This window comes from Sphingobium terrigena (assembly GCF_003591655.1).
Taxonomy (GTDB): domain Bacteria; phylum Pseudomonadota; class Alphaproteobacteria; order Sphingomonadales; family Sphingomonadaceae; genus Sphingobium; species Sphingobium terrigena.
The window spans coordinates 57672-173014 of record NZ_QVRA01000007.1 but is presented as its reverse complement, the minus strand read 5'-3'; the positions used below and the strand labels follow the sequence as shown (position 1 = coordinate 173014).

Genomic DNA, 115343 nt, shown 5'->3' with positions numbered 1-115343 from the left:
GCATGGCCGGGTCGCCCATGATCCTGAACATACGACGCTGGCCGACTGGCAGGGTGTCCACCGGATCAATCTGGACGGCACATTTCTGGGGTGCCGCTATGCGATCGGCGCGATGAAGGCGCATGGCACTGGATCGATCATCAACATGTCGTCGCGATCGGGGCTGGTGGGCATTCCGCTGGCCGCCGCCTATGCCTCGTCCAAGGCGGCGATCCGTAACCATAGCAAGTCGGTAGCGCTCTATTGCGCGCAGCAGGGATGGCGAATCCGCTGCAACTCGATTCATCCCGCCGCGATCCTGACGCCGATGTGGGAAACCATGATCGGCGATGGCCCGGACCGGGACGCGAGGATGGCGGCTATGGTGGCTGATGCGCCGCTCAAGCGGTTCGGAACGCCCGATGAGGTCGCGACGATTGCGGTGATGCTGGCGTCGGACGAGGCGACCTATATGACCGGCTCGGAAGTGCATATCGATGGTGGCCTGCTGGCGGGTTCGGCCGCCGCGCCCGGCTGATCGGGATGCCATGTTGACGTCTTGATGGATTGTCCTGCGCCATCGTTGCGCGCTTGCATCGCTGGACAGGATCGGGGCACAAGGGCCGCGATGTCCCTTTCCCAACCCACTGTGACAGCCCGTCCCGATCCAACGCCGCCTTCGACCGCGTCGACATTCCGCATCGACATCTGGCGCAGCCTTGGTGATCGGCGGATCGCGTGCCGGGTCGATGCCGGGCCGGGGGTTACCGCCCTGTCCGGCCCGTCGGGGGTGGGCAAGACGACGATACTCAACATGGTCGCCGGACTGTTGCGGCCCGATGGCGGGCATATTCATGTGCGGAACGTGACGCTGTTCGACGGCGCGCTGGGCATCAATGTCGCACCCGAACATCGGCATCTGGGCTATATCTTTCAGGATGCCCGGCTTTTCCCGCACCTGCGGGTCCGTGGCAACCTCCTCTACGGTATCCGTCACTTGCCCGATGCAGCCGACGCGCTGGAGGAGATGGCCCGCTTCCTTGGCATTGCATCGCTGCTCGATCGCTGGCCATCGACCCTGTCGATGGGGGAGGCGCAGCGGGTGGCGATTGGCCGTGCCTTGCTGACGCGCCCGTCCTGCCTGTTGATGGACGAGCCGCTGGCATCGATCGACCGCGCTCGGCGCGCCGACATATTGCAGTTGGTCGAACGGTTGCGGGACGAAGTGGGCGTGCCGATCCTGTATGTCACCCATGATCTGTCGGAGGCGGAGCGCCTTGCCGCGCACATCGTCCAGATGGATTTTGAATGATGGCTGCCAGTCAGATCCTGCGCAGGATCATGTCGTGATGCTGGACCTGCCGCCCGATTACTGGCCGATCATCGCCTTGTCGCTCAAGGTCAGCGCGGTTGCGGTCGGGGCGATGCTGCCCATTGCGTTCGCGCTGGCCTGGATATTGGCGCGATGGCAGTTCCCCGGCAGGATGTTGCTGGACGCGCTGGTCTATCTGCCGCTGGTGGTGCCGCCGGTCGTCACCGGCTGGCTGCTGTTGCTGCTGTTCGGCGCGAACGGTCCGGTCGGGCGCTGGCTTGCGGACTGGTTCGGCATAACCTTGCTGTTCCGCTGGACCGGCGCCGCCCTTGCCGCCGGGATCATGGCCCTGCCGCTGATGGTACGGGCGATCCGCCTCTCGATCGAGTCGGTGGACCGACGACTGGAAGGCGCGGCGCGGACGCTGGGCGCGGGGCCGCTGCGGGTGTTCCTGACCATCTCCCTTCCGCTGTCCCTGCCCGGCGTGCTGGCGGGCGTGATATTGGGGTTTGCCCGGTCGATCGGCGAATTTGGCGCGACCATCACCTTCGTATCCGACATTCCCGGCGAAACCCGCACGCTGCCGATCGCCATCTACGCGGCGCTGCAAGCCCCCGGCGCGGAAGCCGTGGTCACCCGCCTTGCCATCGCATCAATCCTGTTGTCGCTGACCGCCCTGCTATTGTCCGAAATACTGGCCCGGCGCATGGGGGCGGGGGTCAGAAGCTATCGGGTGTAAACGCGGATCGACGCCGTATCACTGGCAAACTCACACATCAGGGGAAGCAGTTTGACTGTTTCGGAATGGCGCGCTCGGACGAGGAGACTGCAAAACACATCTTCCAAAATTTGGAAGGGGAATCTGGTGTAGCCTGATTGAGCCTATCTCGGTGTCCACCAAACCGGCAGCAGGCCACGGAAAGCGCCTTTGCGTTTAGTTCAGCGATTGCCAAGCGAGCGACTAGCGTGCGCAACTGGACGTCATCAAGCCGCTGTATTTCTTCGCCGGATATCTCGAACATATCGCTTCCTCACACAAGCGATGGGCTTTGAAAAGAACCCACACCCTCCCTCCCCAACGATATTCCAATTCAAGAACAAATGGGGCACGCCACTCGATAGGTTTTGCGGCAGGGGGGCGTTAGGCACGATGGGCAAACGTAGGAAAAGTGGCGTCACGGGGCCAAAGCCGGACGATTATTTCGCGTCCGGACCATTAGAAATGGCGCGGTTTGGCAACACGATGGTGATGCGCTCTCGTCTGACCGAATCACAACATCAAGCAATGCAAGCACGCATGGTCGAGCAGTTTCCCCAAGTTGTCGCGGAAATTGACGCGACCGTTGCGCGCATTGTCGATCAAATTGCCCGTCTGCCCGCTGATCGGTTGCTGCATCGTGGCTGGTGGGAGTTCGCCGCGCTTGCGATCACCGCAGGAAGCGCGGATGTGGAGGAAGCGGGCGCACTTCGTATGATCGACTATGTTCAGAGCATGGTCGCAGCAGTTCCGCCTGCTGTAAGCCAAGCGAAAGAACTCACCGACGAGGACTGGGCAACGCTCCAATTGGACATTCGCCGCTTGTTTGAGCAAATCACCATAAACTATCAATCTTGCCTGACAGCAACCCGCAAGACAGCCGATCCCAATCTGGACATGGCGCTCGAAGAGTTTCGCTTCCGCGCCGAAGGTATGTGGATGCATGTGCGCGGCGAACGCTATCAACCCCACGAGCGAATTGCGTTGGCTGACCTGTTGGCACCGCACTCGGACGTCTTTGAACGCCTCTTTGGAATCGATGCTCCGACCCTTGTCGCCGAATTTGACAAGATCCTCGTCAAGCTGACGAGCGGCGCGGGGGAAGCGATGCTGGCTATGAAGCAATTCCAAATCGACAGCGTGGAGCGCATGGAGAAGCTTGCCGAACTGCCGGGAATCGACACCATCGAGGCACTTCGAGAGAAATTGTGGGACGATCCCGATCTTGCTGCGCAGCGAGACTCCGTGATGGGTGAAGTGGTTGGAGTTGATCTGTTCGACATTGCAAAGATCACCAGTCTGCCAGCCGCTCTGGTAAATGAACTGACTTGGAACCCCGGCGAAGAGGGCAGCTTCTTGGCGCCCGGTAAATTTGCTGGTTGGCCCCTGCGTATCTGGCCGACGATGCTGCGCCCTTTTATCCGATTGGATGATCGGGCGCTCTGTTTCGACATGTGGAGCCTGTTCGACAACATCTATCGGGCATTACAGCGGATCGTTTGCCGATTGGAGCCATCCTATCGGGAGACATGGAATTCTCGTCAGAAGGCTGTGACGGAAGAGCTGCCATTCGCCTATTTCGCCAAGCTGTTACCGGGAATGCGAAGGTTCGATGCGGTCAACTATCTCTGGAAATCGGGCGCGGGAAAGCCGCAATGGCATGAATGCGACGGCCTCATAATCTATGATGACCATCTCTTTGTCATTGAGGTTAAGGCAGGCGCATTCACCTACACATCACCCGCCACCGACCTGGAAGCCCACCTATCATCGTTGAAGGGATTGCTCGAAGCGCCTGCAAAGCAGGGAACGCGATTTCTTGATTATCTTGAAAGCGCAGAAGAGGTTGCGATTGCAAACAATGACCGCATCGAGGTCGCGCGCATTCGCCGCGCGGATTTTCGGCATGTCACAGTCGTCGCCATCACTTTGGATGCGTTCACCGAACTGGCAGCACGGGCGCAACACCTCAAGGCTGTGGGGATCAACGTCGGTGCGCGGCCAGTTTGGTCACTGTCGATTGACGATTTGCGAGTTTACGCGGACCTGTTCGACAACCCACTGACCTTCCTTCACTTTGTCGAGCAACGAATGTTGGCAGCGCAAAATGAGCGGGTCGACCTCAATGACGAGGTGGACCATTTCGGTCTCTATCTGGCGCAGAACAATTACGCGCAGTTTGCGTCGGAATTTGCGCCCAAGGACAAGTTGAATTTTAACGGGTTTCGGACCCCGGTCGACGAGTTTTATGCCAGCATCGCGTATGGCGAGACACCGATTCTGCCCCGTCAGGAGATGCCAGACCGAATTGCGGAGATTGTCGAGGTGCTGGCTCGGTCAGACAAATTGGGGCGCTCTCAAGCTGCAAGTTTTCTTCTCGACGCGGGCGGCGAACTCCGTGCTTCCGTAGCGGATGGGATCGAAAATCAGCTAGAGGGCAACATACGCCTTGGCCGACAGCGCCCGCTCATGTTCTCCGGTGAGCAGCCGTTTTCAGTTTGCACGTCCTCTCAGGCGGTGCCGCGAGATGCAAACAAGGCGCTTGAATATGTCAGGTCATTGGTCGCTGCGAATGGCGAAGAATGCCGATTTCTAATCGAACTGGAATACGATGCGGATTCCGTACTGCGAGACGTCCACTGGCAGCACGTCAGCCTTTCGGGTATCGCGCCAGCCAGCGTCGTGCTCGCACACATAGAAGGTCAGAAATTGAGGCGAGTTAGGCTGGCCAACGCAAGAGCAGCGGGGAAGATTGGCGTCAATTCGCCTTGTCCTTGCGGCAGCGGCAAAAAATACAAAAAGTGCTGCCGATCATGATCGATGTCAGTTTGGTCAGGCTGATGCCCGATTGGTGCCCCGCGCGTAGGCGCTGGCTCAATCTCACATCTAAGTCATTGAAAAATGGTGGACGCACTTGGGCTCGAACCAAGGACCCGCTGATTAAGAGTCAGCTGCTCTACCAACTGAGCTATGCGTCCACACCGGCAATCGGGCGGTCTGGATGACCAGTGCCCGTTGGCGTGGGCGGGCAATTAGCAGCGTCATCGGGATTCGCAAACCCTAAATTGCGTTGCGGCGCAGAAATATTGCCCAGTTCCGTGTCGCCCCCGGTTTCAGCCCCAGTTGCCGGGGTTGCTGGCGCGGCTGTTGGAACGGTCGATCGCCATGATGATGCCCACGCACAGCATCACCGTCAGCATCGATGATCCGCCATAGGACATGAAGGGCAGGGGGATGCCCACAACCGGCGCCAGCCCCATCACCATCATCAGGTTGATCGCGACATAGAAGAAGATCGTCGTGGTCAGCCCCGCCGCAACCAGCCGGGCGAAGCGGTCGCTCGTGCGCATCGCCACGCGCAGGCCCCAGCGGAACAGCAGCATGAATGCGCCGATCAGCAGCAGGCCGCCCGCCATGCCCCATTCCTCCGCCATGGTGGCGAACACGAAGTCGGTATGGCCTTCGGGCAGATAGTCGAGATGGCTTTGCGAGCCCTGTAGAAAGCCCTTGCCCCAGATGCCGCCCGAACCGATCGCGATCTTCGACTGGCTGATATGGTAGCCCGCGCCCAATGGATCGCTTTCCGGGGCCATGAAGATGAGGACGCGCTTTTGCTGATAGTCGTGCAGGAAGCTGAAAGCGACCGGCACGATCGCCGCCAGCGTCAGCCCCGATCCGATGAACAGGCGCAGCGGCAGCCCGGCCAGGAACATGACGGTCACGCCGCCCGCCAGGATCATCGTGGCGGTGCCAAGGTCGGGCTGCACCAGCACCAGCGCCCATGGCAAGCCGATCAGCACCAGCGCGGGCCAGATCGCGTTCCAGCTGCGGATTTCGCCCACCGGCAATCGGGCATAGAAGCGCGCAACCGCCAGCACGATGATCGGCTTCATAAATTCGGACGGCTGAAGCTGCATGAAGCCCAGGTTGATCCAGCGCTGGCTGCCTCCCGCGACCCCGCCGATCAGTTCGACCAGAAACAGCGCGATCAGCACGCCGGCATAAGCGGGAAAGGCAAAGCGCGCGAAAATCTCCAGCGGAATACGGCTGAGCACCAGCGCCATCCCGGAAAACACGCAGAAGCGCACCGCCTGATTGGTGGCCCACGGAAAGATGCTGCCGCCCGCCGCGCTGTAAAGAACCAGCGTGCCGAACATAGCGATGGCCAGCAGCAGCGCCAGGACGCGCCAGGGAAATTGGGTGAGGGGCTGGGGAATGATGCTCATGGCGCGTCGGCCACATTGCTGCCGGGAGGGGGCGGGACATCGCCTGCCTCATCCGGTGCCGGGGGCGCAGGCGATGGCGTTGCGCTGTTGCCAGCCTCTGCCGCATTGCTGGCATTGTCGGCGGCGGGTGGCGGCACTTCGCCTTTCTCGATCGCGCGGGCCAGGCGGAACGCGCCCATCTGCCGCGCCTGCCGCTCGGTCGGCGTGCCGCCCCAGCCTTTCTCCAGCGTCTCCAGCTTCTCCATCGCCTTTTTGGGATCGAACAGATAGGACAGCGTATCGCTGGCGATCATCGGCGCATCCTCGTTGCGGATCATGTGCCCGCCATGTTCGATGATACAGCCGACCGCATAGCGCGGATTGTCGAACGGCGCGAACCCCTGGAACAGCGCATGGTCGCGCAGCTTGAACGCCAGCGAAGCGTCGCGCCGTACCCCGCCTGCGCGCTCGGCCATGGTGATGCGCCGGACCTGCGCGGTGCCGGTCTTGCCCGCGATCAGCACATCGGGAATGGCCATGCGCGCAGCCCCGCCAGTACCGCCGCCATTGACCACCGCGCTCATCGCGTCACGGATGATCGCCAGATGCTCTTCCGACGCACCGACGGAGGACGGCGAAGGCCGCTTCGCGCCATGCAGGAAATTGGGCATCAACTGCTTGCCGGTCGCCAGCCGCGCTGCCATCACCGCCATCTGCAACGGGTTGATCAGCATATAGCCCTGACCGATGGTGGCGTTCACCGTGTCGTAAACCTGCCATTTCTGGTCATATTTCTTCAGCTTCCACGCCGGATCAGGCACAGTGCCATAACTCTGGCTGGGGAAGGGCAGGTCGAACCGCTGGCCCATGCCGCACCGCCGCGCCATTGCCGCGATCCGGTCCATGCCGATGCGCTGGGCCATCTGGTAGAAATAAATGTCGCAGCTCTGGGCGATCGCCGTGCGCATATTGACCGCGCCATGGCCGCGTCGCTTGTGACAATGGAACAGCGTATTGCCGACCCGCAGCGCGCCGGCGCACCCGACCGTCTCCTGCGGCCCGATTCCTGCCTCCAGCAGCGCCAGCGCCACCATCGGCTTCACCGTCGATCCGGGCGGATACAGCCCCTGCAACGTCTTGTTGCGCAGCGGCACATGGTCGTCCTGCGACAGCATCGCCCATTCCAACTGGCTGATGCCGTCGGAAAAGCTGTTGGGGTCGAAACTGGGCATCGACGCCATCGCCAGCACGTCGCCATTGGTGCAATCGATGACGACCACGGAGCCGCTCTGGGTCGCCAGCCGCCGCCCGGCATATTCCTGCAATCCCGCGTCGATCGTCAGCTTGATCGAATGGCCCGGCGTATCGGGCCGGGTGGTCAGTTCGCGCACGATCTTGCCGCGCGCGGTCACTTCCACCCGCTTGGCACCCGGCTGGCCGGTCAGATGCTCGTCAAACGCGCGCTCCAGCCCGTCCTTGCCAACCTTGAAGCCCGGCGTGATCAGCAGCGGGTTCTTGCGTTCCTTATATTCCTCCGCCGTTGCCGCGCCGACATAGCCCAGCAGATGGCCGACGGTGGACCCGGCGGGATAATGGCGCGAAAATCCCTGGCTGGGCGCGACGCCGGGCAGGTCGGGCAAGCGCACGCTGACGGCGGCATATTGGTCATAGGTCAGCTTATCGGCCACCTGCACCGGGCGGAACCCGGCGGACTTGTCCAGTTCCTCGCGGATACGATCGACCTCGTCCGATTCCAGGCTCAGCAATTGCGCCAGATGCTTCACCGTCGCGTCGGCATCCACCACCCGTTGCGGGATCAGGTCGACGCGAAAGTCGGTGCGATTATTGGCCAGCGGCCGCCCGTTGCGATCGATGATCCAGCCCCGGCGTGGCGGGATCAGCGTCAGGTTGACTCGGTTGCTCTCTGACAACAGCGTATATTTCTCATTCTCCGCAATGCTGATCCACGCCATCCGCGCGGCCAGCAGCGCGCCAATACCCCCCTGTATCGCCCCCAGCACCATGGTGCGGCGGGTGAAGGTGAAGGACTGGGCGGCTTCGGTGATGATCTGGCGTTTGGGGCTGGGAAATTTCATGCCATCACGCGCCAGCGGTCAATCCGCGCGCATTGCCGGACGACGAAAGGAAACAGCAATATCGTCCAGAACATCTGTGGCGCGACCAACAGGAACCTCACATCGCCTCCGCCGGTAATGCGGGCAAAGAACAACCCACCGGCCATGCAGACTATAATGGCGAAACCGGCGATCAGCCAGTCCTGCCGGTAACTGCGCCATATCATGCGATGCTCGATTGCGTCGACGCCCATCAGCATGACCGTCCACAGGAACATGGCGGACCCGATCGGCTGGCCGCTCATCATATCGTCGAACAGGCCCAGCGGCAGGCCGATCCACGCCCGCCACAATTCCGGGCGCAGCAACCGCCATGACAGCAGGATCAGCAGGCCGAAGGGCGGCATGACCGGCGATTGCGCGATCAGCGGCAGCGCGGTGACGGCTGAACCCAGCATGACGGTGATGACCGGGATGCCCGCCAGCCGGAAGCGGGACGGGTTCCGCCCCAGTCGCGGCACATGGTAGAGATGCCGGTCGATCATGGCGTCGCGGCGTTGCCCGGCTCTGCGCCCTGCGTCGTGGCGGGCGCGGCTGGATCGGGCCGGGTCACGACCTGCTCATAGGCACGCTCGACAACGACCGCATCGACGCGCGAGGGATTGGCGAGCGGGAAGCCCCAGGCGATCTCACCCTGCACCCGCACGATCACCGCGACCGGTATATTAGGCTGATAAATGCCGCCAATGCCGGACGTCACCAGCAGGTCGCCCGGCTTGAACGGATTGCGCCCCGCCGACAGCGCCCGGATTTCCAGCGATCCGTCGCCAGCACCGGTCGAAATGGCGGGGATATTGTCATTCGCCCGCCGCACCGGCACGATGCTGCCGGTGTCGGTCAGCAACAACACGTCGGACGTGTTGGGCGTGGTGCTGTGAACACGGCCGATCAGCCCTTCGGTCGCGCGCACAGGCATCCCCGGCAGCACGCCCTGCCAGCGTCCTGCATTCAGCCGGGCAAAGCGCCGCGCGCTGCTGGAGGAGGAACTGATCAGCCGCGCCGTCAGCAACTGGCTGGCATCCTCATCCACCAGCTTCAATAACTTCTTGAGCCGCGCATTTTCCTGCGCCACCGCCTTGGCCTCGATGATGCGGTTGCGGTCCGCCTCGACCTGACGGCGCAGCGTGACATTTTGCGACCCCGCGCGCCAATAGGCGGCCAGAACCTCATCGACGGAGCTGACTCCGCTCACCATATTTTTGAGGCCCGCCGACACAGGGCGCGTCACTTCGGCCGTGACCGCGCGTATCCCTGCAAAACCCGTAGGATCGAAGATCGCGACGATAACCAGCAACAGCCCGATCGCTGCGCCGGTGACCGCCACCACATAGCTGGCGAACAGGCTATATTGCGCCTTCCGGTTGTGTCCGGGGCGTCGGCTGGGTGGCCGCGCCATCACCGCGTCCCTTTCGCTCTGGCCTACCGATCAGGCGGTTTGCAATACACCCCGGAAGATCGGATCTTCCATCGCGCGGCCGGTGCCGATCGCAACGCAGGTCAGCGGATCTTCGGCAATGGTGACGGGCAGGCCGGTCTCGTCGCGCAGTTCGTCATCCAGCCCCTTCAGCAGCGCGCCGCCACCGGTCAGGACGATACCCTGATCGACAATGTCGGCGGCCAGTTCAGGCGCGGTATTTTCCAGCGCAATCCGCACGCCTTCCACGATCGTGCTAATCGGCTCGGCCAGCGCATCGGCAATCTGGCCCTGGTTGATGCTGATTTCCTTGGGCACGCCGTTCACCAGATCGCGACCCTTGATATGGATCGTCTCGCCCACGCCATCGGCGGGCGACTGGGCGATGCCATATTGCTTCTTGATCCGCTCCGCCGTGGCTTCGCCGATCAGCAGGTTATGATGACGACGCACGAAGGACACGATCGCCTCGTCCATCTTGTCGCCGCCCACGCGGACGCTGGTGGTATAAGCGAGGCCGCGCAGCGACAGCACGGCCACTTCGGTGGTGCCACCGCCAATGTCGACCACCATCGAACCGATCGGCTCGGTCACGGGCATGTCAGCACCGATCGCGGCGGCCATCGGCTCCTCGATCAGGAACACCTGCCGTGCACCGGCATTGCTCGCCGCATCGCGAATGGCGCGGCGCTCGACGCTGGTGGAGCCGGACGGCACGCAGATCACGATTTCGGGCGCGCGCCAGGGGCTGTGCTTGCCGCCATGCACCTTGGTGATGAAATGCTTGATCATCTGTTCGGCGACATCGATGTCGGCGATCACGCCATCACGCAGCGGCCGTATGGCCTCGATCGAATCCGGGGTCTTGCCCATCATCAGCTTGGCGTCGACGCCGACCGCCTTCACCCGCTTGACGCCATTGAGCGTTTCGACGGCCACCACCGACGGCTCGTTCAAGACGATGCCGCGACCGCGCACATAGACCACCGTATTGGCGGTACCGAGGTCAATGGCCATATCCTGCGAAGTGAATTTGAAGAGACGCGAGAAGATCGACATGCCTTATCCTGTATCGCCCGCCGTCCCCGCGACGCGACTGGGGACCGGTCGGAAAGCTGTTCCGTTCGTCGCTGCGCCGCATGGCTTCTGCCCTGTTCAGTCATCCTGTGCAGTGCAAAATATTTGGCGTCGCGGGTCGCGGAAAGCGACCGATTGGGCTAGTCCCTAATCAATGTCAATACGCCGCCTGCCCGAACATCTGGTCAATCGTATCGCTGCCGGTGAAGTGGTCGAAAGACCCGCCAGCGCGCTGAAGGAAATCGTCGAAAACGCTTTGGACGCGGGTGCGACTCGCATCGCCATCGGCCTGTCCAACGGCGGCCTCGACCGGATCGAGGTGAGCGACGATGGCGTCGGCATGGATTCGGCGGACATGGCGCTGGCGCTGGAGCGGCACGCCACGTCCAAGATGCCCGACGACGATGCCATTGAAAATGTGGCCACTCTGGGGTTCCGGGGCGAAGCGCTCCCCTCCATCGCCAGCGTCGCGCGCCTGTCGATCGACAGCCGGCGGCAGGGTGGGGAAGGGTGGAACCGCACGGTCGATAACGGCCAACTGGTCGCCGAAGGACCAGCCGCGCTGCCCCCCGGCACCCGCGTCACCATCGAGCAACTCTTCGCCAAAGTCCCCGCCCGCCGCAAATTCCTGCGCTCGGCCAAGGCGGAATATGCCGCCTGTCTCGACATCGTCCGCCGTCTCGCAATGGCACATCCGACCGTCGCTTTTGCGATGGAACATGATGGTCGCCGGACACTGGGCGTGCAGGCGGGCGACGCGCGGGAGGAGAGGGTAGCCGCGCTCACTGACCGGGCGCTGGCCGAAAACCATGTCATCGTCAGCCTGGAGCGCGAAGGCGTCCGCCTGTCCGGCGTCGCCTCCATCCCCACCTACAATCGGGGCGTTGGCGATCATCAATATCTGTTCGTCAATGGCCGCCCGGTGCGCGACCGGCTGCTGATCGGCGCGCTGCGCGGCGCCTATGCCGACATGCTGGCGCGGGACCGGCATCCCGTCGTTGCCCTCTTCCTCGACGTGCCGCCGCTCGACGTGGACGTCAACGTCCACCCTGCCAAGACCGAGGTGCGCTTTCGCGATCCCGCCATGATCCGGGGCATGATCATCTCCGGCCTGCGCCGCGCGCTCGACGAACAGGGCTTTCGTTCGGTCCAGAACGCTGATCCTGCGGCGCTTTCCGCCTGGCGCGCCGAACCTGTCTCGCCCACGCCGATCGGCGCGATGCCGATCTTCGACGCCGCATCGATCAGCTACAATCCGTTGGCCTCATCCTCCTTCAGCGATCGCCGGTCGAATTTCATGACCCCGCCGCCCCAGGCCCGCGCCGAACCCGCCATGGCCCCCGCACCCGAAGGCCAGAGCTTCCCACTCGGCGTTGCGCGCGGTCAGGTTGCCCGCACCTATATCGTCGCGGAGGCAGAGGACGGCCTCGTCATCGTCGACCAGCACGCCGCCCATGAACGGCTGACGCTGGAGCGGATGCGCCGCGCGATGGAGGGCCAGGGGGTCCAGTCGCAGGCGCTGCTGCTGCCCGAAGTCGTCGAACTGGAAGAACCCGCCTGCGACCGGCTGGAAGCCCGCGCTACGGAACTGCGCGACTTCGGGCTGGACCTCGAACGCTTCGGCCCCTCCGCCATGCTGGTCCGCGCCGTCCCCGCCATGCTCGGCCAGTCGGACGTGCAAGGCCTCGTCAAGGATCTCGCCGACGACCTCGCCGCCTATGACAGCGCCCTGTCCTTGAAAGAACGGCTGGACCTGGTCGCCGCCACCATGGCCTGCCACGGATCGGTAAGGGCGGGCCGGGTGCTGAGCGTCGCGGAAATGAACGCCTTGCTCCGCGAAATGGAAATGACGCCGCGCTCTGGCCAGTGCAATCATGGCCGACCGACCTGGGTGAAGCTGGGGCATGGCGACATAGAAAAATTGTTCGGAAGGAAGTGACCCGATGACCATCCTCGCGGCCCTCTTGATCGCCGCCACCCCGGTCTCCATCGCTGACTGTGCCAGCCCCGCACCGCTCGCCGAACCCTGGACCAGTTGGAGCCAGAGCGGACAGGCCAGGGCTGGCGCACAAGCCCATGGCGCACCCGCGCTCATCCTGGGCAGGCCGGTCGTCGCGACCCTCATTCCCGCGGCCCATATCCAGTTCGCCACGCCACCGGGCAAAGGCGCGAAGGAGGGGTATGGCGGCCTCTTCACCCTGTCGCTCAAACAGCCGGCGCGGGTGGGGATTGCGCTCGACGGCCCGGCCTGGGTCGATGTCGTGACCGGCGCGGAGGCCGTCGCCTCGGTTCAACATGGCCATGGTCCTGCCTGCTCCGGCATCCGCAAGATCGTCTGGTTCGATCTCCCCACCGGGCGCCATCTGGTGCAGATTGCCGGATCGAAGGCGGCCACTGTGCGCGTGATGGCGGCGGATGCGAAGGCAAACCAGCCGGTCGGATAGCGTTACAAAATCCTCCCCTGTGGGGGAGGTGGCAGCGCGTAGCGATGACGAAGGGGTATCTCAGTCTCGATAGGGTGGCACCCCTCCGTCAGGCCTGCCGCCCGACACCTCCCCTGCAAGGGGAGGATGAGCGGTAGCCGCTTAGCTTTCGTTCACTCCGCCAGCCGCAGCGCGACCTCGTTCATGAACCGCGCGTCGTCATTCTTCGCCAGCCATTCCGCTTCGGCGCCGATCGCGCCCAGCATGTCGGCCAGCGCGTCGCTCTCGCTCTTGTGATAATTGCCCAGCACATAGTCATGCACCCGGTCCTTATGCCCCGGATGACCGATGCCGATCCGCACCCGGCGGAAATCAGCGCCGATATGCGCGTCGGTCGACCGCAGGCCATTATGCCCCGCATTGCCGCCGCCGCGCTTCACCTTCACCTTCATTGGCGCCAGGTCCAGCTCGTCGTGAAAGACGGTGACGTCCTGCGGCTCCAGCTTGTAAAAGCGCATCGCCTCACCCACCGATCGCCCGCTTTCGTTCATGAAGGTCGCCGGTTTCAGCAACAGGATCTTCTCCGGCCCGATCCGCCCTTCCTGGGTCCAGCCCTGGAACTGCTTACGCGGCGGGGAGAAGCGATACAGGTCCGCGATCAGGTCCGCGACCATGAAGCCGACATTGTGCCGGTGCATCGCATATTGCGCGCCCGGATTGCCCAGCCCGACCCAGATTTGCATCGTCCCTTGCTCCTTCACGACAAAACCCCGTTCGCCCTGAGCGAAGTCGAAGGGGCCGCCTGAACGAAGTGAAGGCACTTCGCTTCGCTCAGTGGCAGGCTTCGACTTCGCTCAGCCCGAACGGGGCTTAGATCAGTCTGACAGGAAAAGGCTTATTCGCCTTCCGCTTCCGCCTCGGTGCCGGCGCTCTTCAGAGCCGACGGCGCAACGATGGTCGCCAGGGTGAAGTCGCGATCGTCGATCGCGGTCTTGGCACCCTTGGGCAGCGTCACCGCGCTGATGTGGATCGAATCGCCGACTTCAAAGCCGGTCAGGTCGACCACGACATCTTCGGGGATTTCAGCGGCATCGACGATCAGCTCGACATCATGACGAACGACGTTCAGCACGCCGCCCTTCTTCAGGCCGGGCGACGCATCTTCATTCTCGAAACGCACGGGAACGTTGACATGCACGGTGGCATGTTCCGAAACGCGCAGGAAGTCGGCGTGCAGCGGACGGTCCGAAACGGGGTGGAAAGCCACATCCTTGGGCAGGGTGCGGACGGCCTTGCCGTTCACTTCCACCATGATGACCGAATTGAAGAAGTGGCCGGTGCCGAGCAGCTTGTTGAGGAGCTTTTCCTCGACATGGATCGACAGGGGTTCTTCGTTCATTCCATAGATGACGGCGGGTACGCGGCCCTCACGGCGGAGGGCGCGGGAGGCTCCCTTGCCTGCCCGATCGCGTGCCTCGGCCGACAGCGTAAGCTGCTCGCTCATTGCGTGTCTCCAAAAGCTGGTTTGAGTTACTTTTCCCGCCACGCCTCCAGGGATGACCATAGCGGGAGCGCGGCCTTTAGCAGAAAAGTGCCAGAAAGCAAGCGGGCGGTCCAAGCACCATATCCGTTCGGGCTGAGCGAAGTCGAAGCCTTCACCTGAGCGCAAGCGAAGGACGCTTCGCTGCGCTCAGCGGGCCCCTTCGACTTCGCTCAGGGCGAACGGGTTAGGGGTATCGTCACTGCACCCGCGTCACCGCAAACCCGCGCGCTTTCAGCAACTCGATCAAATTCTCCCGCCCCGTCAGATGCCCGGCGCCTACCGCGATGAAAGGCGCGCCCTTCATCGGTTCGATCGCCTTCACCCAGTCGCGGTTGCGCGCCACCAGCACCGCTTCCTCGACCATCGGGTCGGGCTGCTCGCCATTCTCATCTTCCTTGGCGATCGCGTCCATGTCGCCCGTGGTCCAGGCTTTCAGGATGCGATCATACAGCCCCTTCATATCCTTGGCCTCATGCACCGTCTGCACCAGCAGGCGCGATTGCGCCGCTTGCGGCAGCGTGTCGAACGCGCCAAATTGCCGCTCGATCGTCTCCAGCCCGCCAATCGGCTTGCCTGCCTTCTTGAATGTCGCGATCAGCACCGGCTCGACCCCGTCATCCTGACTGACGCCCAGCCCCTGCTGCGTCGCCGCCGACAACAGCATCGCCGCGGCCCAGCTTTCATATCCCGACAAGAGTTGCGTGCTGGTCCCGCCATCGCTGATCGCCTTGTTCAGCGCCGCCTGTTCCTCCTCCGGCACGCGCCGGTCGAGCGGCGGCAGGCCGGGACTGCGCCCCATGGACTCAAACAGGGCCAGCGTTTTCTCCTCATCCTGCAAGTCCGCCGCCTCCAGCACCAGCCGGTCGGCCTTGGCCATCGCCTCGCTGATTGTCGGCGTTTCCCACGCCACCCCCTTGGGCAGCACATGAATGGTGCCAAACAGCCACCCCTTCATCTCGCCGCGCTGCACCTGCCACAGCGCCGGGCCACCCTTGGCGACGGGGGCGGGGGCCGGGTCGCTACCACAGGCGGCAACCAGCGTCAGCGCGCAGATCGCCAGAAATTGGGTGAACAGCCGCATCACTTACTCCTTCACCCGCCGGGTCGCGATGCCCAGCGCCTTCAACTGATCCTGCACGCTGCCCTTGCCCGCCAGATGCCCTGCGCCTACCGCGACGAACACCGTGCCGGGCTTAGTCATCCGCCCCTTGATCCACTGCGCCCAGTTGGCGTTGCGCCCGATCAACAGTATCTGCGCCAGCTGCGGCGTCGCCTCCAGCGACTCGTTCATCGACTTTGCCAGCCTCTTGGGATCGCCCGCCTGCCAGTAACGCAGCAGCCCCGCAAACTCGCCTTCCATCTCCGGCAGGCCATCGACTGTCGCGTTCAGAAACTCGACCTGTTGCGCCATCGGCAGCGTAGCGAAGAAATCGATCTGCTGCTCGACCGTCTCTAGCGCATCGACCCGCTTGCCCGCCTTCACCGCCGCCGCGCGCAGCACCTTTTCCGCGCCCAGATCGGCCCGATAGCCCAGCTTCTGGAGCGGCGCGACCGACAGAGCCATGCCCGCCATCCACGGGGCAAAGCGCTCGAACGCCTGCCACGGCATGGCATTGACTTCCATCGCCGCGCGATATTTGTCCCGCGCCGGGTCGTCCAGCCGGGCGGACAAGGCCACCCCGTCGCCAGCCAGCGCCTTGCTCATCATGACAGCGCCCATGGCATTGGGATCGTCCGGCTCGACAATCTCCAGCACCAGCTCGTCCGACCCGTCAAACGCCGCCTTCACCCCGCCGCGAAACCAGTCGATCCCCGGTTTCATCACATGGACGGTGCCGAACAGATAGATGGTGGTGTCGGCATCGCTCACCCGCCACAGGGCAGGGGTGGCGACAGCCGGAACAGCCGGGGCAGGGCGCGCCTGCGCCACGCCACTCATCATCAACAGCGCAGCGGCGCATAAACGAAGCATCTTCATGCCCCACACATGCGGGCAGGGCGGCCCAAGGGCAAGCCGCTTAACCCTGTTTTACGCGCCTTTCCCTTGACCGTTTCACCCCCATACGCCAATGCGCGACGCCAAGCTAAACCGTCATATCGCAAGGATCCCCCGTGGCCGAAGGCAAAGCGCTTTCCTTCCAGGACCTCATCCTGACCCTCCATGCCTATTGGGGGAAACAGGGCTGCGTCATCCTGCAACCCTATGATATGGAAGTCGGCGCAGGCACCTTCCACCCCGCGACCACGCTGCGCGCCCTCGGCCCAAAGCCGTGGAACGCCGCCTATGTCCAGCCCAGCCGCCGCCCGACCGATGGCCGCTATGGCGAAAACCCCAACCGGCTTCAGCATTATTACCAATATCAGGTGATCATGAAGCCGTCGCCCGCCAACCTTCAGGACCTCTATCTGGGGTCTCTGGTAGAGATCGGCATCGACCCGCTGGTGCACGACATCCGCTTTGTCGAGGATGACTGGGAAAGCCCGACGCTGGGCGCCTGGGGCCTGGGTTGGGAAGTCTGGTGCGACGGCATGGAAGTCAGCCAGTTCACCTATTTCCAGCAAATGGGCGGCTATGACTGCAAGCCGGTCGCGGGCGAACTCACCTACGGTCTCGAACGGCTCGCCATGTATATTCAGGGCGTCGATAGCGTCTATGACCTGAAATTCAACGATGCGGGCGTCACCTATGGCGACGTGTTCCTTGAAAATGAGCGGCAGATGTCGAAATGGAATTTCGAGGTCGCCGACACCGAAAAACTGTTCCGCTGGTTCAAGGATTGCCAGTCCGAATGGCGTCAGTGCATCGACAATGGCGTCCCGCTCGCCGCGTTCGAACAGGCGATCAAGGCGTCCCACACCTTCAACCTGCTCCAGGCCCGCGGCGTCATCTCCGTACAGGAACGCGCCAGCTACATGGGGCAAGTGCGCGATATGGCCAAGGGCAGCTGCGAAGCATGGATGCAGAGCAACGGGTGGACCGCATAATGACCTACGCTTCCCCGCAAACCACCGTCATCCCCGCGAAGGCGGGGACCCAATTCTCCCCACATGCCTTGGGTCAAGCTGGCACGATGGGTTCCCGCTTTCGCGGGAATGACGCACTGGCGGAGAGTGGCAATGACTGACTTCCTCCTCGAACTGCGCTGCGAGGAAATTCCCGCGCGTATGCAATTGAAGGCCAGCGACGATCTCGCCCGCCTGTTTACCGAGGAACTGGCCAAATCCGGCCTCACCCCCGGCGCGATCGAAAGTTTCGTGACGCCGCGCCGCCTGGCGCTCATCGCCCGCGACCTGCCGTTGCAAACCGCCGCCGTCAGCGAAGAACATAAAGGCCCGCGCACCAGCGCGCCGCCCCAGGCGCTTGAAGGCTTCCTGCGCAAGACCGGCCTGACCCAGGACAGCCTTGAGGATCGCGACGGCATCTGGTTCGCGGTCGTCAACAAGCCCGGCCGCGCGACCGCGGATGTGCTGGCGCAAGCCATCCCCGCCATCATCCGCGCCTTTCCCTGGCCCAAATCGATGCGCTGGGGCAGCGCCTCCCAGACCACCGAAAGCCTGCGCTGGGTCCGCCCGCTACAGGGCATCGTCGCGATTTTGGGCGAGGATTTGATCCCGTGCGAAGTCGACGGCATCCAGTCGGGCTATGCCACGCTCGGCCACCGCTTCCACCACAGCGGTGAGATCACGATCGGCGGCGCCAGCGATTATGCCGAAAAGCTGCGCGCCTGCCATGTCATCGTCAGCCATCAGGAACGCCAGTCGATCATCGCCGAAAAATCCGCGCAGGCCGCTGCCGCCCATGGCTACACGGTGGTCGAGGACAAGGGACTGATCGCGGAAAATGCGGGCCTCACTGAATGGCCGGTCCCGCTGCTCGGCGATTTCGACCCCGCTTTCCTGGAGGTGCCGCCCGAAGTCATCCAGCTGACGCTGCGCATCAACCAGAAATATTTTGTCCTGCGGGACGGCGACGGCAAACTCGCCCCCGCCTTCATCTGCACCGCCAATATCGAGGCGAAGGACGGCGGCACCGCCATCATCGCCGGCAACCGCAAGGTGCTGGCCGCCCGCCTGAGCGACGCCCGCTTCTTCTGGGAACAGGACCGCAAGACCCGGCTGGAAGATCACGCCAGGAAACTGGAACGCATCACCTTCCACGAGAAATTGGGAACGGTGGCCGACAAGGTCGAGCGCGTGGCGAAGCTGGCCCGTTGGCTGGTGGAAGAGGGGATCGTCACGGCGAAAGCTCCCCTCCCGCTTGCGGGAGGGGTCGGGGGAGGGCATGTAGCAGCCACCTCGGACATGCCCTCCCCTAACCCCTCCCGCAAGCGGGAGGGGGACGATGTCGCGCAACTCGCCACCCTCGCCGAACAAGCCGCCCGCCTGTGCAAGGCCGACCTCGTCACCGAAATGGTCGGCGAATTTCCCGAACTGCAAGGCATTATGGGCGGCTACTACGCCCGCGCCGAAGGCCTGCCAGACGCCGTAGCCGACGCCATCCGCGACCATTACAAGCCGGTCGGCCAGGGCGACGACGTCCCCACCGCGCCGGTCACGGTAGCGGTGAGCTTGGCGGACAAGCTGGATAGCTTGGTTTCTTTCTTTTCGATCGACGAAAAGCCCACTGGTTCTAAAGACCCATTTGCCCTTCGTCGGTCAGCGCTGGGCGTTATTCAACTCATCCTTCTCAATGAACTTCGGCTCAACCTGTCAAAAATTATCGCGACTTCTGCACTAGGTCATGCTGCTAGCCGTGTGGGATGGCCATCGCGGCTGACATATAAAGCACTTGCTGCAATTAAAGATATTGATGTGGACGAGGGTGTTCATTCAGCACTCAAAGACATTGCTGAGAAGCAATGGCAAATTAGCTTTGTGCAGGCTGCCAGACTTTCTAAATCTATTAGGCAGAATTTTCTCGAATTTTTCTTCGCCGACCGCCTCAAAGTCCAGCAACGCGAAGCCGGTGTTCGTCACGACCTGATCGACGCGGTGTTTGCCTTGGGCGGGGAGAATGATCTCGTTCGCCTGCTCGCCCGCGTCCATGCGCTCCAGTCCTTCGTCGCGACCGACGACGGTGCGAACCTGCTGGCCGGCTACAAGCGCGCCGCGAACATCCTCAAGAAGGAAGCGCCACAAACTCCCTCTCCCCAGCGGGGAGAGGGCCGGGGAGAGGGGGAGCGAGGCGAAGCCGAGCGTCCCGCTATCGACGTGGCACACCCCCACCCAACCCTCCCCCTGGAGGGGGAGGGCAATTCAGGCCTGTCCTACACGCCCGAAATAGCCGAAGCTGCGCTCATCGCCGCGCTCGACGTGGCGGAACCGCGCACGGCACAGGCGGTGGCGGCGGAGGATTTCGAGGGGGCGATGGCTGCCCTTGCAACGCTCCGCGCGCCCATCGACGCCTTCTTTGAAAGCGTGACGGTCAACGACCCCGATTCCGCGAAGCGCTCCGCCCGCCTCGCGCTGCTGGCGCGGGTGCGTGATGCGGTTCACAGCGTGGCGGACTTTTCCAAAATTACTGGCTAACGTAATATAATGTCGAATTTACCGGGAAAAATGCGAAGTTAAGGCGTAATAATCCTATTCGATTGCGCTCTATCTGGCTATTGCTGCCAGATTGTTGCAACGCAATATAATCGGCAATCAGTGCAGGGAGTGCCGGGAATGACTGATACAGAAGAGGCCATCATGACCACGACCGCGACCCGTTATGTCTATCGTTTTGGCGGCGGCGTGGATGATGGCGGGCAGGGTGACCGCAACCTTCTGGGCGGCAAGGGCGCAAACCTCGACGGCATGGCCGCGATCGGCCTGCCTGTCCCACCCGGCTTCACCATCACAACCGCCATGTGCACCCGCTATTATGAAGATGGCGGCGTCTATCCCGACAGCGTGAAGGCGGAAGTCGCCACCGGCCTTGCGCATATTGAGGGGATCACCGGCAAGAAGTTCGGCGACGCGGCCGATCCGCTGCTCGTCTCGGTCCGCTCCGGCGCGCGCGCGTCGATGCCCGGCATGATGGACACCGTCCTCAACCTCGGCCTCAACGACGAAACCGTCATCGGCCTTGCCAACACATCGGGCGACGAGCGTTTCGCCTGGGACAGCTATCGCCGTTTCATCCAGATGTATTCGGACGTGGTGCTGGAACTGGACCATGGCGCGTTTGAAGAAGCGCTGGAAGTCGCCAAGGAAGATCAGGGCTACAGCCTTGATACCGAAATGACCGCCGACGACTGGAAGGCGCTGGTCGCCGAATATAAGGCGCTGGTGGAAAAACTGTGGGACAAGCCGTTCCCGCAGGACGTGCATGACCAGCTCTGGGGCGCGATCAGCGCCGTGTTCGGTTCGTGGCAGTCGGAGCGCGCGAAAGTCTATCGCCGCCTTAACAACATCCCCGGCGAATGGGGCACCGCCGTCAATGTGCAGGCGATGGTGTTCGGCAATATGGGCGCAACCTCGGCCACCGGCGTCGCCTTCACCCGCGACCCGTCGACCGGCGAAAATGTCTATTATGGCGAATTTCTGATCAACGCCCAGGGCGAGGATGTCGTCGCGGGCATCCGCACCCCGCAATATCTGACGCTGGCCGCGCGGGAGCGGGCAGGGGCCAAGCCGCTGTCGATGGAAGAGGCGATGCCGGAAACCTATGCCGAACTGGCCAAGGTGTTCCAGATCCTCGAAACCCATTATCGCGACATGCAGGACATTGAATTCACCGTCCAGCAGGGCAAGCTCTGGATGCTCCAGACCCGCTCCGGCAAGCGCACCGCCAAGGCTGCGCTCAAAATGGCCGTGGACATGGCGCATGAAGGGCTGATCACCGAAGAGGAAGCCGTCGCCCGCGTCGATCCCGCCGCGCTCGACCAGCTGCTCCACCCCACGCTCGATCCCAAGGCGCCGCGCGACGTGCTGACCAAGGGGCTGCCCGCCAGCCCCGGTGCCGCATCGGGCCTGATCGTATTCGACGCCGATACGGCCGAGCGTCGCAACGAAATGGGCGACGCCGTCATCCTCGTCCGCGTGGAAACCTCGCCAGAGGATATTCACGGGATGCACGCGGCCAAGGGCATCCTGACCGCGCGTGGCGGCATGACCAGCCACGCCGCCGTCGTGGCGCGCGGCATGGGCCGCCCCTGCGTGTCCGGCGCAGGAGGCATCTCGATCGATACCAAGGCGAAAATCCTGCGCGTCGATGGCCGGGAGCTGAAAGAAGGCGACATCCTCACCCTCGACGGGTCGACCGGTGAAGTCATGGCGGGCGAAGTCCCGACCGTACAGCCCGAACTGGCCGGCGATTTCGGCACGTTGATGGTCTGGGCCGACAAGGTCCGCCGCCTCAAAGTCCGCGCTAACGCCGAAACCCCGCAGGACTGCAAGGTCGCGCGCGAATTCGGTGCCGAAGGCGTTGGTCTGTGCCGCACCGAACATATGTTCTTCGACGCCGCCCGAATCACCGCCGTGCGCGAAATGATCCTGGCCGACAGCGAAAAGGGCCGCCGCGTCGCGCTCGAACGGCTGCTGCCCGAACAGCGGGACGATTTCGCGCAGATCTTCATGGTGATGGCGGGCCTGCCCGTGACCATCCGCTTGCTCGATCCGCCGCTGCACGAATTCCTGCCCCATGCCGAAGCGGAATTTGAGGAAGTGGCGAAGGCGGCGGGCGTGTCGGTCGATGTGCTCAAGCGCCGCGCCAACGAACTGCATGAATTCAACCCGATGCTGGGCCATCGCGGCTGCCGTCTGGGCGTCACCTATCCCGAAATCTACGAAATGCAGGCCCGCGCGATCTTCGAGGCGGCTTTGATCGTCAAGCAGCGCGGCGGCGAAGCGCCGATCCCCGAAGTCATGATTCCGCTGGTCGCGACCCGTAAAGAACTGGAACTGATGAAGGCGATCGTCGATCGCGTCGCCGCCGAAGTATTCGCCGAACAGGGCGACAGCGTCGAATATCTCGTCGGCACGATGATCGAACTGCCCCGCGCTGCGCTCAAGGCCGGGGAAATCGCGGAAGTCGGGGAATTTTTCTCCTTCGGCACCAACGACCTGACCCAGACCACGATCGGCATCAGCCGCGACGACGCCAGCCGCTTCCTTGGCACCTATGTTGACAAGGGCATTTTCGCCCGCGATCCCTTCGTCAGCATCGATGTCGAAGGCGTTGGCGAACTGATCCAGCTTGCCGCCGAACGTGGTCGCAAGACCCGCCCCGGCATCAAGCTTGGCATTTGCGGCGAACATGGCGGCGATCCGGCCTCGATCGCCTTCTGCGAAGCCACGGGCCTCGACTATGTATCGGCCTCGCCCTACCGCGTGCCGATCGCCCGCCTGGCCGCGGCGCAGGCCGCTCTGGCGAACAAGAAGTAAGGCAAAAGGGCGGGGCGCAAACCCCGCCCTTTTCTTAAGCGCTCAAACCGGCGTCGAAGCCCGCCCGAACAGCCCTTTACGCTGCCCGCTACCTTCCAGCGCGCGCGCCTGCTCGCGCCAATTCTCCCGCGCGATCGTGCCTGGCGTTAGGCCCAGCCGCGCCTCCAGCGCCGCCTCCTGCTCACCATTCAGCGCCGCGATCTGGCCATAGCGCTGATAGCCCGCCTCATTGAGCGACACTTCCTGCGCCTGGCTCAAACCCTTGATCCGGCTCAGATCATCACGCTCAGCCACAACGCCAGCGACAGGCGCTGCGCCAACCGGCACCGTCCGCTTCTCCAACTCGACGATCCGCGCATTGGCGGCCTCCAGCTGTGCGTCGCGATCCTTGACCATGGCCCGGTGCGCGGCCTGCTCGTCTCGCCATGCCCGGCGATATTTGCCGCGCCCGCTCATCATCAGGCCCAAGATCAGGCCGATGGCCAGCGCGACCAGCAGCAAGGCGATGTCATTCAGGGTAAAGCTCATGGGGACATCCTTTCATTGCCGTCTCGAACGGCGGGCGCGGCCAAAAGTTGCCGCGCGGCCCCAGAAAGGCGGGATGGTCGGGCAAAAGTGAAAAAAGGGGCTTGCCCAATCCGGCGCGCCCTACTATCCGCGCCACTCCAGTGCACCCGTAGCTCAGCTGGATAGAGCATCAGACTACGAATCTGAGGGTCGGGCGTTCGAATCGCTCCGGGTGCACCAACATTTTGAAGGACGTCCAGTCCGGCTTCACGCCAGGCTTGTATCCTTCCAGCGCACCCGTAGCTCAGCTGGATAGAGCATCAGACTACGAATCTGAGGGTCGGGCGTTCGAATCGCTCCGGGTGCACCATTTCCTTGATCTAAGACAGCGCCAGCGCGACCATCGCGTCGATATCGGCATGTTGCTCCAGCAACGCCGCAACCTCGTCCAGCGCATCTTCCACCGTCTGTCCATAATCGGCCAGTGCCGACTGCCCGCCCAGCCGCCGCAACAATGCGTCGCGCAACGGCGCACTGGCCAGCAGTCCATGGACATAGCTGCCCAGCACCAGCCCGTCACGGCTGATCGCCCCATCGACCCGGTCGCCGTCCAGCACCGCAAAGGGCCGCGCGCAATCCGGCCCGCTGGTCGCGCCCATATGCATCTCATAACCGCTGAAATCCGCGCCCAGGCCATGCCCTTGCACCAGATCCAGCGCCTTGCCTGCCGACAATAGCGTGTCCACCTCCAGCAGCCCCAGCCCCGCCACCGCGCCCGGCGGTCCCTCGATTCCTTCGGGATCGCTGATCGTCCGCCCCAACATCTGGTATCCGCCGCAAATTCCCAGCACTGCCCCACCGCGCCGGTGATGCGCGCGAATGTCGATGTCCCACCCCTGCGCCACCATCGCGCGCATGTCCGCAATCGTCGCCTTGGACCCCGGCAGGATCACCAGCGCGGCCTCGGCCGGGATCACCTGGCCCGGCCCGATCATCCGCAACTCGACCGACGGCTCCAGCTTCAGCGGATCAAGATCGTCGAAATTGGAGATGCGCGGCAACACCGGGCAGGCGATGACTAGCGGGGCATCGGCTGACGGCGCGCGCCGCTCCAGTATGACAGCATCCTCGCTCGGCAGGCGCGCCACGGCATCCAGCCACGGCACCACCCCCATGCCGCGCCATCCCGACAGCGTGGCAATCTGCGCATAGCCATCCTCGAACAGGGCTGGATCACCGCGAAACTTGTTGATCAGGAAGCCCTTGATCATCGCCGCGTCCTCCGGGTCGATCACCGTGCGCGTGCCGACCACCGCCGCGATCACGCCGCCCCGGTCGATATCACCGACCAGTATCACCGGCACGTTGGCCGCCCGCGCAAAGCCCATATTGGCAATGTCGCCCGCGCGCAGGTTGATCTCGGCGGGCGATCCCGCCCCCTCGACCACCACAATGTCGCACTGCGCCTTCAAGCGTTCATAGCTTTCCAGCACAGCACCCAGCAACGCCCCACGCGCGCTGCGGAAATTGCCCGACCCTAGCGTTCCGCGCACCTGACCATGGACGATCAGCTGCGATGTCCGGTCGGCCTGCGGCTTCAGCAGCACCGGGTTCATGTCCGTATGCAGCGGCACCCCGCAGGCGATCGCCTGCAACGCCTGCGCCCGGCCAATCTCGCCGCCGTCGCTCGTCACCGCTGCATTGTTGGACATATTCTGCGGCTTGAACGGCCGCACCCTATATCCGCGCCGCACCAGCGCCCGGCACAATCCGGCGACCAGCACCGATTTGCCCACGTCCGATCCGGTTCCCTGTAGCATGATAGCGCCCATGGCTCCCGCTCCTGACGGCACAGCGCCGCCAGCGCAAGCCGTCAGGCGACGATCGCCGCCATCCCGCATCGCATCTGATGCACCCGCACGTCGGCATAGCCCAGTTGCACCCCCAGCGTCGCCGTCACGTTCGCCAAAATCCCGTCCAGCAACGGAGCGGTCGTCGCCAGCAGCGTGCCGATGGCAGGGGCCAGCGGACTGAGGTTTACATTGATGCCCAATATGGACACCTGCACCTGCGTCTGGCTGGCCAGACTCGCGGCCAGCCCCTGCGTCAGATCGTTGGTGCTGACCCGCTTGGCTGTTTGCGCGCTGATCTCCGTGGGCGAAAAATGCACATTTTGCGGCTGCGCGCCGCCCAGTGCGACATTCGCATAGCCCGTCACTTTCGTGGCCAACACCTGCGCCAGCACGGCCGGGCGCGGATTGGCGGGCGCGTTGAAATTGGTCAGCGCCTGCACATCAACATCCGCCAGCGCCGCTGTGCCGATCGACGGCGTCACTGCCAGCGTTACGCCATGACCCGCCGATCCTGCTGTACAGTCGATCGCCGACAGCCGCGCCTCCGCCGCCGCCAGTTCGACATAAAGCGGGATACGCACCGATGCGATACCCGACAGCACCGTCGCGACACTGCTTTCCAGATAGAGGCGGGTCTGCGCGGTGCGCAGCACGACGGATTTGTCCGCCGTTACGCTCAGCAAGGGGGAGCGCGCCTGTCCCTCGCCCATTATGAGCTTGAGGCGCGTGGATGTCAGCCCCGGCACGGTCAAGTGCATGTCCATCGGCACCGATGTCCCCGACGGCGGGCTTAGGATCATGCGCAGCATCGAAAAGGCGTCGAGCAGCACATTGGGTTGCCCCGTTGCGCTGGCCGCGCCGCGCATCGGGCCAAGATCGATGATGTCGCTCAGCCGCACTGATCGTCCCGCGATCTGCCCGGCAATAGCCAGCAGCACCGCCGCGCTCTGACTGCCGCCTGCACTGTCGGCCATCGCGCCAATCACATCGGACAGCGGGATTTCACGGTCGAACAGCGCGCCATAGGCCTCGCCATCGCGCCCCGTTCGCACCCGCAGTGCGTCGGCAACGCCCAGCAGGTCCAGGTTCAGGCTGGCGAGCCCCTGGCTATCCATCACCGACAGGTTGAGCTGCGTGCCTGCCAGATTGGACAGCAGCATATTGGGCAGCCCGCCACTGACCGCGGCAAGCCCGGTGCCGAGCGAGAAGGCCGCCGCATCCTGGCGCGCTGCAATGGCTCGCGCGCGCAGGTCGATGCCATCGCGCCCGACCAGCAGCCGGGCGAAAAAGAGAGGCGTGCGCCGTTCCAGTTCGACCCGCATCGCCCCGCCTTCGCCTGCAACGAAGCGATCGGCCACCGGCACGGCGCTATCGGCCCTGTAACTGCCGCCCTCATAGCCAATCAGCGCGATGCCACTGACCCCGCTTTGCCCCACCAGTTCTTCCGCTGCGCTGCGCCCACCACCGACAGCCGCCAGCGCCGCCGCATCGGCAATGCCCTGCAATTGCCGCTTGGCCAAATAAACCGATCCCAGATCGACAGCGACCGTCGCCGCGCCGGCCAGCATGAACAGCGATCCCGCCAGGATCAGGCTGATGCCGCCACGCGCATCGCGCGTCACACTGTGCCCGGTCATTGGGAAGCGATCCGTATAACGGCGCTGCGCTGGAGCGTCGTGGCGGCAAGGGGAACAGGCGTAGCCGCAAAGATCGGCGCGTTGCTCAGATTATAGCTCAGCGTCACCCGATAATAGCCGCCGCTCTCTTCCGTGCCGATGCTGATCGTCTGCGCGGCTGGCGCGGGGAAGGCGGCGCGGCTGGCGGCTATGCTCTGGTCCACCAGCGCGCGCCGTTCGGTTGCGTCCAGGCCCGCCACTGCCGCCCGCGCCGCATCATTGGCCGCCTGTTGCAGGCTATGGGCCGTCATGAACCAGCTGCCATAGATTAAGATGCCAAACAGCAGGCTGATCAGCAGCGGCAGGACAAAGGCAGCCTCAACTAAGGCGCTGCCCGCGTCATGGCGGGGCAGGGAGGCGATCGGCCGGAACCGGGGGGAGGGGCTTTGGCGCATAGGGACAGCATAGCGTCGCACGCTCAACAGCCGGTTTGATCGGCTTGCGGCGGATAGTACGCAATTCCCGCATATCTCGGCCCCGCCGATCCGCCGCATCAATCGATCCTGATCCACTCCCTCCGAATCGGACCATGAATTTGCGTAAAAGCCGCACCGACCGCCGCTTACGCGCCCTGTGTGACCGCCGCACGCTGGCCCGTCATCACGATCACCGCGCCCTCGGTGCCGTAGGTGCCATGGAGTTGCGCGATCGCCGCCTCGACCGGCATCACCGCCCCGCCATTGGTCAGCAGCCGCGTGGCCACCCGCCTGTCGCCCTCACCGCGCAGCACCCGCTCCAATTGCTCGCGAAAATGCGGCCGCGCCGATACTTCCACGACGTCGGGCAGGCACACACTCGACAGCCTCTCTTCGGGCAGCCCGATCATCGTGCAGAATGAGTCGTCGGCAATCTCGATGAACCCGCGCGTCGATACCCGCACATATCCCACCCCGCCATGCACGCTCATGGCTTTCAGGATCGCCGATTTGACGTCCGCCAGGCGGTGACGGCGCATGTCCGCAGTAATGTCGCGCAGCAGCAGGGCGATGCCGTCGCCGAACGGGAATGTTTCGAAATGCAGCCATGCGTCGCTGCGAAAGGGGGAGGGGATGTCCGCCGCACTGGCCTCACCCGATGCCAGGCTATGGCGGATATGCGCTTCTGTCAGTGTGCCGGCAAATTCCGGTAGCGCCTCCCATAGCGACCGGCCGTCCAGATGCCGGTCCCATCTTTTGGTCATCGCCAGCGCCACGCCGTTGACATAATCGATGCTCAGATCACTGCGGCACAGGATCAGCCCCTGATGGATGCGGCTGGCGAGGTCGCGCATCCGGTCCGGTGCCGGTGCGGGACCATCGCTCACGCCCAGGCTGCGGAAACTCTCCACCCCCATGAAGATATGCGTCTCGCGACCATGATGGGTGATCATCACCGGCTCCCGCGCGCCGACCTCCCGCCAATGGGCGAAATTGCGTACCAATTCAGCAGCGGCAACGCTTTGCCCGCGTCGGTCATCCAGCATGGCTCCATATCTCCCTGTTCATGTTTGGGAGGCAAGATACAGTGCCGGATCAAAAGGTGAATCGACAGACAACTCCGTTTCGGAGGGAAGCGCGATTTAGCTGCCGTAGGCGCGCTGATAGTCGAGCGCGTCGAGCATCTTGCCGCCCGCCATGAACACCGCGCCGGTGCAGGCCAGCGCAAGCAACTGCCCGCCAAAGCCGGGATATTGCTGCATATAGACCAGACCCCGCTCCGACGCGCCCAGCGCGAGCGCGTAGATGATCAGGAACGCCTCAAACTTGGTCTTTATGGTGAAAAGGCGTTTGATGCGTTCCATTATGATCCCACCTGGCGTTGCGGCCCGCCGCTATGGGAGTAGATCGCCCGAAAGCTGCAAATGGTCAACAAGGGTTAACCATGATTGTTCGATCCGCGCGATCAGCCGCGTGCCCGACAGGTCGTCCGGCGCGATCTGTTCGGGCCAATAATCCGTGACGATCCGTGCGATCGCGTCCAGTTTCCCTTCATCCATTATGAAGCGCGGGTCGATCGTCGCCGGGTCCGCCACCACCCGCAATCGCAGGCAGGCCGGGCCGCCACCATTGGCCATGGACTGGCGCACATCCACCGGCACCAGCCGCCGGATTGGCCAGTTGCCTGCCACCATCTGCTCCAGCCATTGCCACACCGCCGGGGTCTCCTGCGCCTCGGTCGGCAGGATCAACGCCATGCCGCCATCGGGCAGCGTCACCAGTTGCGCGTTGAACAGATAGGATTTGATCGCATCGGCCAGGCTGACGGCGCTCGCTGGCACCTCGACAATCTCGACACCGGGCATCGCCGCGCGCAAATCGGCATATAAGCCTGCCTTGTCGGCAAAGGCCATTTCATGCGCGAACAATACCCGCTCATTGGCGACCGCCACGACGTCATTGTGAAACGCCCCCGCCGCAATCGCCTCCTCGGACTGCTCGACAAACAAGGTCCGCGCCGGGTCCAGCCCATGCAGCCGCGCCACTGCCTTGCTCGCCTCAAGATGCTGGCGCGCGGGGAAGGGGCCACCGGACCGACCATAGACGAATATCTCAACCCCCGCTGCGCCATGATGGTCGCACAACCGCATATGATTGGCCGCGCCCTCGTCGCCAAAGGGCGCAGGCACCGGCGCATGGACGGCAAAGGCGCGCGGATCGGAAAAGGCGACCCGCAACTGCGCCAGCGTCTGCGGCCATTCATGGCTGCGATGCGGCATGGTGACCAGATTGGCGACGGTCAGGTGAGTCCGCCCGTCGGCGGTATCGCTGGCGGGCGATACCGTTGCCGCATTGGCCGCCCACATGGAGGACGCCGACATCGCCGCCGCCCGAATATGCGGCTCAGCCGCGCCAATATCCGTCCCCAACTGCGCCAGCCAGCTCATGTCGGGTCGCCATTGCGGCAGGAACATCCCCTGCGCCAGCCCCAGCCGGATATTGCCGCGCATCTTCTCGATACCCTGCAAAGCCGCCGCGCGCGGATAGGCGACCGCGCCTGCATTACGGGATGAAGCCAGGTTGCCCAGGCTGAGGCCTGCATAATTATGGCTCGGCCCGATCAGCCCGTCGAAGTTGATCTCGGTAACGCTCATGCCCGTTCCGCCATGGTGAAGCTCTGCCCCGGTTCCAGATGCAGCCGCGCCGCGCTCACCGCGTCGAGCGACACTTCGCCACCCTCATCCTCGACGACGAAGCCATAGGTGCAGCGATAGTCGGCCAGCGCGCCGGTCGACACGAGCATCTTGACGCCGCCCTTTTCATGGCAGGATGACAGATTGACGTCACGCGCTGCCGCGATCGTTTTGAGCTGGTCGATCTGCCCCACCATCGTCGGCCCGCCATCGAAAATATCGACATAGCCGGCATTGATGAACCCCTCCGTCTCCAGCATTCGCATCGCCGCGCGGCCATTGGGGTGGGGCAGGCCGATGACGGCGCGGGCGCTGTCGGTCAGCATCGCGGTATAGATGGGCGTCTTGGGCATCAGGTCGGCGATGAACTGGTTGCCGTTCACCGCGTTAAACTCGTCCGCCTCCTGAAAATTCATGCCGAAAAAGCGCCCGGCCAGCCCATCCCAGAAGGGCGACCCACCCGCCTCGTCGATCACGCCCCGCAATTCCGCGATGATCCGGTCGCCAAAGCGCGCCCTATGCCCGCGAATATAGAGATAGCGGCTGCGCGCCAGCAGCAGCCCCAGCCCTTCGGCCCGCTCGCGCGGATGCAGAAACAGCCCGCCCACCTCGGTCGATCCCTCCAGATCGGTGGTCAGCGACAGCATCTGCGCCCGGAACGTCCGCGCCAGCTCCCGGCTATGTTGGGTCAGCACGCCCAGCCGATAGGAGTAAAAGGGCCAGCTCTGCCCCACGGTCGAGAAAATCTGGCAGGTGCCGCGCACCTGTCCGGTCTCGGTATTTTCCAGCACCAACACGATCAGCTCGTCCTTGATGCCCTCGCCAGTGCGGGTCAGCGCCGCCTGCGTCCGCTCCAGCTTGGCGGCCAGCGCCTTGCGATCGGGGGGCAGGTTGGTGAAGCCGCCACCGGTCAGCTTGGCCATCTCATACAATGTCTGCAAATCGTCCGCGCGTGCGGTGCGCATGATGAAGCTCAAGCGATCATCCCCTCTCTTTTATATTGTCCCTGCGCGATCCGCAGCAGCGCCAGCGCGGACAGCTGCGCCCGTTCAGCCAGGCTGTCGGTCAACAGAAACTCCGCGTCGCTATGGATGCTGCCCCCGCGCGCGCCCATCGTATCGACCACCGGCACGCCGCACGCCGCGATATTATTACCGTCGCACACACCGCCGGTATCGCGCCAGCCGATCGGCAGCCCCAGTTCCGCGCCGCATCGCCGCACCAGATCGAACAGCGCCAGCGCCTTGGCGTCCATCGGTTTGGGCGGACGGCCAAAGCCGCCATGGTAATGCAGGCTGACGTCATGGTCGCGCGCCACATCCGCTATCATCCGGTCCAGCAGCGCCCGTGCAGCGACCTCGTCGGCTGGCGTCGTCGGCCGGAAATTCACCCGCAACACCGCATGGTCTGGCACGACATTGTTCGGTCCGCCGCCGTCAATCTTCGCCGGATTGCAGGAAAAACCCTTGCCGCTCGCCGCCTTCAGCCGCAGCGCCAGATCCGCCGCCGCCAGCAGCGCGTTGCGCCCGTCATCCGGGTTCCGTCCGGCATGGGCGCTGCGCCCGGTGACGATGATCGAGAAATTGCCGCTCCCCGCCCGCGCGCCCGCCAGCGTGCCATCGGGCAGCGCGGGTTCATAGGTGAAGGCGGCCAGCTTGCCCGTTGCTACCTGCCTTAGCAGTGCGGCCGAGGAGGGGCTGCCCACTTCCTCGTCGCTGTTGATGACGACATCATAGCCCAGCTTTGCCGCCTCGCCCGATCCCTCGAACGCGCACAGCGCCGCCAGCATCACCGCCAGCCCGCCTTTCATGTCCGCAACCCCCGGCCCGTTCAGCACGCCCGGCTCCAGCCAGCGCAGCGTCTGGAACGGATGGTCAACGCCGAAAACCGTATCCATGTGCCCGGTCAGCAGCAGCCGCACCGGCGCGTCCGGCCGAACCGACAGATGCAGGTGCCGACCGGATTCGATGCTGTTGATCCGCCCATCGGCCGCGACCGTCTCGACCGGCGCGGCCTCCACCAGCTGCAATTCGCCCGGCAGCACGGCAAAAGCATCCGCCAGCAACCGCGCCATCACGCCCAGCCCGTCCAGATTGCGCGACCCGCTGTTGATGGCGGCCCAGGCCTGCACCTGCGCCAGCATTGGTGCCCCCGCCGCATGGTCCAGCAAAGTTTGATCGAGCGATGATAAAAGCGTCATCCCGCCGGGTCTATCAGACCCCGCGCCGCGCCTCCACCCCTCTGACAGCGTAGTCATTCTCCAATCCGTTCGTTGCGAGCGAAGTCGAGAAACGCCGCGCACAGGTTTCTCGACTTCGCTCGAAACGAACGGAGGTTGGGCATCATTCCAACTCTATTGGCCGCTAAAAATCATAACTCAACGTCACCCGGCTGAGTGTGTTGAAATTGCGCGACGACAGCAGAGTCTCCGACTCATATTGCACGTTGTAGGACAGGGCGGCCGACCATCGCGTCGCCACCTTCGTCTCCATCGACGTCAGCGCATTGAGCGAATAGACGTCGCTCTCGGCATAGCCCGCCGCCGTCTGCTTGAAGGTCAAGGTCGGACTGGCGCGCCAGGTCAGCGCCATGGATCCACGCGCGCCCAGCTTGGTTTCCCGCACCCCGATCAGATATTTGGCGTGCCGCACCGATGGGCCGATATCGACCAGCAGGTCGACCGGCTTGCTGACGATCAGCTTGTAACCCACGCCGACCGACGCGGTGTAGCGCTCGTCATAGCCGATCGACGTATCCCGCTCGAACTGCGCCAGCCCATAGGCAAAGCCGCGCGGGTCGAACTGAAACTTCGGTTCATAGCCAGCAAAATAGCGTTCGCGCGACGTCACGCCATTGGCCCGGCGATAATCGGCAGCGGCGCTCAGCTTGTGCGACCATTGGATGCCGTTGCGGGTGGCGGTGGCCGACGCGCTGATCCCGATTTCGCTGGTGGAGCCGGTCGATCGAAACCCGCCTGCCTCGACCCGCCCGGTCCATAATTCGGTAAAGCGCGCTTCGCGAATCACCGTGTCATGGGTGGCCTTGGTCCGCTCTTTCCAGCTGTTGACCAGCCGCTGGATTTCGTCCGCCGAACCCGGATTGGTCTGGCGCGCGATCTTCGCCACGGTCGCGATATCCATCTCATTGCCATTGGCGATCGCCGCCTCCAGCATCTCCCGCACCGAAGGCGGCAACAGGGCCGGATCGGCGGCATAGGCGGGAGCGGCAAAGAGCAGGGCGAGGGGGATCAGACAAGCGCGCATGGCCTGTGTAATAGCCATTAGACCGACAATTTTAAGCCCCTAAGCGACAGACCGCTCAGATAAGTGCCCTGAACTCCTGCAAAATGTCGCGATACAGCTTGCGCTTGAACGGCACGATCAACTCCGGCAGCGTCTCCGGGTCGGTCCAGCGCCATTCGCGAAATTCGGGATGCTTGGTCTGGATGTTGATATGCTCATCCTGCCCCAGAAAGCGGGCGAGGAACCAGAACTGGCGCTGTCCGCGATATTTGCCGCCCCACAGCTTGCCGACCAGTTCGGGCGGCAGATCGTAGAAATGCTCGTCTTTGGCGGTCGCGATAATCTTCACATGATCGCTGACGATGCCGGTTTCCTCATGCAGTTCGCGCAGCGCGGCGTCCTTCGCCTCTTCGCCCTCGTCGATCCCGCCCTGCGGCATCTGCCAGGCCTCCACGACATTATCCAGCCGCTGGCCGACGAAAACCTTGCCATCCATATTGACCAGCATGATGCCGACGCAAGGCCGGTATCCACGTTCCTGTTCTTCGGGCGTCGAAGCCATTTTGTCCCCTGATTACGCTATTTTGACCGCGACATACCCCCCCCGGAGCCGCCGACATTATTCCTGCTTATTCTGCCAAGGATAGGGCGCGTGGTAGCATCCGTCCATTGATCGAATCACCCTTGGATGGATTTGATCGCCACAATTATAGCGAACTGCCTTGGCAAGATGCTTTATCGACCGCTTGGAACCCGTTCCGTCTGGCGGCATTGCTAGGCCATGACCACGCCTGTCCTGCTCTGGCTCCGCCAGGATCTTCGCCTGACCGATCAGGCCGCGCTGTTGGCAGCCATCGAAGCAGGGCCAGTAATCCCCATCTATATCCTGGACGATGACACGCCGCGCCAATGGGCGATGGGCGGTGCGTCGCGCTGGTGGTTGCACCACAGCCTGTCGCGGCTGGACGAAAGCCTGCGGGCGAAAGGATCACGCCTTATCCTGCGGCGCGGCAAGTCGGCGGAGATACTGGCGCAGATCGCCGCCCAGGTCGGTGCCGGCAGCGTCCATGCCCTCCACCATTATGAACCCTGGTGGCGCAACGCGGAAAAGGCCGTGGCCCAGACGCTCGACCTGCGCCTCCTTGACGGCGGCCTGCTTCTGCCGCCCGGCGCGGTGCGGACCGGGGGAGGGGGTATGTATCGCATCTACACGCCCTTTTCCCGCGCGGTGATGACCCATATGCCGCCGCCTGCGCCGCGCCCTGCGCCCGACCATATTCCCGCACCAGCGTCATGGCCCGACAGTGATTCGCTGGACGATTGGGGATTGCTGCCGACCAGACCCGACTGGGCGACCGGCTTTGGGCAGGACTGGACGCCGGGGGAGGCGGGGGCACAGGCCAATCTTGCCGATTTCCGCGACGAAGCACCCGACTATGCCACCGCCCGCAACCTGCCCTCGATCGAGGGAACATCGCGGCTCTCGCCTCACCTCCACTTCGGCGAAATCTCCCCGGCCACCGTGTGGCATCATGTGACAGGTTCAGATGAAGGCACAAAAATCTTCCTTAAAGAGCTGATATGGCGCGATTATGCCCATAACCAGATCGTCGGATTTCCGACCTATGGCTCTGCCAACGCCCGCGGCGAATTTGATGCGCTGCCATGGCGCGACTTGAGGGAGGCCAAGGCTGACTTCACCGCCTGGCAACAGGGCCGCACCGGCTACCCGATTGTTGACGCGGGAATGCGTCAGCTCTGGACCAGCGGCTGGATGCACAACCGCGTCCGCATGATCGCCGCCAGTTTCCTCATCAAACATTTGCTGATCGACTGGCGCCATGGTGCCAAATGGTTCTGGGACACGCTGGTGGACGCCAGCTACGCCAATAACAGCGTCAACTGGCAATGGGTCGCGGGCAGCGGGGTGGACGCCAACATGTTCGTTCGCATCATGGCCCCACTGGTCCAGTCGGAAAAATTCGACGCTGCCGCCTATATTCGGGAATGGGTGCCGGAACTCGCTGACCTGTCCGACGCCCATATCCATGATCCTGACGCCCATGGCGTCCGCCCGCGCGCCTATCCGGCCAAGATAATCGGCCATCGCGAAGGCCGAGAGCGCGCGCTGACCGCCTATCGTCACGCCAAGGGGTGATTGCAGCGCGGCGCAGCTTGATGCAAGATTGACGTCATGAATGCAGTCGATCCCCGGCGCGGCAAGCGCCCCCTGTCCGTGCGGCGTCCGCCGCGATCGGGGGCCGTCAGCGCGTTCGCCCGCATCATCGGCCCACAATTCCACCGGTTGCTCGACCGCATCGACCGGGGATTGGAGCAGGGTGCGCTCGACGTCACCCTGCCGGACGGCACCCGGCGACTGCTGGGCGGTCGCGTGCCGGGACCGGAGTGCGAGGTGCATCTGCTCCATTGGCGCGCGCTGCTGCGGCTGGCGACCGGTGGCTCGTCCGGCTGGTATCGCGCCTGGGCGGCGGGCGAATGGACCAGTCCCGACCCTGTGCCGCTCTTCGCCCTGTTCATGGCGAACGCGGTCGCGCTGGGCAAAGCCGCTCGCCCACGCGGCCCCGCCCGCTGGGCTGGACGCCTGGCCCATTGGGCGCGCCGCAACAGCCGCCGGGGATCACGCCACAACATCGCCTTCCACTATGATCTGGGCAATGATTTCTACCGCCTCTGGCTCGACCAGAATATGCATTATTCCAGTGCCTTGTTCCTTGATCCTTATAGCCGGATCGAAAGTCTGGAACAGGCGCAACGGCGCAAGGTTGACGCGATCCTCGACCGGCTGGACCTGACCGACGGCGCGTCGCTGCTGGAAATCGGCTGCGGCTGGGGCGGTCTGGCCGAACAGGCGATGGAACGCCACGCGATCGCCTACACCGGCCTCACTTTGTCCACCGAGCAGGCCGATTATGCCCGCGACCGGCTGGGATCGGGTGCGGATATCTGCCTGACGGACTATCGCGACGCGCAGGGGCAATATGACGCCATCGCCAGCGTCGAAATGGTCGAAGCGGTCGGCCAGCGCTACTGGCCCGACTATTGCGCCGCCATCCACCGCCTGCTCAAACCGGGCGGTCACGCCGCGATCCAGTATATCCTGATCGATGACGCAATCTTCGACGGCTATGCGCGCGGCGCAGACTTCATCCAGACCTATATCTTCCCCGGCGGGATGCTGCTGTCGGAAAGCCGATTTCGCGCATTGGCGGAGCAGCAGGGACTGGTCTGGCAGGACGTCCACCGCTTCGGCATCGACTATGCCGAAACCCTGCGCCGCTGGCGCGAACGTTTCGACCGTGCCATTGACGAAGGTTGGTTACCTGCCAGTTTCGACCAGCATTTCGTGGCCTTATGGCGCTTTTATCTCATCTATTGCGAAGGTGGTTTTCGCGGAGGCGGGATCGACGTGGCGCAGGTCACGCTGGTCAAACCCAGTTAAAGCGCTGCGTGTTTCCGCGAAGGCGGGAACCCAGTCCCGCCGTTCAACTGGGTTCCCGCCTGCGCGGGAACACATAGTCGCTATCCCTCAGCCCTCGACCCGCATCCGATGCCCGGTTGGCGTATCCGCCACGACCAGATCGACGATCGCGTCAGCCACAACGTCCGGTCCCTTGAGCGTCGCGGGATCTTCGCCCGGAAAGGCGCGCGCGCGCATCGCCGTGCGGGTCGCGCCCGGATCGACGATATGGGTGCGGATGGCGGAGATATTCTTCATCTCCTCGCCATAGGCTCCGACCAGCGTCTCCAGTGCCGCCTTGGACGCGCCATAGGCACCCCAATAAGCACGCGGGGTCACGACCGATGACGTAAGCGCCACCACCCGCGCATCCTTGCTCTTGCGCAGCATCCCGTCGAACGCCGCGATCAAAGCTTGCGGCGCGGCGATGTTCAGCGTCAGCAACCGCGCAAATTCCTTGGCGTCGATCGCGGGCACCGCCGCCAGCGCGCCCAGCGTCGCCGCGTTCAGCACCAATATATCGAGCGCATCCCAGCGCCCGGCAATAGCCTGCGCCAGCCTCCCGATGCTTTCCCCGTCGATCAGGTCCAGCGGCGCGATCGTCGCATGGCCGCCCGCCTTGTGGATCGCGTCCTCCACCTCTTCCAGCCCGCCGGTGGTCCGCCCGGTCAGCACGACATGCGCCCCCGCCGCCGCCAGCGCCTGCGCCGTCGCCGCGCCAATGCCACGGCTGGCCCCGGTGACAAGCGCGAGTTTGCCGGAAAGAGGAAGGGGAGAAGTGGCCATTATATATCCGTTCGTGCTGAGTAGGGGCTGAGCCTGCCGAAGCCCCGTATCGAAGCATCCTTCGATACGCCACTTCGACTTCACTCAGTGGCTACTCAGGACGAACGGTGAGGCAGGAATGAAGGGTTCAGGCGACCCGTTCCGCCAGCAATTCCAGCTGGTCGGTGACCACCACATCATCCTGGTCGGTCAGCGTGGTGGGATAGTCGCCGGTGAAGCAGGCATCGCAATATTGCGGCCGCCCGTCGGCGCGCTTGACTTCGCCCAGCGCCTTGTACAGGCCGTCGATCGAGATGAAGGACAGGCTGTCGGCATGGATGAAATCCTGCATCCCGCCCACGTCCAGCTTGTGCGCCAGCAATTTGGTGCGTTCGGGCGTGTCGACGCCATAGAAGCAGCTATGCTTGGTCGGCGGCGACGCGATCCGCATATGCACCTCGGCTGCGCCCGCCTCGCGCATCATCTGCACGATCTTGAGGCTCGTCGTCCCGCGCACGATCGAATCGTCGATCAGCACGATCTTCTTGCCCTGGATCAGCGCGCGATTGGCATTATGCTTCAGCTTCACGCCCAGATGGCGGACCTTGTCGCCCGGCTGGATGAAGGTGCGGCCGATATAGTGGGACCGGATGATGCCCAGCTCGAACGGAATGCCCGATTGCTGGGCATAGCCGATCGCGGCAGGCACGCCGCTGTCAGGCACCGGAATGACATAATCCGCCTCGACCGGATTTTCGATCGCCAGCTGCGCGCCGATCGCCTTGCGGACCGAATAGACGCTGGACCCGTCGACGATCGAATCGGGACGGCTGAAATAGACATGCTCAAAAATGCAGGGGCGCGGATGCACGTCGCCAAAAGGACGATGCGACCGGATTTCGCCTGCATTGGTCACGATCACCAGTTCGCCCGGATCGATCGAACGGATATAGTCCGCCCCCACCACATCGAACGCGACCGTTTCCGACGCGAACATGATGGTATCGCCCAGCTTCCCCATCACCAGCGGTCGGATGCCCAGCGGATCGCGGCAGGCGATCATGCCTTCGGGCGTCATGACGATCAGCGAATAGGCACCCTCAACCTGCTTCAACGCATCGATGAACTTGTCGAGCAGGGTACGATAGCTGGACGTTGCAACCAGATGGATGATCACTTCGGTGTCAGACGTCGACTGGAAGATCGACCCGCGCCGAATCAGCTCCCGCCGCACCTTCATCGCGTTGGAGATATTGCCATTATGGGCAACGGCGAATCCGCCGGAATTGAGTTCCGCATAGAGCGGCTGGACGTTGCGCAGCGAAGTCTCGCCCGTGGTCGAATAACGCACATGGCCGCAGGCGGAACCGCCCGGCAGGCCGCGAATCACCTCGTCCCTGTCGAAATTGCCCGCGACATGGCCCATCGCCCGGTGGGTATGGAAATCATGCCCGTCCCAGCTGGTGATGCCGGCAGCTTCCTGCCCCCGATGCTGGAGGGCATGAAGGCCTAGCGCAACGATGGCAGAGGCTGTGTCAGCGCCGGAAACGCCAAAAATGCCGCATTCTTCGCGCAACTTGTCGTCGTCGAAAGGGTTGGTCGTGATCATGGGTGTGAGCGGGTCCATAGCCGATCTGTCCGACCGCAGGGGCCGGGCTTTGGCGCGCATATAGTCACTCTCGTCCCGTTTGTCGCCCTCCTGTAACAAAAAAGCGTGCCAGGCCGTTCCTTTACCGATCCCGGTGGGGCGAAACGGCCTGACAGGGCTTTACCGTCAGAGCGAAATCAGCCAGCCAGCCGCCGCGCCGCCAGCCAATATGGCGGGCGTGACCCACGCGCCCTTGACCCGCCAGGCGACGACAAGGGCGAGGGCGAACAACGCCGCTGCGATCAGTAGATTATCCACGCGCGCGGCTGTCGCCATCGCCAGCTGTGCAAAGGTCGCCGCAATGATTCCCACCACCGCCGCCGCCACGCCGGTCAGCAGCCGATGCAAGGTCGGATTGGCGACGACCGCCTCCAGCCGCTCGAAAAAGAGTATCGAGAAGGCGAAAGCAGGCAGGAACATGCCCGCCGTCACGGCCAGCGCACCCAGCGGTCCGCCCGCCACATAGCCCACAAAGGTCGCAAAGATCACCAACGGCGCAGGCAGCACCCCTGCCAATGCAATCCCGTCCAGAAACGCCGAATCGCTGATCCACCCGCGCCCGACCGTGTCGGCCCGCACATAGGGGATCGCCGTGTAAGCCCCACCAAAGGTCAGCAGTCCGCCCTTCAGCCCGGCAATGAACAGCATCGCCAGCGTTGCGGGCGCGTGCGTGACGATCGGTCCCGCCGCACCCGTCGTTCCCACGAAATACTGCACGATCATCGCGCCCAATATCGGCGCCAGCAGAACCAGAACAGCCACGAAGGGCCGCTCCGCCGCCGCATAGGCCAGTCCTCCGGCCAGCAGGATGATCCAGAATGGCACCGCCATCAGCGTCGCGATCAGCGCCACCACGGCTATGCCGGCCAGCAGACTGTCCTCGATAATATGCTGGCCGATCCGCACCACCGCCCGCGCAATTACCGCCAGCACGACGATCTGCACGCCAAGCAGCACACCGGTCAGCCCAACATGCCCCGCGATCCAGCCGACATAGAGCCAGCCCGCAATCATCATCAGCGCCAGCCCCGGCAGCATGAATCCCAGCCCTGCGAGCAATCCGCCGATGCGTCCGCGCGCCATCATCCCCAAATGGACGCACAGTTCGTGCGCTTCGGGTCCAGGCAACACCTGCAACACTGCCAGCAACCGGTTGAAGCGCGCAGGCGCGATCCAGCGTTCCTCCTCGACCAGCGCCTGGCGCACCATCGCAATCTGCGCCACCGGCCCGCCAAAGGCGAGCGCGCCGAAACGCAGGAATTTCAGGAACAATCCGATCAGGCTGATCGGCGGCGGTCGGGTGGTATCCATCGGGTCGGTCATCAAAGCGCTCCTGACGCCGCAGGCACGGCGAAGGGAACGGACTTGGACGGGACCCCGTCTGACCGGGCGTCCGTGTTGGCCCGATAAACCAGGCTATCGACGAAGGCAGCAGGCGATGTCAATATCGTCCCGGCACCGGCCACATCCAATCTTACTTCCCCATCCATCGGCCCGTCCATCGGCAAAATGCCCTACTGGCCATGCCGCGCCCGCGCGGCTAAAGACGCAGCCCTGATGCATCGTTTCGCCAATCCCGCCCGCTTCCTTAAGATCGCCCGGCCGCTCACCGGCTGGCTGTTCTGGTCCGGTCTCGTCCTGCTGCTGGCGGGCTGCACCTGCGGTCTTTTCGTGACGCCCGCCGACTATCTTCAGGGGCAGACGGTGCGCATCCTCTATATCCATGTCCCCGCCGCCTGGCTGGGGATGGCGGGCTGGACCGGCATCGCTGTCTCGGCGCTGATGCAGCTTGTCTGGCGGCACCCGCTCGCCGCCGTCGCGGGCCGCGCCATCGCAGCGCCGGGCGCATTGTTCACCGCCATCTGCCTCGCCACCGGATCGATCTGGGGCCGTCCGACTTGGGGGACATGGTGGGAATGGGACGGGCGCATGACCTCCATGCTCGTGCTGCTCTTTCTCTATTTGGGCTATATCGCCCTGGCCAACGCCAGCGCGCGTCAGGGTGCAGGGCAGGGCGGCGTCAGCAACGTCACCGCCATTTTCGGCCTGGTCGGCGCGATCAACATCCCGATCATCAACCGATCGGTCGTCTGGTGGAACAGTCTGCATCAGGGACCGTCCATCACCTTGCGCGGCTCCAGCATCGACATGGCCCTGCTCTGGCCGCTGGGCCTGACGCTGCTCGGCTTTTCCCTCTGGTTCGGTGCGATCGTGCTGATGCGGATGCGGGCGATATTGGCACAAAATAAGGTCGAGGCGCGGATGCAGCGTCTCGCAAGAGGATAGCCCCATGCACCAATGGACCTTCGTCATCGCCGCCTATGCGGTGACCTTGCTGGGAACAGCGGCGGTCAGCCTGATCAGCTGGCGCGCCATGCACCGCGCTGAGGCTCAGGCCGAAACATTGGCGAACCGTCCATGAAAGCCAAGCATCAAAGGTTGATCCTGGCGCTCGTCGCGCTGGCTGCGCTGATCGGCGCGGGCCTGCTCGCCGCCTCCGCGCTCAAGGACGAAGCCGCCTATTTCTACGCGCCCGGCGACGTCAAGGCCAAGGGCGTGGAACCGGGCAAGGCGATCCGCCTCGGCGGCATGGTGGTCAAGGGCAGCCTGAAACGCGCGGCCGATGGCGTCACCATGTTCTTCGACGTCACCGACGGCAAAGCCACCGTCCCCGCCACCTTCAGCGGCATCGCGCCCGACCTGTTCAAGGAAGGCAGCGGCGTCGTCGCCGAAGGATCGTTCGACGCCAAAGGCACCTTCATCGCCACCAACCTGCTCGCCAAGCATGACGAACGCTACATGCCCCGCGAACTGGAAGGCATGAGCTACAATGAAACCACCCGGCAATTGCAGGTGGATCAGTGAGGCAAAGCACCCCGCTTCGTCATGCTGAACTTGTTTCAGCATCCATTCGCTCTCCCTTGGTGAGCGTGCGCAACCTTGCGGCAATGGATCCTGACTTTCGTCAGGATGACGAACTTTGCGGATCATCCCCTTACCGTCATCCCCGCGAAGGCGGGGATGCATCTCCCAACCGTTACGTATGGGCGATGAGGAAGGGTAGTCATGCCAGTGAAGTGAACCGGGAAAGCACCACATGATCGCTGAAACCGGCCTCGCCGCGCTCTGGCTTGCCGCGTCCCTCGCGCTGCTCCAGCTTGTCCTCGCCTTCGTCGGCCTCAAGGGCAACAAGCCCGACCTGCTCGCCGCCGTCCGCCCCGCCGCCGTGGCGCAGGGCGTCCTGACCGCGATCGCTTTTGCCCTGCTCATCACCCTCTTCATGCGCTCCGACATGTCGGTGCTGCTGGTCGCGACCAACAGCCATTCGGCCAAGCCCTGGCTCTACAAATTCGCCGGGACGTGGGGCAATCATGAAGGCTCGATGCTGCTCTGGGTCACAGTCATGGGCGTAGCAGGCGCCGCCGTCGCCCTGTTCGAGCGCGCCCTGCGCCGCGACACCCATATGGCAACATTGGGCGGGCAGGCCGCGATCAGCCTGGGCTTCTACGCCTTCCTGCTCTTCTCCTCCAACCCCTTCGCCCGCATCGACCCCGCACCAGCGGACGGGCAGGGGCTTAATCCCCTGCTGCAAGACCCCGGCCTGGCCTTCCATCCGCCCACCCTCTATTTGGGCTATGTCGGCTTGTCCGTCGCCTTCTCCTTCGCCATCGGCGCGCTGCTGACGCGGCAGGTGGACGCATCCTTTGCCCGCGCGATGCGGCCATGGGTACTGGGGGCTTGGGTTTTGCTGACGCTCGGCATCACCGCAGGCAGCTACTGGGCCTATTATGAGCTGGGCTGGGGCGGCTGGTGGTTCTGGGATCCGGTCGAAAATGCCTCGCTGATGCCCTGGCTGGCCGCGACCGCCTTGCTCCACAGCGTGACCGTGCTGGCCACCCGCGACGCGCTGCGCGCCTGGACGGTCATGCTGGCCGTGGTCGCTTTCTCCATGTCGATGGTCGGCACCTTCCTCGTCCGCTCCGGCATCCTGACGAGCGTCCACGCCTTCGCTGTCGATCCGACACGGGGCAGCTTCATCCTCGGTCTGCTCGCCCTCTATATCGGCGGCGCGCTGGCCCTGTTCGGCTGGCGCATCGGTGCCGTCCGCGAAGGCGCGCCCTTCGAACTGGTCAGCCGTGAGACGATGCTGGTGATCAACAACCTGCTGCTCACTGTCATTTTGGGCCTCGTCCTGATCGGTACTCTCTATCCGCTGATGACCGAAGCCTTCGGTCACAAAGTCTCGGTCGGTGCGCCCTATTTCGATCGGATCGCCGGACCGATCGCGCTGGCACTGATGATCGCCATGGCCGCAGGCCCGCTGGTCCGCTGGCGCAAGGACCAGACAAGGGCGGTTACCAAACGTTTGTTAATCCCGCTCGGAATCGCTTTACTATTGTCCAGCTTAGTGTCGGCTTTGGCCTGGGGCCGCATCGGCATCCTCCCATTCCTCGGCCTCGTCATCGCCGGATCGGTGGGTGTCGCCAGCCTCGCGCCCCTGTGGAAACGCAACCTGCGCCGCACCCCGCTCTTCACCTATGGTATGGTTATCGCCCATCTGGGCTGCGCCGTCAGTCTGGGCGGCATGGCCAGCGACTCCGCCTTCACCGTCGAAAAATTGGTGGCCGCCAGACCCGGCGACACGATCCAGACCGCAGGCTGGCAGCTTCGCTTCCTCCAGATTCAGCCCATTGCGGGCGACAACTGGACCGCGCTGCAAGCCGACATGGAAGTCCGCCGCAACGGCGCGCCCGTCACCATCCACCCCCAGTCCCGCTTCTTCGCCTCGCCCCCCACCTCGACCAGCGAAGCCGCTTTGCTGACCCGCTGGGATGGCCAGCTCTACGTCGTGCTGGGTGAGGAAGTGGAGGGTGGCCGCTGGCAGCTGCGCATCTGGTGGAAGCCCTTTGTCACGCTCATCTGGCTCGGCGGTATCATGATCGCGCTGGGCGGCGCGCTGGCCCTGCTGGGTCGCGAACGGCGCGGCTGGCTGATGAAATGGCGGGCGAGGGCGGCGGCATGAGGACGTTGCTTATCTGGCTCCCGCTTGCCCTGTTCCTGGGTTTCATCGCTCTGTTCGCGAGCGGCTTGTTCCAGCCTGACGACCGCATCATTCACTCGCGCCTTGTCGGCCAGCCGCTCCCGGCCTTCACCCTGCCCGCCGCCGCCAGCGACCGCCCACCGCTTGCCAGCAGCCAGCTTGCCACTGGCCAGCCGCGCCTGCTCAATATCTTCGCCAGCTGGTGCGTCCCCTGCGCCGCCGAAGCGCCCCAGCTCGACGCGCTCAAGGCCGCCGGCGCGCAGATCGACGCCATCGCCATCCGCGACGCCCGGCCCGATGTCGATGCCTTCCTGAAACGCAACGGCAATCCCTATGCCCGCATCGGCCTCGACGCCCGCAGCGAAGTGCAGATCGCGCTCGGCTCTTCGGGTGTCCCCGAAACCTTCGTCATCGATGGCGAAGGCCGCATCGCCTATCAGCATATCGGCGAAATCCGCGCCGATGATGTCCCGATGATCCTCGATCGGCTGAGGGCCGCGCAATGAAGCTGATCCTTCTCCTCTTCGCGCTGATCGCAACCCCGCTGGCCGCCCAGACCGCGCTCCCGCCCGCGCCCTATGCCGACCAGCAGCTCGCCGACCCGGCACTGGAGCGCAAGGCCAAGGCACTGATGGAAACCATCCGTTGCCTGACCTGCCAGAGCCAGTCGATCGCCGACAGCAATGCCAGCATGGCCGGCGACATGCGCTCGCAAATCCGCGAACGGATCATGGCAGGCGAACAGCCCGAAGCGATCCGCGCCTGGCTGATCGCCCGCTATGGCGACTGGGTCAGCTACGAACCGACTGCCGCGCCGATCCTCTGGCCTCTCTGGGCCGCGCCGCTCGTGCTGCTGGGGCTGGGCGTCCTGCTGCTGCGTGGCCGAATCAAGCGAAAGGCGCGATCATCATGACCGGCTGGTTCCTTGCCTTTGGCCTGGCTGCCCTGGCCTTCCTCGCCATGCTGCTCATCGGCCGCATCCCGCGATCGGCGCGCGAAATCAGTGCCGCCGCGCTGTTGCTCGGCCTTGCGGGCTATGCCTGGCAGGGCAATCCGGGCCTGGCTGGCGCGCCGCGTTCCATCAAGCAGGTCGAAGAACCTTTCGACGAGAAGCTGGCCGAACAACGGCGCGGCCTTGCCGAACGCTACGGCCCCGCCGGGCAATGGCTGGTCATGTCCGATGGGCTGGGGCGGCAGGGCAAGACCAAGGAGTCGGCCAATATCCTGCTGGCCGGCCTTCGCCAGACGCCCAATGACGCCAATCTCTGGCTGGGCCTTGGCAATGCGCTGGTCTCCCATGCCGATGGTGTGGTGTCGCCCGGAGCGGACTTTGCCTATCGCCGCGCACTTACGCTCGATCCCGATGGACCCGCGCCCCGCTATTTTTACGGCCTCGCCCTTGCCCGCAACGGTCAGTTACAGGCCGCGCGTGACCTTTGGGCACCCCTTGCCGTCGTTACGCCGCCGGGCAGTGCGATCAGGATGGAACTGGAAGCCAATATCGCGCGTATCGATTCGCTGCTGGCGGCAGGCGGTCCTACCCGTCCATGATCAGCCATAAGGCCGCATTGCGTGGCCATGGGAGCCGTGATAGGGCGCGGCGGCTTGCGGGGGTGGCGGAATGTTCCGTGATCGCCTTTCAACGGGTGTCGAACAGAGCATGATAATTCGGCTTTTCCTTCGTGGCTGATCTCCTTCCCAACACCGCACCATCGTCCCCCACGGACGATCATGATGGGGGCCATGGCCATTCGCGGCAAAAGGCGACGATTAAACTGGTCGTCGGCGCGATCGGCATCGTGTTTGGCGACATCGGCACCAGCCCGCTCTACGCCTTCCGCGAAACCTTCGCCGGGCATCACCCGCTCACGCTGGACCCCGACCATATATTGGGCGTCATCAGCCTGATGTTCTGGTCGATGATGCTGGTCGTGACGCTGAAATATGTCAGCATCATCATGCGCGCCGATAATAAGGGCGAAGGCGGCAGCCTCGCCCTGCTCGCGCTGATCAACGGCCAGACCAAGACGCAGCGCTGGTCGCGCGGCATCGTCCTGCTGGGCGTGTTCGCCACCGCGCTTTTCTACGGCGACTCGATGATTACCCCGGCGGTGTCGGTGCTGTCGGCGGTGGAGGGGCTTGCGGTCTATAACCCCGCCCTTGCGCCCGCGATCCTGCCTGTGGTCATCGTCATTCTGCTCGGCCTGTTCTGGATACAGGGGCTGGGCACGAACAAGGTCGCGACCCTGTTCGGCCCGATCATGCTGCTCTATTTCGTTACGATCGCGGGCCTTGGCATCCTCTCCATCGTCAAGACGCCGGGCATCCTCTTCGCCTTCAACCCCTATTGGGCGGTGATGTTCTTCGTTACCGATCCCTTGCCCGCCTTTCTGGCGCTGGGTTCGGTCGTGCTGGCGGTCACCGGGGCGGAGGCGCTCTATGCCGATATGGGGCATTTCGGTCGCAACCCGATCCGCGTCTCCTGGCTGGCCTTCGTCCTGCCCGCGCTGATGCTCAACTATATGGGGCAGGGCGCTTTGCTGTTCCGCGAGGGCGCCGCTGCGCTGCACAGCCCCTTCTACAATCTCGCGCCGCAATGGGGGCAATTGCCGCTGATCGTGCTGGCCACCATGGCCGCGATCATCGCATCGCAGGCGGTCATCTCCGGCGCCTTCTCGGTCACGCAACAGGCAATCCAGCTGGGCTTCATGCCCCGCCTGCGCATCGCCCATACCAGCGCCGCAACGGCGGGCCAGATCTACATTCCCCTGATCAATTGGGGGCTGATGGTCATGGTCATTCTGCTGGTGCTGACCTTCAGGACATCGTCCAACCTGACCGCCGCCTATGGCATCGCGGTCACAGGCGCCATGTTCATCGACAATGTGCTGCTGACGGTGGTTCTCTACCGTCTGTGGAAATGGAAATGGTATTATGCCGCACCGGTGCTGGGGATCTTCTATCTGGTCGACGGCGCCTATCTCGCCGCGAACCTCACCAAGGTGCCAGATGGCGGCTGGTTCCCGCTGCTGATCGGCTTCGTCATCTTCACCCTGCTGACCACCTGGTCGCGTGGTCGCCGTCTGGTGCAGGATCGTCTGCGCGAAGCGGCCATGCCGATCCCGGTATTCGTCGCCTCCGCCGCCAACAGCGCGGTGCGTGTTCCCGGCACGGCGGTGTTCATGACGTCAACGCCCGACGGCGTTCCCCATGCGCTGCTCCACAACCTGAAACATAACAAGGTGCTGCACGAACGGGTGATCCTGCTGACCGTCAAGATCAGGGACGTCCCGGTGGTCGAGGATGACGGGCGCTGCAAGCTGGAGGATCTGGGCCGCGGCTTTTTCCGCATGGTGCTGCAATTCGGCTTCATGCAGGAGCCGGACGTCCCTGCTGCGCTCAAAAATGTCGCTGGCTGCGGTCAGGCGTTCAAGATGATGGACACCAGCTTCTTCCTGGCGCGCCAGACGCTGCTGCCATCGGCCAAGCCGGGTATGCCGCTATGGCGGGAAAAAATCTTCGCCTGGATGTTGCGCAACGCGGAAAGCGCGATGGAATTTTTCCGCTTGCCCACCAACCGCGTGGTCGAACTGGGCAGCCAGGTCGAGATATAAAAAGGGCGCAGCCTTTGGCAGGCTGCGCCCCGATTTGTCTATCAGGCCGCGTCGCGATCCTTGGCGGTGATCTCCACAAGCTGACCGCCGTTGATGGCGATCTTCTTGGGCTTCATCGCTTCCGGCACTTCGCGCAGCAGGTCGATCACCAGCAGCCCATCGGCAAGGTCCGCCTTTTCCACCCGCACGAAATCGGCCAGCTCAAACCGCCGCTCGAAGCTGCGGTTGGCGATGCCGACATGCAGATATTTGGACCGGTCGGCTGGCGACCCTTCATCCTTGCGACCGATCACCTGGAGCAGATTCTGCTGGGCCGTGATGTCGATCTCGTCAGGACGGAAGCCCGCTACAGCCAGCGTCACGCGATAGCGATCTTCCGAGAGCCGTTCGATGTTGAAGGGCGGATAATTGTCGCCCTGGCTCAAGCGCGCGTTGTTTTCAATGAGGTCGAACAGGCGATCGAACCCAACGGTCGAGCGGCGATAGGGGGTCAGGTCAAAGTTACGCATCGTCATAATCTCCCAAAGAGCAAAATGAACCTGCCGAACCCGAAACCGGCGTCCGGCAATACTGCGTCCAGCCCCATATGGCGGCCGGACGAGATTGATATGGTTCGGGCTTTTCGGGTTTCAAGAGGATTTCATGCGTGTCCAACTCGGCATGGAGGGACAAGGGGGTGGACAGTTTGTCCTATCGTCAGGGCGCGATAGAAAATGCAGACAAAAAAGCGCCCGGACCGTGCTTTCACGATCCGGGCGCTTAATGGACGATTGCTCGTCTCCCCCTTGGCCTGCCTCAACCGCTTCTCAGCCCCCTAAGCTCGAAGCGGGATGCAGTATCCCTGAACCACGGCCTTTTACCTGTGCTTCGAGTGTCTTGCTATGACCGCTGCGGGGCGGAGTCACGGGCAAAATCGGGTGCGTGTGATTTTGCGCCGATGCCTGTGGCCACGATGCAACAATCTGGCAATGCTTGCCGTTCAGGGACGCTATGCCTAGACGATCAGCCTGTCCCTTCACAAAGGCCGCCCGCGCCACATGATTCTATCCCGCTACGAACGCATGATCGCCAAACGCTACCTGTTGCCGGGCAAGGGGGAGGGTTTCATCTTCCTCGTCGCCGGGATCAGCCTGGCCGCCGTCATGCTGGGTGTCGCCGCGCTCATCATCGTCATGAGCGTCATGAACGGCTTTCGCGCCGAACTGTTCGACAAGATTGTCGGCCTCAACGGCCATGCCGTGGTTCAGGGCTATGGCGGTCGCCTGCCCGACTGGAAGTCGGTTCTGGCCGAGGCCAAAGCGACGCCGGGCGTTACCAGCGCGACGCCGATGATCGAACAACCCTTGCTCGCCACCTTCAACGGCCGGGCCGAAGCCGTGCTGGTGCGCGGCATGACCGTGCCCGACATCCGCACCAACAAGACGCTCAAGGGCAAGGTGATCGCGGGCAGTCTGGACAATCTGACCGCCAATAGCGGCAAGATCGGCATCGGATCGCGCCTTGCGGAAAATATGGGTATCCAGTTGGGTGACAGCCTGACCGTCATCAATCCCGCAGGCCGCTCCACCCCCTTTGGCACGGTGCCGCGTCAGGTCGCCTATCAGGTCGCCGCCATTTTCGAGGTCGGCATTTATGATTATGACAAGGCGTTCGTCGTCATGCCGATGGAGGACGCCCAGACGCTGCTCCTGCTCGGCGATGTCGTCGGCATGATTGAGGTCGAGACGGTTGATGCGGACAAGGTCGGTCAGATATTGGAGCCGCTTGCAGGCAAGGTCGCAGGCCGCGCCGTCATCACCGACTGGCGACAGATGAACGCTTCCCTGTTCGAGGCGCTGGCCGTCGAGCGGGTCGCGATGTTCGTGGTGCTGTCGATCATCGTGCTGGTCGCGGTGTTCAATATCCTCTCCTCGCTCATCATGCTGGTGCGCGCCAAGACGCGCGACATCGCGATCCTGCGGACGATGGGGGCCAGCCGCGCGGGCCTCGTGCGGATTTTCATGACCGTGGGCGTCACCATCGGCACGCTGGGCATGGTCGCGGGGCTGATCCTTGGCTTCACCTTCCTCTTCTTCCGCCAGAATGTCGTCAACGCGATCCAGTTTGTGACGGGGCAGAATCTGTGGGACCCCTCGATCCGTTTCCTGACTGAATTGCCTTCGCAGGCCGATCCGGTGGAGATCGCCACCATCTGCATCATGGCGCTGCTGTTCAGCTTCCTGGCCACCCTCTATCCCGCCTTCAAGGCCGCCAATACCGATCCTGTGCAGGTCCTTCGCTATGAATGATATTCTAAAGGTCACGGGCCTGACCCGCAGCTTCACCCAGGGCGGCGAGACGATCCACGTCCTGCGCGGTGTCGACCTGACCGTGGGCCAGGGCGAGATTGTCGCGCTGCTGGGACCATCGGGTTCCGGCAAGTCCACGCTGCTCCAGGCGGTCGGCCTGCTTGAAGGCGGCTTTGACGGGTCGATCCGCATTGATGGCGAGGAAGCGGCCAAGCTCGATAATGACGGTCGCACCCGGTTGCGCCGCGATGCCATGGGCTTCGTCTATCAGTTCCACCATCTGCTGCCCGATTTCAACGCGACCGAAAATGTCATCCTGCCGCAGGTGATCCGCGACACCGACATGGCGGTCGCGCGCACCCGCGCGGAATCGCTGCTGACCTCGCTGGGCCTTGGCCATCGGCTCGACCACCGCCCCAGCCAGTTGTCGGGCGGCGAGCAGCAGCGCGTCGCCGTCGCCCGCGCGCTCGCCAACCGGCCCGCTTTGGTGCTGGCAGACGAACCGACCGGCAATCTGGACGAACGCACCGCCGACGTCGTGCTGGCAGAATTTTTGCGGCTGGTGCGAGAGGAAGGATCGGCGGCATTGGTCGCGACCCATAATGAACGGCTCGCGGCCAAGATGGACCGGGTGGTCCGGCTGCATGAGGGCGTTTTGGAATAGCCCTCCAATCTTACCCACAGACTTTTCTCCAGCAGGGCTGGTCACGAACCACGCCTTCTGGATAGTATGTCCTATGCCCCACGCCGCTTTCGTTCCGCTCCGCATTTTCTCCTCCTACACCATGTTGGAAGGGGCGATCGATCCCAAGAAGATCGCCAAGCAAGCCAAGGCGCTGGGCTTCCCCGCCGCCGCGATCACCGACCGCAATGGCCTCTACGGCTCGATGGCTTTCTCCGACGCCTGCAAGAGCGAAGGCGTCCAGCCGCTGATCGGCGCGATGCTGGGCATATTGCGCCCCGGCCGCCCGGCCAATGCCGCCCCGGTCCATGACTGGCTCGCGCTCTATGCGCAGGATGAGACGGGCTATGACAATCTGTGCGCTTTGGTGTCGATGGCGCATCTCGACCGGCCATTGGAAGAAGTGCCTCATGTCGGGCTGGATGTGCTGGAAGGGCGCACTGACGGGCTGATCGCGCTGACGGCAGGCGGGGAGGGCGCACTGGCGCGGCTGTTCGCGGAGGACCAGCCCGACGCGGCGCAGGCCTATGCGGCGCGGCTGGAAGCGCTGTTCCCCGACCGGCTCTATATCGAAATCTGCCGTCGGCTCGATCCGGTCGAGGGGAAGGCGGAGCCGGAATTACTGGAACTGGCCTATGCCCGCAACCTGCCGCTGGTCGCAACCAACCCGACCTGCTTTACCGAGCCGCATTTCCACGCCGCGCATGACGTCATGCTCTGCATCGCCGACAGCGCTTATGTCGATATGCCCGACCGGCGCACCAGCTCGCCCGACGCCTGGATGAAACCGGCGGCGGAAATGCGGCGCCTGTTCGACGATTTGCCCGAAGCATTGGCCAACACGCTGGTCGTCGCCCAGCGCTGCGCCGTTGCAGCCCCCAAGCGCAAGCCGATCCTGCCGAGCCTGGCCGGCGATATTGAGGGCGAAGCGCGAATGCTGCGCGATCTCGCCAGTGCGGGTCTCGACGCGCGACTGGCGAAGCTCGGCATCATCGATGACGCAGCGCGCCAGCCCTATCTCGACCGGCTCAAATTTGAGACCGACATCATCATCCAGATGGGCTTTCCCGGCTACTTTCTGATCGTTGCCGACTTCATCAAATGGGCCAAGGATCATGATATTCCAGTGGGTCCGGGCCGTGGTTCCGGTGCAGGGTCGGTCGTCGCCTGGGCGCTGCTCATCACCGATCTTGATCCGCTACAACTCGGCTTGCTGTTCGAGCGCTTCCTGAACCCGGAACGTGTGTCGATGCCCGACTTCGACATCGACTTTTGCGAAACGCGGCGCGGTGAGGTGATCCGCTACGTCCAGCAAAAATATGGCACCGACCATGTCGCGCAGATCATCACCTTCGGAAAGCTGAAAGCCCGCGCGGTTCTCAAGGACACCGGCCGTGTTCTCCAGATGAGCTATGGCCAGGTCGATCGCCTCGCCAAGCTGGTCCCCAACCACCCGACCGACCCCTGGACGCTGGAGCGGTCGCTCAACGGCGTGGCGGAGTTTCGCGCGGAATATGACAATGACGCGCAGGTCAAACGGCTGATCGACTATGCGATGAAGCTGGAGGGCTTTCCGCGCCACAGCTCCACCCATGCCGCAGGCGTGGTGATCGGCGACCGCCCGTTGCAGCAGCTGGTGCCGCTCTATCGCGATCCGCGATCCGACATGCCGGTGACGCAATTCGACATGAAATATGTCGAGGGCGCAGGCCTTGTGAAGTTCGACTTTCTGGGCCTGAAAACGCTGTCGGTGTTGCAGAAGGCCGTGCAACTGCTGGCGGCGCGCGGCGTCACGATCGAGCTGGATACGCTCAGTTGGGACGATAGCGCCGTCTATGATCTACTCCAGCGCGGCGACACCGTCGGCGTGTTCCAGCTGGAATCGGAAGGGATGCGCAAGACGCTGGCCGCCGTTCGGCCGACCAATTTCGGCGACATCATCGCGCTCGTCTCGCTCTACCGGCCCGGCCCGATGGACAATATCCCGATGTTCGGGCGGCGGAAAAATGGGCAGGAGGAGATTGAATATCCCCATATCTTGCTGAAACCGATCCTTGAAGAGACATACGGCATCTTCGTCTATCAGGAACAGGTGATGCAGGCCGCGCAGATATTGGCCGGCTACAGCCTGGGCGACGCCGACCTGTTGCGCCGGGCGATGGGCAAGAAGGTGAAGGCGGAGATGGACGCGCAGCGTTCGCGCTTTGTCGAGGGGTGCGCGGCGAGCGACATCAAGCCCGCCAAGGCGAATGAGCTGTTCGACTTGATTGACAAGTTCGCAGGCTATGGGTTCAACAAATCGCACGCGGCGGCCTATGCCTTGCTCGCCTATCAGACGGCGTGGTTGAAGGCCCATTATCCGGCGGAATTCTACGCCGGGTCGATGGCCTTCGATATCCACCTGACCGACAAGCTGACCATATTCGTGGACGATATGCGGCGCATGGGGCTGACCTGCCTGCCGCCGGACATCAACCGCAGTCAGGCGGACTTTTCGGTCGAACCGATCGCGCATGAGGGCGACGATCCACGTTTGGGCTATGCCGTTCGCTATGCGCTCGGCGGCCTGAAAGGCGTAGGCGAGAAGGCGATGGACCAGCTGGTCGCCGAACGTGACGCTGGTGGACCGTTCAAGAGCCTGGACGATATTGCCGACCGGATCGAACCGCGCCTGCTCAACCGGCGGCAGCTGGAGAGCCTGGCGGCGTCTGGCGCATTCGATGCGATCCATGCCGACCGGGCGGGCGTCCATGCGGCGGCCGAGACGATATTGAGCGTTGCGTCGAGCGCGGCGCAGGCGCGCGAAAGCGGGCAGGGCGGGCTGTTTGGCGATGTTGAGACGCCCCATGCCGATGTCCGCATCCCGCCGCATCAGGCCTGGTCGGTGGCCGATCGGATGGCGCAGGAGAAGGAGGCATTCGGCTTCTATTTCTCCGCTCACCCCGTCGACCGCTATCGCCATCTGGCCGATGCGCGGGGCGCCAAAAGCTATGGCGCGATCTGCGCGGAGCCATTGACCGGGGAGGCGCGCGCCACTGGCGTCATGGCGGCGATGGTCGAGGATGTCCGTTGGCGTGAGACCAAGCGCGGGGCGCGTTATGCCAATGCGACATTCTCCGACAGCAGCGGCCAGTTTCAGGCCAGTTGCTTTGAGGAGGATGCCTGCAAGGCGATCGAGGAACTGGCGCGCGATGGCGATTGTGCGCTGCTTTATGTCGAGCTGGACCGACTGCCGGGCGAGGAAACGCCGCGCGTGACCGTGCGCAAGATCGAGCCATTCAAGCTGATTGCCAGCGCGTCGCGCATGGAACTGGTGGTGGACGCGACCGATCCGGCAGCGGTCGAGGCACTGGCCGCGTTGATGGCGCAGAGCCGGGGCGGGCGGAGCGAATTGTTTTTGCGCACGCCCGCTGCGAACGGTCAGGCGGTGCGGCTGTTCCTGGGCGATGATTTCCTGCTGGGCGCGGATCAGGTCGATGCCATGTCGGTAATTCCCAACCTGACGATCCACCGGTTCGAGCGGATGGAGGCGACGCAGGACGGATACAAGATTCGCAACCGCCGGGCCGGGATGCGACTGGTCGGCTGACGATCATAACAGCCGCATCTGCGCGCCTTCGGGCGGGCGGAACAGGTCGGTGCGCAGGGTCAGCCGTTCGGCCCCCAGTCCGGCGCGCTTGCGGGCCTTGATGAAACGGCTGCGGATGAGGTCCGCCCACACGCCTTGTCCGCGCATCCGGCTGCCAAAATTGGGGTCATTGTCGCGCCCGCCGCGCAACTCGCGGATGATCGCCATCACCCGCGCCGAGCGATCGGGATAATGGGCGTCGAGCCAGGCGCGGAACAACGGCGCGACTTCATGGGGCAGGCGGACGGGGATATAGGTCACTTCGCGCGCACCGGCGGCGGCGACGCGGGCGACGATGCTCTCAATCTCATGATCGGTGATGGCCGGGATGATCGGCGAGAGGCTGGCATAGACCGGCACGCCAGCGTCAGCGAGTCGCCGGATCGCCTCCACCCGGCGCAGCGGATGGGGTGCGCGTGGTTCCAGCGTGCGGGCGACCGCCGGGTCCAGCGTCGTCACCGAAATCGCGACCGACACCAGCCTGTCGCGCGCCATGGCAGCGAGTAGATCCATGTCGCGCAGGATGCGGTCGGACTTGGTGGTGATGAACACGGGGTGGCGGCATTCCGCCAGCAGCTCCAATATCGCCCTCGTAATCCCCCAATCCTTCTCGATCGGCTGGTAAGGATCGGTATTGGTGCCCAGGGCTATGGGCATGACGGCGTAATTTTTCTTCGACAATTCGGCGCGCAGCAGGTTGGCCGCGTCCGGTTTGGCAAACAGCTTCGTTTCAAAATCCAGACCCGGCGACAGGTCATGATAGGCGTGGGACGGGCGGGCGTAGCAATAGATGCAGCCATGCTCACAACCGCGATAGGCATTGATCGACTGGTCGAAACCGATGTCGGGCGAAGCATTGCGGGCGATGATCGTGCGGGGATGTTCGATCGTCACCTGCGTCCGGCGGCGGGGAAGCGGGCCGTCAATATCGGCCACAGCGTCGAGCCAGTCGCCGTCGATTTCGCGCTGGGGCAGGGAAAAACGCACACTTTGCGTGTTGAATGTTGCGCCTCTTCCTTTCTCTATTCCCATATAGAGATAAGAACATAAAAGGAACAAAAGGTCAATCGGAAGTTCGTAAAACCAGCCCATATCGCATATGGCAAGTTCGCGTCAGCGCTCCGTCAGGCGGGGCATCAGTTCGACGAAATTGCAGGGACGGAAACGGCTGTCGAGCTGGCTCGACAATATGCCGTCCCAGGCATCTTTCACTGCGCCGGTCGATCCGGGGAGCGCGAAGATATAGGTGCCGCGCGCGACGCAGGCGGTGGCGCGGGACTGGATGGTCGAGGTGCCGATCGTCTGGTAGCTGAGCCAGCGGAACAGTTCGCCAAAGCCCGGAATTTCCTTGTCCTGGACCTGTGCCAGCGCTTCGGGGGTAATGTCGCGGCCAGTGACGCCGGTGCCGCCGGTGGTGAGGATCACGTCGATGTCCGGGTCGTCGATCCAGGCGTGGAGCCGGGCGATGATGGCGGACTTGTCGTCGCGCTCAATGTAGCGGGCGGCGAGGATATGGCCCGCGCTTTCCAGCCGTTCGACCAGCGTGTCGCCGGAACGGTCGTCCGCCGCGCTGCGCGTGTCGGATACGGTCAGAACGGCGATTCGGACGGGGATGAAGGTCCGGCTTTCGTCGATCGGCATCAGTCGGACCCGCCGCCCATGCTGGCGCGGCCATCGGCATGGCTCAAACGAACGAGTTTCACGCCCTTGGCATTGGGGAAGGTCGGCCACATGCCCTGTGCCATGCCGGTCAGGCAATCGGCGGTCCCCTTCGCCTGAATCTGGTACATCCAGTAATTGCGCATGACGATGTTCACATAGGCGCGGGTTTCATAATAGGGCAGCGATTCCATGAACAGCAATGGATCGCCCTTGTCCTTGACCTGAGCGTTCCACCGTTCGACCGGCAGCGGCCCGGCATTGTACGCCGCCATCACCTTGGGCAGAAGGCCGCCGGTGGCGCTCATGTCGCGCAGCGCTTCGAGATAGCGCTGGCCAAATTCCATGTTGGTGGATGGCACGAAGAGCTGTGCGGCTGACGCCATTCCCATGTCGCTGCCGGTGCCGGGGCGCACCTGCATCAGTCCGCGCGCGCCCGCGCTGCTGACTACATCGGAACGGAAGCCCGATTCCTGCAAGGTGTGGGCGTAGATGAGCGAGGGATCGACCCGCCAGCCGCCATCGGGGCGCCAGTCGGGCGCGGGGAAGCGGGCGAAGCTGGCCGGTTGCTTGCCCGCCGGGCCGTTATGGGCAAGCCATAGCTGGGTCGCGGGCAGGTTAAGCGCGCTCGCCAGGCGAAGCAGCGCGTCATATTGGCCGGTGCCGCCGATCTTCGCCTGATAGCGGAGCATTTCGTCGGCGCGGGCAGTGTCGCCGATCGCGGCGAGGGCGATGGCGGCGCGGGCATTGGGGCTGTCCTTGAGCGCCAGCCATTCAGCCTGGCCGAACCGGGTCGCGACCGGCGGCGCGCCGAGCGGCATCCCCAGCGATTCGCGCGCCAGCAGCCCATAGAATGTTTCTTCCGAACGGGCGGCGAGTTTCAGATAATTGGCGACCTTGGGCGCTTCACCGCAGACCATATAGGCGCGCGAGGCCCAATAGGCGCCAGCGGCGCGCATGTCCGCATTGGTGGCGAAGGCCGCGACATTGGCGAAGGCGGGCGCGGCGGCGCGGCAGTCATTCTGGCGCCATGCGGCAAGGCCTGCGGTCCAGTGCGCCTGCACCGTCCAGTCGCCCCCGGTGCGGGTTTCGAGCGCGCGGGCGGCCATGCGGCGGGCATTGGCGTCGTCATTTTCGATATAATAGGCCCATGCGACGCGCTGGCGCACTTCGGTCAGCCCTTCGGGCGTCAGGCCGGTTTCGCCGGTGGCCAGCAGCGCTTCGGCCCCGACCGGATCGTCGGCCTTGACGAACGCTTGGATCTGGCCCGCCAGCGCGATCGCCAGCGTGTCCGTCTTGGTCGATCCGACATATTCGCGCCGGGGTGCGGACCCCAGCCACACCATTTTCTGCACCTGTGGCAGGGTGGGCAGCATGGTTGCGCCGCGTTTTTCGGCTAGGCGGGAAAGCTGATCGGCCTTGGGCAGCCACGCGGCCTTGTTGATGAGGTCGAGCAGGTCGAACAGTTCGACCTTGGGCGATCCCTTGGCGAGATAGAGTTCGGACAGGGCGAGAGGCCGCACGGCGTCCTGCGCATCCAGCGCGTTGATCAGCGTTTTGGCCTCGGCCCATTGCTGGCCTTGGAGCGCGGTGAAGATGGCGCGATAGCTGGCCTTGGCCCCGTCGCCAATCTGGAGCGGGGAAGCGGGCGCGGCGGCAAGCGCGGGAGAAATCGGGGCGGTCTCGGCACGGGCGGGCAGCGTTGCAGCCAGTCCCATCGCCATCAGGGCCAGGCTGGACATGTGGGTCGCGGCACGAATCACGGGCGGACTTCCTCGATCAGGCTTTGCAGGGCGCGCCAGCATTCCGCTTTCGCCGCAGGCTGGGTCAGCAGCAGGCGGGGATGAAATGTGGCGACGGCAGGCACAATGCCGCCTTCATGGTTAAAGTCGCGTAAACCATCGGGGGTCGTGGCGGCATCCGTCGGAAGCAGCGCACGGATCGTCCGATCGCCCAGCAATAGCAAACGGCGGGGCCGGGCGAGGGCGACATGGGCGCGCATCCGGTCGGCCACGGTGGAAAGATCAGACGCCTCCACCATGCCGCCGGGCGGACGGGCGGTGAACAGCGAGGCGAGATGAATGGTGGAGCGGTCCAGCCCGATCGCGCGCAACATCGCGTCGAACAGGGCGCCAGCGCGATCGGCCAGCAATTGCCCCGCCGCCATGTCCGCCGGATCGGGCAGGTCGGTCACGACCATCAGCGACGCGCCCTCGCCACCGGTCGGCAATATGGGTGCGCCGGGCCAGCGCCGTTCGGGCTGTTCGGGATCGGTCGCAAGCCAGCCAAGGAACGAATCGAGGCTTTGGGGCTTTTCCTGAAGGACGGTAGGCGCGGCTGGCTCGCGAATCGCCCCCTTCGCATCCGCGACAGTCATCGGACGCAACCAGTTGACCGGCGATTCGGCCACGGCACCATCCACGCCCGCGAGCGTCCACCACGCCATATAGGCGTCGGCAGCCGCCGCATGATCCTGCAATTCACCCCGCATAAGATCATCTAGGGCCAGAGGTTGACGAGGGGGTCAAGATTCTTCATCGCCTTGGCTGGTAAAGTGTTGGAGTAATAAGGCGACCGGATGGACGGGGTGCAGCCCGCCGGTAGCCCAATGGAGGGTTTATGAGCGAACGGGAATCGATGCCCTATGACGTCGTCATCGTCGGCGGGGGACCGGCGGGATTGTCAGCGGCAATCCGGCTGAAACAGCTGGCCAATGACGCGGGGCAGGAACTGGCCGTGTGCGTGCTGGAAAAGGGGTCGGAAATCGGCGCCCATATCCTGTCAGGTGCGGTAATCGACCCCAAGGCGCTGGACGAGTTGCTGCCGGAATGGCGCAACATGGGCTGTTCGCTGGCCGAGACGCCCGTGACCGACAATCAGCACTGGTTCCTGACCAAGAGCGGCAAGATGGCGATGCCGCACATCATGACGCCGGGCTGGATGCATAATAAGGGCACCTATACCGGATCGCTGGGCAATCTCTGCCGCTGGCTGGCGGAGCAGGCCGAGGGGCTGGGCGTCGAAATCTTCCCCGGATTCGCCGCCGCCGAGATACTCTACAACGAAGATGGAAGCGTGAAGGGCGTTGCCACCGGCGACATGGGCGTCGACCGGGAAGGCGTGAAGAAGGGCGATTATCAGCCCGGCCTGGAGCTGCACGCGAAATATACGTTTTTTGCCGAGGGCGCGCGCGGCCACCTGACCAAGATATTGAAGCGCCAGTTTGCACTGGACGCGGCCTGCGAACCGCAGGTCTATGGGTTGGGCATGAAGGAATTGTGGGACATTGATCCTGCCATGCACAAGCCGGGACTGGTGATCCACTCGCAGGGCTGGCCGCTGACCGATGCCTATGGCGGCGGCTTCCTCTATCATCAGGCCAATGGCCAGGTGGCGTTGGGCTTTGTCGTCGGGCTGGGCTATCGCAACCCGCATCTCTATCCGTTCGAGGAGTTTCAGCGCTGGAAGCAGCACCCGGAGATCCGCAAATATCTCGAAGGCGGGCGGCGCGTCTCCTATGGCGCGCGGGCGATCAACGAGGGTGGCTGGCAGTCCATCCCCAAGCTGGTATTCCCCGGCGGCGCGTTGATCGGCTGTTCGGCGGGCTTTGTGAACGTGCCGCGGATCAAGGGCACGCATACGGCGATGAAGTCCGGTATGCTGGCGGCCGAAGCGGCCTTTGCCGCGGTGCAGGGCCAGCGTGGCAGCGATGTGCTGACCGACTATGAGGAAGTGCTGCGCTCCAGCTGGATCGCGGACGAGCTGAAGCTGGTCAAAAATGCCGAGCCGCTGCTGAGCAAATTTGGCGGCACGATCGGCACCGCGCTGGCGGGCATCGACATGTGGATGCGGACGCTCAAGATCGGCCTGCCCTTCACGATGAAGCACAAGCCGGACAATGAGAAGATCTGGCCCAAGGATGCCTGCGAAAAGATCGTCTATCCCAAGCCCGATGGCGTAGTGAGTTTCGATCGCTTGTCGTCGGTGTTCCTGAGCAACACCAATCATGAAGAGGACCAGCCGGTCCATTTGCAGCTGAAGGATCCCGCGATCCCGATCAGTTACAATCTGCCCCTTTATGACGAGCCGGCGCAGCGTTATTGTCCTGCGGGCGTCTATGAAGTGGTCGGTCAGGAAGAGGGCAATCCCCGCTTCCAGATCAACGCGCAGAATTGCGTTCATTGCAAGACGTGCGACATCAAGGACCCGACCCAGAATATCAACTGGGTCGTGCCAGAAGGCGGCGGAGGACCAAACTATCCCAATATGTAAGCGCCTGATCCCGTTCGTCCTGCTGACAGTCCCGGTGGCGGTGCCCGCCGGAGCGTCGGTCGATCCGCAGGGTGCGCTGCACGCCTATGCGCGGGCGCGGCTGGCGGACGGGGACGGGGCGATGGGGCTGGCGGTGGACAGCTATCGCGCGGCGCTGACGCTTGATCCGGCCAGTGTCGAGGTGGCGCGGCGATCCTATGTCCAGGCGCTGGAAAGCGGCGACCGGGCGCTGGCGCTGCGATCGGCTTCATTGCTGGAGGCGCAGGGGGCTTTGCCGCGCGACGGCACACTGCTGCTGATCGGCGAGGCGCTGGGGCGTAAGGACTGGGCGGGCGCGCGGACGCTGACGGCGCGGATGGTGGAGGAAGGGAATTTCTCCTTCCTCGCGCCCATCATCACCAGCTGGATCAGCCTGGGCGAGGGGCGTTATGCCGCGCCGGTGGTGGCGGGGCAGGACCGTTTTGCCGCGCTGGCGCAGCGTTATGTCGATGAGCATGTGGCGTTGCAGGCGCTGGGGCGCGGCGATCTGACGGCGGCGGTGCCGGCGATTCGCCGGGCGATTGCGCTTCGGGGCGGGGAGAGCGCGGCGTTGCGGCTGACGCTGGCGGCGCAACTGGCGGGGCGCGGCGCAAAGGCCGAGGCGCTGATGCTGTTGCCGCCGGGCGAAGCGGCCTTTGCGCGGGCACGGGCCGATCTGGCGCGGGGCAAGGTGAAGGTAGCGGCGGTGACGCCGGTGCAGGGCTATGCCCGGCTGCTGTCGCGCCTGGCGGTGGATGTGGCGTCCGACCCCAGCGGAACGGCGATGGGGATCCGGCTGTCGCGGATCGCGACCTTTGCCGATCCGGGCGGGGCGGAGGCGCAACTCGTGGCAGCGCGGCTGCTGAGCGCTGGCGGGCTGGCGCAGGGTGGCGTGGCGGAAGCGCGCAAGGTTCCGGTCGATGGCTGGTATGGCGCGCTGGGACAGTCTGAGCTGGTCGATGCGCTGGCGGCGGCGGGCGAAACGCAGGCGGCGCTGGCGTTGGCACGATCGCTGGCGGTGGAACCGGGCGCGGGGAGCGAACGGCAGGTGCGGCTGGGGCGGTTGCTGGCGGACCTGGATGATTTTGACGGCGCGGCGGCGGCGTTCCGCGCGGCGCAGGCAGGCTATGGCGAGGGCGAACTGCCCTGGGCGCTGCTGCTGTTCGAGGGTAGCGCACTGGAACAGGGCAAGCGATGGGACGAGGCGCGGGTCGTGCTGGAGCGGGCGGCGGCGCTGGCCCCCAATGAGCCGATGGTGCTCAATTATCTGGGCTATGCGCAGATCGAGCGGCGCCAGAATGTGACGGCCGCGCTGGAACTGATCCGCAAGGCGAGTGCGCTGAAACCCCAGGATGCCTCGATCGCCGATTCGCTGGGCTGGGCGCATTATGTGACCGGTGATGTGGCGGGCGCGGTGCCGGTGCTGGAGCGGGCGGCGGCCGGTGCGCCGGGTGACGCGACGATCAACGAACATCTGGGCGATGCGCTGTGGAGCGCAGGTCGGCGGTACGAGGCGCGCTATGCCTGGGCGGCGGCGTCGCTGTTCGCGCAGGGCGATGGCGCGGCGCGGATCGCAGCGAAGGTCGAGCAGGGATTGAAGCCAGAATATGCCGCACCCTGATCTGGACGCGGGCGTTATGATCGAAACCGCCTATGCCAAGGTGAATGTCGCGCTGCATGTGCGGGCGCGGCGGGACGATGGCTATCATGCGCTGGAAAGCCTGTTCGCCTTTGCCGAGCATGGCGACCGGCTGAGCGCGGTAGCGACCGATGACGGGGCGATTGACCTCATCATCGACGGGCCGTTCGGCGGGCCGCTGGAGGCGGGACCGGGCAATCTGGTGGTGAAGGCGGCGCGGGCGTTGCAGAGCTATCTGGGCGACCAGCGCGGCGCGGCGATCCGCCTGACCAAGATTTTGCCGGTGGCGTCGGGCATTGGCGGCGGATCGGCCGATGCGGCCGCGACGCTGCGGTTGCTGGCGCGCTTGTGGGACGTGCGGATCGAGGCGGGGGAGCTGGCTGGGCTGGCGCTCGATCTGGGGTCTGACGTCCCGGCTTGCGTGGCCAGCGTGACGCAGATGGTGACGGGGCGCGGCGAAGGGCTGCGGCGGCACCGGGTCGAGGGGCTGGAGGGGATGGCGATGCTGCTGGTCAATCCGGGGATCGGCCTGTCCACGGCGCGGGTGTTTAGCGGTTGGGATCGGGTGGATCGCGGGCCGCTGGACGCGGCGAGTCTGGAGGCGCTGGTCACGCAGGGACGCAATGATCTGCAAGCGCCCGCAGTCGCAGCGGCACCGATGATCGCGCAGGTGCTGGATGCGCTTGCGGGGCATGAGGGGTTGCGGCTGGCGCGCATGTCGGGGTCGGGCGCGACCTGCTTTGCGCTGTTCGACAGCGATGCAGCGATGGCCGACGCGGCGATGGCGGTGCAGGCGGCGCATCGCGACTGGTGGATGATGGAAACGCGGATCAGGGCGGCATGAGCGAGGCTTTCACCCAGATTGACGGCGGCGGGCTGGACGTGCTGATCATCGCCGATCATGCGTCGGCGCGGGTGCCGGACGATATTGACCTGGGCATCGACCCGGCGTTGCTGGCCAATCATATCGCCATCGACATCGGCGTGGCGGAGGTGAGCGCGCTGCTGGCGGCGCAACTGGGCTGCACCGCGATATTGGGCGGCGTATCGCGGCTGGTGATCGACCTTAATCGTGAGGCGGACGCGCCGGGGCTGTTGCCGGTGATGAGCGACGGTCATGCCATATCCGGCAATCGCGACGCCGATCTGGCGCAGCGGATGGTGCGGTTTCACCATCCCTATCACCATCAGGTCGAGCGGCTGCTTGGCGCGATGACCGCGCCATTCATCCTGTCGGTGCATAGTTTTACGCCCCATCTGGCCAGCGATCCGGGGCAGAAACGGCCCTGGGAGATGGGCGTGCTGTATAATGAGGATGATCGCGCCGCGCGGATCGCGATCCCCTTGCTGGAGGCGTCGGGGCTGATCGTCGGGGACCAGCTGCCCTATTCGGGCAAGCAATTGAATGCGACGATGAACCGCCATGCCGAAGCCAATGGCATCCCCTATCTGGGGATCGAGATGCGGCAGGATCTCGTGGGGGACGCAGCGGGGCAGCGGCGCTTTGCCGATATTTTGGGGCCGGTGGTGCTGGCATGCCGGAGGGCTTTGACGTGAGATTCTTGGTGGCGGGATGCCTGTTGCTGGCGGCTTGTGGCGGGGAAACGGGCAAGCTCGGCAATGACGTGCAGCCGGCGCAAGCTGCGGCAGGCGCATCGGCACCGGTCGATGATGGCAAGGCGGACTGCGCCATCGGGGCGGATGCCGCCTGGGCGCGGGATTGCGTGATCGAGCGGGCGGGTGATTTGCTGACGATCCGCCATCCTGACGGAGGTTTCCGCCGTTTCCGCGTACTGGCGGATGGGCGCGGGCTAGAGGCGGCGGACGGGGCGGAGATGGCGCGGTTGCAGATCGTTGAGGCCGGGCTGGTCGAAATCCGCATTGGTGGCGATCGCTATCGCCTGCCCGTGAAGGTCGCCGGATCGACCCCATGAGTGCCGGAACGCCGATCCTGACCGCCGCGCAGATGCGCGCAGCGGAACAGGCTCTGTTCGATGCGGGCGTCGATGATTATGGATTGATGGAGAAAGCGGGCGCGGCGGCGGCGGAGATCATCTGGCGCGCGGGCGGGCTACGCGACGTGCTTGTCCTGTGCGGGCCGGGCAATAATGGCGGCGATGGTTATGTGATTGCCAGGCTGTTGCGGGCGCGGGGCGTGTCTGTGCGGGTGGCGGCGCTGGGGGCGAGCGGCACGGCGTCCAGTCGCCGGGCGCTGGCGGCGTGGGACGGGCCGGTTGAAGCATTGGCAACGGCTCCGCCTGCGACGCAACTCGTTGATGCGCTGTTCGGCACGGGCCTGTCGCGGGGGCTTGATCCGGCGGTGGCGGCGCGGCTGTGCGACCTGACCGGGGCGGCAAGCCGCAGCTATGCCATCGACCTGCCGAGCGGGGTGGAGACGGACAGCGGCGCGCTGCTGTCAGCCGTGCCGCATTTTGGCGTCTGCATCGCGCTTGGGGCGCTCAAGCCTGCGCATCTGCTCTATCCGGCGGCGGGGCATGTCGCCCGGCTGGTTTGCGCGGACATTGGCATTCCCGCATCCGACAGGGTTCACCGGCTGACGCCGCCAAGGCTTACCGCTCCGGGGGCGGAGGATCATAAATATACGCGCGGACTGGTTGCCGTGGTCGGGGGCGCGATGGCCGGGGCGAGCCAGCTGGCGGCGCAGGCGGCGGCGCGATCGGGCGCGGGCATGGTGCGGCGGCTGGCGGCGGATGACCTGCGTCATGGGGCTGACGCTATCGTGACGCAGGAGGCCGGGACGGTCGAGGCGCTCCGCGATGGGCTGAACGATGCGCGGCTGGCGGCGGTGCTGGTCGGGCCGGGTCTGGGGCGTGATGCAGTGGCGCGGGCGCGGCTCGATGCGGTGCTGGGTTGTGGGCATCGGCTGGTGCTGGACGCTGATGCGCTGACCTTGATCGGGGTCGATCAGATACCAGACGGCGCGATCCTGACCCCGCATGAGGGCGAGTTTGTGCGGCTGTTCGGCGACCTGCCGGGCAGCAAGATCGACCGGGCGCGGGCGGCGGCGGAGCGCAGCGGCGCGGTGGTGATCTACAAGGGGGCGGACAGCGTGATCGCAGCGCCCGACGGGCGGGTGGCGGTGGCGTCGGGCGGGTCGCACTGGCTGTCGACCGCCGGGACCGGCGATGTGCTGGCGGGGCTGGTTGCCGGCCGGCTGGCTGTGACGGGCGATCCATTTCGCGCGGCGGGGGAGGCGGTATGGTTGCATGGCGATACCGCGCGGCGGGCGGGCGCGGCTTTTATCGCCGATGATTTGCCTGCCGCGCTGCCAGCGGCTATCGCCGCGCGATTGTGACCGACACTGACCCAGACATCATCATCCGCATCGCTGCCAAGGGCGATGGCATCACCGCCAATGGCCGCCATGCCGCGCTGACCGCGCCGGGCGACCGGCTGCTGGCCGATGGCACGACCATCGCCGGGCCGCATCGCGTCGCGCCGCCCTGCGTCCATTTCCCGTCCTGTGGCGGGTGCGAATTGCAGCATGTCGATGAGGCGAGCCTGGCCGATTTCGTCACCGGGCGCGTGGTCGGCGCGCTGGCGGGGCAAGGGGTTGTGGCGCAGACGGTGCTGCCGCCGCATATCTCGCCACCGATGACGCGGCGGCGGGCGTCGCTGCGCGCGGCGCGGGCGGGCAAGACCATCGCCATCGGCTTTGCCGAGGCGGGCAGCCATACGCTGATCGACCTTCAGATGTGCGCGGTGCTGGACCCGCGCCTGTTCGCGCTGCTGGCGCCGTTGCGCGGGCTGCTGCGCCTGATCCTGCCGGACAAGCGGGCAGCGCATGTGCGCATGTCGCTCATCGACCAGGGCGTTGACCTGCTGCTGGAGGGCGTGAAGGTCGAGGGGCTATCGGCGGACGAGGGGCTGGGCGATTTCGCGCGTGTGCATGGGCTGGCGCGGCTGACGATCGACGAGGGCAACAGGCCACAGACGCGCTGGGAGCCTGAGGCTGCGACCGTGACGTTCGGTGGCGTGCCGGTGGCCTTCCCGCCATTCTCCTTCCTGCAGGCCACGCCCGATGGCGAGGCGGCGCTGGTCGCGATGGTACGCGATGCCATGCCGGAGTCTGGCGCGGTGGCGGATCTGTTCTGCGGGCTTGGCACGTTCGCGCTGGCGCTGGGGGCGGGGCGACCGGTTTATGCGGCGGAGGGGGCGCGCGACGTGGTGCTGGCGCTCAAGCTCGCGGGGCAGCGGGCGCAACGGCGGATGGTCGCGGATCATCGCGACCTGTTTCGTCGTCCGCTGACGCCTGAGGAACTGAACCGCTTTGCCGCTGTGGTGATCGACCCGCCACGCGCGGGGGCGCGGGAACAGGTGATGCAGCTGGCGCAGTCGAGCGTGCCGGTGATCGCCTATGTGTCATGCAACCCGGCGAGTTTTGCGCGGGACGCCGCGCATTTGCTGGCGGGCGGATACCGGCTGGATCAGGTGCGCCCGGTCGGCCAGTTTCGCTGGTCCACCCATGTCGAGATGGTGGGGATATTCCGCCGATAAAAACTGTCCCTCGCTGCGGGGGGATGCAGCGAGGGACAGGCACCCTCTCCAAAGGGGAGCTTGAGCCTTTTAGCCCAGCTTGATGACAGTCGCGCGACGGCGGGCGGGGGCCGGTTCGGCGTAGAGGCTGGCCATCGGCTCGTCCGCTACCTCGACCACGGTTTCCGCCGTGAAGCCGTTGAAGCCGGTGCGCATGGCGCAGCCATAGGCACCCAGCATCCCGATTTCGATATAGTCGCCGGTGGCGACATCGTCGGGCAGCATGAACGGGCCGACCATATGGTCCATATCGTCGCAGGTCGGACCATAGAAGGAGAAGCCGGTCATCGCCGCGTCGCTTTCCTCGTCGCGCAGCAGCACGACCGGAAAACGCCAGCCGATATGCGCGGCATCGAACAAAGCGCCATAGGCACCGTCGTTGATGTAGAGTTCGGTGCCGCGACGGCGCTCTACCCGGACGATGATGGAGCTGTACTCGGCCGACAGCGCCCGGCCGGGTTCGCACCAGAGTTCCGACGAATAGCTGACCGGCAGGCTTTCAAAGCCACGGTGGATCGCGTCGAAATAATTTTCGAGCGCAACCGGCTCCATGCCCGGATAGACCGACGGGAAGCCGCCGCCGACATCGATGATGTCGACCGTGACCGCCGCATCGACGATCGCCGCGCGGACCCGCTCGATCGCGTCGCTATAGGCCTGTGGCGACATCGCCTGGCTGCCGACGTGGAAGCAGATGCCAAGGGCATCGGCGGCCTGGCGGGTGGCCATCAGCAGTTCGCGAGTCTCGCCCAGTTCCGCGCCGAATTTCGACGCGAGGGACAGTTCGCTATGTTCCGACGACACGCGCAGGCGGACGCACAGTTCCAGATCGGTGGCGTCATTGGTGGCGCGCATGATCTTTTCCAGCTCGTCGATCGTGTCGAGCGAGAAGGTGCGCACGCCATGGACGGCATAGGCTTCGGCAATGGCTTCTTCAGCCTTGACCGGATGCATGAAGCAAAGCTTCGCGTCCGGCAGCGTTTGCGCGACAAGCCGCACTTCCGCGATGGAAGCAACGTCATAGTGCGAGATACCGCTGTCCCATAGCGTCCGAAGGAGATCGGGCGACGGGTTAGCCTTCACGGCATACAGAGAGCGGCCCGGAAACTTCTCCACGAAGAATCGGGCGGCGCGCTCGGCAGCGTGCGGGCGAATAAGCGTTACCGGTGCTGCCGGTGTGAGGGCGGTTGCTACCCCCAGCGCGCTAGGATGCTTGTGCAATTCAAGGGACCTCCAGTGTCGTTCATGGGCATAAGAAGCTGCCTTGCGGTGGAAGTCCCATGGGGCAGCGGAAGGGCGCTATATGCGCAGCCCACCCCCCTGTAAAGCATATGTGCAAATTTTGTTGCGCGGGCGGGTATGAACCGTGCTTCAGGAGAGGCGAGCCTTGAAATCCTGATAGGAAAAGGCGCGGATTTCCGTGAGTTTGTCGGTGGTTGAGTCCCAGAGCCAGATGGCGGGCAAAGGGACGCCGTTGAACGTGTTGGTCTTGACCATCGAGTAATGCGCCTGATCAAGGAAGGCGATACGTGCGCCGGGCTCTGCGCCACCGGGGACTCGATAGTCGCCGATGATGTCGCCTGCCAGACAGGATGGCCCGCCAAGGCGCGTCAGGGGGCCGTCGGAGCGCTCATGGAGCATGGCGGGGCGATAGGGTGCTTCGATCACGTCGGGCATGTGGCAGGTGGCGCTAATGTCGGTGATGGCGACTTCCATGCCATTGTCGATGACGTCGAGAATTTCGCCGACAAGGATGCCCGCATCGAGCGCCATCGCTTCGCCCGGTTCCAGATAGAGGGTGAGGCCGGTCTGCGCCTTGACGCCCTGGAGGAAGGCGATGAGGTCGTCGCGCTGATAATCGGCGCGGGTGATGTGATGGCCGCCGCCGAAGTTGAGCCATTTGAGGGTCGCGATGTGCGGCAGGATATGGGGTTCGACCGCCGCCCAGGTGCGCTCCAGGGGGCTAAGATCCTGTTCGCACAGATTATGGAAATGGATGCCGTCCACGCCAGTCAGATGATCGGGCGTCAGCTGGCTGACCGGGAAGCCGAGGCGGCTGTGCGGTTGCGACGGGTCATATTTGGCGACTTCGCCTTCGGGGTTTTGCGGGTTGATGCGCAGGCCGATGTCGAAGCTGTACCCGGCCGCGCGGGCGGCGTCGATCTGCGGCCTGAAGCGGGCGATCTGGCCGGGGCTGTTGAAGATGACATGGTCGGAAATGGTGAGGATTTCGGCCAAGTCGTCCGGCTTGTACGCCGCGCAATAGGTCGCGACTTCGCCCTGATACTCCTCGCGGCCAAGGCGCGCTTCGTAGAGGCCCGACGCGCAGACGCCGTCCAGATATTCGCCCACCACGCTGCCCAGCGACCACATGGAAAAGGCCTTGAGCGCGCCCAACACCTTGATGCCCGCGCGGTCGCGGACATCGGCGAGGATGGCAAGGTTACGCCGGATCGCGGCCTCATCCACCACGAAGGCGGGGGATGGGACGCGATACAGGTCGAAATGCGCGAAGGCGGCGGGATCGCCGGCTTTGGTTTCCATGAAACATCCTCTGCCACATCGTCACCCCAGCGAAAGCTGGGGTCTCACTTCCTTGTGGCGCAACAGAAAAGGGCGATCCCAGCGTTCGCTGGGATGACGGGGTGTCAGAACGCCAGCGGGGCGTCCAGTTCCTTTACCTGCCAGGGCAGGCCATGCTTGTTGAGCATGTCCATGAAGGGATCGGGATCAAACTGTTCGATGTTGAACACGCCTTTCCCTTTCCACGCGCCGGTCAGCATCATGGCGGCACCGATCATGGCGGGGACGCCGGTGGTGTAGCTGACCGCCTGATTGCCGGTTTCGGCATAGGCATCCTCATGATCGCAGATGTTGAGGACATAGACGGTTTTCTGGACGCCATCCTTGGTGCCGGTCGCAATGTCGCCGATATTGGTCTTGCCCTTGGTGGTGGAACCCAGACTCGACGGTTCGGGCAGCACGGCTTTTAGGAACTGGAGCGGGATGATCTCCTTGCCCTCATAGATGACCGGGTCGATGCGGGTCATGCCGACATTCTGGAGGACTTCCAGATGCTTGAGATAAGCGTCGCCGAACGTCATCCAGAAACGGATGCGTTTGATTTCGGGATAGAATTTGGCGAGGCTCTCCAGCTCCTCATGATACATGAGGTACATATTCTTCGGCCCGACCTGATCGAAATCGAAGCTCTGCTTGTGGCTCAAAGCCGGGCCTTCGACCCATTCTCCGCCTTCCCAGTGACGCGACGGGGCGGTCACTTCGCGGATGTTGATTTCCGGGTTGAAGTTGGTGGCGAAATGCTGGCCATGGTCGCCGCCATTGCAATCGAGAATGTCGAGCGTGTCGATGGTGTCGAGCAGATGCTTCTTGATATAGCTGGCGAACACGCTGGTGACGCCGGGGTCGAAACCTGACCCCAGCAGCGCCATGATGCCCGCTTCCTTGAACCGTTCCTGATAGGCCCATTGCCAGCCATATTCGAATTTGGGCGTGTCGCGCGGCTCGTAATTAGCGGTGTCGAGATAATCGGTTTTGGTCGCCAGACAGGCGTCCATGATGTTGAGATCCTGATAGGGCAGCGCCAGGTTGACGACCAGCTTGGGCTGAACCTTCTCGATCAGGGCGATGGTGGCGGCGACATCGTCGGCATCCACCTGCGCCACGTCGATGGTCACGCCGGTGCGGGCCAGCACTGATTCGGCGACCTTTTCGCAACTGACGATGCGGCGGCTGGCCAGCGTGATGTGCGAGAATATATCGCTGTTCATCGCCATCTTGTGAACCGCAACCGACCCGACGCCGCCCGCGCCGATGACCAGAACCTTGCTCAATCTCGTCTCCATATCCATGCCGCACGACCCGCGCGAAAGCGCCCATATAGGGGCTTGGGATGACAGCGCAAAGACGCAGTGCAATTGCGCGGCCTACGCCGATGTCCTTTAGGTCATGCCTGCATCCATCAGCCCGCCTCAGGCGTATCAGCGCCGCACCCCGACACTATTTGGGATGCGGAGATAGAAGAAGGATGCCCCCCCATGAAATTTCCCCCCATGACGATCGCCCTCGCCAGCATCATAGTGACGGCCAGCGGCGGCGGGATTGCCCAGGCGCAGATGGCCAAGAGCCCGATGGTCGGCGGCGCGGCCATGTATCCCACCAAGGATATTGTCGATAATGCGGTCAATTCCAAGGACCACACCACGCTGGTCGCCGCGGTCAAGGCGGCTGGTCTGGTCGATACGCTCAAGAGCGCGGGGCCGTTCACCGTGTTCGCGCCGACCAATGCCGCCTTCGCCAAGCTGCCCGCAGGCACGGTCGATACGCTGCTGAAGCCGGAGAATAAGGCGACGCTGACCGGCGTGCTGACCTATCATGTCGTGCCGGGCAAGATGAACGCGGCCGATATTGCCGCCAAGGCCGCGACCAATGGCGGCAAGGCCGTGCTGACCACCGCGCAGGGCGAAACCCTGACCGTGTGGCAGAAGGGCAATGACTGGTATGTCACCGACGCGAAGGGCGGATCGGCCAAGATCACCATCGCCGACGTCAATCAGTCCAACGGCGTCATCCACGTCATCGACACGGTATTGATGCCCTGATCCCTGTCAAAATGATGTGATGGCCGACGGGCCGATGGCTGCCCCCTTGCCATCGGCCCGTTTATTTGTGGCTCAGAAACTCGCGCCGTCCACTTTGGTGATGGTCAGCGTGTCGATGTCGATCGACGTGACGCAGCGCAGGTTGATCGCGCGCATCGGTGCCGTAGCGGATTGGCCGAGCGCAAAGGGCTGGGTTCCGCAGGTGCGGCAGAATTGATGCGTGATAGCGTGCTTGTAGAAATGATAGTCGGTCAGATGGTCTGCGCCGCTGTCCAGCGCGAACTGGTCGGCGGGGACGAAGGTCAGGACCAGCCCCTTGGCATGGCAATGGGAACAGTTGCAGGTCATCGCTTCGGTCGGCGCATCGGTGGCGACGGTGAAGGTGACAGCGCCGCAGTGGCAGTGTCCGGTGTAGGGCATCGGGTGGGTTCCTCTCTGCGATAGAGGATAGTCAGCGGACCAGTTTCCGCAATCCCTCCACCGTGTCCGCCTCTGCCGCTGGTTTGTCGCGCCGGATGCGGGCAATCCGGGGGAAGCGCATGGCGAGGCCGGATTTGTGGCGTTTGCTATCGTGGATGCTATCGAACGCGACTTCCAGCACCAGCGTCTTTTCCACCTCCCGCACCGGGCCGAAGCGGGCGACCGTGTTTTGGCGGACGAAGCGGTCCAGCCATTTCAATTCCTCGTCGGTGAAGCCGCTATAGGCTTTGCCCACCGGGTGCAACTCGCCGTCTGCCGTCCAGCAGCCGAACGTATAGTCGGAATAGAAGGAGGAGCGTTTGCCGTGGCCGCGCTGGGCGTACATCATGACGCAGTCGGCGGTCAGCGGATCGCGTTTCCATTTATACCAGAGTGCGGCCTTGCGCCCGGCGACATAGGGGCTGTCACGGCGTTTGAGCATCACGCCCTCGATCGCGGCGTCGCGGGCGCCGGCGCGGATGTCGGCGAGGGCGTCGAAATCGGGGGCGTCGATGATGGCGGACAGGTCGAAGCGGGAGGCGTCGAGGTGCGGCATAGTGGCTTCAAGCCGGGCGCGGCGTTGCGCCCATGGCAGGGCGCGCAAATCTTCGTCGCCCTCCAGCAGCAGGTCGTAGAGGCGGACGAAGGCGGGATAGTCGGCCTGCATCCTGGCGCTGACCAGCTTGCGACCGAGCCGCTGTTGCAGGGCGTTGAAGCTGGCGGCCTCTCCACCCTGAAACTCGCCGCGCACCAGTAACTCGCCATCCAGCACGGCATGGCCGGTGAAGGCGGCGGCGATTTCGGGGAAGCTGGCGGAGATATCGTCGCCAGCGCGGCTGTAGAGGCGGGTTTCGCTGCCCGTGCCAACGATCTGGATGCGGATGCCGTCCCATTTCCACTCGGCGGCATAGTCCGCCAAGTCCACGCTGTCGGCTTCGAGCGGGTGGGCGAGCATGAACGGGCGGAAGAAGGGCGTGCCTGCCGGATCAGGGCGGGCGGCGCGGCCTTCGGCCCAGTCGAACAGGGCGGTGTAGGGTGGCGAGAGGGCGTGCCAGACTTGCTCGACATCGTCGACGTTGAGGCCGAAAGCTTGCGCGAAGCCGGTCTTGGCAAGGCGGGCGGAGATGCCGACGCGCAGGCCGCCTGTGGCGAGTTTGAGCAGGGCAAAGCGGCCTGAGGCGTCAAGATGGTCCATCATCTGCGCCAGCGCATCGGGCGCGGCGGCGCGGCTGGTGGCGTGGAGACGATCGACAACGGTCGCGAGCGTCAGCGTGCCATCGTCCAGATCGGGCGGTTCGCCCGGCGGCGTCGGCCAGAGCAGGGCGACGGTTTCTGCAAGGTCGCCAACATAATCGCGGCTCATCTCGTAAAGGACCGGATCGACGCGGGCGCGGATCATCTCCCCGATGGCGGAGGATTTGACGGCCTTGAGGTCGAGGTTGCCGGTGAGCGCGGCGAGCGCCCAGCCGCGATCCGGGTCCGGCGCGGCGCGGAGATAGGCGGCGATCAGCGCGAGTTTGCCGTTGCGCGAACGGGTATAGACGAGCGCGTCGAGCAGTTGGGAGAAGGGTCTCATCGAAAGACACCCCGATCCGTTCGGGCTGAGCGAAGTCGAAGCCTTCTACTGAGCGGAGCGAAGGGGCTTCGACTTCGCTCAGCCATACCCTTCGACAGGCTCAGGGCGAACGGATTATGGAGCATAATCACCCTTCCTCCTCATCGTCCCGCCCGACCAGCGCTAGCGCCCGCGCCCTGATCTGGTGGGTCATGCACCAATGGAGCAAAGCTTCCTCGCGCCCGTGGGTGATCCAGGTTTCGGTGGGGGCAACCTCGCGGATGGTGTCGGTCAGTTCGTCCCAGTCGGCATGATCGGAAAGGATCAGCGGGAGTTCGACATTCTTCTGCCGGGCGCGCTGGCGCACGCGCATCCAGCCGGATGCCATGGCGGTGATCGGATCGGGCAGGCGGCGGCTCCAGCGGTCGTTGAGGGCGGAGGGCGGGGCGACGATGATCGCGCCGCGCATGTCCTTTGCCGCAACGCCTGTGGCAGGGCGCAGGTCGCCCATCTCGACACCGAGTTCGACATAGAGATTGCACATGCGTTCCATCGCGCCGTGGAGGTAGATCGGGTCGTGGTGGCCGCGGGCGCGCAGTTCGCAGATGACCCGCTGCGCCTTGCCCAGCGCATAGGCGCCGACCAGCACGGAGCGGTCCGGGTTGGCGTGAAGCGCGGCGAGCAGCCGGTCGATCTCGCTGCCCGTATCAGGGTGGCGGAATACGGGCAGGCCGAAGGTCGCTTCGGTGACGAAAATGTCGCAGGGGACCGGCTCGAACGGCAGGCAGGTGGGGTCTGGACGGCGCTTGTAATCGCCGGTGACGACGACGCGCTCGCCCGCATGGGTCAGGACGATCTGCGCCGATCCCAGCACATGGCCCGCTGGCACGTAGCGGATGGTGACGCCGCCCAGCCGAATTTCCTCGCCATAGCCGACCGGGGTGCCGGACGCGGTGCCGTAGCGCAACGCCATGATCGCCAGCGTCTCGCGCGTTGCCCAGACATGGCCATGGCCGCCGCGCGCATGATCGGCATGGCCATGCGTGACCAATGCGCGCTCGCGCGGGACGGACGGGTCGATCCACGCATCGGCGGGGCGGACATAGATGCCGGTGGGGTGGGGTTCGATCCAATGGGCCATATAGGTCCAGAAGATGTGAGAGCGCCGCCGGTTCCGCAAGCTGGTCCCCAACATTCTAGTCACACCGACGTAACGCTATCGTCACGGTGACGACGCGCAGTTGCCCTATGGGCCACGCCACGACCCGATAGCGAGGAGGCTTGAACAGCATGGCGGCACCGGCCCATAAAAACATCACGCGCGCGGTGCATCGCCACCGTCATCTGTCCAAGCAGGGGCTACTGGAGCGCGCCTTTACCTTTGCGTTCCGGGGTCTGGTCTATGCCCAGATTTGGGAGGACCCGGCGGTGGATATGGAGGCGCTGGCGATTACGCCCGACTGCCATGTCGTGACGATCGCTTCGGGGGGCTGCAATGTCCTGTCCTATCTGACCGCCGATCCGGCGAAGATTACGGCGGTTGACCTCAACACTGCGCATATCGCGCTTAATCGATTGAAGCTGATGGCGGCGCGGACATTGCCTGATCATGCGGCCTTCCACCGTTTCTTCGCACAGGCAGACAGCCGGGAGAATGTCGCGGCCTATCGGGATGTGGTGGCCCCGCATCTGGACGAGGCGACGCGGCGTTACTGGGAAGGGCGCGACCTCATTGGGCGGCGGCGGATCGGCGGCTTTGCGCGCGGCATCTACAAGCATGGCCTGCTGGGGCGCTTCATCGGGGCGGCGCATTGGCTGGCGCGGCTGCATGGCGTCAATCCCCGGCGGATGCTGGACGCCACGACGCTGGCCGAGCAGCGGGTGATTTTCGAGGCGGAGCTGGCGCCGATTTTCGACAAGGGCTTTGTGCGCTGGCTGACCAGCCAGCCCGCCTCGCTCTTTGGCCTTGGCATTCCGCCCGCCCAGTTCGAGGCGCTGGCGGGCGATGATCGGATGGACGCGGTGCTGAAAGCGCGTCTGAAGAAACTGGCCTGTGATTTTGATTTGAAGGATAACTATTTCGCGGTGCAGGCGTTCGGGCGGGGCTATGCAGGGGGTGAGGGGCCGTTGCCGCCCTATTTGCAGGCCGCCAATCATGACGCGGTGCGGGCGCGGGCGGACCGGGTCGATGTGCGGCATGTCAATTTCACCGATTTCCTGCGTGATCAGCCCGCCGCGTCGGCGGATCGCTATGTCCTGCTGGATGCGCAGGACTGGATGGATGACGATCAGTTGAACGCGCTGTGGGCGCAGATCACGCGGACCGCGAAACCGGGCGCGCGGGTGCTGTTCCGCACGGCGGGGGAGCCAAGCATCCTGCCCGGACGGGTCGTGAACGCGGTGATGGACCAATGGGCGTATCAGGCCGAGGCGTCACTGGATTACACCGCGCGCGACCGGTCGGCCATTTATGGCGGCGTGCATCTCTATGTGCTGAAGGACGCGTGATGAGCGACCATGGGCGGTTGATGGACGGCACCTATCGGTGGCAGCGGCATATTTATGATATCACGCGCAAATATTATCTGCTGGGGCGTGATGGCCTGATCGCCGATCTGGCCCCGCCATCGGGCGGCAGCGTGCTGGAAATTGGCTGCGGCACCGGGCGCAATCTGATCGCGGTGGGCAAGGTCTGGCCCCATGCGCGGCTCTATGGCGTCGATATTTCGCAGGCGATGCTGGACACCGCGCAGATTGCGGTGGAGCGGGTGGGCATGGCCTGCCGCGTCAGGCTGGCGCGGGGCGATGCGGTGGATTTTGATCCGCAAGCGCTGTTCGGGCGGGCGACGTTCGACCGGGTGTTCATCAGCTATGCGCTGTCGATGATCCCCGACTGGGAAGCCGCATTGCGCCAGGCTGCGCTCTGTGTCGCGCCGGGCGGGCGGCTGGAGGTGGTGGATTTCGGCCAGCAGGAGCGGCTGCCCGGCGCGTGGCGCGCGGTCCTGTTCGGATGGCTGGCGCGTTTCCATGTGACGCCGCGCGCGGTGCTGGGCGACGCGATCGAGGCGGTTGCGCGCGATGTCGGCGGTGAGCCGAGCGTGCGGGCGCTGTATCGCGGCTATGCAGTGCGGGGCGGGGTGTTGCGGCTTTGACCTTACCTCTCCCGACGGGAGAGGTAACGAGACTTGGCAGCTCGCTGCCTAGTCGCAGTGGTGAGGGGATGTGACCTACCGATAGGGCGGATGCCCTCATCCAACTTCGCCTAGCCTCACTCCGTTCGGCAATGCTTCGTATCCTTCTCCCTTGCGGGAGAAGGATTTGGAAGGTCACGCCGCTTTGCGTTCCGCCAGTTCCAGGTCCAGGCGGGACCAGATTTCCACCAGCGCCTTCACCAGATCGCGCATCATCGCTTCGGTGTGGGCGGGGCCGGGGGTGAAGCGGAGGCGTTCGGTGCCGCGCGGGACGGTGGGATAGTTGATCGGCTGGACATAGGCGCCATATTCGGCGAGCAATATGTCGCTGATCCGCTTCGCCTTGACCGGATCGCCCACCATCAGCGGGACGATATGGGTGACGGATGGCATCACCGGCAGGCCAGATTCGGACATGAGTTGCTTGAGCAGGGCGGCGGAGGCTTGCTGGCCCTCGCGCTCCTCGCTGGAGCTTTTCAAATGGCGCACGCTGGCCAGCACGCCCGCGACCAGCACGGGGGAGAGCGATGTGGTGAAGATGAAGCCGGGCGCATAGCTGCGGATCACATCGACGATCATCTGGTCGGCGGCGATATAGCCGCCCATGACGCCGAACGCCTTGCCGAGCGTCCCTTCAATGATGGTCAGCCGGTCCGCGACAGCATCCCGTTCCGAAATGCCGCCGCCGCGCGCGCCATACATGCCCACGGCATGGACTTCGTCCAGATAGGTAAGCGCGTTAAACTCGTCGGCCAGGTCGCAGATGGCCGCGATCGGCGCGACATCGCCGTCCATCGAATAGACGCTTTCGAATGCGATCAGCTTGGGGGCTTCGGGGTCTTCGGCCTCCAGCAATTCGCGAAGATGATCGACATCATTGTGGCGGAACACGCGCTTTTCGCAGCCGGAATTGCGGATGCCCGCAATCATGCTGGCATGGTTCAGCTCATCGGAAAAAACGATGCAGCCGGGCAGCAGCTTGGCCAGTGTGGACAGCGTCGCCTCGTTCGAGACATAGCCCGACGTGAACAGCAAAGCCGCGTCCTTGCCATGCAGGTCGGCCAGTTCGCCTTCCAGATCGACGTGATAATGGGTGTTGCCGCCGATATTGCGGGTGCCGCCGGAGCCTGCGCCGACATCGTGCAGCGCCTCTTCCATGGCCGCTACGACCTTGGGATGCTGGCCCATCGCCAGATAGTCGTTGGAACACCAGACGGTGATGGGCTTCGGCCCATTATGCCCGTGAAAACAGCGCGCATTGGGGTAGGCACCCCGGTTGCGGAGGATATCGATAAAAACCCGATACCGGCCTTCTTCATGGAGACGGTCGATCGCCTGCGCAAAGATATGCTTGTAGTTCACGCTCGCCCTATCCCTTGACAACCCGCATCCTCTGGGGCGCCGTTTACCGGCAGATGACGCGCTTTACCAGCGCTAACCGTTCGCAGACATAGGGAGAAATACCGATTAGTGATATCGGACCTTTTGTCCAAGGTGCGCAATCAAAGCTGTTCGATCCGGTCGAGACCGTATCGGGCGAGCGCCGGAGCCAGCGCGCGGACATGATCATCGACCCGCGTGAACACGGCGATGCCCGGCGCTGGCGCGTCCGGCCAGGGCTGGCCCTGCGTCAGAAAGGCGATGCGCCGGGCGATGCCCTCACCGCCATGGACGAAGGTGAGCGGCCGCGATGCTGCGGCGGCCAGTTCCGCCTCCACCAGCGGAAAATGGGTGCAGGCCAGCGCCACTATGTCCATCCGGTCGCCGCCCGGCTGATCGGTCAGGCCCGCCAGCGCCGCGCGCGCAATAGCGGGATCGAGCGGTTCGCTGCGCAGCTTGGCTTCGGCCAGTTGCACGAGCGCAGCGCAGCCATGGCGCAGCATGATGCAGTCCGCGCCATGTTCTGCCGCCAGCCGATCGACATAGGGCTGTCGCACGGTGGCGTCGGTCCCCAGCACGCCGAACACGCGGGTCCTGGACGCGAGCGCGGCGGGTTTTATCGCCGGGACGGTGCCGACGACCGGAATGTCGAGTGCGGCGCGCACATGGCTGAGCGCAATGGTCGAGGCGGTGTTGCAGGCAATGACGGCCAGGCGCGGGCGGTATCGCTCCACCAGCCGCCCCAGCAGTGCCGGCACCCGCGCGGCAATCTCCGCCTCGCTCTTGGTGCCATAGGGGAAGCCCGCGCTGTCGGCGGCATAGATAACGGGCGCAGTGGGTATCAGCGCGCGGGCGGGGGCCAGGATGGAGAGACCCCCGACGCCGGAATCGAAAAAGAGGATGGGAGCTTGTGGCGCGACCGTCATTATGGAGCGACATGTCGCGGGATCGGGCGAGGGTGTCAACGCCCGTTCGGTTCAGTCCTTCCCGCCGGGCAGGTCGGCCAGTAGCTTGCGCAGCGCCGCCACACACGCTTCATACTTACCTTCCTCACCAGTGGAGCGCATCAGTTCCAGGTCGCTCCGCAACTGTTCGATCCGGCTGACCGCCATGGCCAGTTTCACCCCGTCAATCTTTTCCTTCAGTTCCACGACCGTCTTGAGCGAATCCGTACTCGTCCAGTCGGGCTGCCGCTGGGCCAGCGTATCGACCGCGTCGAGCAATTTGCCGATCTGCCGCCCATAGCTTTCCTGCGCGACGATCGCCTGTTCGGTCTGCGGCGCGCTCGAATTTTGTTCGTTGACGATGATATTGCCGAAGGACCAGCCGCTATTGATCGATTGCCACAGCTTCTGCGGCGCCAGCGCCATGGCCGTCCAGTTGTGGACAAAGCTGTTAAGGGGATCGAACGAGGCGCTGTCGGTCATGGCAACTCCAGCGGGAAGATGCGGCAAGGATGACGGCGATGCAGGCACAAATCAAGCGAAGTGACTATGACGCTCTGCTTGCCCATTGCCCGCGCCGCCTGTCACGCTATGGTCGCGCGTCCACATTATCGGCGAGACCATGACACCTCCCTGGCTGCTTCCCCTGTTCGTTCTGCTGCTTGGCTATGCGCTGGGTTCCATCCCCTTTGGCCTGTTGCTGACCCGCTTTACCGGCGCTGGCGATTTGCGGCAGATCGGGTCGGGCAATATCGGCGCGACCAATGTGTTGCGCACGGGGCGCAAGGGGCTGGCGGCGGCGACGTTGCTGCTGGACCTGCTCAAGGGCGCGGCGGCGGTGCTGATCGGCGCGGCTTTGATCGACGGTGGCGGGCCGATGGCGGGGGCTGCGGCCTTTATCGGCCATTGCTATCCGGTCTGGCTGCGCTTTGCCGGGGGCAAGGGCGTGGCGACGATGATGGGGGTGGTCACCGCGCTCCACTGGCCCGCTGGCTGCATTTTTGCAGCGGTGTGGCTGGGCGCTTTGTTCGGGACCAAATGGTCGTCGGTTGGCGGCATGGCGGCAGCGGTGAGCGCGCCTGTCGCCTTGTGGTTCATGGGGCGGATCGAGTTGGTCCCGGTGGCGCTGGCGATGGCGCTGATCCTGTCGTGGCGGCATCGCGCGAATATAGCGCGGCTGATACAGGGAACGGAACCGAAGATCGGGTCCAGCAAAGAGTGAGCGAGCAGGAGCGGTTCGACCGGCTGCGGCTCATTCGATCGCCCCGGATCGGGCCGGTCAGCTATCGGCAGTTGCTGGCGCGTTTCGGCACGGCGGGGGCAGCGTTGCGTGCCATCCCCGATCTGGCGGCGCGCGGGGGCGGCAAGGCGAGCGTAGTCGATGCGGGCGCGGTTGAGCGCGAGATTGCTGCGTCGCGGGCCTTGGGCGCGCGCTATCTGTTGATGGGGGACGCGGATTATCCCGCTTTGCTCGACCAGTTTGAGGGCGCGCCGCCTGCGCTGATCGTGCGGGGGGATGCGGCGCTGGCGGCTGGCCAGTGCATCGCCATGGTCGGCGCGCGCAATGCGTCGGCGGCGGCGGTGCGGTTCGCGCGGACGCTGGCGCAGGATCTGGGACAGCGCGGGGCGGTGGTGGTGTCGGGGCTGGCGCGGGGGATCGACACGGCGGCGCATCAGGGATCGGTGGGCAGCGGGACGATCGGCGTCATCGCCTGCGGGCTGGACGTTGTGTTTCCGCCCGAAAATCGTGACTTACAGGCGCAGATTGCAGACAGCGGCCTGCTGGTGACCGAGCATCCACCCGGCGTGCAACCGCTGGCGCGCCATTTCCCCGCGCGTAACCGCATCATCGCCGGACTGGCGGTAGGCACGGTCGTGGTGGAGGCTGCGCCCAAATCGGGATCGCTCATCACCGCGCGGCTGGCTGGCGAGGCTGGGCGGGAGGTAATGGCCGTGCCGGGATCGCCACTCGACCCGCGCGCGCAGGGCTGCAACCAGTTGATCCGCGAAGGCGCGACGCTGATCCAGAATGCCGACGATGTGCTGGAGGCGGTGGGCAGCATCGACATCCGCATGGTGCGGCAGGGCAGTTTCGATTTCGCATGTGAACCCGTCTCGAGCGATGTCGCGGCGGGCGAACGAAGCGCCGTCGTTGCGCTGCTGGGCCATGCACCGGTGCCAGCGGATGAACTGATCCGCCTGAGCGGGCTTAGCCCGGCGGTGGTGCAGACGGTGCTGCTGGAACTGGAACTGGCCGAGCGGCTGGACCGGCTGGCGGGGGGTAGGGTGAGTTTGCGGTGATCATCAATCCCGTCATGCCAGCGAACCCTGAGCCACCTTTGTCGTAACAACGGGGGCGGGTCGAGGGGTTTCCTTTGCAAAGTCGAGGATGCCCATGAGGGCGCCGTGTAGCGTGGCATGGATTTCGCCCCACTTGTCGCCAGGATGCAGGACAATCCGGTGAATGAGCGACCGAATGGCGTCGGAGGCGTCGAGCCGGGTTTCCGGGTCTTCGAGCGCTTGGGTGAATCGCTCTACCTCCCGTTCGTAGATTCCAGCGATGCCGGGATGAACGTCTGGAACAGCCTGCGGGGCCGACGCCATGCGGGTAGCGATTTCGGCCTTCTGCCGCTCCAGTTCCGCCATGCGGGCCTTCATCGTGGGCTGGTACAGCCCGTCCTCGATCGCTGTCATGATCCCGGCAATGGCGCGCTCGATCTTGTCCAGCGCGCGGCGGTCGGCTTCGATCTGCACCCGCTGTTCACGGTTCTCTCGGTTGATATGTTCGGCGTAAGCGGCGACCGCCGCCTGCACCTTCTCCGGCGACACCAGCCGTTCGCGCAGACCCGCAAGCGCCCGCTCTTCCAGCTTTTTGCGAAGGATAGTGCGGTTGTTGGCGCAGATATGGCGGCGATGGTGATTGATACAGCCAAACCGCCCGTTGACCGCCAAGCCGACCGTGCCGCCGCAAACGCCGCATTCGACAAGGCCCGATAGCAGAGTGACGGGACGACGGGCACGGTGCATCCGGCTCGCCTGCGCCGCACGAAGGCCATCGAGCAGCGGCTTATATTGCTCGACCAGCACATCTCGCCGCCGCTTCACCGCCTGCCACATATCGTCACTGACTATTCGCAGGCCAGGCACTTCGACCCGGACCCATTCGGATTCGGGATTGGGACGCCGCACGGTCTGTCCCGTGCGCGGGTCCTTGACGGCCTGCTTGCGATTCCAGACCCGCACGCCGACATACATCTCGTTGTTGAGGATGCCGATGCCCAGCTTGGGCTTGCCGCGTATGGTCGTGTCGCTCCAAGGGCGGCCGGATGGACCGGGAATGCCGTCCCGGTTCAGGTCACGCGCGATGCCGCGCGGACTCTTGCCCGCCGCGAACTCGCGGAAGATGCGCTCCACAATGGGCGCCTCTGCCGGCGCGATCCGGCATTCGCCCCTCACCAGCTCGCCTTCGCTCGAGAGCCGCCGCACCGTGCGGTAGCCATAACCCACCGGCCCCGCCGAAAACCCCTTTTCGACGCGCCCGCGCTGCCCGCGATGGGTCTTCTTCGCCAAGTCCTTGAGGAACAGCGCGTTCATCGTGCCCTTGAGGCCGACATGCAATTCGCTGATCTCGCCTTCGGCCAGCGTCACCAGCGGCACGCGCGCAAACTGAAGATGCTTGTAGAGCGTCGCCACATCCGCCTGATCGCGCGACACACGGTCGAGCGCTTCGGCAATAACGATGTCGAACTTACCCGCCTGCGCGTCCTGGAGCAGCGACTGGATGCCCGGACGCAGGATCATGCTCGCACCCGATATCGCGGCATCCTGATAGCTGTGGACGACATGCCAGCCCTCACGCTCGGCGCGCTCACGGCAGATGCGCAGTTGATCCTCGATCGACGCGGCGCTCTGCTGGTCCGAGGAGTAACGGGCATAAAGAGCAATACGGGTCATGAGAAAAGCTCCTGTGATCCCTTCCGCCGTCAGGCGGCCTTGGTCAGCATGAAATCGACATGGACGCCGTCATAGGGAAAGACGATGCCTCGCCCTTCCTTATGGATTACACCAGCGCCGATGAGTGCCTGCACGTCGCCATGCACCGCCTTCATGTCCCGGCCCACGCGCCGCGCGGCCTCACGGATCGACATGACGCCTTGTCCGGTCATCGCCTGGATCAAATCCCAGCGCTTGCGGGTGAGCGTCTGCCACAACAGATCGGGACTGGCGAAGCTATGATGCGCGCCCTGGGTCTCGCCCCCGAAAGCGGCAAGCGCACGGCGTGTCACATCGTCGCGGCTGGCGACGGAGAGCGTTACGATGTTCATTTTTGCCTCCATTGGTCCACGTCCTTCCAGAAGTCCGCCAGCAATGCGGCGGGCGTCGTGAAGGCATAGGCCGTTTCGCTCTCGCCGATATGCCGATGATCGCTCTTGCCGGCCTCATTGTCGTAGCGCAGCACGCAGACGCCATCGACAATATAGGCGAGGGCATATTTGAGATCGTGCATCGATCCCTTCACCGGCTGCGGCACCCGCCAGATACGAAGCTCCACAAAGGACTTCGAATCAAGCTGGTGACGTTCGTTGAGCAACGGTTCCGCCTTCATGATGGATTATATGCCATCGAATGGCATTGATGTCAATAGCTCCATCAATCCGTTCCTTCCGGCTCATTGTCATTGGCGGCCCTGCACGCGCGGATATGTTGGCGCGCAATATGGCGACCGATAGACTCCGCGATGCGGATCAGCGCCGCATCTATGTCCACGCTGGGCGGCTCAGTGCCCGTCCCGTTATCGTTGGCGGCGGCCAATCGATTGGGCGGCGCGGCGTTGTCACCCTTCTCCATGGCCGGACTTCCCAAGCGATGGAGGATTGTCGTTGTCCGGCCGGTAAGCGGCGGGATCGGCGACCCAGCGATTGACGGCGGACTCATGCCAGCCAGCGCCATGGACGCTGATTGGCACTTGCCGGGGGAATGTCCCTTCCGCGATCTTGCGGTAAATGGTGGACCGGGAAAGGCCGGTGCGGTCGAGAACGGTTTTGAGGCGAATGATACGATCGGTGTTGGGCATAAGAGAGCTTTCAAGTCATGCGTTGCCAAAGCCCCCTAAAGCCAGAATTGGCGGAGTTTCCGCGCAAGACAAGACATCCATTGCAGCCTGTCAGGCCGCCCGGATACATGTCGTAGGGCTGTAGAGGGACGGTGAGGGACATCGGCGGACGTAGAGGGAATTGGCGGGGATTTGCCTGCCTCATCATCCATGCGCATTTTCTCAGGCACTGTTGCCTGATTGCCACGATTTTTACGCTCGCCGGTCCCCGCAGATCGTCTGAGCTATGATGTATTTAGCATATCCATCGTCCTTTTCGATGGCCTGCCCGTCGCGAATCAATCTGCCTCAAACGATCCCACCCCGCAAGGGCGCGGGTACTGAAGTGCCGACTGCGCCAATATCGCGCTAATTCTTCCAATTGTGTTTTAAAACTGCCGAGGCGCGCCTGCTATGTTGGCATGATGGGGGCGCTTCCTGCCTTACAGCCGCGCAGGCCGAATTGACGCGCCGAAAACGTCCGACTGCGCTATTGCTACGCGTCGCTGTAGAATGATGTGTCCCCACCACCATCGCCGCGATAAAAGAGATGTGGCGGGAACCGGTAAAAGCTATCGACGCTGCAAGCAGGCGTCGAGGTTGCGCGGGTTAAGGGGCCTTCCATTCACCGCCACAAAAGAACGGGTGATCTTCACCGCAGTTGCCACATAATCATGTGGTCAAAAATGGCCCGCCTCATCCGCACATAGATGATCGAGAAGAATTGCGGCTTGGCGGGTTCCTAGACAGGTGCGACCTCCAATCCTGCTGTGAAAACGAGGCATGAGGGTCATCACTCCATCCAGCTTAGCCCATTTTCCCGACATACGCCGCCCGCAGACAGCGCATTGAGCCTGTCGCGCTCGCTTCGGTGGCCGCTTCACATCCAACAGTTCCAATCTCCTTTTGGGCGACACGGTGCTGCAAAGTGCCATTACTGTCCCAAACCGTCGCCCGCTCAGCCGTATCCGTGCGATGCAACGCAGATGAAATGCCAATCTATTCCGTTGTGGCTCCCAGCGGGGTAAGCCTACGTCGGGGATAGTGGCATGTTCGCGCCCGCCTGACTTTAACACACAGGGCTTTCTGCCAACATGGAATTGATTGGAAGCCCCCCTTACAACAGCTCGCTGCAAGGTCGCCATGGCAGGGCTTGTTCTCATGAACCGATGGCGGGCGTCCCCGCGCATTCCGCACGGGCCGCGCTCTATTCCGCTTCGCTCCACCGAGCCACCGCTGCGCGCCGTCTCGTCGCCTTCGGCGTCACGATCGCATGACGCGGGGATTGCCAGGTCAATCCCCATGGGGACATCGCGGCGACCGCGATGGCGTTAAGCGGCTCCGGCAAGCGGTGTGGGCGTCGCTACCCTCTAGGCCCGTCGCGGCGGACCGCAACCCGGCGGTGCCGGGTCTTCCTCTTCGTTTCAGCCTTGCAGGTGCAGCCCGCCTCTGCCGACGCGCCTTCCGGTCGCTCTCGCCGCCCACCCCGCTCTTCGGGGCCGGTGTTTTGGCAAGGAGTAAGGACAATGGAACTCAAGCATATCGATATCGCCTGCCTCTCGGTCTCGCCTGCCAATATGCGGGGCATCAGGAAGGCACCGGACCTCACCAATATCCTCCCGTCCGTTCGCGCGCGGGGCATCCTTGTGCCGCTGATCGTGCGGCAGAATGGATCGCCAGACACCTATGAAATCGTGGCAGGCAAGCGGCGCTATCATGCAGCGCTGGCCGTGGCGGAGGAAAGCGGGAGCATCGACCCGTTGCCCTGCGCCGTCATGGAAGCGGGCGACGATGCGGCGGCGCTGGAGGCCTCGCTTATCGAGAATATCGCCCGGCTCGACCCCGATGAAATGACCCAATGCGAAACCTTTACGCGGCTGGTCCGGGAAGGCCGCAATGTGGAGGACATTTCCCTTACCTTCGGCCTGACCGCATTGCAGGTGAAGCGCACCCTTGCGTTGGGCAATCTCATGCCCCGCATCCGCAATCTCTATCGGGCCGAGAGGATAGATGCGCTCACCGTGCGGCACCTGACCCTTGCCACCAAGGGGCAACAGCGGGACTGGCTGGCATTGTTCGACAGTGAGAACGATCACGCCCCCATGGGTCAGAATCTCAAATCATGGCTGATGGGCGGCGCGGCCATTTCCACCAAGGTCGCGCTATTCGACCTCACCAGCTATTCCGGCGAGATCGTCTCCGACCTGTTTGGGGAGGACAGCTATTTCGCCTCTCCCTCCGATTTCTGGACGGCACAGATGGCGGCGGTCGAGGAACGAGCCGCAAGCTATCGGGAGGCAGGATGGCCGGAGGTCGTCGTCATGGAACGCGGTGCGTATTTCCACACATGGGAGCATGAGCGCTGCCCCAAGAAGAGAGGCGGACGGGTTTATGTCGCCATCAGCCATCGCGGCGAAGTCACCTTCCATGAGGGGTATCTGACCACCAAAGAAGTCCGGAGGCGCAAGAAGCATGTTGAAGGGGACGACGCCGGAACCAAGCCAGTGCGCCCAGAGATTAGCGCGCCGATCCAGAACTATGTCGATCTTCACCGCCATGCCGCTGTGCGCGCCGCCTTGCTCTCACAGCCTGCCATGGCGCTACGCCTGATGGTGGCTCATGCCATTGTCGGTTCGCCGATGTGGCGGGTGGACGTGGAGAAGCAGCGCGCCAGCACGGACGCCATCGCCGAGAGCGTGGAGGTCTGTGTTTCGGAAGCGATGTTTGACGCCGGACGGCGCGGGGTTCTGGCGTTGCTGGGCTTCGATACCGAAACGCCTACCGTGACGAACGGCTATATCGGGGATGATGGACTGCCGGGGCTGTTCTTGCGCCTGTTGAAGCTGCCCGACGAAGCGGTGCTGTCGATCCTCGCGATCGTGATGGGCGAGACGCTGACGGCAGGAAGCGCAATAGTCGAGTTGGTGGGCGCGTTGCTCCGCGTCGATATGGCGGCGGTCTGGCAGGCCGATGATGCACTGCTCGATAGCATCCGCGCCAAGCAAGTGATCGGCCGTATTGTCGGAGAGGTCGCTGGCGATGCCGTAGCGACGGCCAATGCCGGGGAGAGCGTCAGGGTGCAGCGCCAGATCGTGCGCGATTGTCTTGCGGGAACGGGCGGACGCACCAAAGTGGATGGCTGGGTGCCGCGCTGGATGGCCTTTCCCCCGTCAACCTATACCGACCGGGGCGGCGTCGGCAGTGCCGAGCGGTGGAATGCGATTGCGCCACTGTTCGATACCGCCAAAGCCGCCGATGAAAAGAAGGCGCAGCCAATGGCCAAAGCCGCCTGACCTTGCCCGACCCGGAGGCGGCTTCGCCTCCGGGTTCCTCGCGTCCGCAAGCGCGCGACCGGGACGGGCACGATCGATCCCGATTTGAAAAAACCGCCCCGGCCAAGCCGGGGCGGTTCGTTTCTTGCTGGAACCAAAGAACGACATTCCACAGACGGTTGGCTACAAACCGCCAATCCTGTCCCCTCTTTGTTTCGCACCCATTTTTTGATAAGCTGTCCGCGCGTTGCGCAAAAGGCAGCGCCAGGACTGCTAATCCTGCCCAGAGAACCAACTCGGAAACCTCGTTTTCCGGGATGCCGTCGCGTATGTCCAAACCTTCGGGTCAAAGGCGGCGGCGCATGTCTCTGGCATGTTAGCAGTTCCGGCGGCTCCCGCGCCCAGCGCGCGGGAGTTCGGGACCAATGCCGCATCCACCCCGTCGCTTCCGCCTCATCCGCCATGGATGCGGAGTGGAGGTCTTATGGACGACAACCATGATGCGCTGGCCCATGGTGCGGACCAACGGCGCGCGACGCGCGATCACAATGAGATGCGCGAGCGCGTCCTGGCACGCGTGCTTCATCTCGATGCCTTCGGCCGAATGGCGATGGAACGCGCTGTACGGATATTGCGCGCCTACTTCGTCGATCGCCGCAGCAGCGCGCCGAGGCGCGGGACGCTGCACTGGTTGATGCTGGTAGGCGACCATGCCGACACGGGCAAGCCGGTGAAATGGGGCAACGAACCGCTCGTCTTCGACATCTGGGGCTTTGTCGATCATGAGGCCTATAAGGGACTGGAACGCTACTGGGGCCGCGCCCAGGCCGTGCTTAAATCGGAACTGGGTCGGGCAATAGCCGTCGAGCTTTCCGTCTTCACCATTGCCGAGGCCGGACGCTTTCATCTTACCAATCCCTGGCTGGCCAAGCGCTATGACGGTGGGATCATTCTCTTCGACCGGGCGATGGACCCGCCAAGTGCCGAACGCCAAACGATCCATGACCGGATCACGGCGGGGGCCGACGCGCTGGACGAGCCGCAGAGCGCGGCGTTCGCCCAATACCGCCGCCGTGGTTTTGACCTCGCCCGGATCGCCAACAAGCTGCACGCCAGCGCCGCAGAAGCCGAAATGCATCTGTCGGAGGCGTTCGGCGCATTGCTGGCCCGCCTTGGCGACGATGCACAGCCCCAGTCCCTGCGTCCCGGCCTTGGCCAGCATCCCCGCCATAATCTCGACCTCTATCACCGTCCCGGCGACTTCGACCGTATCCTGGCCGTGACATTTTATCGCCGCGCGGTGGATTTCGTGGGGCTGATGGTGGAAGGGCATGCGCGTGATCGTCCCTCGCTCGTCGTGCGCGAAGCGGCCAATGCGAGCGAGTTTGCGCTAAAGACGCTCCTGCTTCGCGCAGGTTGTTCCGACGAGTGGAACCGCCAGCATATCGGCCTCGATCTTGAGCGGGAGCTGGAAGAGGCGCAGGCAAACGGAATGCCGCCGCCCTCGCCGGAACTGGCGCGGCTGATCCCGCCGCTGTCGCGCTATCACCGTCAAGGACGAACGCCCGATCAGGCGCGCGCCGTGCTTGCCGTCATGCCGCCCGCCGAGATCGTGGAGACGGTCGCGACATTGCTCAACGCTGTGGGACGGATCACCGGCTACACCGGCCTGCCGGGGGAGAGGGGTGCATGATGTTGCGCACCGATCTCGACCATCTGCCATTTGCCATGCAGCAGGAGGTCCGCCGAATTGCCGCGCTGCTGTTTGAGGGGTTCGACGCCATGCTCGCGGGCAAGCGCACTGAACGCTACAAATCAGGCCATATCGTCAAGTTGATCCTTTATGGCCATCATGCGGCGCAGAATTGGGCATTCGCTCCTCCCGCCGCGCCGATTCGGTTGCTCGCGATCGTCAACCACAACAAGCTTGCTGCCCGCCGCGGCGATTGGACGGCGGTGCGCGATCGGCTCCGCCGGGGGTGGGAATTGGGTGAAATCACGCATCCGGTGCGGCTCTGCGTACACAGCCTGAGCCACGTGAACCACGCGCTCGTTCATGGCGTGCCATGGTTTGTCACGATCGCGACCGAGGGCATCGCGCTTTATGAGGCGAGCAGCGCGCGAATGGAGTCGCCACGCACATTGCCTGCCGCCCGTCATCATGAACATGGAAAAGCGGAGTTTGCCCGTTGGCATGGGCGTGCGACGGAATTCCTGTTGGGTGCAGCATTCTATCAAAGGCGGGACAATATGCCGATGGCAGCGCTGCTGCTGCATCAGGCCTGCGAGCATCTCTATCAGTGTGTGGCTTGGTCACTCACCCTGCACGGGCTACGCACCCACGCGCTCGACGAATTGCGCGAGGTGGCCGAAGAACTGGACAGGGAACTTGCCAAAGCATGGCCGCGCGACACCCTGTTCGAGCGCCGTGTCTTTGGCTGCATCCGTCGCGCTTATGTCGAGGTCCGCTACGGCCGGAACTTCCGCATCAGCCCGGAGGAACTGGCATGGGCGATGGAGCGTGCCGCAACCCTGAACCATCTGGTGGAAAATAGATGCCGCGAAAGACTTGACGCAAGAGCTACCGCCATCGGGGAGACTGCGCATGGGTGAGCCGTCCCAGCAATTGCGCGCGGCCTATGACGCCGCCATGGCGCGAATCCCGGTCGTGACGCGCGCGATATTCCTGATGCACCGCGTGGACGACCTCTCTTACGCCGAAATCGCTCATCGCTTGTCCATCAGCGACAGCGCAGTTCAGGCATGCGTGGCTGAAGCGCTGGGCATGATCGCCGCGATCCTGGATGGCGGCGTGTCGAAGCGTTGGAGAAATACGGACATCGCGCCTGCCGAAAGCGACCTGCGCCGCCGTTATCGCGCCTCGTGCCAGGAGCGCTTGCGCGCTTTGGGCCATAGCGAACCGCTGGCCTGGGATAGCGGGTGCGATGACGACCTGATCGTCAACATCGCCTTTCTCCAGACGCTGCCCGCGCCGGTTCTCGAAACCTTTCTTCTCAGTCGCGTCGATGGCCTCAACTACCGGCAGATAGCCAAACGCATGTGGACACTGCCCTTCGTCGTCCGCCGCAGGATGCTGTATGTGGTTCGCTCCCTCGATCGGCAGCCCATGACGTTCGAGCAATGGTTGCGCGCAGGGGCATTGGCAAAGGATCTGACGACCTGAGCGACATATATCACGGAAAAGGCGAGGCGAGGCTGCTCGTCAGGCATCACACTGCGGGCGATGCCGCGAATTATCAGCGATGCATGATGACTCCTCAGTGTGGGGCGTTTGCTCCCTTCGGCGCTGCAAGGAACGAGGCCCCACCGGATGCAGTCCTCAAGTTGTGGGGCCTCGCCGGACCTCTTTTAGCTGCCGTGCATGAATATTGAATGACCGGGAATGAACGATAGGCCCATAGCGAGCAATATCGCATGCATCATGCTAGAGGGTATTTTGGTCTGGATCACCGACTTGTGCGGCTGGAACGTGAGCACCGCCGATATCTATCGCCAGTATCTGAGGGCGATCGGGAGCCGATGCCAGTTTCATGATAGCGCGGCGTTCGATCTGGAAGTCCCGATCGCCCCATCGCACCCATATACAAAACTTTATCCGCATGGGGTGGCTGGGGTTCATAACATGATCCAATGCCTGGTTGAGCGACAGGCCGACCAGTTCGGGCGTATACTCCCCTTCCCGTGATCGCCTTACGCCAACGATGGCCGAAGCATCCCATGGCACTGGTAGTTTTTCGCATAGCTTCGGCATCTCTCACGCATATAGCGGTGTCATGATCGAGGCAAGCTGGGCAGTATCGAATTATCGTGGTGCCGGAATCGGTTCGCCACCTTTCATAAACGGTTCATCTGCCGTCTTCTAGGGGCGCTATCCCGGCGCTAATGCCCCCCGCTCTATGCCGGGCTGCGAAGCCTTGCTTTGTGACTGACCCCGCAAAGAAAGACTTCGCAGAATCTCGCCGATCCTGTCAACACGGGCACTTATTGGGTCTATAAGCAGCCGGGGAGATTCAGCAGGGCATCTATCGCAAACCCATCACTCAACACAAGCCTTCGCGGTTTCTCAGCCACTTCAATCCGGACGAGATTGGCGCCGATTTGTAGCCAGAAGCTGTCATCCCCCTTTCGGATCAGGTCGATGACCATAGAGACATCTCGGTTCCACCGTTGCATGGTTTCGTGATCTCGACCACCGAGGCGGTACAAAGGGTGATTCAGTTTTGTTAGATCGCGCTGAACGCAGGAAACAAGATATTCGGCCATCAATTCCACATCGGTTAACCCCGACGCCACAAAAGGGGGGGGGCGCCGGGGTCTGATCGAAGCACGCCCTGGTGGGGACCGTAAGGACGCATTAATGGTTTTGCGTATAATCATGAAAAAGTGATTAACGAAGCGTTGTTATCAGAGATCGGCCAGCGCTATTTCCGCAGTTTGCCGGACGGAGTAACCCCGCTACTGTCGCCTTGACACGTCGAACGCCATAGTCGCTCGGCTTCATCGACAACAGGCAGCAAGTCCTGATCGGCCCAGACCGATTGAAGGCGGGAGCGCACGGCGTCGGGTTCGCCATCGCGTGGGAACAGCGGATCGGCCCTGGAAAACATGATCAGACTATGCAAGTCGCCATTTATCTCGGCAATCTCGGCGAGCCATTGTCCGAATGGCAGTCCAGGGTTGGGCGGCGGCGATGTCACAGGCATACCTCAATAAGATAGCAAAATGGCCGATTTCACCGGCTGACCTTCCATCCCGCTCCTATGTGTTCTTTCACCGCTATGCGATGCAATTGTTACACAACCGTGCCGTTCCTTCCATCGGAATAGGGGCCGATGGAAGCAGAAAGCGACGCTTTGTTCGGACGGCTCGGCGAATTGTTCGTCTACATCCTTCCCGCCTGGCCTTCCCTGGTTCCGAGGACGTCACCACGGGGAACCGAGCAGCACATTGGCATCACCCTTGGCTGAATTTGCCGCGCGGTGGACTGGCCTGGCCTCGCGTTTTCGCGTCCAGCGGATCGATGTCCTTGGCGAACCGCAATCCTGCCAGTTCATCCCTAACCCAAACGGTCGTGGCCGCGATTTCTTCCAGGCGCCCGATGTCGAGTAACAGCGTCTGTCCAACCTTCAAGTGTCCGGCGCCATCGATGCAAGCGCCTCCCGCCGATATGTTCCGCACGCGATGCACCGACGGCTCGGCGGCAGTGAATCCGGTCGCCCTTCCCCGAAGGAACACGCTCTCTCGCGAAGCTACACGGCGATTTATTCGGCTGGGCATGCTTCCTTTTTACCGATCGAGGCTTACCAACTGATTGAAGCGTTGCCGGACAGCTTTGAGCTTTCGATCTAGGGCAGCGCGCTGGCCTCGCATGTGACCGATGCGCCGGAGTATGCGGCAGAGATGCTTTATCCGTCGCATAGTCGCTTGCCATGACGAATGCTGCCATCAGGGAGCGGCCGATTGCGATGGTACGACGCTAGTTTTACCTGCGACATGACAACGGCTATGATTGGCGATCAACCATGTTGCACAGAGCGGCGAGAGGTCACTGCGACGCCTCGCCATCGGCTGCGGGGTAATGGATCATCAACTTGCGAGGTGGAAACATGAGCGCCGCCGATTTCTACCACCAGAACGCCGCCAGCGAGCGTCTCGCGGCTTCGAAGGCAGATCTCCCCAACCGGCGACGGCAGCATGAGCAGTCCGCTGAACGTTGGGAACAAATGGCGCGCGCTGCGGAGGAGACCGAACGGCGCACGTTGATCAATGAGGCCCAGAAGCGCGCCTTCCGATAACCGTTGGTCGCCATGCGCGAGTGAACGCAACGGCTGGATATGCAGGCGCGTATCCTACGCTGGCTAGGCAGCTTCGACCATCACTGGCAGGAAATCATTGCCGATGTGCCCGGAACCGGGAAGCTTGCGTGCATTCCGGCAGTCATCGGCAGCCATGCAGTGGAATAGTTCAGTTTCATGCCACTGCACAATCGTCGGGATGGCCCCGCCTCAGCGATTTATTTCTGCGTTTGCTCGGGCGTCCTCTGCGGTGAACCCGCGCTTCCCCTTGCGCTTCCAGAGGGCAAGCGCGTTGGCGCGTTCCTCTCCGCGCAGCCGGTCGGCAAGGGTGAGGAACGCGCCGTAGAGCGTCGCGCGATCATCATCGGTCAGATCGACCAGCCCCGCCTTGATGACGAGGCCGCCCAGTTCGATCAGATGCCGCGTTCTCTCCCGCCGCTTGACCTGCCAATCCCGCATGTCGGCTCGTGCCTTCCGAGCCTCAAGTCGATGACGCGCCGCCGTCGAGTGGGAGAGTACCGCTTTGCTGGCCAGAAGGTCCGCCCGCAGACTTGCCGCCTTTGCCAAGAAAGAACGCCACGCCCGCCTTGCGCCAGCCCTCCTTTGTCGCGGCGTCCTTCACCGTGGCAACATGGAGCAGTGCCCCGGCCAGTATATCGGCGTCGAGCGCATCGGCCCCGGTCGCGGCCACCAATTCGCCAAGTTGCCTCACACGCCGCTCCTTGAGCGCCTTGGCCTTGTCAGCCAGGGCTTTGAGTTCCGAATCAAAATCGCGGGGCTTGCGCATCGCAAAGTCTCCATTGAGTGTTGATGGCGCTATGATCGCCGCGCAGTAGAGTCGCCGGGACAGCCTGACACCGCCTAGTCCCGTCCGAGAAATTTTCGAGAAGGGCGCGCTTATACGTCGTTCCGACGTGCGCTTGAGCGTAGTAGATGGACGATCGTCATGGCGATCTTCCACTTCTCCGTTCAGGTCATCAGTCGCGCGGCGGGGCGTAGTGCCGTCTCCGCTGCTGCCTATCGTGCAGGCGAACGCCTGCACGACGAGCGCCTCGACCGGCCCCAAGATTTCCGTGCCCGCTCCGGCGTCGAGCATAGCGAAATTTTGCTGCCCGAAGGTGCGCCCGAACATTGGCGCGACCGCGAACGCCTCTGGAACGATGTCGAGGCTTTCGAGAAGCGCAAGGACGCTCAGCTTGCCCGCGAGGTCGAGTTCGCCATTCCGCGCGAAATGACCAAGGCGCAGGGCATAGAACTGGCCCGCGATTTTGTGTCTGCCGAGTTTGTCGATCGCGGCATGATCGCCGACCTCAATGTGCATTGGGACATAGGCGCGGATGGCCAGCCTAAGCCGCACGCGCATGTCATGCTCACCATGCGGGAGGTTGTACAGCGCGAGGACGGCACCGCTGGCTTCGGACCGAAGGTGCGCGAGTGGAACGATCATGAGAATGTCGAGCGCTGGCGCGAACGCTGGGAGACCCACGTCAACGCCCGCCTTGCCGAACTCGACATAGACGCGCGCATCGACCGCCGCAGCCTTGCCGAGCAGGGCATAGACCTTGAGCCGCAAAGCAAGATTGGTGGTCCCGCGCACCGGATGGACGCCCAGGGGTTGGAAGCCGACCGCGCCGAGATGCACCGCGAGATTGCGCGGGAGAATGGCGAACGCATCATCGCCGATCCCGGCATCGCCCTTAATGCCATCACCCACCAACAGGCGACGTTCACCAACCGCGATATGGCGATGTTCATCCACCGGCATAGCGACGGGCAGGAGCAGTTTAACGTCGCCATGCGCGCGGTGCGTGCTTCGCCGGACCTGATTGCCCTGGGCAAGGACGGGCGCGGCGACGAGCGGTTCACCTCGCGCGATATGATCGAGACCGAACAGCGGATGAGCCGCGCCGCTGATCGGCTTGCGATGGACCGGAGCGATGGTCTCTCGGCGGCGACGACCTACGCCATTCGCGCCGCCGAGAGTGCGGGCCTTACCCTGGGGGCAGAGCAAGAATCCGCGCTGCGCCATATAACGGACGGGCGCGGCTTGTCACTGGTGCTGGGTTATGCCGGGACCGGCAAAAGCGCCATGCTGGGCGTGGCGAGCGACGTTTGGGAAAGCGCGGGGCTAAATGTTCGCGGCGCGGCGCTTGCGGGCATCGCCGCAGAGGGGCTGGAGAATGGCTCCGGCATCGCGTCGCGCACCATCGCCAGTATGGAACATGGCTGGGCGCAGGGCCGCGATCTTCTAACCTCCCGCGACGTGCTGGTGATCGACGAGGCGGGCATGGTCGGCACGCGCCAGATGGAGCGCGTCCTGTCGCATGCCGCCGATGTTGGCGCGAAGGTCGTCCTTGTCGGCGATCCGCAGCAATTGCAGTCGATCGAGGCGGGCGCGGCGTTCCGCGCCATCCACGAGCGCCATGGCGGCGTCGAGATCACACAGGTTCGCCGCCAGCATGAAGGCTGGCAGCAGGATGCTACCCGGCATTTGGCGACCGGCAGAACCGGTGAGGCGATTGCCGCCTATGCCGACAAAGGCATGGTGCATCAGGCCGAGACGCGCGATGATGCGCGGCGCGATCTTGTTGAACGCTGGGACCGCGAACGGCAAGCAAATCCCGATGCCAGCCGCATCATCCTGACCCACACCAATGCCGAGGTACGCGACCTCAACGAGGCGGCGCGCGCGGCAATGCGCGATGCGGGCGAGTTGGGCGACGAGCGTCAGGTGAAGACAGAGCGCGGCGACCGCCTGTTCGCGCCGGGCGACCGCATCATGTTCCTACGCAACGAACGTAGCCTGGAGGTGAAGAACGGCACGCTGGGCACCATCGAAAAGGTAAGCCCGGACCATATGTCCGTCCGCACCGATGACGGGCGTTTCGTATCGTTCGACACCAAGGATTATCGCGACCTCGACCACGGCTATGCCGCTACCATCCACAAGGCGCAGGGCATGACCGTGGACCGGGCGCATGTTCTGGCGACGCCGGGGATGGATCGCCACGGGACCTATGTCGCCATGTCCCGCCATCGTGATGGGATGGCGCTTCATTATGGCCGCGACGATTTTCGCGATCAGTCCCGGCTTGTCCGGACGCTCTCACGCGAGCGCGGCAAGGACATGGCCACCGATTACAGACAAGCCGACCCCGCAAGGGAATATGCCGAACGACGCGGCATTAGCTTTGGCGAGCGCGTCGCGGAAATCGTCAGGCCGATTGTCGAGAAAGCGCGGGGCATATTCGACAATTTCCGACCCCATATTCCTTCACGGCAGAAGCACGACATTTTCGCGGGTTTCCAGCCGAAGGCCGAGCCGCGCGCACAGGAGCAGGCCGTTCGGCACCAGCCCGAACACGACACGCAGCCGCTTCGCGCAGGCGGCGTACGCGGCGCGGTGGAGCGCTATGCCAAGGCGCTGGACGCGATCCACCAGACACGAGTGCAGGGTCTGGACGCCATGCCCCACCAGCGCGAGGCACTCGACAGGGCGCGGGATGCACTGGACGCGATCCGGCCCGAAGGTTCCTCCGACCTGAGCAGCGCGTTCAGCAGCAGCCCGGAGCTTGTCCGCGAGGCCGCCGAGGGGCGCGGCCAGGCGGCAGTGCGGGCGATGAGTCAAGAGACCGAAATCCGTATGGACCCGTTCCAACGCGCCGATCGGTTCGTGGAAGGGTGGCAGCAGTTGCAGCGCGATCATGCCGAGCTTGTGCGCGACGGCAATTTCCGAGGCGCGAAGAGTGCCGCGCAGCAGATGGCGGGCATGGCGAAAAGCCTTGAGCGCGACGCCCAGCTAGAATCGGTGCTTGGTCTGCGCAGCCGCGAACTTGGGCTTACGATCGGCCAGCAGGCGGGCCGCAGCCTATCCCACGACCTCGCATCTTCCATTCCTTTCGATCACGGACGCGACATCGGTCGCGGCATGAGCCGCTAACCCCAAGGAGACCATGACATGGATGACGAACAGAGCCTTCTCAACGAACCGGAGCCGGAACCCCGGCCCAATGCCGCCGCCGAGGCGTTCGCCCATCTCTCGGAGCGCGTCGCCGCTATGGAGGAGCGGCTTGAAGGGCGCATGGCGGTGATGGCCCGCGCGCTTGAGCATATCGCCGTCGAAAAACAGAGCATCGAATTTCCCGACTACGGACCGACGCTTGCCAAGATGAACGGCTATCTCGCGACGCTGGCAGGGCAGACGAAGACAATCATGGATGCGCCCGCCATGCAGTTGACGCCGGAGAGCATGGCGGAGCGGATCGACGTGGCGGCGGATGCCGCACGAGCGACCGATAAGGCAACCATCAAGAAATCGCTGGAATTGCATCATCAAGCCCATGCGGATCTGATGCGCGCGATCGGCGCTGTTCGCACCAAACAGGAACAGCGTTGGCACATCGCCTGCCTCGGAGGCGGCACAGCGCTGGCCTTATCGCTTCTGTGGATGATCTATCCCGGCTGGGCGGCCAGCATCGGCCCGCAAAGCTGGCTCTGGCCGGAACGGGTTGCCAGTCGCACGCTAGGCGAGCCGTCACTATGGGATGCTGGTATCCGTCTCATGCGCGCAGGGAACCCAGAAGGCTGGCAGGCAATCGTGGACGCCGCCGACCTGGCACGCGAAAACCGCGAGACGCTTGCCGCATGTCAGAAGGCCGCGTCTAAAGCTAAGGAGCCGGTAAGTTGCACGGTTAGGGTATTCACCTCGATCAACCCCTAAAACGGGCTGTTCGGCGCACATCGGACGAACTCGCCAAGCTACTGGCTCGCGATGGCACCGTTAATATGCTGGGCGCCGTCCGTACGCGGTTTCCCTGGCTGCGCCACGTCTTTGCCGACGGCGACTACGCTGGCAACAAGTTGCGATCTGCCCTCGTTGGCATCGGCAAGTGGACTATCGACATCATCAAACGCTCGGACAAGGTCAAAGGCTTCGAGGTGCTTCCTAGCCGATGGGATGTTGAGCGTACCCCCGCATGGCTCGGTCACTGCCGACGCCTCGCCAAAGACTGTGAACCGTCCGTCGCATCGTCCACCGCTTGGACTCTCATCGCTCAATCCGAATGATCACACGCCGAACGGCAAGATCCTGTCAAATATGAGAAACTTCGGAATCCGGCTCTTAACAAAGTCGATCTCGGGATAAAGCGAATGAACGGATCCTGTAAATTGCACAGTCGCGATGCGGAACTGGTTCGAGTACACTCCTGTTCCTCCATAACGAAACTTCACCGGCCAAAGATATCAATGGTTTACTATTTTTTTGCACTTTTATCTCTATGATTCAATGGCTTGCTTAACGGCACCCTTGCACCGCCGTCACGAGAAACCTGGTTTGGAGGCACGTCAAACTGCTGCACCAACTCGACCCGTGTCTTCTCCCTCTTCAGGACAGTGCCCCCTTCGCTTTGAATGCCGGGCTGTGATTACGGCGTTTTCTTTTTCTCATCTCTGCTCCTGTTACAGAGCCATCTTGGTTGCCGTCCGGCAGAAAATCCACTTTTCTCACGATCGTTCCCCAGATCACTCGTCTTCAATCTAACGGCAGCGTAGCGTCGACACGGATGCTAACAGCATGACGCCGGCAGCAAAAGCCATCGTCCAGATCGGCTCGTTCGGAAAAAAATGCCGCATGATCGTGCCCATCACGGTCGCAACCAGCAGTTGCGGAATTACGACGAAGGCGTTGAACAGACCCATGTAGATGCCGAGCTTCGCCTGCGGCACGCTGGACGCCAGCATGGCATAGGGCATGGCGAGGGTGGATGCCCAGGCGATGCCGATCGCGACTTCCGAGAGCAGCAGCAGTTGCGCGTCGCGCAGGAACAGGAAGGACAAGAAGCCCAGTGCGCCCAGCATCAGCGCGATGGCATGGGTGTTGGCCTGGCCGATGCGGCGGGCGAGCGGTTGGAGCAGGAAGGGGGCGGCGAGAGCGGCGACGCCATTATAGGTCGCGAACAATATGCCGACCCAGTTGGCCCCGGCATTATAGGCGGGGCTGGCGGGATCGGCCGATCCGAACATATATTGGGCGACGACCGGCGTGGTATAGATCCACATGATGAACAGCGCGGACCAGGTGAAGAATTGGACGAGCGCCAGTTTCTTCATCAGCGGCGGCATGGCTGCGAAATCGCCGACGACATGGCTGAGCAGATTGTCGTTGCGACCCTGGCCATGGAGCCAGCGCGCGGCGCCAAAGGCGGCCAGCAACGCGCCGAGCAGATAAAGTTCCTTTTCCAGCGACCATGTCCACACGATCGCCAATATGGCGATGCCTATTGCGATCCAGCCTGCTCCACCCGCAGGCATGGCGCGGGTTGCCGGTGCGAGGCCTGCGGCGTCGTCATCGGCCCGCGCAAAACGGGCCATCTGGTCGGGGGCATATTCGCGTGTCGTCAGCACGGTCCATAGCACCGCCAGGAACAGCGCCGCCCCGCCGATATAGAAGCTGATCCGTACCGTGTCGGGCACCCCCGGCCCGACGGCGACATTGGCGACACCCATCCGGTCAAGCATCCAGGGGGTGGCCGACCCGATCACGGCACCTGCGCCGATGAAGGCGGTTTGCAGGGCGTAGCCAGCCATATGCTGATCCTTGTCCAGCATGTCGCCGACAAAGGCGCGGAACGGCTCCATCGATATGTTCAACGATGCGTCGAGTATCCAGAGCATCATCGCCGCCGCCAGCAGACCGGGGGCATTGGGCATCCCGATCAGCGCCGCTGCTGCGAACAGGGCACCCACAAAGAAATAGGGGCGGCGACGGCCAAACCGGCACCAGGTCCGGTCGCTATAATGGCCGATGATCGGCTGGACCAACAGGCCGGTCAGGGGCGCAGCGATCCACAGCAACGCCAGATCGTCCAGGCTTTCGCCCAGCGACTGGAAGATGCGGCTCATATTGGCGTTCTGAAGGGCGAAGCCGATCTGGATGCCGAAGAAGCCGAAGCTGATATTCCACAGCCCCGCAAAACCCTGTCGGGGGCGGGTTACCTGTGTGCTGTCATTTTGCCCGTCCATCCCGCATCCGCCCCTTAACTTCGCATATTTCCCGGCAATTTCGATATTTTATTGCCCGTTTCTGATCCTATCGGAAAGTCGGATGTCGATGCAGGCCGCGGTTGGAAGCATAGAGATCGCGCGGCCTGTAGGACAGGAAATAGGATGTCAGCGCCGGCGTGGTTTGCCGCCCGCCACGAAACGGATCGCCTGACCGCCACCGGGTGCCAGCGCGATCGTCAGCCGGTCGCCCTTCCTGACCGTCTTCTTCTCGATCACGATCGCGTGGCGCGCATCGGTGCGATAATCCGCGCCCGGTCCGTCACGGTAGATTTCCGCGACATAGCTGCGCCCGGCATCCAGAAAATCGAGCGTCGCCTGGCTGGCGCGGGCTTCTTCGTCGCCAACCGCACCCAGATACCAGTCATCGCCGCCCTTTTCCTTGCGCGCGATCGTGACATAGTCGCCGACTTCGCCGTTCAGGACGCGGGTGTCGGACCAGTCGGTCGGCACATCCTTGATGAACTGGAAGGGGCCGGGATATTTCGCGTAATTTTCCGGCGTATCGGCGGCCATCACCACGGGCGAATACAAGACCACATAGAGGGCGAGTTGCTTGGCGATCGTCGATTGGATCGTGCTGCCTTCCGACCCGGAGAGGCTGAGGACGCCGGGCGTGAAATCCATCGGGCCGCCGAGCATCTGGGTGAAGGCCAGATTGGCTTCATGTTCCGGCGGGTTCTTGCCGCCGACCCAGGCATTATATTCCATGCCCCGGCCACCTTCGCGCGACACCCAATTGGGGTAGGTGCGGCGCAGGCCGGTGTCCTTGACCGGTTCGTGGCTGTCGATGCTGACCTTATATTTGGCGGCGGCCTGCACCACGCGCAGATAGTGGTTCACCATCCACTGGCCTTCATGCCATTCGCGATGGTGGGTGCCATCGGCATCGACGCGCTCGATCTGCCCGGCATCGGTGACATAGCCGGTCTTGACCACCTGTTCGCCATGGTCGGCTGCCCATTTGAAGGCGCTGTCGAGTTGCGCGTCATAATGGCTAACCGATCCGCCGGTTTCATGATGGCCGATCAGCGTGACGCCCTTCGATCTGGCATAGGCCGCAAGCGCGTCCGCGTCGAAATCCTCGGTCGGTTGCGAGAAATTCATGGCATTGCCATTGCCGAACCAGTTGCCGTCCCAGCCGACATTCCATCCCTCGACCAGCACGGCAGGGATGCCGCTGGCGGCGGCAAAGTCGATATAGCGGCGGACATTGGCGTTGGTCGCACCATGTTTGGGACCGCGCGCCCAGCTCCATTCGCCCTTGATCATGTTCCACCACACGCCCACGAACTTGCCCGGCTTGATCCAGCCCGACACGTCGCCCAGCTTGTTGGGTTCGTTCAAGTTCAGGATCATGTGGTTCATGTAGAGGCCCGCCGCATCGTCGGCGATGGCGATGGTGCGCCAGGGCGTCGAGAAACCCGCATCACGCGAGGCTTTGGCAGTGCCAGCGCCAGGCGTCAGGGCGGCGCGGAACATGTTGCCCTGCACCCGCGCCAGGTTCATCGCGCTATAATCGACCAATGCCGCTTCATGCAGCGCGACATGGGTGCCGCTGGCGAGCTTTACCGTCATGACGGTCTGCGCCGTGCCGACCGCATCGAGCGGCGTCTTGTCGTAGAGATATTCTTCGCGGTTCCATTCAAAGGCGGGCTTCCACCAGGCGGTGCCGGGCTGGGCGAAGGCGAACTGGGTCAGTTCCTCGGCGATATTGGCATGGTGCAGATTGGGCTGGTCGGGCAGGGTGTAGCGGAAGGCCACGCCATCGTCGAACAGGCGGAAGGTCACATCCATTTCGCGCTGAAGGTCGGTTTTTTCGCGGAAGGCGAGGCGGATTTCGCTGTGATTGTCGCGGATGGTCGACCATTCGCCCCAGGGCTGCGTCCAGTTCGTGTCGCGCCGGTCGCGCTTCGTGTCGGCCAGCGTCAGGTTGCGCTCGATCTTGGGCGCGTCGGTGAGCATGAAGCCAAGGCGGCTGTCGGCGATCAGCGGCTGGCCGTCGCGCTGCACGGCGTAGCTGGGGCGGCCTTCGCCATCCAGGCTGACGGTCAGGGTGATGCGACCATCGGGCGAGGCGGCCTTGGCGACGACATCGGCGCGTGCGGCGATCGGGGCCAGCGACAGGGCGAAAAGCGGGATCGCCAAAATGCGGAGGGTGGGCGCAGTCAGTCGCGTCATGCTATATGTCCTTGATAGTGGGCGACGAGGGCGGCGGCGGCGGGGAAGTGCCATGCCGTGGTACCCCCGCATGTCAGCATCGGCTGCCAGCGGTCCGCATCGTGCGGCGTCCAACTGACCGGCTGATCGCCAAGGTTGAAGATGCAGAGCAGCTGTTCGCCGCCATGGCTGCGTTCGAAGGCAAGCAGGTCACCGGGCATCTCCCGAAAGTCCACGGTGCCGGCGCGCAGGGCAGGATAGGCCTTGCGCAAGGCGAGAACCTCACGAGTCCAGTGCAGCAGGGAGGCGGCGTCCGCCTCCTGCCGATCGACGGCGAGCGGGCGATGCGCTTCCCCGATCGGTAGCCAGGGTTTGGCGTCGGAGAAACCGAGATAGGGCGCATCGGCGATCCACGGCATCGGCGTGCGGGCGCCGTCGCGGGACAGGGTGAGTGGCCAATTGGCGATGGCTTCGGGGTCTTGCAGATCCTCGAACGCGATATCGACCTGCGACAGGCCCAATTCCTCGCCATAATAGAGGAAGATATTGCCGCGCAGGCAGGCGAGCAGCAGCATTTTCATCCGGCAATAGGCTTGCGGGTCATGGTCCTTGGCCCAGCGCGACACGGCGCGCGGGGCATCATGATTTTCAAAGGCCCAGCTTGGCCAGCCGATCCCCTGTTCCGCCGGCCATTTTTGCAGCGCGCTTTTCATCAAGTCGCTGGTCAAGGCAGGGGCATAGAGGAAGTCGAAGCCATAGGCGGTGTTGAGGCGCTGGTCGCCCTGAGTAAAGGCCTTCATCTCCCGGTCGCTGTCCGCGCCGCCGACTTCGGCGACGGTGAAGCGATCAGGATAGGCGTCGAACACGCTGCGGACTTTCTCCAGGAACAGGGGGATGTTCGGGTGGCTCTGATTATAGGTCTTGATCTGGAAATCGAACGGGCGGGTGCGCAGGCTGCCATCGTCGGGTGCGGGCGGATTATCGCGCAGCTCTGGATCGTGCATCGAATGGTTGATCGCATCGATGCGAAAGCCATCGACGCCCCGGTCGAGCCAGAAGCGGATGATGTCGAACACGGCCGCCTGCACGTCCGGGTGGTGCAGGTGCAATTGCGGCTGTTCGCGCAGGAAGCTGTGCATATAATATTGGCCACGCCGTGCGTCCCAGGTCCAGGCCGGACCGCCGAAGACGGACTGCCAATTATTGGGCGGTGATCCGTCCGGCTTGGCATCGGCCCAGACATACCAGTCGGCCTTGGCATTGTTGCGGCTGGCGCGGCTTTCGACGAACCAGCCATGCTGGTCGGATGTATGCGCCCAGACCTGATCGACGATGACGCGCAGGCCCAGCGCATGGGCACGGGCGACCAGCGCATCGAAATCGGCGAGCGTGCCGAAAATCGGATCGACGTCGCAATAGTCCGACACGTCATAGCCGAAGTCGCGCATCGGGCTTTTGAAGAATGGCGACAGCCAGATCGCATCGACCCCCAGTGACGCGACATAAGGCAGGCGGGCGGTAATGCCGTTGAGGTCGCCGATACCGTCGCCATTGGAGTCGGCGAAGCTGCGCGGATAGATTTGGTAGATGGCGGCACCGCGCCACCATGGTTCAGGCATGTCGGTCATTCAGGGGACTTTGCAGATGGGGAAGGCAGCGCGCGCACGGCGCACAGGCTGTAGCCGAGCGGGGGGAGGGTGACGGCCAGGCTGCCGGGGGCAGCGACTGGGCCAGCGCAGGGTGCGCCCGCCAGCGTGACGAAAGCGTCCGACCGGACATCGACCTGGACATGGGTCTGGATCGGCGCGGTCGATGTGTTGAAGGCGATCAGATATTCAGCGCCAGTGTCGGGGTCGAAGCGGGAGAGGGCGAACAGGCCGGGTTCCTCCGACCGGGCGCGTACCACCTGCTTGCCCCGGCGCAGGGCAGGGTGGGCGGTGCGCAAGCGGGCGAGCGCGGCGATGGTGCGATAGAGGCTGTGCGCGGGATCGAAGCGGGGCGTGGCGGTCGTGGCGTCCGTGCCGACGAGGCGGTTGTCGTTGTAGATGGCGACCTTGCTGCCGAACATATCCTCGCGCGCGTCCTGATCGCCGCCGTCACCGGAAAAGCCCTGTTCATCGCCATAATAGAGCGTTGGTGCGCCGCGCAGCGTCAGCATCATGGCGTGGCCGAGCGTGACGCGGTCCAGCACTTCCTGTTCGCTGGCGGCGGGAAAGGCGCGGCGGACGAAGGTGGCGAAGCGGCCATTGTCATGATTGCTGATGAAGGTCGGCAGTTGCCGCGCGGTGGCTTCACCCTGGACATAGAGGGCATCGCCCTGGAGCATCTTTTCCCACAGGGCGGTTGCGCCCTTGCCCGCGACGGTCTGGATCGCGACCTGATGGAAGGCGAAGTCGAGGACCGAGGGAAAGCCGCCCTCGCGCGTGTGCCAGGCAAGTGGGCCGGACAGGATATCGCTTTCCGACACTTCGCCGAAGATGTGGAAATTGGGGATGCCTTTGGCTTTTGCGCGGGCCTGCATGGCGGGGACGAAGGCCTGCCAGAAATGCGGGTCGACATGGCGGGCGGTATCGACGCGGAATCCATCGACACCGAAACGGTCGATCCAGTCGCCGAATATCTCGATCATCCCCGCGATGACGCGCGGATTTTCGGTCATGAGGTCGTCCAGCCCGACGAAATCGCCCATCGTCGCGCTTTCGCCGCGATAGGTCGTTTCGCCCCGGTTATGATAGAGGGTGACGTCGTTCAGCCAGGCGGGCGTCTTGGCCTGTTCCTCGCCCTTGGGGATATAGGGCGTATAGGCGTAGGACGGATCGGTCAGTTGGGCGAAATTGTCCGCGCGATGGTCATCATCGCTGGTGAAGCCGGGATTGATCGGCTGGCCGGTGACGCCGCCGCGCCGTTGATAGGGATAGTCCGCGCGCGAGCGGTAGGTGCAGGCGGAAACGGCGCATTCGCGATAATGGATGACGTCGGCGGTGTGGTTGGCGATGATGTCCATATAGACTTTCATGCCCCGCCCGTGTGCGGCCTCCACCAGTGCCGCGAAATCAGCGTCGGTGCCGAAATGCGGATCGACATGGTTGAAGTCGGTGATCCAATAGCCGTGATAGCCCGCGCTTTCCTGGCCCTTGGCGCCCTGCACCGGCTTGTTGCGGAAGATGGGGCCGACCCAGATGGCGGTCGCGCCCAGCCCCTGAATATAGTCGAGCCGTCGGGTGAGGCCTTTGAGGTCGCCGCCATGGAAAAAGCCCTTGGCCGTGGGGTCATAGCCATGGGTCAACCGGTCGCCGCCAAAGTCGCCCTTGTCATTGCGCGGATCGCCATTGTCGAAACGGTCGGGCAGGACGAAATAGATGATTTCATCCTCCGGCAGGCGGGCGCGAAAATCTGCGGGAGCGGGCGGCGCGGCGGGTGCTGACAGGGCGGGGGTGGCCAGCGCCATCAGCGCGGCAAACAGCATGGGATTGCGCTTTCGCATTCCTCTTCCTCCTCTGGTCCGCACTGGCCTGATCGCCGCGGTCTTATGCCCCCTTCTTAGTCGGCCTTTGTCGGTGCGGCCAAGGATGCGACATACGTATTCAAAGCCCGGCTTTCCAAGCGTGCCGGAGCGGCGTAGGATCAGGCGATGGCCGTCAATGAGAAAATCACGTCGTTCGACATCGCGACATTGGCCGGTGTTTCCCAGCCGACCGTATCGCGCGCGCTGCGCGGCGACCCCACGGTCAGCGAGGGGACGCGCAAGCGGATCGAGGCGATCGCCCGCCAGCTCAACTATGCGGTGGACAAGAATGCGTCATCGCTGCGCCGGGGAAAGAGCAACACGCTGGCGCTGCTGTTCTTCGAGGATCTGCTGCCCGACGAAAGCTGGATCAATCCCTTCTTCCTGTCGATGCTGGGGCCGATCCTGCAAACCTGCGCCAAGCGGGGCTATGACCTGCTGACATCCTTTCAGCAATTATCGACCGACTGGCATGTCGATTATGAAGATAGTCGCAAGGCCGACGGCATCATCCTGCTCGGTTATGGCAATTACGAGATTTACCGTGTCCGCCTGGAACAGCTGGTGGCGCAGGGGACGCATTTCGTCCGCTGGGGTTCGGTCGATGACCATGCGTTGGGCATGACCATCGGTTGCGATAATCGGCAGGGTGGGCGCGATGCGGGCCGGCATCTGATCGAACGCGGCCGCCGTTCGATTGCCTTTCTGGGCGATGCGTCCAACCGCTATCCCGAATTTCGCGATCGTTATGCGGGGCTGACCGAAGCGATGGTGGAGGCGGGTCTACCGGTCGATCCGGGGCTGCATGTCGATGCGCTGTCGATCGAACATTCCGGCCATGAAGCGGCGCGCCGCCTGATCGCGCGCGGCATTCCGTTCGATGCTATTTTCGCCGGGTCAGATCTGATCGCGATCGGCGCGATGCGCGCGCTGGAAGAGGCGGGGATGACGGTGCCGAACGATGTGGCGATGATCGGTTTCGACGATATTCCCGCGGTCAGCCTGACGCGCCCGCCGCTGACCACCGTTGCGCAGGATTATCTGCTTGCGGGCGAAGTGCTGGTCGATGCGCTGATCGCCCAGATCAAGGGCAAGCCGGTGACGCCGACGCTGCTGGCGACACGGTTGGTCAGCCGGATGACCGCCTGATCGCGTTTCACACGCTCGCGCAGCCCGAACGGTGGAAATCGGCAATGTTGCTGAAAAAATAGGGACCGCCCTCTCCTGAAAGAAGCGGCGGTCCCGGAACTGCCTGCGTGCAGTCAGGCAGATTAGAGGGGCATCCTCCCCCGCCGGGGGCGGATTTAGGAGGCGTTAGAATTTGTAGGTGAGGCCCAGATAATAATCGCGGCCATAGCGTTGATAGTCGATGACCTGGCGCGGGTCGTCATTCTGGTAGGTGACGAAGGGCTGGTCGGTCAGGTTCTTGCCCTGGAGCAAGATCGACAGGCCGGTGAGCGGACCCGACTGGAATTCATAGCCGATCTGTGCGTCCAATATGCCTTCCGCCTTGGCCGTGCGGAAGGTGGGGGCTGCCGACAGGCCAGCGACTTCGCCCAGGAAGGATGAGCGGTAGCGATAGCTTACTCGTGCCTGGAAGCCGCTGCGTTCAAAATAGGCGGTGCCGCTCGCGACCCATTTGGACAGGCCCGGCAGGGTCACGGTCGCGCCGGGATTGCTGCCATATTTGACTTCGCTGTGGGTGTAGGAGCCGCTGGCGAAGAGGCCGAAACCATCAAGGGTCTCGGTGAACAGCTTGAAGGGCAGCGATGCGGTGGCTTCCGCGCCGATGATCGTGCCCTTGCCGTTGTTGGCGGGTGCCTTCAACAAGCCGATGGCGCCGCCATTGGCGATGATTTCGTTGCGAATATCGGCAGGCAAGGCGGGCAGAAGCGACGAGAAGTCATAAGCGATATTGTTATTGGGATCGACGAAGTCGGTCAGGTTCTTGAAATAGCCTGACAGCGAGACATAGCCGCCATTGCGGAAATAGCGTTCCACCGACAGGTCGATATTGGTCGATTGATAGGGACGCAAATTGGTGTTGCCGCCGTTCGAGCTGAACGGGCTGTTGAACGGGTCGGAACCCAGGCCGATCTTTGAGGGATCGAAGCTGAATTCCTGGTTCACCCGCTCCTGGTCGAGGCGCGGGCGGACCATGGCCTGCGCCGCGCCCAGTTTGATGAAGAAACCGGGCTCCAGCTCGACCGACATCTGCGCGCTCGGCAGGAAATCGGTATAGCTGGTCTTGCCCGAAGCAGGCACCACCGTAACCACGCCATTCGCGAAGCTGGAAATAGTGCCGACCGAGCGCTGCCTGGAATGGATCACCTGCGCGCCGAACGCGCCCTTGAGCGGCTTGCCGCCCAGTTCGCCGTCCATCGTCATCTTGGCATAGCCCGTGAACACATCTTCCTTCACGAAGTTATCGCGCACGAGCGATTGCGGGCGATTATCATATACCGCGTCGAGGACATTATTGTAGAGATAGAGCGGATCAAGCGTCAGCATCGCCGGAACGCCCAGATAGCCGAGCGAGACGTTGGAGCCGAGCAGCGCTTCGCTGGGAACGGGGGCTGAACCGGGGGTGCCGCCCGCGATGGTGCAATCAGTGCCGCCCGTCGGACACAGGAAATAGCTGGTGAAGGCGCTGGTTTTCTTGCGACGGCTGTAATTGCCGCCGACTTCCCAGTTGCTGAAGATGCTGCCTTCAATCTCGCCCGTCAGGTTCGTGCGGAACGAGCGCAGATCGTCGATGAATTTGGGCTGGTTCAGGAATCCCGCCTGCACCACGGCGGTCGTGCCATTATAGCCCCAGCCATTGGGATCGGTCAGGCTGATGATGCTGGTGTCGGTATAGTCGATGGTCGGCACGATCTGAAACAGGCCGTTGGACTGGCGATCGACGCGCACGGTGTCGGGCACGCCCGACCGCAGATAGCCGGTGCCCGAATAGGTTTCGAGCAGGAAGTCGGTGCGCTTGGCGCGCGACCAGCTGGCATCGACGTTCAAGTAAAGCCTGTCGTTCAGGCGGAACTGGTTGTTCCAGCCCAGCGAGATGGTGTCGGCGGTGCGCTTGTTATAATCGTTGCGCTGCACGCCATAGACGTTGCTGAAGGTCGCGCCGGTGACGAAGCCATCTTCCACCGTCACATCGCTGACGCCGACATTGGTGCCCCAGACCAGCGGAAATTCGATGCCGCGCAGGCGCTGTTCTTCCTCAAAATGCGAATAGAGGACGTCGAAGGTCGAATGGAAATTGTCGCTCGGCTGCCATTCCAGCGTGGCGACCGCGCCGTAGCGCTTCAACAGGTTGGATTGGACATAGGGTTTGGCGCCGCCGATGATCAGGTTGTTGTCCGCATCGGTCGGATAGCCCCAGGCGTTGAAGCGCTCATTTTGCGACGGGGTGTGCGAGGCGGAGAAGCCGATGGCGAGGCCCAGCGTATCGTCGGCATATTGATCGACATAGGTGGCCGACGCGCGATAGCCATAACGTTCGCCATCCGGGTTCAGCTTGTCGAGGCCATTCATCTGGCCACGCAGGGCAACGGCGATGATGCGGTCATTCTTGTCGAGCGGGCGGAGCATCCTAAGGTCGACCGTGCCGGAAATGCCGGCCGCGATCAGGGCTGCGTCGGAACTCTTGTAGACATTGACGTTCTGGAAGAATTCGGACGGATATTGATCATATTCCACGCCGCGATTGTCGCCGACGGTCACCTGTTCGCGCCCGTTGAGCAGGGTGGTGGAAAAGTCCGGGCCAAGGCCGCGGATCGACAGGCGCTGGTCGCGCCCTTCGAGACGTTGGGCGGTGACGCCCGGCAGGCGGGCGAGCGAGTCCGCGATCGAGACGTCGGGCAGCTTGCCGACATCTTCGGCGGTGATGGAATCGACGATCAACACCGAATCGCGCTTCATCTTGGCAGCGGAGGCCAGCGATGCGCGGATGCCGGTGACGACGATGGCATCGACGGGTTGGTCGGCGGCGGCAGGCATATCGGTCGTTTGCGCGGAAGCGATCGACGATACAGAAAGCGTAACACTTGCCATAAGTGCCGTGCGCAGGACGGAACAGTAAAAATTGTGCATTGTAGAAACACCCTCCCCAAGACGCCTGTAATGGCGCTTCTTGCCGCTCTCGCGAATGTAGGAAAACGTTAGCTCGCGCTGGCCAGCCTGCACATAATCCCACATACGTATTCATGCGACCTGCAGGACATAACCTGCACCCCGGCAGTTCCTAGGTTCTAATTCGGGGCCAATTGAACGCCGCGCTCAGGCTTATTGTGACGGCGGTGCAAAAAGTGACGTTAAGCAAGTTATTGAAAAATAGTGATAAAATCCGCATTAAAATTGTAAACTATTGATATCTTTGACCGGTGAGGTTTCTCGCCTTTCCGCCTAAGTAGACTCTGTCCTGGGAGGGCCGATACGTGGATGCGTCGTTTCGACAATATATTGGCTGGGAACGGTTTCCTACAATTTAGCCGAACCGCAAGCCGTGCATTTCTTTCCGCCTTCTGAGGATGGTCGGCGAGCCATCCACCGCTGTCGGCGACCGCTAAACCGGTTAGGCGTGGCACGGATCAGATCGCAATTTCCAAGGAGTTACAACATTGCTGGTCCCGCGAAGGCTGGCATCTCGGGCGGCGGCGCGTAACATTTGCCCCATGCGCGGCGGCTGGACCTACATCATGACCAACAAGCCGCGTGGCGTGCTGTATGTTGGCGTGACCAATTTACTCCATGCGCGCGTGGACCAGCATCGGCGCGGCGTTGGGTCGGATTTCTGTCGCCAGTATAATCTGCATCGTCTCGTTCTGGCGGAACGCCATGATCATATCGCGGATGCCATAGCGCGGGAGAAAGCGATCAAGGCGTGGAAGCGCGAATGGAAAATCCGGTTGATCGAGGAAATGAACCCGGAATGGCGCGATCTCTTCGACTTCATCGTGTAGTCGCCTGAGATGCCAGCCTTCGCTGGCATGACGGGGTAGAGGCTGGCATGACGGCAGCGCCAAGGGGCTGGCGCTTGTTTCACATCTCCCCTAATCACACGCACCGCTTGACGCCCGCCGTCATCGCCTTCCAGACTCGCGCGTACGTGTGAGGCATCAAAGTTCGGGGCCGTAAATGCAGCTTGTCATCGTCGAATCGCCTGCCAAGGCCAAGACCATCGAAAAATATCTGGGCGGGGATTTTCATGTTCTGGCCAGTTACGGCCATATCCGCGACCTGCCTGCCAAAGACGGGTCGGTGGACCCGGATGACGGCTTTGCGATGCAGTGGGAAAATTATGGCGACAAGGGCAAGCAGCTCAAGGCCATCAGCGACGCGGCCAAGGGCGCGTCACGATTGATCCTGGCGACTGACCCTGATCGCGAAGGGGAAGCGATCAGCTGGCATGTGCAGGAGGTGCTGCGCGCCAAGAAGGCGCTGCCGGCGCAAGTGGACCGGGTGACGTTCAACGCGATCACCAAGGCCGCCGTGCTGGACGCGATGGCGAAGCCCCGCGCGCTGGACGAGGATCTGATCGACGCCTATCGCGCGCGCCGGGCGCTCGACTATCTGGTGGGCTTTACCCTGTCGCCGGTGCTGTGGCGCAAGCTGCCCGGTGCCAAGTCGGCGGGCCGGGTGCAGTCGGTCGCGTTGCGGCTTGTGGTGGAGCGGGAGCGGGAGATCGAGCGCTTCACCCCCCAGGAATATTGGTCGGTCGCGGCGGAGATGGAACAGGACGGCACTGCCTTTACGGCGCGGCTCGTCCGCTGGAAGGGCGAGAAGATCGAGCGGCTGACGATCGGCCGAGAGGGCGACGCGATGGCGGCCAAGGCCGATGTCGAGGCCGGGCGCTTCACGGTCGAGAAGGTCGAGACCAAGCCGCTCACCCGCAACCCGCCGCCGCCCTTCACGACATCGACCATCCAGCAGGAAGCGGCGCGCAAGCTCGGCTTTTCCGCCAGTCACACGATGCGGATCGCGCAGCAACTGTATGAGGATGGCGCGATCACCTATATGCGGACCGACGGCGTGCAGATGGACAGCAGCGCCATTTCCGCCGCCCGCGCCGCGATCGCGCAGCGCTATGATGGCGGCTATGTGCCGGACAAGCCGCGCATCTACCAGACCAAGGCGAAAAATGCGCAGGAAGCGCATGAAGCCATCCGCCCGACCGATTTTTCGCGCGACAAGGTGGGCAGCGGCGATCATGCGCGCCTCTATGACCTGGTGTTCAAGCGGGCGCTGGCCAGCCAGATGGCGTCTGCGCGGCTGGAACGCACAACGATCGACATGAACGATGCCACCGGCACGCATACGCTGCGCGCGACGGGGCAGGTGGTGATCTTTCCCGGCTTCCTCGCGCTGTATGAGGAAGGCCGCGACGATAGCGATGACGAGGACGGCAAGCTGCTGCCGCGCATGAGCGAGGGCGACGCGCCCGCCAAGAAGAAGGTGAGCGCCGAGCAGCATTTCACCCAGCCGCCGCCGCGCTATTCCGAAGCCAGCCTCGTCAAGCGGCTGGAGGAATTGGGGATCGGGCGTCCGTCCACCTATGCCTCGACGCTTCAGGTGCTGAAAGACCGCGACTATGTGCGGATCGAAAAGAACCGCTTTTTCGCCGAGGAGAGCGGACGGCTGGTGACGGCTTTCCTGGAGCGCTTTTTCGAGCGCTATGTCTCCTATGACTTCACGGCGGGGCTTGAGGACGAGCTGGACGATATTAGCGGTGGTCGCGCCCAGTGGCAGGCGGTGCTGGAAGCCTTTTGGAAGGATTTCAAGCCCAAGACAGCCGAGGTCATGGAGCAGAAGCCGAGCGACATTACCGCAGCGCTGGACAAGTTTCTGGAGCCGATGCTGTTCCCGCCCAAGGCCGACGGCAGCAATCCGCGCGCCTGCCCGCTGTGCGCGGAAGGGCAGCTTTCCCTGCGTGGCGGGCGCTTTGGCGCGTTCATCGCCTGCTCCAATTACCCGGAATGCAAATATACCCGCAAATTCGGCCAGCCGGGTGGCAAGGATGGCGAGGATACGGGACCGGAAGTGCTGGGGAAGCATCCGGAAACCGGGCAGGATATCGTCAAGAAATCTGGCCGCTTTGGTCCCTATATCGAAATGGGCGAGGGCAAGGAGGCCAAGCGCGGGTCGATCCCCAAGGATCTGCCCGATGGCGAACTGACGCTCGACTGGGGCGTCAAGCTGCTGAGCCTGCCACGCGAAATCGGCCTGCACCCCGAAACGGGCAAGCCGATCGTGGCGAATATCGGGCGCTTTGGACCCTATCTGCTGCATGACGGCAAATATGGGCGGCTGTCATCGACGTCGGAGATTTTCGAGGTCGGGATGAACAGCGCCGTCGTGAAGCTGGCGGAGGCGGCCAACCGCGGTCCGCGCAGTGCCGGGCGGGAGCCTTTGAAGGTGCTGGGCGCGCATCCGCGTACGGAGCTGGAGATCAAGCTGATGGAAGGGCGCTATGGCGCTTATGTCACCGACGGCACGACCAACGCGACCCTGCCCAAGACGGTGGACAAGGATCAGCTGACACTGGAGGAGGCCGCGCAACTGATCGACGCGCGCGCGGCGGCGGCACCGGCCAAGAAGGGCGCGAAGAAGAAAGCCGCGCCCAAGAAGGCGGCGGCGAAGAAGCCGGCTGCGAAGAAGGCCCCCGCGAAGAAGAAGGCGGCGGCGGCGGAGTAGATTCCTCCGCAAGTGTCATCCTGACGAACGTCAGGATCCAGGGCGGCACGCACTGCGAGAGCCACCCTGGATTCCGGATCAAGTGCGGGATGACGGCGGTGGTGGGCGAAGCGAAGCTTGCCATCGCGCACTCCGTCATCCCGCACTTGATGCGGGATCCATTCGGGGTAGCGCTACGAGAATAAGCAGCGTAGCGACGAATGGATCCTGACTTTCGTCAGGATGACGGTGGTGGGGAACTCTTACTCCACCCAGTCCAGCCCGATGTCGCGGTAGATGCCGCGGTCATTTTCCCAATCTTCCTTCACCTTCACATGCAAATAGAGGTGGACCTTCACGCCCAGCAGGTTTGCCAGTTCCTCGCGCGCTTTTGAGCCGATTTCCTTCAATCGCTGCCCGCCCTTGCCCAGCACGATGGCACGCTGGGTCGGGCGGCCGACCAGGATTTGCTGGTGGATTTCGACCGATCCGTCCTGCCGTTCCTTATATTGTTCGGTATCGACGGCGGCGGCATAGGGCAGTTCGGCGTGGAGCTGATGATAAAGCTGCTCGCGGGTGATTTCCGCCGCCAGCATCCGGTCGGTCGCGTCCGACACCTGATCTTCGGGAAAATGCCATGGCCCTTCCGGCATCGCTGCGGCGAAGGCTGCTTTCAGTTCAGGCAGGCCATCACCGGTCGCGGCGGACACGAAGAAGATTTCGTCGAAGCCCAGCGTGTCGTTCAGCACCTGGGTATGGGTCAGCAGCTTTTCCTTGATGGCGATGTCCACCTTGTTGAGGATCAGCCATTTGCGTTCGGTGCGATGCTTGAGCGCTTCGATGATGGGTTCCAGCTTTGGGCCACGGCCCGCCTTGCCATCGACCACCATCGCGATCAGGTCCGCGCCCTGTGCGCCGCCCCAGGCCGCCTGCACCATGGCGCGGTCCAGCCGCCGTTTGGGCGCAAAAATGCCGGGCGTGTCCACAAGCACCAACTGCGCGTCGCCCTCGATCGCGACGCCCATGACGCGGGTGCGCGTGGTCTGCGCCTTGGCACTGGTGATCGCCACCTTCTGCCCCACCAGCGCGTTGACCAGCGTGGACTTGCCCGCATTGGGCGCGCCGACAACGGCAATGACGCCGCAGCGCTGATTGGTTTCTGAAACTTCCAACAAATATACTCCGTTTGCCTACGGCAATTTCGTCATCCCGGCGAAAGCCGGGATCCCGCTTCTTCGGTCCGGCGTGGACCAAGAAAAGCGGGATCCCGGGTCAAGCCCGGGATGACGATGATGTGTAGGCCTATTATGCCTTAAGCGAAAGCTGGCACTACCCCGTCAGCTTCTCCAGCAACGCCGCCGCTGCCGCCGTTTCCGCTTCCTGTTTCGATCCGCCGGTCGCGCTGGCTTCGCCCGCGCCCTTGATCGTTACCGACACGACGAAGCGCAGGGCATGGTGGGGGCCGGAGCGGTCCTTGACTTCATATTCTGGGGGCTTGCGCTTGTTGGCGGCGGCCCATTCCTGGAGCGCGGACTTGGGGTGGCGCGGGGCGGCTGTCTGGGTGTCCACCCGGTCGGCCCAGAGGCGGCGCACCAACGTACGCGCTTCCTCCAGTCCGGCCTCCAGATAGAGCGCGCCGATCAGCGCCTCCATGACGTCGCCCAGTACATTGTCGCTATTGGCCGCGCCATCGTCGCGCGCCTGCTTGCCCAGCACCAGATGG

97 protein-coding genes, 3 tRNA genes and 2 pseudogenes (2 of these 102 cut by a window edge) are annotated in these 115343 nt (G+C 63.6%); 47 read left to right on the top strand and 55 right to left on the bottom strand.

The annotated features are described in order from the left end of the window. From D0Z70_RS10270 to D0Z70_RS10255, 4 genes are all read left to right on the top strand, one after another. Window positions 1-517, top strand: the 3' portion of a protein-coding gene (locus D0Z70_RS10270) for an SDR family oxidoreductase (protein WP_119745993.1). The gene continues 263 nt to the left of window position 1, outside the view; the window shows 517 of its 780 coding nt (coding positions 264-780); the start codon falls outside the window, past its left edge; the stop codon is at window positions 515-517. Between the two features lie 90 nt (window positions 518-607). Next, window positions 608-1291, top strand: coding sequence for an ATP-binding cassette domain-containing protein (locus tag D0Z70_RS10265; RefSeq protein WP_119745991.1), 684 nt, complete (start codon window positions 608-610; stop codon window positions 1289-1291). 37 nt (window positions 1292-1328) lie between these two features. Further along, window positions 1329-2030 carry a molybdate ABC transporter permease subunit gene (gene modB / locus D0Z70_RS10260; protein WP_119746079.1) on the top strand — a complete coding sequence of 234 codons (702 nt, stop codon included), beginning with the start codon at window positions 1329-1331 and terminating at the stop codon, window positions 2028-2030. A gap of 411 nt (window positions 2031-2441) precedes the next feature. Next, entirely contained in the window at window positions 2442-4865 is a 2424-nt protein-coding gene (locus D0Z70_RS10255) for a YecA/YgfB family protein (RefSeq protein WP_220475637.1), read from the top strand. 85 nt (window positions 4866-4950) lie between these two features. Here the strand turns inward: D0Z70_RS10255 and D0Z70_RS10250 are convergent. The 6 genes from D0Z70_RS10250 to D0Z70_RS10225 all read right to left on the bottom strand — a co-directional run bounded on the left by D0Z70_RS10250 (window position 4951) and on the right by D0Z70_RS10225 (window position 10861). Beyond that, window positions 4951-5026 (bottom strand) — tRNA-Lys (locus D0Z70_RS10250). 135 nt (window positions 5027-5161) lie between these two features. Beyond that, the gene (gene rodA / locus D0Z70_RS10245) at window positions 5162-6274 is read right to left on the bottom strand and encodes a rod shape-determining protein RodA (RefSeq protein WP_119745987.1); all 1113 of its coding nucleotides are present in this window, start codon (window positions 6272-6274) and stop codon (window positions 5162-5164) included. After that, window positions 6271-8349, bottom strand: a complete 2079-nt coding sequence (gene mrdA, locus D0Z70_RS10240) for a penicillin-binding protein 2 (RefSeq protein WP_119745985.1) — start codon at window positions 8347-8349, stop codon at window positions 6271-6273. Before mrdA ends, rodA begins: the two co-directional genes overlap by 4 nt. Then, entirely contained in the window at window positions 8346-8873 is a 528-nt protein-coding gene (gene mreD, locus D0Z70_RS10235; RefSeq protein ID WP_119745983.1) for a rod shape-determining protein MreD, read from the bottom strand. Before mreD ends, mrdA begins: the two co-directional genes overlap by 4 nt. Beyond that, window positions 8870-9784, bottom strand: a complete 915-nt coding sequence (gene mreC, locus D0Z70_RS10230) for a rod shape-determining protein MreC (RefSeq protein WP_119745981.1) — start codon at window positions 9782-9784, stop codon at window positions 8870-8872. The genes mreD and mreC overlap by 4 nt, the downstream gene beginning before the upstream one ends. Window positions 9785-9814: 30 nt before the next feature. Then, the gene (locus D0Z70_RS10225; protein WP_006957952.1) at window positions 9815-10861 is read right to left on the bottom strand and encodes a rod shape-determining protein; all 1047 of its coding nucleotides are present in this window, start codon (window positions 10859-10861) and stop codon (window positions 9815-9817) included. 172 nt (window positions 10862-11033) lie between these two features. Here D0Z70_RS10225 and mutL point away from each other — a divergent pair, with 172 nt between their 5' ends. After that, entirely contained in the window at window positions 11034-12818 is a 1785-nt protein-coding gene (gene mutL, locus D0Z70_RS10220; RefSeq protein ID WP_119745979.1) for a DNA mismatch repair endonuclease MutL, read from the top strand. A 4-nt stretch (window positions 12819-12822) separates the two neighbouring features. After that, entirely contained in the window at window positions 12823-13323 is a 501-nt protein-coding gene (locus tag D0Z70_RS10215; protein WP_119745977.1) for a hypothetical protein, read from the top strand. Between the two features lie 152 nt (window positions 13324-13475). On the opposite strand, the gene pth is transcribed toward D0Z70_RS10215, so the two are convergent. The 4 genes from pth to D0Z70_RS10195 all read right to left on the bottom strand — a co-directional run bounded on the left by pth (window position 13476) and on the right by D0Z70_RS10195 (window position 16823). Then, complete coding sequence (pth, locus tag D0Z70_RS10210) at window positions 13476-14045, bottom strand: aminoacyl-tRNA hydrolase (RefSeq protein WP_119745974.1); 570 nt, start codon at window positions 14043-14045, stop codon at window positions 13476-13478. Between the two features lie 152 nt (window positions 14046-14197). Further along, window positions 14198-14806: a 50S ribosomal protein L25/general stress protein Ctc gene (locus D0Z70_RS10205; RefSeq protein WP_119745972.1), complete on the bottom strand. Its 609-nt coding sequence runs from the start codon at window positions 14804-14806 to the stop codon at window positions 14198-14200. Window positions 14807-15041: 235 nt separating this feature from the next. Further along, a complete protein-coding gene (locus D0Z70_RS10200; protein ID WP_119745970.1) occupies window positions 15042-15926 on the bottom strand; it encodes a TraB/GumN family protein in 885 nt (294 codons plus the stop codon). Between the two features lie 3 nt (window positions 15927-15929). After that, window positions 15930-16823, bottom strand: a complete 894-nt coding sequence (locus D0Z70_RS10195) for a TraB/GumN family protein (RefSeq protein WP_119745969.1) — start codon at window positions 16821-16823, stop codon at window positions 15930-15932. Window positions 16824-16957: 134 nt separating this feature from the next. Here D0Z70_RS10195 and D0Z70_RS10190 point away from each other — a divergent pair, with 134 nt between their 5' ends. The 3 genes from D0Z70_RS10190 to ppdK all read left to right on the top strand — a co-directional run bounded on the left by D0Z70_RS10190 (window position 16958) and on the right by ppdK (window position 23215). Beyond that, a complete protein-coding gene (locus D0Z70_RS10190) occupies window positions 16958-17830 on the top strand; it encodes a glycine--tRNA ligase subunit alpha (RefSeq protein ID WP_119745967.1) in 873 nt (290 codons plus the stop codon). 132 nt (window positions 17831-17962) lie between these two features. Continuing rightward, window positions 17963-20374 carry a glycine--tRNA ligase subunit beta gene (gene glyS / locus D0Z70_RS10185; RefSeq protein ID WP_119745965.1) on the top strand — a complete coding sequence of 804 codons (2412 nt, stop codon included), beginning with the start codon at window positions 17963-17965 and terminating at the stop codon, window positions 20372-20374. Between the two features lie 138 nt (window positions 20375-20512). Beyond that, window positions 20513-23215 (top strand): pyruvate, phosphate dikinase, encoded by a 2703-nt coding sequence (ppdK, locus tag D0Z70_RS10180; protein WP_119745963.1) that lies wholly within the window; start codon window positions 20513-20515, stop codon window positions 23213-23215. Window positions 23216-23257: 42 nt separating this feature from the next. On the opposite strand, the gene D0Z70_RS10175 is transcribed toward ppdK, so the two are convergent. Continuing rightward, window positions 23258-23743 carry a hypothetical protein gene (locus D0Z70_RS10175; protein ID WP_119745961.1) on the bottom strand — a complete coding sequence of 162 codons (486 nt, stop codon included), beginning with the start codon at window positions 23741-23743 and terminating at the stop codon, window positions 23258-23260. 142 nt (window positions 23744-23885) lie between these two features. Between D0Z70_RS10175 and D0Z70_RS10170 the strand changes: the two genes are divergently transcribed. After that, a tRNA-Arg gene (locus D0Z70_RS10170) sits at window positions 23886-23962 on the top strand. A 53-nt stretch (window positions 23963-24015) separates the two neighbouring features. Continuing rightward, window positions 24016-24092: transfer RNA gene (locus tag D0Z70_RS10165), tRNA-Arg, on the top strand. 10 nt (window positions 24093-24102) lie between these two features. Here the strand turns inward: D0Z70_RS10165 and D0Z70_RS10160 are convergent. From D0Z70_RS10160 to D0Z70_RS10115, 10 genes are all read right to left on the bottom strand, one after another. Then, a complete protein-coding gene (locus tag D0Z70_RS10160) occupies window positions 24103-25554 on the bottom strand; it encodes a cobyric acid synthase (RefSeq protein WP_119746076.1) in 1452 nt (483 codons plus the stop codon). 41 nt (window positions 25555-25595) lie between these two features. Beyond that, window positions 25596-27212: a pilus assembly protein TadG-related protein gene (locus D0Z70_RS10155; protein ID WP_119745959.1), complete on the bottom strand. Its 1617-nt coding sequence runs from the start codon at window positions 27210-27212 to the stop codon at window positions 25596-25598. Beyond that, window positions 27209-27667: a TadE family protein gene (locus tag D0Z70_RS10150; protein ID WP_420820377.1), complete on the bottom strand. Its 459-nt coding sequence runs from the start codon at window positions 27665-27667 to the stop codon at window positions 27209-27211. Before D0Z70_RS10150 ends, D0Z70_RS10155 begins: the two co-directional genes overlap by 4 nt. A gap of 146 nt (window positions 27668-27813) precedes the next feature. Then, entirely contained in the window at window positions 27814-28713 is a 900-nt protein-coding gene (locus D0Z70_RS10145; RefSeq protein WP_119745955.1) for a PAS domain-containing protein, read from the bottom strand. A 96-nt stretch (window positions 28714-28809) separates the two neighbouring features. Then, a complete protein-coding gene (locus tag D0Z70_RS10140) occupies window positions 28810-29031 on the bottom strand; it encodes a hypothetical protein (RefSeq protein WP_119745953.1) in 222 nt (73 codons plus the stop codon). A 30-nt stretch (window positions 29032-29061) separates the two neighbouring features. After that, window positions 29062-30321 carry an N-succinylarginine dihydrolase gene (locus tag D0Z70_RS10135; protein WP_119745951.1) on the bottom strand — a complete coding sequence of 420 codons (1260 nt, stop codon included), beginning with the start codon at window positions 30319-30321 and terminating at the stop codon, window positions 29062-29064. Continuing rightward, complete coding sequence (locus D0Z70_RS10130; protein WP_182913918.1) at window positions 30318-31337, bottom strand: arginine N-succinyltransferase; 1020 nt, start codon at window positions 31335-31337, stop codon at window positions 30318-30320. The genes D0Z70_RS10135 and D0Z70_RS10130 overlap by 4 nt, the downstream gene beginning before the upstream one ends. Further along, the gene (locus D0Z70_RS10125) at window positions 31334-32560 is read right to left on the bottom strand and encodes a hydrolase (protein ID WP_119745950.1); all 1227 of its coding nucleotides are present in this window, start codon (window positions 32558-32560) and stop codon (window positions 31334-31336) included. The genes D0Z70_RS10130 and D0Z70_RS10125 overlap by 4 nt, the downstream gene beginning before the upstream one ends. 163 nt (window positions 32561-32723) lie before the next feature. Next, window positions 32724-33623, bottom strand: coding sequence for a DUF481 domain-containing protein (locus D0Z70_RS10120; RefSeq protein WP_119745948.1), 900 nt, complete (start codon window positions 33621-33623; stop codon window positions 32724-32726). 55 nt (window positions 33624-33678) lie between these two features. Further along, window positions 33679-34164 carry an RNA pyrophosphohydrolase gene (locus D0Z70_RS10115; protein WP_119745946.1) on the bottom strand — a complete coding sequence of 162 codons (486 nt, stop codon included), beginning with the start codon at window positions 34162-34164 and terminating at the stop codon, window positions 33679-33681. A gap of 219 nt (window positions 34165-34383) precedes the next feature. Between D0Z70_RS10115 and D0Z70_RS10110 the strand changes: the two genes are divergently transcribed. Then, window positions 34384-35760 (top strand): cryptochrome/photolyase family protein, encoded by a 1377-nt coding sequence (locus tag D0Z70_RS10110; protein WP_119745944.1) that lies wholly within the window; start codon window positions 34384-34386, stop codon window positions 35758-35760. Between the two features lie 36 nt (window positions 35761-35796). Further along, on the top strand, window positions 35797-37062 hold the full coding sequence (locus tag D0Z70_RS10105; RefSeq protein WP_119745941.1) for an SAM-dependent methyltransferase: 1266 nt from the start codon (window positions 35797-35799) through the stop codon (window positions 37060-37062). Between the two features lie 87 nt (window positions 37063-37149). Here D0Z70_RS10105 and D0Z70_RS10100 read toward each other — a convergent pair whose 3' ends face one another. From D0Z70_RS10100 to chrA, 3 genes are all read right to left on the bottom strand, one after another. Next, a complete protein-coding gene (locus D0Z70_RS10100; protein ID WP_119745939.1) occupies window positions 37150-37866 on the bottom strand; it encodes an SDR family NAD(P)-dependent oxidoreductase in 717 nt (238 codons plus the stop codon). Window positions 37867-37993: 127 nt separating this feature from the next. Then, entirely contained in the window at window positions 37994-39472 is a 1479-nt protein-coding gene (gene purF / locus D0Z70_RS10095) for an amidophosphoribosyltransferase (protein ID WP_119745937.1), read from the bottom strand. 147 nt (window positions 39473-39619) lie between these two features. Continuing rightward, a complete protein-coding gene (gene chrA, locus D0Z70_RS10090; protein WP_119745935.1) occupies window positions 39620-40816 on the bottom strand; it encodes a chromate efflux transporter in 1197 nt (398 codons plus the stop codon). 234 nt (window positions 40817-41050) lie between these two features. Between chrA and ccmC the strand changes: the two genes are divergently transcribed. The 8 genes from ccmC (at window position 41051) to D0Z70_RS10050 (ending at window position 48148) form a co-directional block, all read left to right on the top strand. After that, window positions 41051-41779: a heme ABC transporter permease CcmC gene (gene ccmC, locus D0Z70_RS10080; protein WP_119745930.1), complete on the top strand. Its 729-nt coding sequence runs from the start codon at window positions 41051-41053 to the stop codon at window positions 41777-41779. Between the two features lie 4 nt (window positions 41780-41783). Next, window positions 41784-41915: a hypothetical protein gene (locus tag D0Z70_RS25660; protein ID WP_275402211.1), complete on the top strand. Its 132-nt coding sequence runs from the start codon at window positions 41784-41786 to the stop codon at window positions 41913-41915. Then, window positions 41912-42358, top strand: a complete 447-nt coding sequence (ccmE, locus tag D0Z70_RS10075) for a cytochrome c maturation protein CcmE (protein ID WP_119745928.1) — start codon at window positions 41912-41914, stop codon at window positions 42356-42358. Before D0Z70_RS25660 ends, ccmE begins: the two co-directional genes overlap by 4 nt. 232 nt (window positions 42359-42590) lie before the next feature. Then, window positions 42591-44516: a heme lyase CcmF/NrfE family subunit gene (locus D0Z70_RS10070; RefSeq protein ID WP_119745926.1), complete on the top strand. Its 1926-nt coding sequence runs from the start codon at window positions 42591-42593 to the stop codon at window positions 44514-44516. Beyond that, complete coding sequence (locus D0Z70_RS10065) at window positions 44513-45040, top strand: redoxin family protein (protein WP_182913917.1); 528 nt, start codon at window positions 44513-44515, stop codon at window positions 45038-45040. Before D0Z70_RS10070 ends, D0Z70_RS10065 begins: the two co-directional genes overlap by 4 nt. Beyond that, window positions 45037-45447, top strand: coding sequence for a cytochrome c-type biogenesis protein (locus tag D0Z70_RS10060; protein ID WP_119745922.1), 411 nt, complete (start codon window positions 45037-45039; stop codon window positions 45445-45447). Before D0Z70_RS10065 ends, D0Z70_RS10060 begins: the two co-directional genes overlap by 4 nt. Beyond that, window positions 45444-46085, top strand: coding sequence for a tetratricopeptide repeat protein (locus D0Z70_RS10055; protein ID WP_119745920.1), 642 nt, complete (start codon window positions 45444-45446; stop codon window positions 46083-46085). Before D0Z70_RS10060 ends, D0Z70_RS10055 begins: the two co-directional genes overlap by 4 nt. Before the next feature lie 131 nt (window positions 46086-46216). After that, window positions 46217-48148 carry a potassium transporter Kup gene (locus tag D0Z70_RS10050; RefSeq protein WP_119745918.1) on the top strand — a complete coding sequence of 644 codons (1932 nt, stop codon included), beginning with the start codon at window positions 46217-46219 and terminating at the stop codon, window positions 48146-48148. 41 nt (window positions 48149-48189) lie between these two features. Here D0Z70_RS10050 and D0Z70_RS10045 read toward each other — a convergent pair whose 3' ends face one another. Continuing rightward, the gene (locus D0Z70_RS10045) at window positions 48190-48663 is read right to left on the bottom strand and encodes an Hsp20 family protein (protein WP_182913916.1); all 474 of its coding nucleotides are present in this window, start codon (window positions 48661-48663) and stop codon (window positions 48190-48192) included. A 522-nt stretch (window positions 48664-49185) separates the two neighbouring features. Between D0Z70_RS10045 and D0Z70_RS10040 the strand changes: the two genes are divergently transcribed. The 3 genes from D0Z70_RS10040 (at window position 49186) to dnaE (ending at window position 54707) form a co-directional block, all read left to right on the top strand. Next, a complete protein-coding gene (locus D0Z70_RS10040; RefSeq protein WP_119745916.1) occupies window positions 49186-50436 on the top strand; it encodes a lipoprotein-releasing ABC transporter permease subunit in 1251 nt (416 codons plus the stop codon). Next, the gene (locus D0Z70_RS10035) at window positions 50429-51100 is read left to right on the top strand and encodes an ABC transporter ATP-binding protein (protein WP_119745914.1); all 672 of its coding nucleotides are present in this window, start codon (window positions 50429-50431) and stop codon (window positions 51098-51100) included. Before D0Z70_RS10040 ends, D0Z70_RS10035 begins: the two co-directional genes overlap by 8 nt. A 73-nt stretch (window positions 51101-51173) precedes the next feature. Then, window positions 51174-54707: a DNA polymerase III subunit alpha gene (gene dnaE, locus D0Z70_RS10030; RefSeq protein WP_119745912.1), complete on the top strand. Its 3534-nt coding sequence runs from the start codon at window positions 51174-51176 to the stop codon at window positions 54705-54707. A gap of 3 nt (window positions 54708-54710) precedes the next feature. Here dnaE and D0Z70_RS10025 read toward each other — a convergent pair whose 3' ends face one another. The 4 genes from D0Z70_RS10025 to D0Z70_RS10010 all read right to left on the bottom strand — a co-directional run bounded on the left by D0Z70_RS10025 (window position 54711) and on the right by D0Z70_RS10010 (window position 58896). After that, window positions 54711-55778, bottom strand: a complete 1068-nt coding sequence (locus D0Z70_RS10025; protein ID WP_119746072.1) for a PA0069 family radical SAM protein — start codon at window positions 55776-55778, stop codon at window positions 54711-54713. Window positions 55779-55859: 81 nt separating this feature from the next. Next, complete coding sequence (moaB, locus tag D0Z70_RS10020; RefSeq protein ID WP_119745910.1) at window positions 55860-56387, bottom strand: molybdenum cofactor biosynthesis protein B; 528 nt, start codon at window positions 56385-56387, stop codon at window positions 55860-55862. After that, the gene (locus D0Z70_RS10015) at window positions 56387-58168 is read right to left on the bottom strand and encodes a lytic transglycosylase domain-containing protein (protein WP_119745908.1); all 1782 of its coding nucleotides are present in this window, start codon (window positions 58166-58168) and stop codon (window positions 56387-56389) included. The genes moaB and D0Z70_RS10015 overlap by 1 nt, the downstream gene beginning before the upstream one ends. Beyond that, the gene (locus D0Z70_RS10010; protein WP_119745906.1) at window positions 58165-58896 is read right to left on the bottom strand and encodes a uracil-DNA glycosylase family protein; all 732 of its coding nucleotides are present in this window, start codon (window positions 58894-58896) and stop codon (window positions 58165-58167) included. Before D0Z70_RS10010 ends, D0Z70_RS10015 begins: the two co-directional genes overlap by 4 nt. A 128-nt stretch (window positions 58897-59024) precedes the next feature. Between D0Z70_RS10010 and D0Z70_RS10005 the strand changes: the two genes are divergently transcribed. From D0Z70_RS10005 to D0Z70_RS09975, 7 genes are read left to right on the top strand one after another with little or no spacing between them, the layout of a single operon-like run. Continuing rightward, window positions 59025-60677, top strand: a complete 1653-nt coding sequence (locus D0Z70_RS10005) for an electron transfer flavoprotein-ubiquinone oxidoreductase (RefSeq protein WP_119745903.1) — start codon at window positions 59025-59027, stop codon at window positions 60675-60677. A gap of 19 nt (window positions 60678-60696) precedes the next feature. Then, a complete protein-coding gene (locus D0Z70_RS10000) occupies window positions 60697-62316 on the top strand; it encodes a tetratricopeptide repeat protein (protein WP_119746070.1) in 1620 nt (539 codons plus the stop codon). Continuing rightward, window positions 62303-63178 (top strand): 4-(cytidine 5'-diphospho)-2-C-methyl-D-erythritol kinase, encoded by an 876-nt coding sequence (locus D0Z70_RS09995; RefSeq protein ID WP_119745901.1) that lies wholly within the window; start codon window positions 62303-62305, stop codon window positions 63176-63178. Before D0Z70_RS10000 ends, D0Z70_RS09995 begins: the two co-directional genes overlap by 14 nt. Beyond that, a complete protein-coding gene (locus D0Z70_RS09990) occupies window positions 63175-63891 on the top strand; it encodes an N-formylglutamate amidohydrolase (protein ID WP_119745899.1) in 717 nt (238 codons plus the stop codon). Before D0Z70_RS09995 ends, D0Z70_RS09990 begins: the two co-directional genes overlap by 4 nt. Further along, window positions 63870-64268 (top strand): hypothetical protein, encoded by a 399-nt coding sequence (locus tag D0Z70_RS09985; protein WP_119745897.1) that lies wholly within the window; start codon window positions 63870-63872, stop codon window positions 64266-64268. Before D0Z70_RS09990 ends, D0Z70_RS09985 begins: the two co-directional genes overlap by 22 nt. After that, the gene (locus D0Z70_RS09980) at window positions 64265-65650 is read left to right on the top strand and encodes an NAD(P)H-hydrate dehydratase (RefSeq protein ID WP_119745895.1); all 1386 of its coding nucleotides are present in this window, start codon (window positions 64265-64267) and stop codon (window positions 65648-65650) included. The genes D0Z70_RS09985 and D0Z70_RS09980 overlap by 4 nt, the downstream gene beginning before the upstream one ends. Continuing rightward, entirely contained in the window at window positions 65647-66852 is a 1206-nt protein-coding gene (locus tag D0Z70_RS09975; RefSeq protein WP_119745893.1) for a class I SAM-dependent RNA methyltransferase, read from the top strand. Before D0Z70_RS09980 ends, D0Z70_RS09975 begins: the two co-directional genes overlap by 4 nt. 69 nt (window positions 66853-66921) lie before the next feature. Here the strand turns inward: D0Z70_RS09975 and D0Z70_RS09970 are convergent, their stop codons facing one another. The 3 genes from D0Z70_RS09970 to D0Z70_RS09960 form a co-directional block, all read right to left on the bottom strand. Continuing rightward, window positions 66922-68112 (bottom strand): type III PLP-dependent enzyme, encoded by a 1191-nt coding sequence (locus tag D0Z70_RS09970; RefSeq protein WP_119745891.1) that lies wholly within the window; start codon window positions 68110-68112, stop codon window positions 66922-66924. 150 nt (window positions 68113-68262) lie between these two features. After that, complete coding sequence (locus tag D0Z70_RS09965; RefSeq protein WP_119745889.1) at window positions 68263-69435, bottom strand: carboxynorspermidine decarboxylase; 1173 nt, start codon at window positions 69433-69435, stop codon at window positions 68263-68265. A gap of 104 nt (window positions 69436-69539) precedes the next feature. Further along, a complete protein-coding gene (locus D0Z70_RS09960; RefSeq protein ID WP_119746068.1) occupies window positions 69540-70745 on the bottom strand; it encodes a saccharopine dehydrogenase family protein in 1206 nt (401 codons plus the stop codon). 204 nt (window positions 70746-70949) lie between these two features. On the opposite strand from D0Z70_RS09960, the gene D0Z70_RS09955 reads away from it, so the two are divergent. Beyond that, a complete protein-coding gene (locus D0Z70_RS09955) occupies window positions 70950-71513 on the top strand; it encodes a fasciclin domain-containing protein (protein WP_239018870.1) in 564 nt (187 codons plus the stop codon). A 72-nt stretch (window positions 71514-71585) separates the two neighbouring features. Here D0Z70_RS09955 and D0Z70_RS09950 read toward each other — a convergent pair whose 3' ends face one another. From D0Z70_RS09950 to D0Z70_RS09940, 3 genes are all read right to left on the bottom strand, one after another. Continuing rightward, a complete protein-coding gene (locus tag D0Z70_RS09950) occupies window positions 71586-71933 on the bottom strand; it encodes a GFA family protein (RefSeq protein WP_119745887.1) in 348 nt (115 codons plus the stop codon). 31 nt (window positions 71934-71964) lie between these two features. Further along, the gene (locus D0Z70_RS09945) at window positions 71965-73548 is read right to left on the bottom strand and encodes a cisplatin damage response ATP-dependent DNA ligase (protein WP_119745885.1); all 1584 of its coding nucleotides are present in this window, start codon (window positions 73546-73548) and stop codon (window positions 71965-71967) included. Window positions 73549-73675: 127 nt separating this feature from the next. Next, entirely contained in the window at window positions 73676-74668 is a 993-nt protein-coding gene (locus tag D0Z70_RS09940) for a ligase-associated DNA damage response exonuclease (protein WP_119745883.1), read from the bottom strand. A gap of 149 nt (window positions 74669-74817) precedes the next feature. Here D0Z70_RS09940 and D0Z70_RS09935 point away from each other — a divergent pair, with 149 nt between their 5' ends. Continuing rightward, entirely contained in the window at window positions 74818-76035 is a 1218-nt protein-coding gene (locus D0Z70_RS09935; protein WP_119745881.1) for a BtaA family protein, read from the top strand. Then, complete coding sequence (locus D0Z70_RS09930) at window positions 76035-76679, top strand: class I SAM-dependent methyltransferase (protein WP_119745879.1); 645 nt, start codon at window positions 76035-76037, stop codon at window positions 76677-76679. Before D0Z70_RS09935 ends, D0Z70_RS09930 begins: the two co-directional genes overlap by 1 nt. A gap of 174 nt (window positions 76680-76853) precedes the next feature. On the opposite strand, the gene hemA is transcribed toward D0Z70_RS09930, so the two are convergent. The 3 genes from hemA to D0Z70_RS09915 all read right to left on the bottom strand — a co-directional run bounded on the left by hemA (window position 76854) and on the right by D0Z70_RS09915 (window position 79525). Then, window positions 76854-78080 (bottom strand): 5-aminolevulinate synthase, encoded by a 1227-nt coding sequence (gene hemA / locus D0Z70_RS09925; protein ID WP_119745877.1) that lies wholly within the window; start codon window positions 78078-78080, stop codon window positions 76854-76856. A 140-nt stretch (window positions 78081-78220) separates the two neighbouring features. Continuing rightward, on the bottom strand, window positions 78221-79024 hold the full coding sequence (gene murI / locus D0Z70_RS09920; protein WP_119745875.1) for a glutamate racemase: 804 nt from the start codon (window positions 79022-79024) through the stop codon (window positions 78221-78223). 51 nt (window positions 79025-79075) lie between these two features. After that, window positions 79076-79525, bottom strand: coding sequence for a hypothetical protein (locus tag D0Z70_RS09915; protein WP_119745873.1), 450 nt, complete (start codon window positions 79523-79525; stop codon window positions 79076-79078). A gap of 139 nt (window positions 79526-79664) precedes the next feature. On the opposite strand from D0Z70_RS09915, the gene plsY reads away from it, so the two are divergent. Both plsY and dprA read left to right on the top strand, forming a co-directional pair. Further along, complete coding sequence (gene plsY / locus D0Z70_RS09910; RefSeq protein WP_119746064.1) at window positions 79665-80264, top strand: glycerol-3-phosphate 1-O-acyltransferase PlsY; 600 nt, start codon at window positions 79665-79667, stop codon at window positions 80262-80264. Then, the gene (gene dprA, locus D0Z70_RS09905; RefSeq protein ID WP_119745871.1) at window positions 80261-81343 is read left to right on the top strand and encodes a DNA-processing protein DprA; all 1083 of its coding nucleotides are present in this window, start codon (window positions 80261-80263) and stop codon (window positions 81341-81343) included. The genes plsY and dprA overlap by 4 nt, the downstream gene beginning before the upstream one ends. Window positions 81344-81355: 12 nt before the next feature. On the opposite strand, the gene D0Z70_RS09900 is transcribed toward dprA, so the two are convergent. Genes D0Z70_RS09900 through D0Z70_RS09880 form a run of 5 tightly spaced genes read right to left on the bottom strand, consistent with a single transcriptional unit; the run spans window position 81356 to window position 84116 of the window. After that, window positions 81356-82996: a recombinase family protein gene (locus D0Z70_RS09900; RefSeq protein WP_119745869.1), complete on the bottom strand. Its 1641-nt coding sequence runs from the start codon at window positions 82994-82996 to the stop codon at window positions 81356-81358. A 29-nt stretch (window positions 82997-83025) separates the two neighbouring features. Then, window positions 83026-83367 (bottom strand): HVO_A0114 family putative DNA-binding protein, encoded by a 342-nt coding sequence (locus D0Z70_RS09895; RefSeq protein ID WP_119745867.1) that lies wholly within the window; start codon window positions 83365-83367, stop codon window positions 83026-83028. Beyond that, entirely contained in the window at window positions 83364-83648 is a 285-nt protein-coding gene (locus D0Z70_RS09890) for a toxin-antitoxin system TumE family protein (protein WP_119745865.1), read from the bottom strand. The genes D0Z70_RS09895 and D0Z70_RS09890 overlap by 4 nt, the downstream gene beginning before the upstream one ends. Before the next feature lie 44 nt (window positions 83649-83692). Continuing rightward, the gene (locus D0Z70_RS09885; protein WP_066606307.1) at window positions 83693-83890 is read right to left on the bottom strand and encodes a hypothetical protein; all 198 of its coding nucleotides are present in this window, start codon (window positions 83888-83890) and stop codon (window positions 83693-83695) included. Continuing rightward, complete coding sequence (locus D0Z70_RS09880; protein WP_119745862.1) at window positions 83877-84116, bottom strand: helix-turn-helix transcriptional regulator; 240 nt, start codon at window positions 84114-84116, stop codon at window positions 83877-83879. The genes D0Z70_RS09885 and D0Z70_RS09880 overlap by 14 nt, the downstream gene beginning before the upstream one ends. Before the next feature lie 1544 nt (window positions 84117-85660). Between D0Z70_RS09880 and D0Z70_RS09875 the strand changes: the two genes are divergently transcribed. The 4 genes from D0Z70_RS09875 (at window position 85661) to D0Z70_RS09860 (ending at window position 90590) form a co-directional block, all read left to right on the top strand. Continuing rightward, a complete protein-coding gene (locus D0Z70_RS09875; RefSeq protein WP_066606300.1) occupies window positions 85661-87427 on the top strand; it encodes a ParB/RepB/Spo0J family partition protein in 1767 nt (588 codons plus the stop codon). A 463-nt stretch (window positions 87428-87890) separates the two neighbouring features. Beyond that, a complete protein-coding gene (locus D0Z70_RS24900) occupies window positions 87891-89099 on the top strand; it encodes a hypothetical protein (RefSeq protein WP_182913915.1) in 1209 nt (402 codons plus the stop codon). After that, window positions 89096-90019 carry a HEPN domain-containing protein gene (locus D0Z70_RS09865; RefSeq protein WP_119745860.1) on the top strand — a complete coding sequence of 308 codons (924 nt, stop codon included), beginning with the start codon at window positions 89096-89098 and terminating at the stop codon, window positions 90017-90019. The genes D0Z70_RS24900 and D0Z70_RS09865 overlap by 4 nt, the downstream gene beginning before the upstream one ends. Next, window positions 90012-90590, top strand: coding sequence for an RNA polymerase sigma factor (locus tag D0Z70_RS09860; protein ID WP_119745858.1), 579 nt, complete (start codon window positions 90012-90014; stop codon window positions 90588-90590). Before D0Z70_RS09865 ends, D0Z70_RS09860 begins: the two co-directional genes overlap by 8 nt. 827 nt (window positions 90591-91417) lie before the next feature. Here D0Z70_RS09860 and D0Z70_RS24615 read toward each other — a convergent pair. Together D0Z70_RS24615 and D0Z70_RS09845 are read right to left on the bottom strand one after the other, a co-directional pair. Then, complete coding sequence (locus tag D0Z70_RS24615) at window positions 91418-91690, bottom strand: hypothetical protein (protein WP_141249454.1); 273 nt, start codon at window positions 91688-91690, stop codon at window positions 91418-91420. Between the two features lie 690 nt (window positions 91691-92380). Continuing rightward, window positions 92381-92704 (bottom strand): PilZ domain-containing protein, encoded by a 324-nt coding sequence (locus D0Z70_RS09845; protein WP_082679146.1) that lies wholly within the window; start codon window positions 92702-92704, stop codon window positions 92381-92383. Window positions 92705-93033: 329 nt separating this feature from the next. Here D0Z70_RS09845 and D0Z70_RS09840 point away from each other — a divergent pair, with 329 nt between their 5' ends. After that, window positions 93034-93222 carry a hypothetical protein gene (locus tag D0Z70_RS09840; protein WP_066606286.1) on the top strand — a complete coding sequence of 63 codons (189 nt, stop codon included), beginning with the start codon at window positions 93034-93036 and terminating at the stop codon, window positions 93220-93222. 210 nt (window positions 93223-93432) lie between these two features. Here D0Z70_RS09840 and D0Z70_RS09835 read toward each other — a convergent pair whose 3' ends face one another. After that, window positions 93433-93681, bottom strand: a complete 249-nt coding sequence (locus D0Z70_RS09835; protein ID WP_066606284.1) for a conjugal transfer protein TraD — start codon at window positions 93679-93681, stop codon at window positions 93433-93435. 22 nt (window positions 93682-93703) lie between these two features. Next, window positions 93704-94009, bottom strand: a complete 306-nt coding sequence (locus D0Z70_RS09830; RefSeq protein WP_066606283.1) for a conjugal transfer protein TraD — start codon at window positions 94007-94009, stop codon at window positions 93704-93706. A gap of 159 nt (window positions 94010-94168) precedes the next feature. On the opposite strand from D0Z70_RS09830, the gene traA reads away from it, so the two are divergent. The 3 genes and pseudogenes from traA to D0Z70_RS09815 form a co-directional block, all read left to right on the top strand. Further along, window positions 94169-97162, top strand: coding sequence for a Ti-type conjugative transfer relaxase TraA (gene traA, locus D0Z70_RS09825; protein WP_119745856.1), 2994 nt, complete (start codon window positions 94169-94171; stop codon window positions 97160-97162). Between the two features lie 18 nt (window positions 97163-97180). Further along, window positions 97181-97942 (top strand): DUF6118 family protein, encoded by a 762-nt coding sequence (locus tag D0Z70_RS09820; protein WP_119745854.1) that lies wholly within the window; start codon window positions 97181-97183, stop codon window positions 97940-97942. A 32-nt stretch (window positions 97943-97974) separates the two neighbouring features. Further along, window positions 97975-98324: pseudogene (locus D0Z70_RS09815) on the top strand (transposase); the annotation flags it as partial. 219 nt (window positions 98325-98543) lie between these two features. On the opposite strand, the pseudogene D0Z70_RS25340 reads toward D0Z70_RS09815, so the two are convergent. The 5 genes and pseudogenes from D0Z70_RS25340 to D0Z70_RS09795 form a co-directional block, all read right to left on the bottom strand. Beyond that, window positions 98544-98671: pseudogene (locus D0Z70_RS25340) on the bottom strand (IS3 family transposase); the annotation flags it as partial. An 89-nt stretch (window positions 98672-98760) separates the two neighbouring features. After that, the gene (locus tag D0Z70_RS09810) at window positions 98761-100245 is read right to left on the bottom strand and encodes an MFS transporter (protein ID WP_119745852.1); all 1485 of its coding nucleotides are present in this window, start codon (window positions 100243-100245) and stop codon (window positions 98761-98763) included. A gap of 147 nt (window positions 100246-100392) precedes the next feature. After that, a complete protein-coding gene (locus tag D0Z70_RS09805; protein WP_119745850.1) occupies window positions 100393-102465 on the bottom strand; it encodes a glycoside hydrolase family 97 protein in 2073 nt (690 codons plus the stop codon). Beyond that, complete coding sequence (locus D0Z70_RS09800; protein ID WP_119745848.1) at window positions 102462-104072, bottom strand: alpha-amylase family glycosyl hydrolase; 1611 nt, start codon at window positions 104070-104072, stop codon at window positions 102462-102464. Before D0Z70_RS09800 ends, D0Z70_RS09805 begins: the two co-directional genes overlap by 4 nt. Then, complete coding sequence (locus D0Z70_RS09795) at window positions 104069-105928, bottom strand: alpha-amylase family glycosyl hydrolase (protein ID WP_119745846.1); 1860 nt, start codon at window positions 105926-105928, stop codon at window positions 104069-104071. Before D0Z70_RS09795 ends, D0Z70_RS09800 begins: the two co-directional genes overlap by 4 nt. Window positions 105929-106075: 147 nt before the next feature. On the opposite strand from D0Z70_RS09795, the gene D0Z70_RS09790 reads away from it, so the two are divergent. Beyond that, the gene (locus D0Z70_RS09790) at window positions 106076-107098 is read left to right on the top strand and encodes a LacI family DNA-binding transcriptional regulator (RefSeq protein ID WP_119745844.1); all 1023 of its coding nucleotides are present in this window, start codon (window positions 106076-106078) and stop codon (window positions 107096-107098) included. Between the two features lie 165 nt (window positions 107099-107263). Here the strand turns inward: D0Z70_RS09790 and D0Z70_RS09785 are convergent, their stop codons facing one another. Beyond that, entirely contained in the window at window positions 107264-110041 is a 2778-nt protein-coding gene (locus D0Z70_RS09785) for a TonB-dependent receptor (protein ID WP_119745842.1), read from the bottom strand. 581 nt (window positions 110042-110622) lie between these two features. Here D0Z70_RS09785 and D0Z70_RS09780 point away from each other — a divergent pair. Both D0Z70_RS09780 and topA read left to right on the top strand, forming a co-directional pair. Continuing rightward, a complete protein-coding gene (locus D0Z70_RS09780; protein WP_119745840.1) occupies window positions 110623-110910 on the top strand; it encodes a GIY-YIG nuclease family protein in 288 nt (95 codons plus the stop codon). 175 nt (window positions 110911-111085) lie between these two features. Further along, window positions 111086-113641, top strand: coding sequence for a type I DNA topoisomerase (gene topA / locus D0Z70_RS09775; protein ID WP_119745838.1), 2556 nt, complete (start codon window positions 111086-111088; stop codon window positions 113639-113641). A gap of 242 nt (window positions 113642-113883) precedes the next feature. Here the strand turns inward: topA and era are convergent, their stop codons facing one another. Together era and rnc are read right to left on the bottom strand one after the other, a co-directional pair. Next, window positions 113884-114792, bottom strand: a complete 909-nt coding sequence (gene era, locus D0Z70_RS09770) for a GTPase Era (RefSeq protein WP_119745836.1) — start codon at window positions 114790-114792, stop codon at window positions 113884-113886. Window positions 114793-114949: 157 nt separating this feature from the next. Then, window positions 114950-115343, bottom strand: the 3' portion of a protein-coding gene (rnc, locus tag D0Z70_RS09765) for a ribonuclease III (protein WP_119745834.1). It continues 290 nt past the right edge of the window; 394 of the gene's 684 nt are visible here — the last part of the coding sequence; its start codon lies off the right edge, out of view; the stop codon is at window positions 114950-114952.

What these genes read in the sequence shown, in the direction of transcription:
- D0Z70_RS10060 (WP_119745922.1), top strand. Translation starts at nt 45,037, where the DNA reads ATGAAGCTGATCCTTCTCCTCTTCGCGCTGATCGCAACCCCGCTGGCC.
- D0Z70_RS10010 (WP_119745906.1), bottom strand. Translation starts at nt 58,896, where the DNA reads ATGCGGGGTGAATTGCAGGATCATGCGGCGGCTGCCGACGCCTATATG.
- D0Z70_RS09790 (WP_119745844.1), top strand. Translation starts at nt 106,076, where the DNA reads ATGGCCGTCAATGAGAAAATCACGTCGTTCGACATCGCGACATTGGCC.
- D0Z70_RS09895 (WP_119745867.1), bottom strand. Translation starts at nt 83,367, where the DNA reads ATGAACATCGTAACGCTCTCCGTCGCCAGCCGCGACGATGTGACACGC.
- D0Z70_RS09800 (WP_119745848.1), bottom strand. Translation starts at nt 104,072, where the DNA reads ATGACCGACATGCCTGAACCATGGTGGCGCGGTGCCGCCATCTACCAA.
- mrdA (WP_119745985.1), bottom strand. Translation starts at nt 8,349, where the DNA reads ATGAAATTTCCCAGCCCCAAACGCCAGATCATCACCGAAGCCGCCCAG.
- D0Z70_RS09935 (WP_119745881.1), top strand. Translation starts at nt 74,818, where the DNA reads ATGGCGGCACCGGCCCATAAAAACATCACGCGCGCGGTGCATCGCCAC.
- D0Z70_RS09880 (WP_119745862.1), bottom strand. Translation starts at nt 84,116, where the DNA reads ATGCCCAACACCGATCGTATCATTCGCCTCAAAACCGTTCTCGACCGC.
- D0Z70_RS09840 (WP_066606286.1), top strand. Translation starts at nt 93,034, where the DNA reads ATGAGCGCCGCCGATTTCTACCACCAGAACGCCGCCAGCGAGCGTCTC.
- glyS (WP_119745965.1), top strand. Translation starts at nt 17,963, where the DNA reads ATGACTGACTTCCTCCTCGAACTGCGCTGCGAGGAAATTCCCGCGCGT.
- D0Z70_RS09860 (WP_119745858.1), top strand. Translation starts at nt 90,012, where the DNA reads ATGGGTGAGCCGTCCCAGCAATTGCGCGCGGCCTATGACGCCGCCATG.
- D0Z70_RS09795 (WP_119745846.1), bottom strand. Translation starts at nt 105,928, where the DNA reads ATGCGAAAGCGCAATCCCATGCTGTTTGCCGCGCTGATGGCGCTGGCC.
- ccmC (WP_119745930.1), top strand. Translation starts at nt 41,051, where the DNA reads ATGCATCGTTTCGCCAATCCCGCCCGCTTCCTTAAGATCGCCCGGCCG.
- D0Z70_RS09980 (WP_119745895.1), top strand. Translation starts at nt 64,265, where the DNA reads ATGAGTGCCGGAACGCCGATCCTGACCGCCGCGCAGATGCGCGCAGCG.
- D0Z70_RS09845 (WP_082679146.1), bottom strand. Translation starts at nt 92,704, where the DNA reads ATGCCCAGCCGAATAAATCGCCGTGTAGCTTCGCGAGAGAGCGTGTTC.
- mreD (WP_119745983.1), bottom strand. Translation starts at nt 8,873, where the DNA reads ATGATCGACCGGCATCTCTACCATGTGCCGCGACTGGGGCGGAACCCG.
- moaB (WP_119745910.1), bottom strand. Translation starts at nt 56,387, where the DNA reads ATGCCGATCGACGAAAGCCGGACCTTCATCCCCGTCCGAATCGCCGTT.
- D0Z70_RS24615 (WP_141249454.1), bottom strand. Translation starts at nt 91,690, where the DNA reads ATGGCCGAATATCTTGTTTCCTGCGTTCAGCGCGATCTAACAAAACTG.
- D0Z70_RS10110 (WP_119745944.1), top strand. Translation starts at nt 34,384, where the DNA reads ATGACCACGCCTGTCCTGCTCTGGCTCCGCCAGGATCTTCGCCTGACC.
- D0Z70_RS10145 (WP_119745955.1), bottom strand. Translation starts at nt 28,713, where the DNA reads ATGCTGGATGACCGACGCGGGCAAAGCGTTGCCGCTGCTGAATTGGTA.
- D0Z70_RS10115 (WP_119745946.1), bottom strand. Translation starts at nt 34,164, where the DNA reads ATGGCTTCGACGCCCGAAGAACAGGAACGTGGATACCGGCCTTGCGTC.
- D0Z70_RS10040 (WP_119745916.1), top strand. Translation starts at nt 49,186, where the DNA reads ATGATTCTATCCCGCTACGAACGCATGATCGCCAAACGCTACCTGTTG.
- modB (WP_119746079.1), top strand. Translation starts at nt 1,329, where the DNA reads ATGCTGGACCTGCCGCCCGATTACTGGCCGATCATCGCCTTGTCGCTC.
- D0Z70_RS10200 (WP_119745970.1), bottom strand. Translation starts at nt 15,926, where the DNA reads ATGCGGCTGTTCACCCAATTTCTGGCGATCTGCGCGCTGACGCTGGTT.
- D0Z70_RS10195 (WP_119745969.1), bottom strand. Translation starts at nt 16,823, where the DNA reads ATGAAGATGCTTCGTTTATGCGCCGCTGCGCTGTTGATGATGAGTGGC.
- D0Z70_RS09995 (WP_119745901.1), top strand. Translation starts at nt 62,303, where the DNA reads ATGCCGCACCCTGATCTGGACGCGGGCGTTATGATCGAAACCGCCTAT.
- chrA (WP_119745935.1), bottom strand. Translation starts at nt 40,816, where the DNA reads ATGACCGACCCGATGGATACCACCCGACCGCCGCCGATCAGCCTGATC.
- mreC (WP_119745981.1), bottom strand. Translation starts at nt 9,784, where the DNA reads ATGGCGCGGCCACCCAGCCGACGCCCCGGACACAACCGGAAGGCGCAA.
- D0Z70_RS10035 (WP_119745914.1), top strand. Translation starts at nt 50,429, where the DNA reads ATGAATGATATTCTAAAGGTCACGGGCCTGACCCGCAGCTTCACCCAG.
- D0Z70_RS10105 (WP_119745941.1), top strand. Translation starts at nt 35,797, where the DNA reads ATGAATGCAGTCGATCCCCGGCGCGGCAAGCGCCCCCTGTCCGTGCGG.
- D0Z70_RS10160 (WP_119746076.1), bottom strand. Translation starts at nt 25,554, where the DNA reads ATGGGCGCTATCATGCTACAGGGAACCGGATCGGACGTGGGCAAATCG.
- mutL (WP_119745979.1), top strand. Translation starts at nt 11,034, where the DNA reads ATGTCAATACGCCGCCTGCCCGAACATCTGGTCAATCGTATCGCTGCC.
- D0Z70_RS25660 (WP_275402211.1), top strand. Translation starts at nt 41,784, where the DNA reads ATGCACCAATGGACCTTCGTCATCGCCGCCTATGCGGTGACCTTGCTG.
- D0Z70_RS10135 (WP_119745951.1), bottom strand. Translation starts at nt 30,321, where the DNA reads ATGAGCGTTACCGAGATCAACTTCGACGGGCTGATCGGGCCGAGCCAT.
- D0Z70_RS09985 (WP_119745897.1), top strand. Translation starts at nt 63,870, where the DNA reads ATGCCGGAGGGCTTTGACGTGAGATTCTTGGTGGCGGGATGCCTGTTG.
- D0Z70_RS10140 (WP_119745953.1), bottom strand. Translation starts at nt 29,031, where the DNA reads ATGGAACGCATCAAACGCCTTTTCACCATAAAGACCAAGTTTGAGGCG.
- D0Z70_RS10070 (WP_119745926.1), top strand. Translation starts at nt 42,591, where the DNA reads ATGATCGCTGAAACCGGCCTCGCCGCGCTCTGGCTTGCCGCGTCCCTC.
- D0Z70_RS09865 (WP_119745860.1), top strand. Translation starts at nt 89,096, where the DNA reads ATGATGTTGCGCACCGATCTCGACCATCTGCCATTTGCCATGCAGCAG.
- D0Z70_RS09810 (WP_119745852.1), bottom strand. Translation starts at nt 100,245, where the DNA reads ATGGACGGGCAAAATGACAGCACACAGGTAACCCGCCCCCGACAGGGT.
- D0Z70_RS10045 (WP_182913916.1), bottom strand. Translation starts at nt 48,663, where the DNA reads ATGACGATGCGTAACTTTGACCTGACCCCCTATCGCCGCTCGACCGTT.
- D0Z70_RS10005 (WP_119745903.1), top strand. Translation starts at nt 59,025, where the DNA reads ATGAGCGAACGGGAATCGATGCCCTATGACGTCGTCATCGTCGGCGGG.
- D0Z70_RS09785 (WP_119745842.1), bottom strand. Translation starts at nt 110,041, where the DNA reads ATGCACAATTTTTACTGTTCCGTCCTGCGCACGGCACTTATGGCAAGT.
- D0Z70_RS09830 (WP_066606283.1), bottom strand. Translation starts at nt 94,009, where the DNA reads ATGCGCAAGCCCCGCGATTTTGATTCGGAACTCAAAGCCCTGGCTGAC.
- D0Z70_RS09990 (WP_119745899.1), top strand. Translation starts at nt 63,175, where the DNA reads ATGAGCGAGGCTTTCACCCAGATTGACGGCGGCGGGCTGGACGTGCTG.
- D0Z70_RS09820 (WP_119745854.1), top strand. Translation starts at nt 97,181, where the DNA reads ATGGATGACGAACAGAGCCTTCTCAACGAACCGGAGCCGGAACCCCGG.
- D0Z70_RS10055 (WP_119745920.1), top strand. Translation starts at nt 45,444, where the DNA reads ATGACCGGCTGGTTCCTTGCCTTTGGCCTGGCTGCCCTGGCCTTCCTC.
- D0Z70_RS10025 (WP_119746072.1), bottom strand. Translation starts at nt 55,778, where the DNA reads ATGGGAATAGAGAAAGGAAGAGGCGCAACATTCAACACGCAAAGTGTG.
- D0Z70_RS09900 (WP_119745869.1), bottom strand. Translation starts at nt 82,996, where the DNA reads ATGACCCGTATTGCTCTTTATGCCCGTTACTCCTCGGACCAGCAGAGC.
- traA (WP_119745856.1), top strand. Translation starts at nt 94,169, where the DNA reads ATGGCGATCTTCCACTTCTCCGTTCAGGTCATCAGTCGCGCGGCGGGG.
- ccmE (WP_119745928.1), top strand. Translation starts at nt 41,912, where the DNA reads ATGAAAGCCAAGCATCAAAGGTTGATCCTGGCGCTCGTCGCGCTGGCT.
- D0Z70_RS10205 (WP_119745972.1), bottom strand. Translation starts at nt 14,806, where the DNA reads ATGAGCGAGCAGCTTACGCTGTCGGCCGAGGCACGCGATCGGGCAGGC.
- D0Z70_RS10100 (WP_119745939.1), bottom strand. Translation starts at nt 37,866, where the DNA reads ATGGCCACTTCTCCCCTTCCTCTTTCCGGCAAACTCGCGCTTGTCACC.
- D0Z70_RS09950 (WP_119745887.1), bottom strand. Translation starts at nt 71,933, where the DNA reads ATGCCCTACACCGGACACTGCCACTGCGGCGCTGTCACCTTCACCGTC.
- dnaE (WP_119745912.1), top strand. Translation starts at nt 51,174, where the DNA reads ATGCCCCACGCCGCTTTCGTTCCGCTCCGCATTTTCTCCTCCTACACC.
- D0Z70_RS09890 (WP_119745865.1), bottom strand. Translation starts at nt 83,648, where the DNA reads ATGAAGGCGGAACCGTTGCTCAACGAACGTCACCAGCTTGATTCGAAG.
- D0Z70_RS24900 (WP_182913915.1), top strand. Translation starts at nt 87,891, where the DNA reads ATGGACGACAACCATGATGCGCTGGCCCATGGTGCGGACCAACGGCGC.
- pth (WP_119745974.1), bottom strand. Translation starts at nt 14,045, where the DNA reads ATGCAAATCTGGGTCGGGCTGGGCAATCCGGGCGCGCAATATGCGATG.
- D0Z70_RS10155 (WP_119745959.1), bottom strand. Translation starts at nt 27,212, where the DNA reads ATGACCGGGCACAGTGTGACGCGCGATGCGCGTGGCGGCATCAGCCTG.
- D0Z70_RS09875 (WP_066606300.1), top strand. Translation starts at nt 85,661, where the DNA reads ATGGAACTCAAGCATATCGATATCGCCTGCCTCTCGGTCTCGCCTGCC.
- D0Z70_RS10120 (WP_119745948.1), bottom strand. Translation starts at nt 33,623, where the DNA reads ATGCGCGCTTGTCTGATCCCCCTCGCCCTGCTCTTTGCCGCTCCCGCC.
- D0Z70_RS10215 (WP_119745977.1), top strand. Translation starts at nt 12,823, where the DNA reads ATGACCATCCTCGCGGCCCTCTTGATCGCCGCCACCCCGGTCTCCATC.
- plsY (WP_119746064.1), top strand. Translation starts at nt 79,665, where the DNA reads ATGACACCTCCCTGGCTGCTTCCCCTGTTCGTTCTGCTGCTTGGCTAT.
- D0Z70_RS09835 (WP_066606284.1), bottom strand. Translation starts at nt 93,681, where the DNA reads ATGCGGGATTGGCAGGTCAAGCGGCGGGAGAGAACGCGGCATCTGATC.
- D0Z70_RS09955 (WP_239018870.1), top strand. Translation starts at nt 70,950, where the DNA reads ATGAAATTTCCCCCCATGACGATCGCCCTCGCCAGCATCATAGTGACG.
- ppdK (WP_119745963.1), top strand. Translation starts at nt 20,513, where the DNA reads ATGACTGATACAGAAGAGGCCATCATGACCACGACCGCGACCCGTTAT.
- D0Z70_RS10265 (WP_119745991.1), top strand. Translation starts at nt 608, where the DNA reads ATGTCCCTTTCCCAACCCACTGTGACAGCCCGTCCCGATCCAACGCCG.
- D0Z70_RS09940 (WP_119745883.1), bottom strand. Translation starts at nt 74,668, where the DNA reads ATGGCCCATTGGATCGAACCCCACCCCACCGGCATCTATGTCCGCCCC.
- topA (WP_119745838.1), top strand. Translation starts at nt 111,086, where the DNA reads ATGCAGCTTGTCATCGTCGAATCGCCTGCCAAGGCCAAGACCATCGAA.
- D0Z70_RS10255 (WP_220475637.1), top strand. Translation starts at nt 2,442, where the DNA reads ATGGGCAAACGTAGGAAAAGTGGCGTCACGGGGCCAAAGCCGGACGAT.
- D0Z70_RS10225 (WP_006957952.1), bottom strand. Translation starts at nt 10,861, where the DNA reads ATGTCGATCTTCTCGCGTCTCTTCAAATTCACTTCGCAGGATATGGCC.
- D0Z70_RS10125 (WP_119745950.1), bottom strand. Translation starts at nt 32,560, where the DNA reads ATGACGCTTTTATCATCGCTCGATCAAACTTTGCTGGACCATGCGGCG.
- D0Z70_RS09945 (WP_119745885.1), bottom strand. Translation starts at nt 73,548, where the DNA reads ATGAGACCCTTCTCCCAACTGCTCGACGCGCTCGTCTATACCCGTTCG.
- D0Z70_RS09780 (WP_119745840.1), top strand. Translation starts at nt 110,623, where the DNA reads ATGCGCGGCGGCTGGACCTACATCATGACCAACAAGCCGCGTGGCGTG.
- purF (WP_119745937.1), bottom strand. Translation starts at nt 39,472, where the DNA reads ATGGACCCGCTCACACCCATGATCACGACCAACCCTTTCGACGACGAC.
- D0Z70_RS09930 (WP_119745879.1), top strand. Translation starts at nt 76,035, where the DNA reads ATGAGCGACCATGGGCGGTTGATGGACGGCACCTATCGGTGGCAGCGG.
- D0Z70_RS10175 (WP_119745961.1), bottom strand. Translation starts at nt 23,743, where the DNA reads ATGAGCTTTACCCTGAATGACATCGCCTTGCTGCTGGTCGCGCTGGCC.
- murI (WP_119745875.1), bottom strand. Translation starts at nt 79,024, where the DNA reads ATGACGGTCGCGCCACAAGCTCCCATCCTCTTTTTCGATTCCGGCGTC.
- D0Z70_RS10065 (WP_182913917.1), top strand. Translation starts at nt 44,513, where the DNA reads ATGAGGACGTTGCTTATCTGGCTCCCGCTTGCCCTGTTCCTGGGTTTC.
- D0Z70_RS09965 (WP_119745889.1), bottom strand. Translation starts at nt 69,435, where the DNA reads ATGGAAACCAAAGCCGGCGATCCCGCCGCCTTCGCGCATTTCGACCTG.
- rodA (WP_119745987.1), bottom strand. Translation starts at nt 6,274, where the DNA reads ATGAGCATCATTCCCCAGCCCCTCACCCAATTTCCCTGGCGCGTCCTG.
- D0Z70_RS09915 (WP_119745873.1), bottom strand. Translation starts at nt 79,525, where the DNA reads ATGACCGACAGCGCCTCGTTCGATCCCCTTAACAGCTTTGTCCACAAC.
- D0Z70_RS09885 (WP_066606307.1), bottom strand. Translation starts at nt 83,890, where the DNA reads ATGGAGAAGGGTGACAACGCCGCGCCGCCCAATCGATTGGCCGCCGCC.
- D0Z70_RS09805 (WP_119745850.1), bottom strand. Translation starts at nt 102,465, where the DNA reads ATGACGCGACTGACTGCGCCCACCCTCCGCATTTTGGCGATCCCGCTT.